81 protein-coding genes, 1 tRNA gene and 2 pseudogenes (2 of these 84 only partly in view) are annotated in these 115,343 nt (G+C 56.8%); 41 read left to right on the plus strand and 43 right to left on the minus strand.

What is annotated here, in order from left to right; all coding sequences use genetic code 11:
- The 7 genes from mglC to AC1V0D_RS08860 all read right to left on the minus strand — a co-directional run.
- On the minus strand, positions 1–598 hold the 5' portion of the coding sequence (gene mglC, locus AC1V0D_RS08830) for a galactose/methyl galactoside ABC transporter permease MglC (RefSeq protein WP_009089178.1). The gene continues 413 nt to the left of window position 1, outside the view; 598 of the gene's 1,011 nt are visible here — the first part of the coding sequence; its start codon is at positions 596–598; the stop codon falls past the left edge of the window.
- A 19-nt stretch (positions 599–617) separates the two neighbouring features.
- Positions 618–2,138, minus strand: a complete 1,521-nt coding sequence (gene mglA, locus AC1V0D_RS08835) for a galactose/methyl galactoside ABC transporter ATP-binding protein MglA (protein WP_046102225.1) — start codon at positions 2,136–2,138, stop codon at positions 618–620.
- 68 nt (positions 2,139–2,206) lie between these two features.
- Positions 2,207–3,202 (minus strand): galactose/glucose ABC transporter substrate-binding protein MglB, encoded by a 996-nt coding sequence (gene mglB / locus AC1V0D_RS08840; protein ID WP_009089175.1) that lies wholly within the window; start codon positions 3,200–3,202, stop codon positions 2,207–2,209.
- 307 nt (positions 3,203–3,509) lie between these two features.
- The gene (gene galS / locus AC1V0D_RS08845; RefSeq protein WP_009089173.1) at positions 3,510–4,550 is read right to left on the minus strand and encodes an HTH-type transcriptional regulator GalS; all 1,041 of its coding nucleotides are present in this window, start codon (positions 4,548–4,550) and stop codon (positions 3,510–3,512) included.
- A 147-nt stretch (positions 4,551–4,697) separates the two neighbouring features.
- On the minus strand, positions 4,698–5,858 hold the full coding sequence (yeiB, locus tag AC1V0D_RS08850) for a DUF418 domain-containing protein YeiB (RefSeq protein WP_482907269.1): 1,161 nt from the start codon (positions 5,856–5,858) through the stop codon (positions 4,698–4,700).
- Between the two features lie 50 nt (positions 5,859–5,908).
- On the minus strand, positions 5,909–6,574 hold the full coding sequence (gene folE, locus AC1V0D_RS08855) for a GTP cyclohydrolase I FolE (RefSeq protein ID WP_009089168.1): 666 nt from the start codon (positions 6,572–6,574) through the stop codon (positions 5,909–5,911).
- Between the two features lie 124 nt (positions 6,575–6,698).
- Complete coding sequence (locus AC1V0D_RS08860; protein ID WP_167428780.1) at positions 6,699–7,826, minus strand: YbfB/YjiJ family MFS transporter; 1,128 nt, start codon at positions 7,824–7,826, stop codon at positions 6,699–6,701.
- 117 nt (positions 7,827–7,943) lie between these two features.
- Here AC1V0D_RS08860 and ptrR point away from each other — a divergent pair, with 117 nt between their 5' ends.
- From ptrR to fghA, 3 genes are all read left to right on the plus strand, one after another.
- Complete coding sequence (gene ptrR / locus AC1V0D_RS08865; RefSeq protein ID WP_033736177.1) at positions 7,944–8,855, plus strand: putrescine utilization regulator PtrR; 912 nt, start codon at positions 7,944–7,946, stop codon at positions 8,853–8,855.
- Positions 8,856–8,946: 91 nt separating this feature from the next.
- Positions 8,947–10,071, plus strand: a complete 1,125-nt coding sequence (locus tag AC1V0D_RS08870; RefSeq protein ID WP_009089162.1) for an S-(hydroxymethyl)glutathione dehydrogenase/class III alcohol dehydrogenase — start codon at positions 8,947–8,949, stop codon at positions 10,069–10,071.
- Between the two features lie 12 nt (positions 10,072–10,083).
- A complete protein-coding gene (fghA, locus tag AC1V0D_RS08875; protein WP_046102229.1) occupies positions 10,084–10,926 on the plus strand; it encodes an S-formylglutathione hydrolase in 843 nt (280 codons plus the stop codon).
- Between the two features lie 72 nt (positions 10,927–10,998).
- On the opposite strand, the gene AC1V0D_RS08880 is transcribed toward fghA, so the two are convergent.
- From AC1V0D_RS08880 to AC1V0D_RS08900, 5 genes are all read right to left on the minus strand, one after another.
- Complete coding sequence (locus tag AC1V0D_RS08880; protein ID WP_046102230.1) at positions 10,999–11,787, minus strand: ABC transporter ATP-binding protein; 789 nt, start codon at positions 11,785–11,787, stop codon at positions 10,999–11,001.
- On the minus strand, positions 11,787–12,863 hold the full coding sequence (locus tag AC1V0D_RS08885) for a FecCD family ABC transporter permease (RefSeq protein WP_154927621.1): 1,077 nt from the start codon (positions 12,861–12,863) through the stop codon (positions 11,787–11,789). The genes AC1V0D_RS08880 and AC1V0D_RS08885 overlap by 1 nt, the downstream gene beginning before the upstream one ends.
- Before the next feature lie 306 nt (positions 12,864–13,169).
- Positions 13,170–14,636, minus strand: a complete 1,467-nt coding sequence (locus tag AC1V0D_RS08890) for an amino acid permease (RefSeq protein WP_265138851.1) — start codon at positions 14,634–14,636, stop codon at positions 13,170–13,172.
- Between the two features lie 116 nt (positions 14,637–14,752).
- The gene (gene yieE / locus AC1V0D_RS08895; RefSeq protein ID WP_482907270.1) at positions 14,753–15,619 is read right to left on the minus strand and encodes a DNA-binding transcriptional regulator YeiE; all 867 of its coding nucleotides are present in this window, start codon (positions 15,617–15,619) and stop codon (positions 14,753–14,755) included.
- An 18-nt stretch (positions 15,620–15,637) separates the two neighbouring features.
- Positions 15,638–16,003 (minus strand): YkvA family protein, encoded by a 366-nt coding sequence (locus AC1V0D_RS08900; RefSeq protein ID WP_046102233.1) that lies wholly within the window; start codon positions 16,001–16,003, stop codon positions 15,638–15,640.
- A gap of 106 nt (positions 16,004–16,109) precedes the next feature.
- Here AC1V0D_RS08900 and AC1V0D_RS08905 point away from each other — a divergent pair, with 106 nt between their 5' ends.
- Together AC1V0D_RS08905 and nfo are read left to right on the plus strand one after the other, a co-directional pair.
- Complete coding sequence (locus AC1V0D_RS08905) at positions 16,110–17,162, plus strand: YeiH family protein (RefSeq protein ID WP_482907271.1); 1,053 nt, start codon at positions 16,110–16,112, stop codon at positions 17,160–17,162.
- 51 nt (positions 17,163–17,213) lie between these two features.
- Complete coding sequence (gene nfo / locus AC1V0D_RS08910; RefSeq protein ID WP_482907272.1) at positions 17,214–18,059, plus strand: deoxyribonuclease IV; 846 nt, start codon at positions 17,214–17,216, stop codon at positions 18,057–18,059.
- Between the two features lie 114 nt (positions 18,060–18,173).
- Here nfo and fruA read toward each other — a convergent pair whose 3' ends face one another.
- The 4 genes from fruA to AC1V0D_RS08930 all read right to left on the minus strand — a co-directional run bounded on the left by fruA (position 18,174) and on the right by AC1V0D_RS08930 (position 22,500).
- Positions 18,174–19,892: a PTS fructose transporter subunit IIBC gene (fruA, locus tag AC1V0D_RS08915; protein WP_482907273.1), complete on the minus strand. Its 1,719-nt coding sequence runs from the start codon at positions 19,890–19,892 to the stop codon at positions 18,174–18,176.
- A gap of 16 nt (positions 19,893–19,908) precedes the next feature.
- Positions 19,909–20,847, minus strand: a complete 939-nt coding sequence (gene fruK / locus AC1V0D_RS08920; protein ID WP_009089145.1) for a 1-phosphofructokinase — start codon at positions 20,845–20,847, stop codon at positions 19,909–19,911.
- Entirely contained in the window at positions 20,844–21,974 is a 1,131-nt protein-coding gene (fruB, locus tag AC1V0D_RS08925; RefSeq protein ID WP_009089143.1) for a fused PTS fructose transporter subunit IIA/HPr protein, read from the minus strand. The genes fruK and fruB overlap by 4 nt, the downstream gene beginning before the upstream one ends.
- A 271-nt stretch (positions 21,975–22,245) precedes the next feature.
- Positions 22,246–22,500 carry a YkgJ family cysteine cluster protein gene (locus tag AC1V0D_RS08930; RefSeq protein ID WP_009089140.1) on the minus strand — a complete coding sequence of 85 codons (255 nt, stop codon included), beginning with the start codon at positions 22,498–22,500 and terminating at the stop codon, positions 22,246–22,248.
- A 163-nt stretch (positions 22,501–22,663) separates the two neighbouring features.
- Between AC1V0D_RS08930 and yeiP the strand changes: the two genes are divergently transcribed.
- The 9 genes from yeiP to yejF all read left to right on the plus strand — a co-directional run bounded on the left by yeiP (position 22,664) and on the right by yejF (position 33,504).
- Entirely contained in the window at positions 22,664–23,236 is a 573-nt protein-coding gene (gene yeiP, locus AC1V0D_RS08935) for an elongation factor P-like protein YeiP (RefSeq protein ID WP_009089138.1), read from the plus strand.
- Positions 23,237–23,309: 73 nt separating this feature from the next.
- Positions 23,310–24,293, plus strand: coding sequence for a CobW family GTP-binding protein (locus AC1V0D_RS08940; RefSeq protein WP_312830177.1), 984 nt, complete (start codon positions 23,310–23,312; stop codon positions 24,291–24,293).
- Positions 24,294–24,335: 42 nt separating this feature from the next.
- Positions 24,336–25,043 (plus strand): phosphatase PAP2 family protein, encoded by a 708-nt coding sequence (locus tag AC1V0D_RS08945; RefSeq protein ID WP_009089134.1) that lies wholly within the window; start codon positions 24,336–24,338, stop codon positions 25,041–25,043.
- A gap of 514 nt (positions 25,044–25,557) precedes the next feature.
- Entirely contained in the window at positions 25,558–26,133 is a 576-nt protein-coding gene (gene mepS / locus AC1V0D_RS08950) for a bifunctional murein DD-endopeptidase/murein LD-carboxypeptidase (RefSeq protein ID WP_046102239.1), read from the plus strand.
- 221 nt (positions 26,134–26,354) lie between these two features.
- On the plus strand, positions 26,355–27,917 hold the full coding sequence (locus tag AC1V0D_RS08955) for a cyclic di-GMP phosphodiesterase (protein ID WP_482907274.1): 1,563 nt from the start codon (positions 26,355–26,357) through the stop codon (positions 27,915–27,917).
- A gap of 49 nt (positions 27,918–27,966) precedes the next feature.
- Positions 27,967–29,775 (plus strand): extracellular solute-binding protein, encoded by a 1,809-nt coding sequence (locus AC1V0D_RS08960; protein ID WP_482907275.1) that lies wholly within the window; start codon positions 27,967–27,969, stop codon positions 29,773–29,775.
- 10 nt (positions 29,776–29,785) lie between these two features.
- Positions 29,786–30,877, plus strand: coding sequence for a microcin C ABC transporter permease YejB (locus tag AC1V0D_RS08965; protein WP_009089127.1), 1,092 nt, complete (start codon positions 29,786–29,788; stop codon positions 30,875–30,877).
- Positions 30,877–31,899: an ABC transporter permease gene (locus AC1V0D_RS08970; RefSeq protein WP_058956722.1), complete on the plus strand. Its 1,023-nt coding sequence runs from the start codon at positions 30,877–30,879 to the stop codon at positions 31,897–31,899. The genes AC1V0D_RS08965 and AC1V0D_RS08970 overlap by 1 nt, the downstream gene beginning before the upstream one ends.
- Positions 31,900–33,504, plus strand: a complete 1,605-nt coding sequence (yejF, locus tag AC1V0D_RS08975; protein WP_058956723.1) for a microcin C ABC transporter ATP-binding protein YejF — start codon at positions 31,900–31,902, stop codon at positions 33,502–33,504. It begins immediately after the preceding gene.
- On the opposite strand, the gene AC1V0D_RS08980 is transcribed toward yejF, so the two are convergent.
- From AC1V0D_RS08980 to rsuA, 3 genes are all read right to left on the minus strand, one after another.
- On the minus strand, positions 33,491–33,808 hold the full coding sequence (locus tag AC1V0D_RS08980) for a YejG family protein (protein ID WP_482907276.1): 318 nt from the start codon (positions 33,806–33,808) through the stop codon (positions 33,491–33,493). The two genes, yejF and AC1V0D_RS08980, sit on opposite strands and share 14 nt — an antisense overlap.
- Positions 33,809–34,091: 283 nt before the next feature.
- Entirely contained in the window at positions 34,092–35,288 is a 1,197-nt protein-coding gene (locus AC1V0D_RS08985) for a Bcr/CflA family multidrug efflux MFS transporter (protein ID WP_058956724.1), read from the minus strand.
- 50 nt (positions 35,289–35,338) lie between these two features.
- Positions 35,339–36,058, minus strand: a complete 720-nt coding sequence (rsuA, locus tag AC1V0D_RS08990) for a 16S rRNA pseudouridine(516) synthase RsuA (protein ID WP_009089116.1) — start codon at positions 36,056–36,058, stop codon at positions 35,339–35,341.
- 155 nt (positions 36,059–36,213) lie between these two features.
- On the opposite strand from rsuA, the gene radD reads away from it, so the two are divergent.
- Entirely contained in the window at positions 36,214–37,968 is a 1,755-nt protein-coding gene (radD, locus tag AC1V0D_RS08995) for a DNA repair helicase RadD (RefSeq protein ID WP_140923001.1), read from the plus strand.
- 153 nt (positions 37,969–38,121) lie between these two features.
- Positions 38,122–38,406 (plus strand): 50S ribosomal protein L25, encoded by a 285-nt coding sequence (gene rplY / locus AC1V0D_RS09000; RefSeq protein ID WP_009089112.1) that lies wholly within the window; start codon positions 38,122–38,124, stop codon positions 38,404–38,406.
- Positions 38,407–38,524: 118 nt separating this feature from the next.
- On the opposite strand, the gene yejK is transcribed toward rplY, so the two are convergent.
- Positions 38,525–39,529 (minus strand): nucleoid-associated protein YejK, encoded by a 1,005-nt coding sequence (gene yejK, locus AC1V0D_RS09005; protein WP_009089109.1) that lies wholly within the window; start codon positions 39,527–39,529, stop codon positions 38,525–38,527.
- A gap of 158 nt (positions 39,530–39,687) precedes the next feature.
- On the opposite strand from yejK, the gene AC1V0D_RS09010 reads away from it, so the two are divergent.
- From AC1V0D_RS09010 to AC1V0D_RS09040, 7 genes and pseudogenes are all read left to right on the plus strand, one after another.
- Entirely contained in the window at positions 39,688–39,915 is a 228-nt protein-coding gene (locus AC1V0D_RS09010; protein WP_009089108.1) for a YejL family protein, read from the plus strand.
- Between the two features lie 22 nt (positions 39,916–39,937).
- A complete protein-coding gene (gene yejM, locus AC1V0D_RS09015) occupies positions 39,938–41,692 on the plus strand; it encodes an LPS biosynthesis-modulating metalloenzyme YejM (protein WP_058956728.1) in 1,755 nt (584 codons plus the stop codon).
- A 73-nt stretch (positions 41,693–41,765) separates the two neighbouring features.
- Positions 41,766–41,842: transfer RNA gene (locus AC1V0D_RS09020), tRNA-Pro, on the plus strand.
- Positions 41,843–42,056: 214 nt separating this feature from the next.
- Positions 42,057–43,292, plus strand: a pseudogene (locus AC1V0D_RS09025) (integrase domain-containing protein).
- A 134-nt stretch (positions 43,293–43,426) separates the two neighbouring features.
- Positions 43,427–44,593 (plus strand): restriction endonuclease, encoded by a 1,167-nt coding sequence (locus AC1V0D_RS09030; protein ID WP_482907277.1) that lies wholly within the window; start codon positions 43,427–43,429, stop codon positions 44,591–44,593.
- Between the two features lie 121 nt (positions 44,594–44,714).
- On the plus strand, positions 44,715–45,425 hold the full coding sequence (locus tag AC1V0D_RS09035) for a hypothetical protein (protein ID WP_482907278.1): 711 nt from the start codon (positions 44,715–44,717) through the stop codon (positions 45,423–45,425).
- Between the two features lie 120 nt (positions 45,426–45,545).
- Positions 45,546–45,975 (plus strand): annotated as a pseudogene (locus AC1V0D_RS09040) (MFS transporter); the annotation flags it as partial.
- Here AC1V0D_RS09040 and AC1V0D_RS09045 read toward each other — a convergent pair.
- Positions 45,961–47,226, minus strand: coding sequence for a hypothetical protein (locus AC1V0D_RS09045; protein WP_482907279.1), 1,266 nt, complete (start codon positions 47,224–47,226; stop codon positions 45,961–45,963). The pseudogene AC1V0D_RS09040 and the gene AC1V0D_RS09045 sit on opposite strands and share 15 nt — an antisense overlap.
- Before the next feature lie 1,287 nt (positions 47,227–48,513).
- Between AC1V0D_RS09045 and AC1V0D_RS09050 the strand changes: the two genes are divergently transcribed.
- The 8 genes from AC1V0D_RS09050 (at position 48,514) to AC1V0D_RS09085 (ending at position 55,162) form a co-directional block, all read left to right on the plus strand.
- Entirely contained in the window at positions 48,514–49,584 is a 1,071-nt protein-coding gene (locus AC1V0D_RS09050; RefSeq protein ID WP_482907280.1) for a hypothetical protein, read from the plus strand.
- Between the two features lie 3 nt (positions 49,585–49,587).
- Positions 49,588–50,439 carry a DMT family transporter gene (locus AC1V0D_RS09055; protein WP_482907281.1) on the plus strand — a complete coding sequence of 284 codons (852 nt, stop codon included), beginning with the start codon at positions 49,588–49,590 and terminating at the stop codon, positions 50,437–50,439.
- Positions 50,436–50,894: an NUDIX domain-containing protein gene (locus tag AC1V0D_RS09060; RefSeq protein WP_482907282.1), complete on the plus strand. Its 459-nt coding sequence runs from the start codon at positions 50,436–50,438 to the stop codon at positions 50,892–50,894. The genes AC1V0D_RS09055 and AC1V0D_RS09060 overlap by 4 nt, the downstream gene beginning before the upstream one ends.
- Positions 50,887–51,996, plus strand: a complete 1,110-nt coding sequence (locus tag AC1V0D_RS09065; RefSeq protein WP_482907283.1) for a DegT/DnrJ/EryC1/StrS family aminotransferase — start codon at positions 50,887–50,889, stop codon at positions 51,994–51,996. The genes AC1V0D_RS09060 and AC1V0D_RS09065 overlap by 8 nt, the downstream gene beginning before the upstream one ends.
- Before the next feature lie 334 nt (positions 51,997–52,330).
- Positions 52,331–53,335, plus strand: coding sequence for a hypothetical protein (locus tag AC1V0D_RS09070; protein WP_482907284.1), 1,005 nt, complete (start codon positions 52,331–52,333; stop codon positions 53,333–53,335).
- A 14-nt stretch (positions 53,336–53,349) separates the two neighbouring features.
- Entirely contained in the window at positions 53,350–53,724 is a 375-nt protein-coding gene (locus AC1V0D_RS09075; protein ID WP_482907285.1) for a hypothetical protein, read from the plus strand.
- Positions 53,725–54,170: 446 nt separating this feature from the next.
- Complete coding sequence (locus AC1V0D_RS09080; protein ID WP_167428767.1) at positions 54,171–54,374, plus strand: hypothetical protein; 204 nt, start codon at positions 54,171–54,173, stop codon at positions 54,372–54,374.
- Positions 54,375–54,445: 71 nt separating this feature from the next.
- On the plus strand, positions 54,446–55,162 hold the full coding sequence (locus AC1V0D_RS09085; RefSeq protein WP_482907286.1) for a 4'-phosphopantetheinyl transferase family protein: 717 nt from the start codon (positions 54,446–54,448) through the stop codon (positions 55,160–55,162).
- 156 nt (positions 55,163–55,318) lie between these two features.
- On the opposite strand, the gene AC1V0D_RS09090 is transcribed toward AC1V0D_RS09085, so the two are convergent.
- The 3 genes from AC1V0D_RS09090 to apbE all read right to left on the minus strand — a co-directional run bounded on the left by AC1V0D_RS09090 (position 55,319) and on the right by apbE (position 58,758).
- Positions 55,319–56,971, minus strand: coding sequence for a multidrug ABC transporter permease/ATP-binding protein (locus AC1V0D_RS09090; RefSeq protein WP_482907287.1), 1,653 nt, complete (start codon positions 56,969–56,971; stop codon positions 55,319–55,321).
- Between the two features lie 96 nt (positions 56,972–57,067).
- A complete protein-coding gene (alkB, locus tag AC1V0D_RS09095; protein ID WP_482907288.1) occupies positions 57,068–57,709 on the minus strand; it encodes a DNA oxidative demethylase AlkB in 642 nt (213 codons plus the stop codon).
- Entirely contained in the window at positions 57,709–58,758 is a 1,050-nt protein-coding gene (gene apbE, locus AC1V0D_RS09100; RefSeq protein ID WP_482907289.1) for an FAD:protein FMN transferase ApbE, read from the minus strand. Before apbE ends, alkB begins: the two co-directional genes overlap by 1 nt.
- A gap of 171 nt (positions 58,759–58,929) precedes the next feature.
- Between apbE and AC1V0D_RS09105 the strand changes: the two genes are divergently transcribed.
- Complete coding sequence (locus AC1V0D_RS09105; protein ID WP_009089087.1) at positions 58,930–59,040, plus strand: hypothetical protein; 111 nt, start codon at positions 58,930–58,932, stop codon at positions 59,038–59,040.
- A gap of 152 nt (positions 59,041–59,192) precedes the next feature.
- Positions 59,193–59,384, plus strand: a complete 192-nt coding sequence (locus tag AC1V0D_RS09110; protein ID WP_482907290.1) for a hypothetical protein — start codon at positions 59,193–59,195, stop codon at positions 59,382–59,384.
- Between the two features lie 22 nt (positions 59,385–59,406).
- On the opposite strand, the gene ompC is transcribed toward AC1V0D_RS09110, so the two are convergent.
- The 6 genes from ompC to AC1V0D_RS09140 all read right to left on the minus strand — a co-directional run bounded on the left by ompC (position 59,407) and on the right by AC1V0D_RS09140 (position 86,073).
- Entirely contained in the window at positions 59,407–60,525 is a 1,119-nt protein-coding gene (gene ompC, locus AC1V0D_RS09115) for a porin OmpC (protein ID WP_058957776.1), read from the minus strand.
- 598 nt (positions 60,526–61,123) lie between these two features.
- A complete protein-coding gene (locus AC1V0D_RS09120) occupies positions 61,124–62,293 on the minus strand; it encodes a beta-barrel domain-containing protein (RefSeq protein WP_325936071.1) in 1,170 nt (389 codons plus the stop codon).
- A complete protein-coding gene (locus AC1V0D_RS09125; protein ID WP_482907291.1) occupies positions 62,290–64,431 on the minus strand; it encodes a type I secretion system permease/ATPase in 2,142 nt (713 codons plus the stop codon). The genes AC1V0D_RS09120 and AC1V0D_RS09125 overlap by 4 nt, the downstream gene beginning before the upstream one ends.
- Positions 64,432–64,447: 16 nt before the next feature.
- Positions 64,448–65,803, minus strand: coding sequence for a TolC family outer membrane protein (locus tag AC1V0D_RS09130; RefSeq protein WP_058957778.1), 1,356 nt, complete (start codon positions 65,801–65,803; stop codon positions 64,448–64,450).
- 303 nt (positions 65,804–66,106) lie between these two features.
- The gene (locus AC1V0D_RS09135; RefSeq protein ID WP_482907292.1) at positions 66,107–68,005 is read right to left on the minus strand and encodes an Ig-like domain-containing protein; all 1,899 of its coding nucleotides are present in this window, start codon (positions 68,003–68,005) and stop codon (positions 66,107–66,109) included.
- 350 nt (positions 68,006–68,355) lie between these two features.
- Positions 68,356–86,073, minus strand: a complete 17,718-nt coding sequence (locus AC1V0D_RS09140) for an Ig-like domain-containing protein (RefSeq protein ID WP_482907293.1) — start codon at positions 86,071–86,073, stop codon at positions 68,356–68,358.
- Positions 86,074–86,812: 739 nt separating this feature from the next.
- On the opposite strand from AC1V0D_RS09140, the gene AC1V0D_RS09145 reads away from it, so the two are divergent.
- The 3 genes from AC1V0D_RS09145 to rcsB are packed head-to-tail and all read left to right on the plus strand — an operon-like array spanning position 86,813 to position 91,296.
- A complete protein-coding gene (locus tag AC1V0D_RS09145; protein ID WP_046102256.1) occupies positions 86,813–87,967 on the plus strand; it encodes an MFS transporter in 1,155 nt (384 codons plus the stop codon).
- Between the two features lie 19 nt (positions 87,968–87,986).
- On the plus strand, positions 87,987–90,644 hold the full coding sequence (rcsD, locus tag AC1V0D_RS09150) for a phosphotransferase RcsD (RefSeq protein WP_009089070.1): 2,658 nt from the start codon (positions 87,987–87,989) through the stop codon (positions 90,642–90,644).
- Between the two features lies 1 nt (position 90,645).
- The gene (gene rcsB, locus AC1V0D_RS09155; RefSeq protein ID WP_009089068.1) at positions 90,646–91,296 is read left to right on the plus strand and encodes a response regulator transcription factor RcsB; all 651 of its coding nucleotides are present in this window, start codon (positions 90,646–90,648) and stop codon (positions 91,294–91,296) included.
- Between the two features lie 43 nt (positions 91,297–91,339).
- Here rcsB and rcsC read toward each other — a convergent pair whose 3' ends face one another.
- Both rcsC and gyrA read right to left on the minus strand, forming a co-directional pair.
- On the minus strand, positions 91,340–94,192 hold the full coding sequence (gene rcsC / locus AC1V0D_RS09160) for a two-component system sensor histidine kinase RcsC (protein ID WP_058957783.1): 2,853 nt from the start codon (positions 94,190–94,192) through the stop codon (positions 91,340–91,342).
- A 437-nt stretch (positions 94,193–94,629) separates the two neighbouring features.
- A complete protein-coding gene (gene gyrA / locus AC1V0D_RS09165; protein ID WP_111207499.1) occupies positions 94,630–97,296 on the minus strand; it encodes a DNA topoisomerase (ATP-hydrolyzing) subunit A in 2,667 nt (888 codons plus the stop codon).
- A gap of 177 nt (positions 97,297–97,473) precedes the next feature.
- Between gyrA and ubiG the strand changes: the two genes are divergently transcribed.
- The 4 genes from ubiG (at position 97,474) to yfaE (ending at position 102,448) form a co-directional block, all read left to right on the plus strand.
- Positions 97,474–98,199, plus strand: a complete 726-nt coding sequence (gene ubiG, locus AC1V0D_RS09170; RefSeq protein WP_482907294.1) for a bifunctional 2-polyprenyl-6-hydroxyphenol methylase/3-demethylubiquinol 3-O-methyltransferase UbiG — start codon at positions 97,474–97,476, stop codon at positions 98,197–98,199.
- 494 nt (positions 98,200–98,693) lie between these two features.
- Positions 98,694–100,979 carry a class 1a ribonucleoside-diphosphate reductase subunit alpha gene (gene nrdA, locus AC1V0D_RS09175; RefSeq protein ID WP_482907295.1) on the plus strand — a complete coding sequence of 762 codons (2,286 nt, stop codon included), beginning with the start codon at positions 98,694–98,696 and terminating at the stop codon, positions 100,977–100,979.
- A gap of 75 nt (positions 100,980–101,054) precedes the next feature.
- Positions 101,055–102,185: a class Ia ribonucleoside-diphosphate reductase subunit beta gene (nrdB, locus tag AC1V0D_RS09180; RefSeq protein WP_009089058.1), complete on the plus strand. Its 1,131-nt coding sequence runs from the start codon at positions 101,055–101,057 to the stop codon at positions 102,183–102,185.
- A gap of 2 nt (positions 102,186–102,187) precedes the next feature.
- Positions 102,188–102,448, plus strand: a complete 261-nt coding sequence (yfaE, locus tag AC1V0D_RS09185) for a class I ribonucleotide reductase maintenance protein YfaE (RefSeq protein WP_482907296.1) — start codon at positions 102,188–102,190, stop codon at positions 102,446–102,448.
- A gap of 272 nt (positions 102,449–102,720) precedes the next feature.
- Here yfaE and AC1V0D_RS09190 read toward each other — a convergent pair whose 3' ends face one another.
- Positions 102,721–103,917 (minus strand): nicotinamide mononucleotide deamidase-related protein YfaY, encoded by a 1,197-nt coding sequence (locus AC1V0D_RS09190; protein WP_482907297.1) that lies wholly within the window; start codon positions 103,915–103,917, stop codon positions 102,721–102,723.
- A 197-nt stretch (positions 103,918–104,114) separates the two neighbouring features.
- Positions 104,115–104,426, minus strand: coding sequence for a stress response protein ElaB (gene elaB / locus AC1V0D_RS09195; RefSeq protein WP_009089050.1), 312 nt, complete (start codon positions 104,424–104,426; stop codon positions 104,115–104,117).
- A gap of 334 nt (positions 104,427–104,760) precedes the next feature.
- On the opposite strand from elaB, the gene AC1V0D_RS09200 reads away from it, so the two are divergent.
- Positions 104,761–106,419, plus strand: a complete 1,659-nt coding sequence (locus AC1V0D_RS09200) for a glucan biosynthesis protein D (RefSeq protein WP_033736167.1) — start codon at positions 104,761–104,763, stop codon at positions 106,417–106,419.
- A gap of 32 nt (positions 106,420–106,451) precedes the next feature.
- Here the strand turns inward: AC1V0D_RS09200 and AC1V0D_RS09205 are convergent, their stop codons facing one another.
- From AC1V0D_RS09205 to nuoG, 9 genes are all read right to left on the minus strand, one after another.
- Positions 106,452–106,910, minus strand: a complete 459-nt coding sequence (locus AC1V0D_RS09205) for a GNAT family N-acetyltransferase (protein WP_154927593.1) — start codon at positions 106,908–106,910, stop codon at positions 106,452–106,454.
- A gap of 129 nt (positions 106,911–107,039) precedes the next feature.
- Positions 107,040–108,497, minus strand: a complete 1,458-nt coding sequence (gene nuoN / locus AC1V0D_RS09210) for an NADH-quinone oxidoreductase subunit NuoN (RefSeq protein WP_046102270.1) — start codon at positions 108,495–108,497, stop codon at positions 107,040–107,042.
- A 6-nt stretch (positions 108,498–108,503) separates the two neighbouring features.
- Positions 108,504–110,024 (minus strand): NADH-quinone oxidoreductase subunit M, encoded by a 1,521-nt coding sequence (gene nuoM, locus AC1V0D_RS09215; RefSeq protein WP_482907298.1) that lies wholly within the window; start codon positions 110,022–110,024, stop codon positions 108,504–108,506.
- Positions 110,025–110,234: 210 nt separating this feature from the next.
- Positions 110,235–112,070: an NADH-quinone oxidoreductase subunit L gene (gene nuoL / locus AC1V0D_RS09220; RefSeq protein ID WP_009089038.1), complete on the minus strand. Its 1,836-nt coding sequence runs from the start codon at positions 112,068–112,070 to the stop codon at positions 110,235–110,237.
- On the minus strand, positions 112,067–112,369 hold the full coding sequence (gene nuoK, locus AC1V0D_RS09225) for an NADH-quinone oxidoreductase subunit NuoK (protein ID WP_003854236.1): 303 nt from the start codon (positions 112,367–112,369) through the stop codon (positions 112,067–112,069). The genes nuoL and nuoK overlap by 4 nt, the downstream gene beginning before the upstream one ends.
- A complete protein-coding gene (nuoJ, locus tag AC1V0D_RS09230) occupies positions 112,366–112,917 on the minus strand; it encodes an NADH-quinone oxidoreductase subunit J (protein WP_009089036.1) in 552 nt (183 codons plus the stop codon). The genes nuoK and nuoJ overlap by 4 nt, the downstream gene beginning before the upstream one ends.
- Positions 112,918–112,927: 10 nt before the next feature.
- A complete protein-coding gene (gene nuoI, locus AC1V0D_RS09235; protein ID WP_009089021.1) occupies positions 112,928–113,470 on the minus strand; it encodes an NADH-quinone oxidoreductase subunit NuoI in 543 nt (180 codons plus the stop codon).
- An 11-nt stretch (positions 113,471–113,481) separates the two neighbouring features.
- On the minus strand, positions 113,482–114,459 hold the full coding sequence (nuoH, locus tag AC1V0D_RS09240) for an NADH-quinone oxidoreductase subunit NuoH (RefSeq protein ID WP_009089020.1): 978 nt from the start codon (positions 114,457–114,459) through the stop codon (positions 113,482–113,484).
- On the minus strand, positions 114,456–115,343 hold the 3' end of the coding sequence (nuoG, locus tag AC1V0D_RS09245; RefSeq protein WP_482907299.1) for an NADH-quinone oxidoreductase subunit NuoG. It continues 1,836 nt past the right edge of the window; only the last 888 of its 2,724 coding nucleotides appear in the window; the start codon falls outside the window, past its right edge; the stop codon is at positions 114,456–114,458. The genes nuoH and nuoG overlap by 4 nt, the downstream gene beginning before the upstream one ends.

A 115,343-nucleotide genomic window follows, 5' to 3' on the forward strand; every position in this document is an offset into this window, starting at 1 on the left:
GCACCCAGACGAACACAATCGCAATCACCGCGTAGAAGGTGATAAACGACAGTTTAAAATCACCAAACCGCAAAAAGCCCTGTGCGAATTTCGAGAAGCCTGCATCAAAACCGGCAATCGGTGACGCACCCACATAGTCGTAATAGAGTGAGTTAATACCGTAAACGATAATCATGGTGCCCAGCGTGGTGATAAAAGGCGTCACCTTCAGATAGGCAATGATCACACCGTTCACCAGACCAATCACTCCCCCGATCACACACACGGTCAGGATAACCAGCGGAATTGGCACCGTATCCAGCGTCGGGAACACTTTGTTTGCGTTGTCCATCGACTGCAGCAGCGTCGCTGCGACAACCGCCGCCAGCCCAACCTGACGTCCGGCTGACAGGTCAGTCCCCTGGGTCACAATCAGGCCCGCCACGCCCAGTGCAATAATAATGCGCACTGAAGACTGGGTCAGGATATTACTCAGGTTCATCAAACTTAAAAATGTCGGGTCCTGGAAAATAATAATAGCCAGCAATACCAGCAGCACGACATAAATGCCGCCCTCTTTTAACCAGGTTAGCGCATTCTTTTTTGTAGTCGCTTTCATGTTAACAGCCCTTGCTTCATTAAAGGTGTAATGACGCTAAACGCAATATTTCGTTCTGCGTGGTCGTTTTGGTATCAACTATGCCTGCTACCAGACCATTACTCATTACCAGAATACGATCGGTAATGCCTAACAGCTCCGGCATTTCGGATGAGATAATAATGATGCCCTTCTCTCTTTTCGCCAGCTCAGCAATCAGCTGGTAAATTTCGAATTTTGCACCAACATCAATACCGCGTGTTGGTTCATCAAGCATCAGGATTTCAGGCTGGGTCAATAACCAGCGGCCAATAATCACCTTTTGCTGATTACCGCCCGAAAGCGAACCAATCTGCGTATGGTGGCCCGGCGTTTTTACCCGCATGGAATCGATCACCCACTGGGTGTCACTTTTCATGCGTTTATTATCCAGCAGCCCCATACTGCTTTTATATTTTTTAATATTCGAGATAAGGGAGTTAAATCCGATATCCAGATAAGCATAAATACCGGTTGAGCGACGCTCTTCCGTCACCAGTGCGAAACCGTGATTAATCGCTTCATTCGCACTGTGGTTATTAATCGGTTTACCATGCAGTTTGATGGTGCCGCCCGATTTTTCGCGAATGCCAAACAGCGTTTCGACGATATCGGTACGTTTGGCGCCCACCAGCCCGGCGATGCCGAGGATCTCCCCTTTACGCAGATCAAATGAGATGTCACGAATCGAAGGCTGACGCAGAGAGGTCAGATTCCGCACCTCAAGAATGGTTTCCCCCGGCACGTTGGTACGGTCAGGGAAACGCTGGTTCAGTGAACGGCCGACCATCATCGCGATAATCTTATCCATATCCAGCCCTTCCAGCGGCTGAGTCGCAATCCACTGTCCGTCACGCAGAATGGTAATCTCATCACACAGCTGGAAAATCTCTTCCATTTTATGAGAGATATAGACGATGCCGCAGCCACGATCTTTCAGCTTGCGAATAATCGTGAACAGGTGATTAACCTCTTTCTCCGTTAATGAGGAGGTCGGCTCATCCATAATCACAATTTTTGCGTCATAAGAGAACGCTTTGGCAATTTCAATCATCTGCATCTGCGACACAGACAAATTCGCCACTTTGTCGCGCGGATCGATATCGATATCCAGCTCGTCAAAAATAGCTTTGGTATCCTGATACATCTTATCCTGATCGACAAAGAAGCCTTTGCGCGGATAACGCCCCAGCCACATGTTGTCCATCACGGTGCGCTGCAGGACCAGGTTTAATTCCTGATGCACCATCGACACGCCATTTTCCAGCGCCTCTTTGGAGCTTTTATAGTCGATCTCTTTACCCTGAAACAGGATACTGCCGGAATCTTTTTTATAAATACCAAACAGGCATTTTAATAAGGTGGATTTACCGGCACCGTTCTCGCCCATTAACGCATGAACAGAGTGAGGCCGCACTTTTAAATTCACATTATCTAACGCTTTAACGCCGGGAAATGATTTTGAGACATCCTTCATCTCCAGCAGATATTCTCGCTGCGCGGTCGTATTATCACTGGCCATATTTTACCTGGCTAAAAAACGGTGGTGACATAAAAAAGGCGCGACAGGGGTCGCGCCCGGAATCGAACTTATTTCTGGAACTGAGCCAGATTCTCTTTATCAACCGGAACGTAAGGTACGCGGACGATCTTATCTACCATCTTGAAGTTCGTACCTTCGGTCGCGGCTTTGCCGTTAGCCAGGTTGTTGGCGATATCCAGCGTGGCTTTCGCCTGGTTTTCCGCATCGTTCAGCACGGTACCGGCCAGCGCACCCGATTTCACCAGCGCCATCGCTTCCGGCAGGGCATCGACGCCGAAGACCGGGATAGAGGTCATGTTGTGCGCTTTCAGCGCTTCAACGGCACCCATCGCCATCGCATCGTTGTTGGCAATCACGACTTCGATTTTCTTCGCGTTCGGGCCTGACAGCCACGCATCCATCTTATCTTTAGCCTGTGCGGTATCCCACATCGCCGTATCCATCGCTAACTGCTGGGTTTTCAGACCATCTTTGTTCAGCGTATCGATCACATATTTGGTACGGGCTTCCGCATCAGGATGGCCTGGCTCACCTTTCAGCAGCACAAACTGGATGGTGCCATCTTTGTTCAGATCCCAGGCCGGGGTCGCTTTCCAGTGTTTCTCAATCAGCTGACCCTGAATGATGCCGGACTCTTTAGAGTCGGTCCCGACATAGTAGGCTTTGTCATAACCGGCCAGCACTTTCGCGTTAGGCTCTTTGTTGAAGAAGACCACCGGCACGTCATTCGCGCGCGCTTTGTCGACCACCACGGCCGCGGCAGCCGGGTCAACCAGGTTAATGGCCAGCGCTTTCACGCCTTTTGCCATCAGTACGTCAACCTGGTCGTTCTGTTTGGACTGGTCGTTCTGCGAGTCATTCATCAGCAGCTGAATGCCGCCAAGGGTTTTCGCTTCTTTCTCAATGTCTTTGCGCACCATTGACATGAAGTTGTCATCATATTTGTAAATGGTCACGCCGATACGGGTGTCAGCTGCGTGAGCGGTTGCACCAAACATCATGCTGGCAACCAGTGCGGTAAGCGTGAAAACCTTCTTATTCATGGTATCTCCGGTTTTATTATGCAGGGTCTTTTTAGCGCTGCCGCGCGACGTGGCGCGAAAGCAATCGGTAAAACAGATCGGCGGGGCAGTCTGCGCAATTTGCCGCTTACCGCTGACGCCGTCTAAAACCTGACTTCCCTGTGCCTGAACACGTCCGTGAAGAGGGGATGAACCCGTTAACCGGCTACTGAGACCACAACTGATGCCGTTACACTGGCGTTACATAATGTTTCAGTCCGGTAAGACGCTGCCATCATAGTGAGAGCAATGTTAATTAACTGTGAATGTAATCACAGATTGAAAGCGGTTACATGGCTGAATCGCCTGAATTAGTGACGGACTCCACATTTTGCCGCTGCGCGACTGAATGACGCCGCACCAGCGTCGGCATAAAGATGTGCGTGGCGGTGTCATCCAGCAGGCCTGCCGCCCCCTGAAGTGCCAGCTCTGTCGCAATTTTTGCCATAGAAACAATAGGATAACGCACAGTGGTAAGCTGGGGGTCGGTGTAACGCGAGATGGGGATGTCATCAAAGCCAATGACAGAAAAATGCTGTGGCACCTGAATGCCGTTGTCTTTCAGCGCCGTGAGTGCGCCCGCTGCCATACCGTCGTTGTAAGCAAACACCGCGCTGAGATTGAGATTGCGCCCCAGCAGCTCCACCATCGCCGCTTCGCCGCCCTGCATGTCGGGCTCTGCGCTGGCAATCCAGCTCTCATGCGGCCGGATGCCCTGCTCTGCCATCGCCTGCATCCACCCTTCGCGGCGCTGGGCGACATCTTCGATAGGATGACTGGAACAGAGATAGCCGATGCGGCTATGCCCCTGTTGTATCAGGGTCCGGGAGGCCATCAGCGCACCGGCGACGTTATCCAGACTGACGCTGCGCTGCTCAAATCCCGGTATGACGCGGTTGATGACAACCATGCCCGGCACATGCTGCATAAAGTCAGCCAGCTCCGCGTCTGAAAGCGTTTTCGCGTGCACCACCAGGGCGCTGCAACGCTGGCGGATCAGCACTTCAATGGCATGACGCTCTTTCTCTTCCTGATGCCAGGAGTTGCTGATGAGGACATGCTTATGGACGCGCTGCGCCACGGTATCCACCGCTTTAACCAGCGCGCCAAAAAAGGGATCGGAAACATCCATCACCACCACCCCGATGGTGTCGCTGACCTGAGTCGCCAGCGCCTGTGCGTTGGCGTTAGGACGATACCCCAGCGCCTCAACCGCCTGTAACACCGCGTCGCGGGTATCAGAGGTGACGGCGCTGCTCTGATTGAGGACGCGCGATACGGTCGCCACTGAGACGCCAGCCTGACGGGCAACATCACGAATTGTTATCATGCAGCAGTTCCAGAAAGGAAAAAGAGGGCATCACGCCGGGTTGAACACCGGCGCTATTTTGTCAGGGGCGGGCGATGTGCAGCGTGAATTGCGTCACATCAATGAAAACGGTTACATACAATTCTGTAACCTTTGTGATGGCGGTCATTATCTGGCGTGGTCGGACAGGCGGGGTTTTCCGGCTGAGAGCTGGGTAAGCCGCCGCCACAGCCACTCCAGCGGGCCCTGTGCGAAGAAATGTAACCAGATGAGTGAAAAGAGGATATTGATAAGCCAGACCGCAGGCACCATCAGCACCAGCTCCAGCCGGCTAAAGTGCATATAGAAGCCAAAGCGGTAGAACAGCGTGGTACAGATCAGCGACTGCATCAGGTAGTTGGTCAGCGCCATGCGCCCGACACACTGAATGGCATAACTGAACCGCCAGCGTGAAATCTGCGGCCACCAGGCCAGACAGAGCGCCGCATAGCCCAGGCTGATCAGCGGGCTGGCGAGGTCGCGCGGGGTCTGCAGATAAAAGCCGCTCCAGCGGAACTCCCAGTGTAACAGCCACTGCGCAGCGACACCGGCCACCGCGATCGAGAATCCCGCCGTCAGCAGCACGACGGCGGCCTGACGGTAGTGCCGCAGGGGAAACTGGCCCGTCAGCCAGCCACAGCGCAGCAGCGCGCCACCGATCATCATCAGGCCCGCCAGCTGCCAGCCATACTGTGCCGCCAGCGCCATCAGCCCCGATGAGAGGTGATCAAGCCGGTTCTGAATCGCTTCCCAGCCGCCGGCCAGTTTCCAGTAGCGCTCATATTGCAGATCGGCCGCGCCGGGCAGCCAGGAGCGGGTCGGCTCAGGATCGGAGATCGAGCCGAATACCAGCAGCACACCGCAACCCACCAGGTAAAGCAGAATACCGGTATTCATCAGGCTGCGGGTGGAAGGAACATCGCGCACGACCCGCCACACCACCAGCCCGATGATGCCGTAATCGAGCAGGATGTCCCCCTCCCAGAGAAACACCCCGTGCAGAAAACCGATCAGCACCAGCAGTGACAGCCGGGCAGTCAGCCAGCGACTGCCGCGCGGCAGTTGCATCTGCAGACCGGCACCAAACAGCAGCGCAAACAGCGTAAGGAATTTGAGCTGGGCAAAGGTATCGGAGAGGGCCCATGTCCAGGCGTCAGCGAGGGTGACACTCCCCTGCCAGGCCGGATTCAGGTAGGCCGCAGAGGGCAGACCAAAGCCGACGATATTGAGCAGCAGAATGCCGAGAATGGCACAGCCTCGAATAAAATCCAGCGCGTGATAGCGTTGCATGCGGCACCCTGCCCCATTGAGGCGGGCAGCATTATGCGCCCGCCGTTAACTCAACTATGACGTACCGCGCGCAAAAATTCCTGGCGGGTATTCTGACTGGACTTGAACAGGCCGCCCAGTGAGGTGGTGGTGGTCGCGCTGGTGGCATCCTTCACGCCGCGCGCTTTCACGCAGTAATGCACCGCATCAATGGAAACGGCCACGTTGTTGGTGCCGAGCAGGGTCTGCAGGGCAACCAGTACCTGCTGTGTCAGACGCTCCTGCACCTGCGGGCGCTGTGCAAAGAACTGCACGATGCGGTTGATTTTCGACAGGCCAATTACCTTATCTTTGGGAATATAGGCGACGGTCGCTTTACCATCGATAATCACAAAGTGGTGTTCACAGGTGCTGGTCAGGGTGATGTCACGCACGGTCACCATCTCATCCACCTTCATCTTGTTTTCAATGACGGTGATTTTCGGGAAGTTGGCGTAATCGAGACCGGAAAAGACCTCATCCACATACATCTTCGCGATGCGATGCGGGGTTTCCATCAGGCTGTCATCTTCAAGATCCAGATTCAGCAGCTGCATGATTTCGGTCATGTGCCCGGCAATCAGGCTCTTGCGCGTGTTGTCATCAATGTCGCGTGTCGGGGCGCGTAATGGCGTTTCCAGGCCACGCGCCAGCAGCGCTTCATGAACCAGGGCAGCTTCCTGACTTAGGGTGCTCATCGTACTCTTCTCCGGCTGGGTGTTGCGCCCGTCGGCTGTTGCGGCGGGCCCTGTAATCAGGCGCGTATTGTGAAACTTTCTTTGCGGGGAATCCAGCAATCAATCAGATTGGTGAAGAAAGCGTTTATCGGCTCCGCCGCCAGACCAGCAGGCCCGCCCAGATGAGGCTCGCGCCAGCCACCCACAGGGCGGGTTCCAGCCGGTGTAAAAAGGCGGTGGAGAGAAACGAGAGCAGCGGGCCCACCAGTTGTCCCACGGCATAGCCGGTGGTCAGCAGGCCAGCCATATAGCGCAGATGACTGGGGGCCAGCTCACGCGCGCAGAGCAGCGACAGCTGCACCACGCTGAGAAAGCCGCCGCCGACCAGTAATGCGCCCACCAGCAGGCCGCTGAAGCCCGGCAGCAGCGCCGCCGCAAAGACTCCTAACGCCTGCGCCCAGAGCACCAGCGCCAGACGGACGTGGCTGCGCCCCCGGTTGCGCGTGAGGATGCCCAGCAGGATCCCTACCATCGCTGCGCCACCAAAAATCGGCCAGACAAACTGGGCGAATGCGCCATCCGGAAAACGTGCGGCAGCCATCTGCGACAGGAAAGTCGCAGGCAGGATATAGCCAAAGCCCGCCAGACTGTAGCTCAGCACCAGCCGTTTAAGGTTGCGGTCCAGCACCAGCGGCTCCGGGGCCTGATCGGGGCGATGCAGCTCGCCACGCCGGGGCAGATTACGGGCAATCAGCGCCACCAGCAGCAGCGCCAGTGCGCCATAGGCGGCCCAGGCCAGCCCCGCAGAGACCTGCAGCGTGTGCAGCGCCACCCCCAGCAGGCCGCTGACAAAGATGCCGCAGCCTGGCCCGGCAAACACGGCCGCCGACAGCCCCGCCCGGCCATGGCGATGCAGCTGTTCATTGCTCCAGGCGGCCACCAGCACCATCGCCCAGCCACTGGCCCAGCCGATCAGGAAACGAATGGCCCCGTGCAGCCACGGCCCGCTGGCCCAGGCCGAGAGCAGCGTCAGGATCACCGCGCCCCATATGCCCGCCGTCAGGCGCAGCTCCACCCGCTTGTGCGCCCGCATGGCATCGAACGAGCCACAGAGATAGCCAAGATAATTGAGTGCGGCCACCAGGCTGGCGCTGGTGAGGGTCAGCTGGTGCGCCTGAATCATCAGTGGCACCTGCGGCGTAAAGGCAAACCGGCCAATACCCATCGCGACAAACAAAGTTAAAAACGCGCTGAGCGCGACGCGTAACGCCATGGCTGAACTCCTGTGGTTTCGGGCTGGGATCTTTTCTGACTTGCTAACAGCTTGCAGGATGTTTACACTCACGAAAAGTGAATAATCATGACCAACTTGTTTACAGGAAGAGAAGATATGGATTTAGTACAACTACGTATGTTCTGTTCCGTCGCCGAAACGGGTTCCCTGGCACGCGCCGCCGAACAGCTGCACCGCGTCCCCTCTAATCTCACCACGCGGCTGCGTCAGCTGGAAGAAGAATTGGGTGTGGACCTGTTTATTCGTGAGAAGCAGCGCATTCGCCTGTCACCGATGGGCCATAACTTCCTTAATTATGCGCAGCGCATTCTGGCCCTGAGCGAAGAAGCGCTGAGCATGACCCGCACCGGTGAACCGGCGGGTAACTTTGCGCTCGGCTCGATGGAGAGCACCGCCGCCACCCGCCTGCCCGGTTTACTGGCTGCCTATCACCAGCGCTTTCCCGGTGTTGCCCTCTCGCTGATTACCGGCACCTCGGGCGAAATTATCGATCGGGTGCGTGAAGGCACCCTGGCGGCTGCGCTGGTTGATGGCCCGGTGGCGCATGATGACCTGAACGGCTGCATCGCGTTTCGCGAGGAGATGGTGCTGATTACCGGGCTGGATCATGCCCCTATCACCACCGCCCGCGACGTGCAGGACGATACCCTGTTTGCTTTCCGCAACAGCTGCTCCTACCGCGTTAAGCTGGAGAGCTGGTATCGCGACAGCCAGACCGCGCCGGACAATGTGATGGAGATTCAGTCCTATCACGCCATGCTGGCCTGCGTGGCGGGCGGTGCGGGCGTCGCCATGATCCCGGCCTCGGTGCTGAAACAGATGCCGGACCGTTCACGGGTGCAGGCGCACACCCTCCCCCCTGCTTATCGCAATACGGCCACCTGGCTGATGTGGCGACGGGACGCCTTTACTCCCAACGTGGAGGCGCTGAAGTACCTGATTATCGAAAAATTTGACGATCGGCCGCTCAATGATGAGCTGATCTACCCCTTACAGGCGGCGGAATAAGCGTTCCGCGCTATGTTTAAGAGCCTGGCTCTGATTAATCACGACCACCTGGCGCCACCGTGCGTCACAATCTGACTGGAAGAGGGATTGCATGAAAATGATCAAAACCCGTGCCGCCGTTGCCTGGGCTGCTGGCGAACCGCTGAAAATTGAAGAAGTGGATTTGATGCCACCGCAGAAAGGCGAAGTCCTGGTGCGTATCGTCGCGACCGGCGTCTGCCATACCGATGCCTACACCCTCTCCGGCACCGATCCGGAAGGCGTCTTCCCGGCGATCCTGGGCCATGAAGGCGGCGGCATCGTGGAAGCCGTAGGTGAAGGCGTGACCAGCGTGGAAGTGGGTGACCATGTCATCCCGCTTTACACTCCGGAGTGCGGCAAGTGTAAGTACTGTCTGTCGGGTAAAACCAACCTCTGTCAGGCGATCCGTGCAACCCAGGGTAAAGGTCTGATGCCGGATGGCACCACCCGCTTCTTTAAAGATGGCAAACCGATTTTCCACTATATGGGCACCTCGACCTTCTCGGAGTACACCGTCGTTCCGGAGATCTCGCTGGCTAAAATCAGTAAAGAAGCGCCGCTGGAAGAAGTGTGCCTGCTGGGTTGTGGCGTCACCACCGGCATGGGCGCGGTCATGAACACCGCCAAAGTGAAAGAAGGCGACACCGTGGCGATTTTCGGCCTCGGCGGCATTGGCCTGTCGGCCGTTATCGGTGCCAAAATGGCGAAAGCCGGCCGCATCATCGCCATCGACATCAATACCAGCAAATTCGACCTGGCGCGCAAGCTGGGCGCCACTGACCTGATCAACCCGAAAGATTACGATAAGCCGATTCAGGAGGTGATTGTTGAGCTGACCGATGGCGGCGTGGATTTCTCCTTTGAATGTATCGGCAACGTCAACGTCATGCGTTCCGCGCTGGAGTGCTGCCACAAAGGCTGGGGCGAGTCCGTGATTATCGGTGTGGCCGGTGCCGGTGAAGAGATCTCTACCCGTCCGTTCCAGCTGGTGACCGGGCGCGTCTGGCGCGGCTCCGCCTTCGGTGGCGTGAAAGGCCGCTCACAGCTGCCGGGTATCGTGCAGGATTACCTCGACGGTAAATTTGCCCTGAACGACTTCATCACCCACACCATGCCGCTGGAAGAGATCAACGACGCCTTTGATTTAATGCACGAAGGAAAATCGATCCGCTCGGTTGTGCATTTCAACAGGTAATCAGGAGGCGTTATGGCATCCACTTTGGAGCTACTGGAAGAACACCGTATTTTTGGCGGCTGGCAGCAGCGCTGGCGTCATGCGTCGGCCGTGCTGAACTGCCCGATGACCTTCAGCATCTATCTGCCTGAACCGCAGGGCGATGCGCCGCCACCGGTGGTCTGGTTTCTGGCCGGGCTGACCTGCAACGATGAGAACTTCACGACCAAAGCGGGCGCGCAGCGGGTGGCGGCGGAGCTGGGTCTGGTGCTGATTATGCCGGACACCAGCCCGCGCGGCGATGAGGTGGCCAACGATGAGGGCTACGATCTGGGTCAGGGAGCGGGATTTTATCTCAATGCCACCCAGCAGCCCTGGGCCGCGCATTTCCGCATGTTCGACTACCTGAGCAGCGAGTTACCTGCGCTGATTGCGGATAACTTTAAGGTCAGCGACCGTCAGTCGATCATGGGTCACTCCATGGGCGGACACGGCGCGCTCATGCTGGCGCTGCGTCTGGGCAACCGCTTTGCTTCGGCGTCGGCTTTCGCACCGATTGTAAACCCGATGCAGGTGCCGTGGGGTCAGAAAGCGTTTCAGGCCTATCTGGGCGATGACCCGGCGGCCTGGCGGGAATATGACAGCTGTCAGCTGATGGCGGAGGTGGCGCATCGTCTGCCGATCCTGATCGACCAGGGCGACAGCGATCAGTTCCTGGCCGACCAGCTGCAACCGGAGCGGCTGGAAAGCGTGGCCAGTGAGGTGGGATTCCCGCTGACGCTGCGCATTCAGCCGGGCTATGACCATAGCTACTTCTTTATCGCCAGTTTTGTGGAAGATCATCTGCGCTTCCACGCGCAGCATCTTCTGGCGTAAAAAGTTCAGGGCCGCAACTGCGGCCCTGAACTTTTTTGCACGATGCCGGGCCGGTAACGACCCGCCGTTGTGTCAGACCAGCGCCGGACCGGTCAGGCCATCAATCATCACCTGCGGAATGCCGCGCGAGCAGTGCTCGATTCGTCCATCGACGCCATAGACTTTCGCCAGGGTCGCGGGCGTAATTACCTTATCCGGCTGCCCCTGCGCCACCAGTGCCCCCTGTTTCAGCATCAGCGCATGCTGCGCATGACGCAGCGCAATATTGATATCATGCACCACCACCACCGTGACGATGTTGCGCAGGGCGGTTTCGCGCCGCACCAGATCCATCACATGAAACTGGTAGTTGAGATCCAGCGCGCTCAGCGGTTCATCCAGCAGCAGCAGCTCAGGGCGACGGATCAGCGACTGTGCCAGCCCGACTAACTGCTTCTGTCCGCCGGAGAGCTGGTCGAGATAGCGCATCGCCAGATGGGCAATACCCAGCTGCTCCAGCAGGTGCATGATTTCGGCTTCACTGCTGGCGCTGTGGAGGCCGCCGGAGGCGCGCTGTGCCACAATGATCGACTCCAGCACATGCAGATGCACGCCCGCAGGCAGGGACTGCGGCAGATAGACCACGTTCTTCGCCCGGCGGGCAAACGGCTGAGTCATGAGATCCTCGCCGTTGAGCCACATTTCGCCCTGCCCTTTGTTCAGTCCGGCCAGGGCCCGCAGCAGTGTCGATTTGCCGCAGCCGTTGGGCCCCAGCAGCACGGTGATCTCCCCACGCGGCAGCGGCGCCACGTTGAGATTCTCAATCACCTTATGTTTTGGGTAACCGGCACTGAAGCCGCGTAACGTCAGACCCTGTTCCATCACACTGTCCCCCGGTGACGCAGAATAATACTCAGGAAGAACGGCACGCCAATCAGTGAGGTGACGATGCCGACCGGGATGATCACGCCCGGAAGCAGGTTTTTCGACGCGACCGAGGCCAGCGACAGCACCAGGGCACCTACCAGCGCGCTGGCTGGCAGATAGAAGCGGTGATCTTCACCAAACATCATGCGGGCAATATGGGGAGCGACCAGGCCGATAAAGCCAATCGGGCCGACAAAGGCCACGGCCAGCGCCGAGAGAATACTGATGCGCAGCAGCGTCGCCAGACGCAGACGACGCACGTCAATGCCAAAGCTGACCGCCCGATCCTCACCCAGCCGCAACGCCGTCAGCTTCCAGCTGCTCATCATGGAGAACGGTACCAGGATCGCCAGCGCCACGGTCAGGACGCCCAGCTTCTCCCAGGAGGCGCGCGCCAGGCTGCCCATGGTCCAGAAAACCAGCCCCTGCAGGGTATCTTCGCTGGCGATGAACTGCATCATGGAGACCAGCGCGTTGAAGGTAAAGACCAGTGCAATGCCGAAGAGCACCACGCCCGCCGAGGAGACCTGGGTCCAGCGGGTGATGCCGTCCAGCATCAGGGCGGCAAACAGCGCAAAAACGAAGGCGTTGGCGGAGATCAACCACTGGTCAGGAATGCCGGGGATGCCGATGCCGAGGATGATGGCCAGCGCGGCACCAAATGCCGCCGCCGAGGAGACACCGAGGGTAAAGGGGCTGGCCAGCGGGTTATTCAGAATGGTCTGCATTTCTGCGCCCGCGAGGCCGAGCGACAGGCCCACCACAATCGCCATCAGGGCATAGGGCAGACGGATGTCCCAGACGATGACGCGGGTTCCGGCGTCGACACTGTCGGGACTGAGCAGCGTATTCCACAGCGTCTCCAGCGAGAGGCCGGCCGGACCCAGCGTGAAGTCGAGGACCAGCGAGGCAATAATGGCCAGCAGCAGCACGCCGATCCAGATGACGCGGCGACGCAGCACCAGGTGGTAGCTATGCATGCTGTGCTGACGCGTCTCTTCTCCCGCCAGCAGCGAAGTTTCGGTAGTCATGTTTTAACCCTGTGTGGCTATCCTGTCAGAAAACGCAGCCACAATAGTGCAGGTGATAATAATTATCAATTCGTGATGGGAAGCGAGGCGTGAAAAAAGGGTAAAAAACGGTGTTGCAGGCGGGAGAATGGCTCAGGGAGCCTGTGCCTTTCGCAAAGACGCAAAATCCGCCATCCCTGGCGGGCTCAGCGCGGACCATCCCTGGCCCGCTATGCTTTGCTACAGGCACAGGCTCCCATCGCTTCACGATTCCTGCGGCCTGCCAGAACTGCGGCAGGCACCGTGCGCAGGAGTCAGCGCACAGAACTAATCTTTATGAACCGGGAACTCCATCTCGCTGTACTTCACGAAACGGCTGCCGCGCGTCAGCTTGTAGCCGAACCAGATGATCAGGAACAGCGGAAGGCCGATGTAGGTGGCCGCTACGCTGTACCAGTCGATGGTGTCGTTGAGAAACGCCTGATAGTTCTGACCCAGCGTGATGATCAGGCAGAGCACAAAGGCGAAAATCGGACCCAGCGGGAAAAAGCCGGAGCGGTAAGGCAGCGCGTTCAGGTCACGTCCCTGAGCAACATAGCCGCGACGGAAGCGGTAGTGACTGATCGCGATACCGAGCCAGGCGATAAAACCGGTCATGCCTGAGGTATTCAGCAGCCAGAGGTAAACCTCCTGATTGCCAAATTTCGAGGTCAGGAAGCAGAGTCCCGCCACCACCGTCGTCGCCCAGAGTGCATTACGCGGCACGCCGCCTTTAGAGAGTCTGGCGAAAATCCGCGGCGCTTTGCCTTCACAGGCCAGGTTGTAAAGCATACGGGTTGAGGCGTACATGCCGGAGTTTCCCGCCGACAGCACGGCCGTCAGGATCACCGCATTCATCACCGCCGCCGCTGACAGCAGACCGGCATTCTGGAACACCAGGGTGAACGGGCTGACGCTGATATCGTTGATGTCATTGTGCAGCAGCTTGGGATCGGTGTACGGCAGGATCAGGCTGATAATCAGAATCGCGAAGACGTAAAACAGCAGGATACGCCAGAAGATCTGCCGCACCGCACGCGGGATATTTTTTGCCGGATCTTCAGATTCGCCCGCCGCGATACCGATCAGCTCGGTGCCCTGGAAGGAGAATCCCACAATCATCGCCACGCCGATCATCGCCGCAAAACCGCCCGCAAACGGCGCTTCGCCCACCTGCCAGTTATGCCAGCCCGCGTGTTCTGCACCGCGCATAATGCCGGTGATCATCAGCACGCCAACCACGATAAAAATCACCACGGTGGCCACTTTGATCAGCGAGAACCAGTATTCCGCTTCACCAAAGCCTTTGACGGAGATGTAGTTGAGCAGGAACATCAGGCCCAGGAACAGCGCGCTCCAGATCCAGCCTGGCGTGTCGGGGAACCAGTAATTCATCACCAGCTGTGACGCCACCAGATCAACCGCGATGGTCACCGCCCAGTTGTACCAGTAGTTCCAGCCGAGTGCGAAACCAAAGCCCTCTTCGACATATTTTGCGCCGTAGGTGGCAAACGAACCGGACACGGGCATAAATGCCGCCAGTTCACCCAGGCTGGTCATCAGGAAATAGACCATCAGACCGATGAGCATATAGGAGAGAAGTGCTCCGCCGGGTCCGGCCTGAGCAATAGTGGCACCCGATGCGACAAACAGGCCGGTTCCGATGGAGCCGCCGATGGCGATCATAGTGAGATGGCGTGCTTTTAGTGCACGCTGTAACGCAGGTTGTTGTGTTGTATTTGAGTCATTATGCATGTGTAAACGCTACGAAGGGTAAAAATGAGGCGAGATTGTAGCAGCCAGCTCGCCTCTGTATAGCGGAGCCACGCTGTTATTAGTTAAGTTCATGATCGCGCCCGAATTATTAGCGGTCACTCACGGCAGTAGGATAAAAAGCGCGCCAGCGCTTTGGAAATATGCTTCTGTCGGTGATGGATGCGATAGAGCGTCCGGGTCAGGCGCGGCAGCGGAATCGCCAGTTCGATCAGCGTTCCCGCCTCCAGCAGATCGGCGATCACCCGGCGCGACAGGCAGCTGATCCCCATGCCGTGGCGCACCGCATGTTTAATCGCTTCAGAGTTGCCGAGCTCCATCCCCAGCTGAAAGCTCGGCAGGTGAGACAGCAGCAGATAATCGACGATTTCACGGGTGCCGGAGCCGCGTTCGCGCAGGATCCAGGGGGCGTCCGCCAGCGTTTTCAGGGTGACCGGCTGCTGCAGAACAGGCGCATCCGGCGCGGCAAACACCACCAGCTCATCCTCCAGCCAGGGTTCACTGACCAGTTCGGTCATATGGCACGGCCCCTCAATCAGGCCGACATCGACGCGGAAGTCGGAGACCGCCTGAATCGCATCCTGACTGTTGCCTACGCTCAGCTCCAGCGGCAGGCCGGGAAAATCGCGTCGCCAGGCCGCCATCATGCCCGGCAGCAGATAGTTACCGATGGTGCTGCTGGCGAAGATGCGGATGGCCCCGTTGTCCTCTTTGAACAGCTGCTCAATCTCCCCCGCCTGCTCCAGCAGACCCACAGCGCGGGGATAAAGCAGGCGGCCATGTTCGTTCAGCACCAGTCGTTTACCGACCCGATCAAAGAGCTGAACCCCAAGCTGACTCTCCAGATCGGCCAGCGCCGCGCTGACCGCCGACTGCGACAGCGCCAGCAGCTGCGACGCCTGGGTCGTCGAGCCACTCTTGAGCACTTCGGTAAAGACTTCGATTTGCCGCAGCGTAATGTGCATCGTCGATCCTTAAGTCTGTTAATGTCTGACGAGATAGATGATCAGCGCCAGCCAGATCAGCCCCACTACCACCAGCCAGCCTGCGATTTTTTTGCCGCGGGAACGCCGTGATGCGGCCCTTTCGCTGCTGCTGATGCGCACCTCACGCGGCAGCAGGCGCAGCAGCAGCATAACACCGGTCGGAATGATGACCGCGTCATCCAGCAGTCCCACAAACGGGATCACATCCGGGATGAAATCGATCGGGCTGACGCCATAGGCGACCAGGCCCAGCATGCCCAGCTTGTTCCACCAGGGCGTGCGCGGATCGCGAAAGGCGAACCAGAGTACCAGCACATCCCTCTTGATCAGCGTTGCCCAGCGGCGCAGACGCAAAACGCTCATAATGTCGGCCTTATCGTTTATTCCGGTTGATTATAAATATATTATCAATTTCACTTTTAAGCCAGTGCGCGCCATGATCGACACTCACTGAAGAGGAGTGACCCTTATGGCCGAACTGAGCATCGTTAAAACGCACTATCCCGTTGTGCGCCTGTTTCCCGGTCTGCTGCTGACCGCCGCGCTCGCCGCTGCGGCGAACTGGCTGGCGCAACAGCCGTTGATCGCGGGGCTGGGACTGGGTTCACTGACGCTGGCGATCATGCTGGGCATCGTGGTCGGGAATAGCGTCTGTTCCCCTCTCTCATCACACTGCGACAGCGGCGTCGCGCTGGCGAAGCAGAAGCTGCTGCGGCTCGGGATTATCCTGTTTGGCTTTCGTATTACTTTACAGCAGATTGCCGATGTCGGCGTCAGCGGCATCCTGATCGATGCGCTGACGCTGAGCAGCACCTTCTTTATCACCTGCCTGCTGGGTATCCGGTTACTGAAGCTGGATCGCGAAACCGTCTGGCTGATTGGCGCAGGCAGCAGTATCTGCGGTGCGGCAGCGGTGCTGGCGACCGAGCCGGTGGTCAAAGCCGCGCCGTCGAAAGTCGCGGTGGCCATCGCGACCGTGGTGCTGTTCGGCACGCTGGCGATCTTCATCTATCCCCTGCTCTGGCCGCTGGCGCATCATCTGTTTCCGGCTCTGAGTGCTGCACAGTTTGGCGTTTTCACCGGCTCCACGATTCATGAAGTGGCGCAGGTGGTAGCAGTCGGACACAGTATCAGCCCGGAAGCCGAAAACAGCGCGGTTATTGCCAAGATGCTGCGGGTGATGATGCTGGCCCCGTTCCTGCTCTGCCTGGGGACGATGCTGCGCGGCGGGCGTCAGGGCCGCGCCCGTCAGCCGGTGACCTTTCCCTGGTTTGCCTTACTGTTTATTGCGGTCGCGCTGTTTAACTCGCTGCAGCTGCTGCCTGCGGCGCTGGTGGCCTCACTGAATCAGCTGGCTGGCCTGCTGCTGGCGATGGCGATGGCCGCGCTGGGCTTAACCACCCGTTTCAGCGCGCTGCGTGAAGCGGGCGTTAAACCCCTGCTGCTGGGTGCGCTGGTCTTTGGCTGGTTAATCGCAGGCGGTGGCACGATCAATCTGCTGGTGCAACATTTCATGGGCTAACCGCATCGGGTATCATGCCGTTTCATCCGTGCATAGCCCCAGGAGAAAGGCATGAAATATATTGGCGCACATGTCAGTGCGGCAGGGGGGGTGGATCAGGCCGTGATCCGCGCCCATGAATTAGAAGCCACCGCCTTCGCCCTCTTTACTAAAAATCAGCGTCAGTGGAAGGCCGCCCCGCTGACCACTGAGGTCATTGATGCTTTTCGCGCCGCCTGCGAGACTTATCACTTCACATCCCAGCAGATCCTGCCGCACGACAGTTTTCTGATTAACCTGGGCCATCCGGTTGAGGAGGCGCTGGAGAAATCCCGCGCGGCCTTCATTGATGAACTGCGGCGTGCTGACCAGCTGGGGCTGACGCTGCTGAACTTCCACCCCGGCAGCCATCTGCATCAGATCGATGAGGAGAGCTGCCTGAAGCGCATCGCCGAGTCGATCAATATCGCGCTCGACCAGACGCAGAACGTTACCGCCGTCATCGAAAATACGGCCGGTCAGGGCAGTAATCTGGGCTTCCGGTTCGAGCATCTCGCCACCATTATTGAGCATGTCGAAGACAAATCGCGTGTCGGGGTCTGCATTGATACCTGCCATGCGTTTGCCGGCGGGTATGATCTGCGAACCGAGGCAGACTGCGAAGCGACCTTTGCCAGCTTTGAGCGCATCGTCGGTTTTCACTATCTGCGTGGCATGCACCTGAACGACGCCAAGAGCGCCTTCGACAGCCGCGTTGACCGCCATCACAGTCTGGGAGAAGGAAATATCGGCAGGACGGTGTTCAGCTGGCTGATGAAAGATCCCCGCTTCGATGGCATCCCGCTGATTCTGGAAACCATCAATCCCGATATCTGGAAAGATGAGATTGCATGGCTGAAAGCCGAACAGCAGGGATAGAAAAAGGAGCCTGAAGGCTTTCCAGACGGTGATGACATCAAAGCGAGGGAAGCAGGTACCTTATCAAAGCAAACAGGGAGCCATCTGGCTCCCTGTTTATTTCACTTCCGCGTATCAGGCTTTCGCCAGCTGCTCTTCCGGACGTTTCAGTACCGCGTAGCTCAGACCCGCAATCGCGGTGCCGATGACGATCGCCATCAGATAACCGAGTACCGGGGTAATCGCGCCAGGGATCAGCAGAACGAACAGCCCACCGTGCGGCGCCATCAGTTTTGCGCCAATCGCCATGGAGATGGCACCGGTCACCGCGCCACCCACGATGCAGCAAGGCAGAACACGCATCGGGTCGCGGGCCGCGAACGGAATCGCACCTTCAGAGATAAAGCAGAGACCCAGAACCAGCGCCGCTTTGCCCCCTTCCTGCTGACCTTTGTTGAACTTACGACGCGCAACCAGCGTGGCCACACCCATCGCCAGCGGTGGCACCATGCCTGCGGCCATGATGGCGGCCATCGGGGCATACGTCTGCGAGCTCAGTAAGCCAACGCCAAACGCGTAAGCCACCTTGTTCACCGGACCACCCATGTCAGTACACATCATGCCGCCCAGAATCGCGCCCAGCAGAACCGCGTTCGCGGTGCCCATGTTCGCCAGCCAGTGGGTCAGACCATTCATGATGCCCGCAACCGGTTTGCCTACCACGTAGATCATCAGCAGGCCGGTAATCAGACTGGCAAACAGCGGAATAATCAGTATCGGTTTCAGCGCTTCCATACTCTGCGGCAGTTTAACTTTGCCGCTGATCAGCTTCGCCGCATAACCGGCAATGAAGCCCGCGATAATGCCGCCTAAGAAGCCGGCGTTGATGCTGGTGGCGATCATCCCGCCAATCAGACCCGGGGTCAGACCCGGACGGTCAGCGATGGAGAAGGCGATAAAGCCCGCCAGTACCGGTACCATCAGGGCAAAGGCGCTGCCACCACCGATTTGCATCAGGGCAGCCGCCAGCGTGCCCGGCTCTTTAAATGCGGTGATACCAAACGCAAATGAGAGTGCGATGCTCAGACCGCCTGCGACCACCATCGGCAGCATATAGGAGACACCAGTCAGCAGATGACGATACGCCCCTGCGCCGCCCTGCTTTTTCTCCTCTTCTGCGCTGGCGTTACTCTGTCCGCTGGCAGCCGCTTTATAAGGCTTCGCTTCGGCTACCGCTTTATCCAGTTCCTGGGCGGTTTTCTTCAGCGCCAGTCCGGTTGAGGTGCGGTACATCGGCTTACCGGCAAATTTCGCCAGGTCGACTTCGATATCGGCGGCCACGATCACCAGATCGGCTGCCGCCACTTCTTCCGGGGTAATGGCATTACCGGCCCCGACTGAACCGCGGGTTTCAACTTTCACCCACCAGCCGCGACGGGTTGCTTCGGCCTGAATCGCCTCTGCCGCCATAAAGGTGTGCGCCACGCCGGTCGGACAGGCGGTAACGGCAACCACACGTTTCTGCGCGCCAGCCTGAGCCGGAGCCGCAGCAGATGCGCCCGCCGGTGTCGCCACCGCAGCCTGCGACTGCCAGGTCTTGGCTTCTGCTTTCGCGCGGTTCAGGAAGGTTTCCGGCTCACGGACGGCCAGCTGGACATCGCCCTGCCAGAGCGCTTTGCCGTTCAGCGCCGCGTCGTCCGGCACGTTTTTACCCAGCACAATCACCAGTTCAGCATCGGCAGGGTTTTCAGTCAGGGTCAGGCCCGCAGCAGCTGCCGTAGCAGCCAGGCGCTGTTGCGCCATGTAAGCGGAAGCCAGTCCCAGTGTAGGGTCTTTTATCAGCAGCGTTTTCATTATCGCTCTCCTGCTGTCAGTTAACGGGTTGTAAGTCGACACGCGCCATCATGGCGGCCAACTGAGTTCGATCGGATACACCAACATTACTCTGGCTGACGGCCATCGCCGCCACGGCAGTGGCGAGACGCAGCGTATGCTCGCTGGACTCGCGCATCAGCAGACCATAAATCAGGCCGCCCACCATCGAGTCGCCGGCACCCACGGTGCTGACCACATCGCAGACCGGGGGTTTGGCAATCCATTCGCCGGAGGCGTTGACCCACAGCGCCCCTTCTGCGCCCAGTGAAATCACCACATGGGCGATGCCCTGCTCGCGCAGTTCGTGCGCGGCACCAATCACATCCTGCAGCGTCGGCAGTTTGCGACCGGCCCAGATCTCCAGCTCACGGCGGTTAGGCTTCACCAGCCACGGGGCGGCTTTCAGTCCTGCCACCAGCGCCTCACGGCTGCTGTCAAAGATGATGCACGGGCAGTGGGTGCGCAGTTCGGTCATCCAGCGGGTAAAGGCGTCGTGATCGACCCCTTCCGGCAGGCTGCCGCTGACGCAGACCATATCGAACTGGCCCAGCCAGGTCAGGGAGTCGGTGGTGAAGCGATCCCAATCCTGACCCGTCACCTGAAAACCGGAGAAATTCAGATCGGTCACATCGCCGGTCTGTTCGGTGAGTTTCACGTTGATGCGGGTGCGGCCTGGCACCACCTGAAAACGGTTAGCAATACCCAGCTCGCTGAACAGCTGCTGGAAGCCATCCTGATTCTCTTTGCCCAGGAAGCCGCCGACGGTCACGTCAATGCCCAGATCTTTCAGGACTTTGGCGACGTTAATGCCCTTGCCCGCCGCATGCAGTCCGGTGGTTTTCACCAGATTGACTTCGCCGCGTTCAATTTCAGGGGTATAGCCCACCAGGTCATACGCCGGATTCAGCGTAATGGTGGCGACACGTCTGCTCATGCTGCCCCCTCGCCCAGACCACTGCTGATCGCCTCTTCAATGGCGTTCAGCGCCTGCTGAGCATCGTCGCCGCTGGCGGTAAAGCGCAGGCGATGCCCTTTCTTCACGCCCAGCGCCACCACTTTCATCAGGCTGCGACCATTGGCAGGCTTACCGCTGCCGTCGAGGTTGGTCACGGTGATCTCGCTGTTGAACTGCTTGATGACGCTGACCAGCGCCGTGCCCGGACGGGCATGCAGGCCATGTTCGTTGCGGATGGTGAATTCAGCGGTCAGGACGTCAGCCTGCTCATCCACTTCGCTGGTCAGCAGCGCATAAACGCCTGCGGCATCCGCTTTCAGCAGACGATCGGCTTTCCCCTGCTGCAGTAAGGCGCTCAGGTAGCCCAGCACCTCCAGCGGACGTTCATCGGTTGCCGACACGCTGATCAGCATCGCAGCCGATTCGCCCTGATGGTCGAAGGGATGGGCAGCACGGCTGATCGCCACGCCACTGCGCAGGTTGCCCAGGCTGCTGTCACTGAGCCAGATGCCCTGCCCCAGGTTCAGCGGGGAGGCTGAAACCACATCCGCCACATAGCTGGCATCCACAACGCCAGCGGATTGCAGACGACCGGCGTTCATCGCCTGTAGGGTGATCAGGTCGCTGGCCGCGACATCAAGGGTAATTAATGCGGTGTCGAAGCTGAATTCGGCGGCTTGTTTCTCGCCCATCAGCAACGCACGAAGATCTTCAGCAGAGGCGGTTTTCAGCTGTTCGGCAACGGAGTCATCGCTCAGAACGTGGGTCAGCTGACGCAGCAGCGCCAGATGCTCATCAGACTTCGCGGCAATGCCGATGGCGACATAGGCGGTCTGATCGTCACCCCAGGCAATGCCCTGCGGGAACTGAAACACCTGAACGCCGGTTTTCAGCACCAGATCGCGGGTGTCTGTGGTGCCATGAGGGATAGCGATGCCGTTACCGAGAAAGGTGGAGGTTTGCTGTTCGCGCGCCAGCATGCCGTTGACATACCCTTCAGTCACATTGCCCGCCGCGGTTAACGCGGCAGCGACCTGACGAATGGCCTCTTCTTTATTCTGGGCGCTGGCTCCGGTATGGATAGCCTGCAATTCGAGCTGGAACATAATTCTCCTCGCTTGCTGAGATTGAATCGTTTCAGCCGGTGGGGAGATTTTTGCGTCGCACTGTCAGGGACAGGTTGCCGGACCACCGCTGAAACGTTTCAGGGATTGTGGTACAGCGCGATTCTGCAGGCAAGAAAATGCGCAAACGGCGTAGCAGATTTTTGATGTTACGCACATTTCATGACGGTTGTGAGGCAGAAAGGTCGATCCGGCTGAAGCTGTTGCTGTAAGGCAACCACGCCATCAGAAAAACGTCAGCTGCGTCAGCGCCTCAGGGGGCCGTATCCGCTTCCAGCTGCAGCAACCAGGTCATCGCCTGCTCGCGCGAGTCGCCGCACATGCTCGCTTGCGGCTGCAGCCCGGAACAGACGGCGGGACGCAGGGGCGAACCAAAGAGTTTGCAGCGCAGCAGCGCATCAAGCTGAATGCAGGGGGTATTGGCGGGCTTGCCGTCGGGCATACCGGGGATGGGGGATGAGATAGAGGGTGCCGTGCAACAGGCACCGCACTGGCTACGGCATTGCATGCTGAGCTCCGGCAAAGAAAGTCGCGGCGACAATAGCAGTCCGGCGCGACAATTACCATGAATGCGGCGGCCTGATGCAAAATTTCGCACCCGCGATATTGCCAGTTTTCACCGGCGCGAGTAACGTTGCGCGCACTTCACTCTCAAGATAGCGAGAACAGCAATGCCAAAAGCCAACGAAATCAAAAAAGGGATGGCCGTCACGCACAACGGTAAACTGCTGCTGGTTAAGGACATTGATGTCCAGAGCCCCAGCGCACGCGGTGCCGCCACCCTCTATAAGATGCGCTTTACCGATGTCCGCACCGGTTTAAAAGTTGAAGAGCGCTTTAAGGGCGACGAGATTATTGATGCGATTTCGCTCAGCCGTCGCAGCGTGACCTTCTCTTATATAGATGGTGACGAATATATCTTTATGGATGACGAAGACTACACCCCCTACACCTTCAAACGCGATCAGATCGAAGAAGAGCTGCTGTTTATTCCGGAAGGAGGCATTCCGGGTATCCATGTGCTGACGATGGAAGGCCAGGTGCTGGCACTGGAACTGCCCCAGACGGTCGATATGGAGATCGTTGAAACCTCGCCGGGCATCAAAGGTGCTTCTGCCAGCGCCCGCACCAAACCCGCCGGAATGAGCACCGGCCTCTCGATTCAGGTGCCGGAATACCTGAGCAACGGTGACCGCATCCGCATCCATATTGCCGAACGTCGCTATATGGGGCGCGCCGAGTAAGCGAGGGCGGGAAACCGAACGTGATAATGTTATAGTATTACATTATCACGCTATCCCGGCAGGAGCCTTTCCCATGACGCGCGTTAATCTCATCACCGGTTTTTTAGGCAGCGGAAAAACCACCCTGCTCTGCCATCTGCTGGCCGCCAGGCCCGCAGGCGAACAGTGGGCCGTGCTGGTCAATGAATTTGGCGAAATCGGCATCGATGGCGCGCTGCTGGCGGATCGCGGCGCGACGCTGAAAGAGATCCCTGGCGGCTGTCTCTGCTGCGTCAATGGCCTGCCCATGCAGGTCGGGCTGAATATGCTGCTGAAGAACAGGCCTGACCGGTTGCTGATAGAGCCGACCGGCCTGGGGCATCCGCGTCAGGTGCTGGAGATGCTCAGCGCACCGGTCTATCAGTCGTGGCTGCAACTCAATGCCACCCTGACGCTACTCGATGCGCGCCAGCTTGCCGACCCGCGCGTGGTCGCTGATGAGAACTTCCGCGACCAGCTGGCTGCCGCCGACATCATTATTGCCAATAAGCGCGACTGCTGGGAGGACGAAGATCGTCAGCGTCTGACTGACTGGCAGCAGCAGATGCAGCCGCCACGTCCGGTGATAGCGACCGAGTTTGGCCGGATTCCCTCCGGCCTGCTTGATACGCCGCGCCAGCCACGTGACCTTCCCCTGCCACACCATCATCACCATCATCACCCTCATACGACGAAACCGGCGAGCGGTCTGGCCGCCTTACAGCTGGAAGGGGCGGCGCGCTGGCGGCGGGCGCTGAACCACGGACAGGGCTATAGCGCCTGCGGCTGGCTGTTTGATGGTGACACATTGTTTGACGCCGCTGCGCTGCTGGAGTGGGTCCGGCAGGCGCCGGTGGATCGGATCAAAGGCGTGATGCGCATCCGCGAAGGCACAATGCGTATTAACCGTCAGGCAAAAGAGTTGCAGAGTGAGACACTCGCCGCCACGCCATCCGACAGCCGCATCGAGATTATTCATTCTGAGCAGGCTGACTGGAATCGGCTACAATCGGCGTTGTTGAAGTGCCGTTTACGCTAACAGAGGTATTGTCGGCGGTTATTTTTTTAATTGAGCTTACTTATGCGCGCAATTCGTCTTATTACTATCCTGCTGCTGAATGCCCTGGGCGTCGTGCTCTTTCTTTCGTGGTATCTGCCGCCTCAGCATGGCTTCTGGTTCGGCATCGATAAATCGATTTTTTATGGCTTCAATAATCAGATGGTGACCCATCCGCTGTTTGCGCTGATCGTCGCCATAACCAACTTCCGTGGCTTTGATGTGGTGTCACTGCTGGCGATGGGCCTGCTGTATCTGTCGATCTGGCGACATGAAGCGCCTCAGGCACGCCGCCGGATGCTGGCTATCGGTATCACCATGCTGCTGACTGCCGTGGTGCTGAATCAGCTGGGGCATCTGCTGCCGGTGAAACACTCCAGCCCGACCCTCTTCTTCGAAAACGTGCATCGCGTCAGTGAGCTGACCGGCATTCCCGCCAAAGATGCGTCGAAAGACAGCTTCCCTGGCGACCACGGCATGATGCTGATTATTTTCGCCTGCTTTATCTGGCGTTATTTTGGTTTCAGCCGTTTTTTAATCGCGCTGGCAATTGTGGTGCTATTTTCTCTGCCGCGCGTCATGGCCGGGGCGCACTGGTTTACCGATATTGCCGTGGGATCGCTGTCCGTGGTTCTGGTGGGTCTGAGCTGGTGGCTTTTAACCCCTGCCAGTGACGCGCTGGTTAACTGGTTTTATCGCAAATTACCGGGAAAATATAAGCCCGTGATGTAAATGTTAAGCGCGGTCGGTTTATTTGACAGGATGTTAACTGCCCGCGCTAATAAAAAACAGCTCATCATTATTAGTCTGCTAATTAAAATAGCGAGAGGAAAAGGTTATGACCCCGCCAGGTGGTTAAATAGTCGTCACCCGCCGCTGTCAATAAAGAAAATTCCAGAATCCGTTTCTATGCGCCGAATTGGCGCCCCTTTTACCGCTTGTTATCGCCATCATTTCCCCATAATTGTTGCTAAATTAGTCAGCGTGTTACGGTTTGATTTCACATCAAAAAAACCTATATAAAATTGATTAAAAGCACTCGCCACGGCGTGTGTAATCAGTTAACCTCAGTCCCTGTGAGGCATTAGCGGCAGAAAATTCGGATTTTTACCGTGAAAAAATGTGTCCATTAACACATTTTAGTCATTAAGGATTTGTCTTAGTCTGTCTCGCTTATTAATCTCCCTGTTTTGTTATCTGGCTGGCGACAATTCTGTCGTAAGGACATCGAAGGAAAACCCGAATAATGGTCAAGTCTCAACCAATACTGAGATATATTTTGCGGATTGTGCCCGCACTGGCGCTGGCAACCCTCCTCTCAGCTTGTAGCAGTACCCATAGCAGTCAGAACGCGAATAACGAGAATCATGAAGTTAACAACCAGAATGGTTTTTTACTTCAGGCGTCTCAGGATGAGTTTGAAGAAATGGTGCGTAATGTCGACGTTAAGTCGCGCATCATGGAACAATACGCCGTCTGGAAAGGTGTGCGCTATCGTCTCGGTGGCGATACCAAACGCGGAATCGACTGTTCCGCCTTTGTACAACGTACCTTCCGCGATCAATTTGGCTTGGAATTACCCCGCTCCACCTCTGAGCAGCAGGACACCGGCAGAGAGATTACCCGCAGTAAACTGCGTCCGGGCGATCTGGTGATGTTCCGCGCAGGTTCAACCGGTCGTCATGTCGGGATCTATCTGGGCAACGATAACTTCGTTCATGCCTCAACCAGCAGTGGCGTCATGATCTCCAGTCTGAATGATGACTACTGGAAAAAGCGTTACCGTGAAGGGCGCCGGGTACTGAGTCGTAACCCGTCCTGATCCTCAGATTCGATTTTCTCTCAGCCAGAGAACATGAAACGCTGCTTACGCAGCGTTTTTTTTCGTCTTTTGTTTTATCCGCCTTCGCCATAGCAGATAAAAGCATTGTATTTCAGATTAATAACGAGACATCCCCGGCATTCTCGTTATATTCTCGGTCGCTTAAACCGAAGCAGTCGTGTGCATTAACATAATAATAATTTGATCAGGGGAAGCTCCTCATGCCACTGTCGGGGGCGCTACAGCGCCATGCCACCTATCCTCACCGAATCGCATGGCGTAGCGCGATGGTCGGCGGCCTATTCTTTCTCCTGTTCACGCTGCTGGCGATTCATCACACCTGGCATAAGCGCGAGCGGCAACATCAGCGCCTGCTGGAGCACAGCCGGTCGGCACTACAGCAAACGCTCGCCAGCCTGTATAACAGCACCCTCAGTCCCCTGCTCCCGTTTACCCATAATGCCTGCCACACCATCAATCGTGAACTGACCTCACGCGCCGCCTTTGCCGGGAATCTTCGTGCCATCCTGCTGGTGAATAATGGCAATGCCTTTTGCTCCTCAGCCACCGGCAGTTTCAGTCTGCCGATCAATGTGATTTCGCCCCAGAGTGATATCTCGCGCGATACCGATCTGCAGCTGATGCCGGGCACGCCGTTGCAGCCGGATAAACCGGCCCTGGCACTGTGGGTGAAGAATCCCGGCAATCTGCAGACCGGCGTTTTCGCGACACTCAACATCAGCCTGGCCCCCTATCAGCTGATGGCCTCCTGGCATCCGGAGATTACCGGTATGGCGCTGGTGGCACAGCACAGTGCCCTGACCAGCTGGCAGCATGGCGTAACGGAGAATAAGAACCTGCCGATACCGCTGGTTCAGCGGTCGCTGGAAGGCTATCCGCTGCAGTTTGTTCTCTACGGTTCCACTCTCGCCTTCAGCGATTATCAGAACATTGTGCTGAGTGGTCTGCTGCTGTCACTGCTGGTTGCCGGTGGCTGCTGGCTGCTGCTCGCCCACTATCAGCGTCCGGGCAGAGAGTTGATTCGGGGCATGAAGCGCGGCGAGTTTCACGTGGAGTATCAGCCGCTGGTTACCTCTCACGATAGTCAGCCTTATGGCATGGAGGCACTGCTGCGCTGGACGCACCCGACGGAAGGTCCGATCCCGCCCGATGTCTTTATTCAGTATGCCGAGTCGCAAAACCTGATTGTTCCACTGACCCGCCATCTGTTTCAGCTGGTTTCCCGCGATGCACACCTGCTCTGTCACACCGTTCCCCGTTATGCCAGCCTCAGCCTCAACATTTCGCCCCTGCACCTGGCCGACCGCAGCTTCCGTCAGGATGTCCTGAACTGGCTTGAGAGCATGCCGGCCGGCCACTTTAATTATGTGTTCGAGATTACTGAACGCGTCATGGTGCGCGACGAAAATGTCGGCGAGCTGTTTGACTGGCTGCATCAGCAGCAGATCCGCATCGCCATTGATGACTTCGGCACCGGACACAGCGCACTGATCTATCTGGAGCGCTACGCCTTTGATTACCTGAAAATCGATCGCGGCTTTGTGCAGAGTATCGGCACCGAGACGCTGACCTCGCCGGTGCTGGATACCGTGCTGCAGCTGGCAAAAAAGCTGAACCTGAAAAGCGTGGCCGAGGGCGTGGAAACGGGCGAACAGGCGGCGTGGCTGATCAATCGCGGCGTGACTCACCTGCAGGGTTATATCTTTAGTCGCCCGCTGCGGCCGGAAACGCTGATAGACTATTTTCAGCGTCATCGCGCCTGACCGGTCTGGCCCGGGCGGAGCCGAACACTTACTGGAGAGGGCATTCGCTATGCTGCTTCGCGCTGGACTTCTGCTGACAGGCGCCCTACTCAGCGCCCCGCTGCTGGCCGCCTCCGTTCTGCAAAGTTACTCTTTTACTCAGGCCGGGGAAGCGAAATATCCGCCCGGCTTCAGCCATTATGAGTATGCCGATCCCGATGCGCCCAAAGGCGGCAGCATCACCCTGGCGGTCATTGGCACCTACGACAACTTCAACCGCTACGCCTCGCGCGGCAATCCGGGTATCAATACCGGTGCGCTTTATGATGGGCTCTACACCAGTTCAGACGACGAGCCGGGTAGCTACTACCCGCTGATCGCCCTGTCGGCGCGCTACGCCAGCGATTTTTCGTGGACTGAGATTCACCTGAATCCCCGCGCCCGCTTTCACGATGGCTCACCGATTACGGCCCGCGATGTGGCTTTCAGCTTTCAGAAGTTTATGACCGAAGGCGTGCCTCAGTTCCGTGTGGCCTATCGCGGCGTGACGGTGACCGCGCTGAACGATCTTACGGTGCGCATCGACGCCACCAAACCGGACAGAGATCTGCTGATGGGCTTGCTGACGCTGCCGGTCATTCCGGCGTCATTCTGGAAAGATAAGCAGTTTAATGAGCCGCTGAGCGCCCCGCCGCTCTCCAGCGGGCCCTATCGCATCAGCCGCTGGAAGCTGGGTCAGTTTATTGAGTTCAGCCGGGTCAAAGATTACTGGGCCGCCGATCTGCCGGTGAATCGCGGGCGCTTCAATTTTGATCGGATGCGCTACGACTACTATCTGGATGACAACGTGGCGTTCGAAGCCTTTAAAGCGGGGGCTTACGACTGGCGTGAGGAGGTCTCAGCGAAGAAATGGGCCACCCAGTATCGCGGCCGCGCCTTCGACGAGGGCGATATAGTGAAGCAGACCACGCCCAACGAGGCCGCTACTGATACCCGCTGGCTGGCGTTTAACAATGAGAAACCGCTGTTCCATGACCGTCGCGTGCGCCAGGCTTTTTCACTGATGTTCGATTTTAACTGGATGAACAAGGCGCTCTATTACGGTGCCTGGCAGCGCGCCAGCAGCTACTTCCAGAACACAGAGTATGCTGCTCAGGGTGCGCCGGATGCGGAACAGCGGGCCCTGCTGGCACCGTGGCGCGCGCAGTTGCCCGCCGGACTGTTCACTCAGCCCTACCAGCCTCCGGTGAGCGATGGCAGTGGCTACGACCGCGCCAGCCTGTTAAAAGCATATGCGCTGCTGAAAGAGGCAGGCTGGCAGATTAAGAATCAGCGTCTGGTCAATGACAAAACCGGTCAGCCGTTCACCGTTGAGCTGCTGCTGCGCGGTGGCACCAGCACGGAGTGGGCACTGCCGTTCCAGCACGCGCTCTCGCGGCTCGGCATCACCCTGAACCTGCGGCAGGTCGACAGCTCGCAATATCTGCGGCGCTGGCGTGAAGGCGACTATGACATGATCGCCACCCTCTATCAGGCGATGCCGATCCCCACCTCCAGCCTGCAGATCCTGTGGCAGTCGGACTACATCAGCTCCTCCTGGAATACCGCGCGGGTGAAAGATCCTGTCGTTGACCACTTCGTGCAGCAGATCGTGGCGCACCAGGGCGATCCCGCTGCGCTGCGGCCGCTGGCGCAGTCACTGGATCGGGTACTGCTGTGGAATGCGTATATGATCCCGATGTGGTACAACGCTGAGCAGCGGCTGGCTTACTGGGATAAGTTTTCCCATCCCGCCCGCAAGCCTGCCTACAGTACCGGTCTGGATAGCTGGTGGTACGACGCACACAAAGCCGGACGCCTGCCGGCCAGTAAACGCTAAGGAGGCACCGTTGGCCGCTTACTTTCTGCGCAGAGTCCTGCTGATCGTTCCGACGCTGTGGGCGATCATCACGCTGAACTTCTTTATCGTGCAAATCGCCCCCGGCGGACCGGTCGATCAGGCGCTGGCTAATATTGAGTTTGGTCAGACAACCGGCCTGCCCGGCAGCGGCGCCGACAGCGCCGGTTCACATGCCACGCGCAGTCATCTCAATCCCGCCGACAATCAGTATCGGGGCGCACGCGGGCTGGACCCGGAGGTAATTGCAGAGATCAAACAGCGCTACGGATTCGATAAACCCCTGTGGCAGCGCTACGGCGAGATGCTGTGGAACTATCTGCGCTTCGATTTTGGCGACAGCCTGTTTCGCAGCGCCTCAGTGGTGGGGCTGATCAAAGAGAGCCTGCCGGTTTCCATCAGTCTGGGGTTATGGAGCACCCTGATTATCTATCTGGTCTCGATCCCGCTGGGTATCCGCAAGGCGGTGCGCAACGGCTCTGCGTTTGATATCTGGAGCAGCGCCCTGATTATTGTGGGCTACTCCGTTCCGGCTTTCCTGTTCGGTATCATGCTGATCGTGCTGTTTGCCGGGGGCAGCTATCTGGACTGGTTTCCGCTGCGCGGGCTCACCTCTGCGCAGCACGACACGCTGCCCTGGTATGGTCAGGTGCTGGATTACTTCTGGCACATCGCACTGCCGGTGCTGGCGACGGTGATAGGCGGCTTCGCCACGCTGACGATGTTGACGAAAAACGCGTTTCTGGATGAGATCCGCAAACTCTATGTGGTGACCGCGCGCGCCAAAGGGGTGCCGGAGCGGCGTATTCTCTATCATCATGTGTTTCGCAACGCGATGCTGCTGGTCATCGCCAGCTTTCCTGCCACCTTTATCAGCATGTTCTTTACCAGTTCCGTGCTGATCGAGGTGATGTTCTCCCTGAATGGCCTGGGGCTGCTCGGCTATGACGCCACCCTGCAACGCGACTATCCGGTCATGTTTGGCACGCTCTATATTTTTACCCTGATCGGGTTACTGATGAACATTCTCAGCGATCTGACCTATACGCTGGTCGATCCGCGCATCGATTTCAGGAGCCATTGATGCCGCTTTCTCCCCTCACTCAGCAGCGCTGGCAGCGCTTTCGCCATAACCGGCGCGGCTACTGGTCGCTGTGGATCTTTCTGGTCCTTTTTCTGCTGTCGCTGGGTGCCGAGCTGATTGCCAATGAAAAGCCGCTGCTGGTGCATTACCAGCAGCGCTGGATGCTGCCACTGCTGTTTGACTACAGCGAAACGGACTATGGCGGCGTGCTGCCGACCGCCGCCGATTATCAGGACCCGTGGCTGCAGCAGCGCATTGCCCGGCAGGGCTGGGCCCTGTGGGCGCCGATTCGCTTCAGCGACAGCACCCTCAATTTTGCGACCCAGGTGCCCTTCCCCTCTCCGCCGTCGGCGCAGAACTGGCTTGGCACCGACGCCAACGGGGGCGACGTGCTGGCACGGCTGCTTTATGGCACGCGCATCTCGCTGCTGTTCGGTCTGCTGCTGACGCTCTTCTCCAGCGTAATTGGCATTGTGGTCGGCGCGGTGCAGGGCTATTTCGGCGGCAGAATCGATCTGATCGGGCAGCGGCTGGTTGAAGTCTGGTCCGGCATGCCCGCGCTGTTTCTGCTGATTTTACTCTCCAGCGTGATCCAGCCCGGCTTCTGGTGGCTGCTGCTGGTCACCGTCGCCTTCGGCTGGATGAGTCTGGTCAGCGTGGTGCGGGCCGAGTTTCTGCGCACCCGTAACTTCGATTACATTCGCGCGGCGCAGGCCCTTGGCGTCAGCGACGGCCGGATTATGCTGCGCCATATGCTGCCTAACGCCATGGTGGCGACCCTGACCTTTCTGCCGTTTATTTTGTGTGGGTCGATCACCACCCTCACCTCACTCGACTTTCTCGGCTTTGGTCTGCCGCTGGGCTCGCCCTCGCTGGGGGAGCTGCTGCTGCAGGGCAAAAACAACCTGCAGGCGCCATGGTTAGGCCTGGCAGGCTTTTTCACGCTCGCGATCCTGCTTTCGCTGCTGATTTTTATTGGCGAAGCGGTGCGCGATGCCTTCGATCCGGGCAAAGGAGCCTGAATGACGACACCCTTACTGGCCATCAACGATCTTTCGATTGCCTTTCGTCAGGGCGATGCGCTTCGCCCGGTGGTGGAGGATCTCTCCCTGCGCATCAATGCAGGCGAAACCCTGGCGCTGGTGGGCGAGTCAGGCTCCGGCAAGAGCGTAACGGCGCTGTCGGTGATGCGACTGCTGCATGAGGCGTCGGTGGTTTATCCCCGGGGCGAGATCCTGTTTCAGGGTGAAGATCTGCTGCGCGCCCCGGAGGCGCGGCTGCGTGCCCTTCGCGGCAACCAGATGGCGATGATTTTTCAGGAGCCGATGGTGTCGCTCAACCCGCTGCACACCGTGGAGAAGCAGCTGTATGAAGTGCTCTCGCTGCATCGCGGACTGCGTCGTCCGGCGGCCCGCGGAGAGATACTCAGCGTGCTCGATCGGGTCGGCATCCGGCAGCCTGCCGCCCGGCTCAACGATTTTCCGCACCAGCTCTCCGGCGGCGAACGCCAGCGCGTGATGATCGCCATGGCCCTGCTGACCGAACCCCAGCTGCTGATCGCCGATGAGCCGACCACCGCGCTGGATGTGACGGTGCAGGCGCAGATCCTGAAGCTGCTCCGCGAACTGCAGCGGGAGATGAACATGGGCATGCTGTTTATCACTCATAACCTGAATATTGTGCGCCAGCTGGCGGATAGCGTCAGCGTGATGCGTCAGGGTCGCATCGTGGAACAGAACCGCGGTCAGGTTCTGCTGGACCAGCCGCAGCATCCCTACAGCCAGCAGTTACTGGCCGCCGAACCGGAAGGAACCGCGCTGCCGCTGCCTGCGGTCGCCCCGGTGATACTTCGGGTCGAACAGCTTCAGGTCAGTTTTCCGCTACGGCGCGGACTGTTCCGGCGGCAGGCGGCCGAAAAGATCATACTCGCCGGGCTGAGTTTTACCCTGCGGCGCGGCGAAAGTCTGGGCCTGGTTGGCGAGTCCGGTTCGGGCAAAAGCACCACCGGGCTGGCGCTGCTGCGGCTGATTCGCTCGCGCGGGGAAGTCTGGTTTGATGGTCAGCCGCTGCATCAGCTGACGCGCCGGCAACTGCTGCCGCTGCGCCAGCGCATTCAGGTGGTGTTTCAGGACCCCAATTCCTCCCTGAATCCGCGGATGACGGTGCAGCAGATTATTGCCGAAGGCATGGCGGTACATCTGCCCGCTATCGGTCGGGCAGAACAGGAGCAGCGCGTCATCGCGGTGATGCAAGAGGTGGGACTCGACCCGGAAAGCCGCCACCGCTATCCGGCCGAATTTTCGGGGGGGCAGCGACAGCGTATCGCCATCGCGCGGGCGCTGATTCTGGAACCGGAGCTGCTGGTGCTGGACGAACCGACCTCCTCGCTGGACCGCACGGTGCAGAAACAGATCCTGACGCTGCTACGTCGTCTGCAGCAGCAGCGCCAGCTCAGCTATCTGTTTATCAGTCACGACCTCGATGTGGTTCGATCCCTGTGTCACCAGCTTATCGTGCTGCGTCAGGGAGAAGTGGCAGAACAGGGAGAGTGTGAAAAGTTGTTTGCTTCACCTGAGAACGACTACACCCGCGAGCTGCTGCAGTCGTCCCGGCTCAGCCTGCGTTAAAGGTTTCGGCAATCGCCACGCCCTGATTTTTCAGGCAGCAGTTAGTGGCACTCTCGTCACGGCGCTGAATGAACAGGCAGGGCTGCCCTTCACATTCGGCCACTTTACAGTCGACCTGAATCTCTGCCAGCACCTCTTTTAACTGCTGCAGGATTTCCCACGCCGGAATGCCATCGTGGCTGATCAGACGCAGCGCCACGAACTCCTGGTCATCCAGGGCTTCATCAGGCTCAATAGCACTGTGGCGATCGCTGGCCCAGCGGAAAAGCTGCGGCAGGCGATGCACAATTGAAAGTTGCAGCATCGTTTACTCTCCCCGAATGAGTTTATGTCGCAACACACAGCAACCGACGCTGAAAGCTGACCGACAACCGCTGAGTCCGGACGAGTGTTAATCGTCTGCCCGCGCGCATTTTTTGCGACTCTCATCGCACTTCTGGCTATATGTACCGCGTTCACACGCCGTTAACAATCATTTTAGACGCAATATGATTACTTTTTTAGCTAAAGATTTTCACAATATAGAAACATAACAAGAAAGGCCGCTAACAGAGCCAGCGGTAACGGGGAAAACCCCCTGCGCCCGGCTAGCGGGACGCAGGATGGGGACGTGACGCGTAGAGAAAGAGCAGCAGGGAAATCGTCGCGCACAGCGCGATGGTGCCTACCATCGGCCAGGCGCTGTTGAAACTCATCAGCGACAGCAGCGCCCCCACAAAAGCCCCGACGCCAAAACGCAGGGTGCCCGCCAGTGAGGAAGCCGTGCCCGCCATATGCGGGAACGCATCGAGGATCACCGCCATCGCATTGGATGAGACGATCGACACACAGCCGATAAACAGTGCGACACCCAGCACCAGCGGCAAAAAGCCCAGGTCAAAGGCGCTGACCAGCAGCAGCCAGATCCCCATAGAGAACTGGATCAGCAACCCCAGCCGGAACATCGCGACCGGGCCAAAGCGGCGCACGGCCCTGCTGTTAATCAGGGTCAGCACGAAGAGAAACACCACGTTAAGGCCAAAGTAGTAGCCGAAGTTTTGCGGCGAAACGTGATTCAGTTCGATATAAACAAAGGGACCGGCGTTAAGAAAGGTGAAGAGTCCGGCAAAGGAGAAGCCGCTCGCCAGCATATAACTGAAGGCCCGTTTGTGACGAAACAGCGTGACGAAATTACCCAGCGTGGTGCGCAGATGGAATCGCTGGCGCTGCTCCGGCTTCAGGGTTTCGCGGATCTGCGTGGTCACCAGCAGTGTGGTGACTAATGCCGCGCCCGACAGCGCCCAGAAGATGGCGTGCCAGCTCCAGAGCACCAGCAGCCAGCCGCCGATAATCGGCGCCAGCAGCGGCGCAATGGTGGTGATCAGCATCACGAACGACATCATGCGCGAAAAGTCCTCTTTCGAGTAACTGTCGCGCATCAGGGCGTTGATCACCACGCTGGCGGCCGCGGCCGACAGCCCATGCAGAAAGCGCATGGTAATCAGCTGATCAATGCTTTGTGACAACGCACAGGCCGCGGCGGCGCAGGCAAAGATCAGTGTGCCAAGCGCAATCACCGGCTTGCGGCCGTAGCTGTCCGCCAGCGGCCCATAGATGAGCTGCCCGATCGCGAACCCCAGAATGTAGAGATTCAGCGACATCTGCACGCTACCCGCCGACACGCCAAACTCACGCGCAATCTGCGGCATGGCAGGCAGATACATGTCAATCGACAACGGCATCAGCATGGCTAACAGACCGAGAATGACGACCAGACCTGTTGGCGAATTCTTTTCCTTACGCACACTTTCTCCTGCCCTGTGGGACTGGCACGGCCTGCTGGCAGCCCGTCCGCTTATTTAGCCTGTAACTCTTTTGGCAGACCAATACTGGCGATCTCTTCTGCCGTCAGCGGCCGGTATTCGCCCGGTTCCAGATCGGCATCCAGCACGATGTCGCCAATGCGCTCACGATGCAGCTCAACCACCCGATTGCCGACCGCCGCAAACATCCGTTTCACCTGGTGATAACGCCCTTCGCTCAGGGTCAGCAGTACTTCGGTCGGCGTGATCACCTCCAGCTGTGCCGGTTTGGTCAGGCTCTTCTCATTGTGCAGCTGTACGCCCGCCGTAAACTGCGCGGCCGTATCGTCACTGACCGGCGATTCCAGTGTGACGCGATAGGTTTTCTCGCAGTGATGACGCGGCGAGGTAATCCGGTGTGACCACTGACCATCATCCGTCATCAGCACCAGTCCGGTCGTGTCGATATCGAGACGCCCTGCTGCGTGCAGTTTGAAAGACATCGGCTCTTCGAGGAAATAGAGGATGGTGGGATGATCGGGATCGTCGGTTGAGCAGACGTAACCCTGTGGTTTGTTCAGCATAAAGTAGCGTGGACCGGTGAGCATCTGCAGCACGTTGCCGTCATAGGCGACTTCGTGGTCGGGCAGCAGTTTAAACGCGGTATCGCGCACGATCTCCCCGTTCACGGTGACACGCTGGCCGCGGATTTCGCGATGGGCGATGGCGCGGCTGATTTCCAGTTGCTGAGAGATGAATTTGTCGAGTCGCATGAATTCGTTTTGCCTGTTACTGCGGAGGGAATCTGAAACGGCCTGGTTAACCGTTGAAAATGTGCGGGAAGTATAACGTGATCTGCGTCCGCCTGACAGCGCGTTTACCGGACTTTCATGGCATAATTGCCGCCAGTTTTGCAAAAGTGAGCGCCATGTCTTTTACCTTACGCCCCTATCAGCAGGATGCGGTTAATGCCACCGTTGCGCATTTCCGTCGTCATCAGGAACCTGCCGTGATCGTACTGCCCACCGGTGCCGGGAAGAGCCTGGTGATCGCCGAGCTGGCACGGCTGGCGCGTGGCCGGGTGCTGGTGCTGGCGCACGTCAAAGAGCTGGTGGCACAGAACCACAGCAAATATGAAGCGTACGGGCTGGAGGCGGACATCTTTGCCGCCGGACTGCAGCGCAAAGAGAGTCAGCGCAAAGTGGTATTTGGCAGCGTGCAGTCCATCGCGCGTAACCTCGAACAGTTCGACAGCGCCTTTTCACTGGTGATTGTCGACGAGTGCCATCGCATCGGCGATGACAAAGAGAGCCAGTATCAGCAGATCTTCAGTCATCTGCGCCAGCACAATCCTCAGCTCCGTTTACTGGGCCTGACCGCCACGCCGTTCCGGCTGGGCAAAGGCTGGATCTATCAGTTCCACTATCACGGCATGGTGCGGGGCGACGAGAAATCGCTGTTCCGCGACTGCATCTATGAACTGCCGCTGCGTTACATGATTAAGCATCAGTTCCTGGTGCCGCCGGAGCGGCTGGATATGCCGGTGGTACAGTATGACTTCAGTCGTCTCACGGCGCAGTCGAACGGCCTGTTCAGCGAAGCCGATCTGAATCGCGAACTGAAACAGCAGCAGCGCGTAACGCCCCATATCATCCGACAGATCGTGGAGTTCGCTGAGGATCGGCTGGGGGTGATGATCTTCGCTTCCACCGTGGATCATGCGCGTGAAATCCTGCAACTGCTGCCCGAAAACAGCGCGCTGGTCTCCGCCGAAACGCCCGCCCGCGAGCGTGATGCCCTGATCCTGGCGTTTAAAGCACAGCAGCTGAAATTCCTGGTGAACGTAGCGGTACTGACCACCGGCTTTGATGCGCCGCACGTAGACCTGATTGCGATACTGCGCCCGACCGAGTCGGTCAGCCTCTATCAGCAAATCGTCGGCCGCGGCCTGCGGCTCTCGCCCGGTAAGCGCGACTGCCTGATCCTGGATTATGCCGGTAATCCCCACGACCTCTTCACGCCGGAAGTCGGCGCGCCGAAAGGGGCCAGCGACAATCAGCCGGTGCAGGTTTTCTGCCCCGCCTGCGGCTTTGCTAACACCTTCTGGGGCAAGGCGACCGAAGATGGCATGGTCATCGAACACTTTGGCCGGCGCTGCCAGGGGGTGCTGGAAGATGATGAGGGAGAACGCGAACAGTGCGACTATCGCTTCCGCTTTAAAAGCTGTCCCGACTGCGGCGCGGAAAATGATATCGCCGCCCGGCGCTGTCACCAGTGCGATAAAGTGCTGGTCGATCCCGACGATATGCTCAAAGCGGCACTGAAACTCAAGGATGCACTGGTGCTGCGCTGTGCCGGCATGACGCTGGAACAGGGATCGGATGCCAAAGGTGAGTGGCTCAAAGCGACCTACCATGACGAGGATGGCACCAGCGTCAGCGAACGTTTCCGGCTGCAGACGCCCGCGCAGCGGAAAGCGTTTGAGCAGCTCTTTATGCGCCCGCATCAGCGCGCACCCGGCGTACCGCTTGGCTGGCAGACCGCCGCCGACGTGCTGGCGCTGCAGCCGCTGTTGCGTCATCCCGATTTTGTGGTGGCCAGGGCCAAAGGCCAGTTCTGGCAGATCCGTGAAAAGATGTTTGATTATCAGGGCCGCTACCGCCGCGCGAATGAGCTGCGCTGACGCGGATGCGCCGCTGGCAGGCGGCTATATCGTTTGCTCCCGGCAGGGATAACCGCTATACTGCCGCCCGCTTTTGCATGTGCATCAGCGGAATTGAATAACCTGCCTGTTACTGGGTCGCCTGTAGCAGGAATTAAATAAAGAGACGTATTAATGTTCACTATCAATGCAGTAGAACGTAAAGAGCAGGGTAAGGGTGCGAGCCGCCGCCTGCGTACAGCAAACCGTTTCCCGGCCATCATCTACGGTGGTTCTGAAGCGGCTGTTGCCATCGACCTGGATCACGACTCCGTAATGAACCTGCAGGCAAAACCAGGTTTCTACGAAGAAGTGCTGACCCTGGTTGTTGACGGTAAAGAAACCAAAGTGAAAGTTCAGGCTGTTCAGCGTCACCCGTTCAAGCCAAAACTGTTTCACATCGACTTCGTTCGCGCGTAATCGCGAGCCTTGTTGAACGTAGAAGGGCCGGTTGCGAAACCGGCCCTTTTATTTTGTCTGTCGCTGCCAAAGGTTATTGCCGCGCAGCGTCAAAAAAGCCGGGCTGAGCCCGGCTTTTTTATTTGCTGCTGGTGCGGCGCTGTAGCTGGTCACGCAGATTGGGTGGCGTGCCTTTGATTGTCAGGGTGTCCGTTGCCGGGTCCCAGAAAATACGCTCGCCCAGTAACATGGCGTCGAAGTTCAGGGTCAGTCCCCCGCCGCTGCCGGCAAACTTCGTCAGCTGGCGCAGCGTGCTGCGATCCGCCGGGAAGCTCTCCTCAAGTTCGTAGCCCTGCTCCTGGGTAAAGGCCTGAAAGGTTTTTTCACCCACCGGTGGCAGTTCGCCTGACAGATCTTCCAGCGCAATCTCTTCGCCCGCCTGCAGCTGCTCATTGCAGTAGCTGTAGACCTGCTGGCGATAATTCTGCCGCTCCTGCTTATCCAGCCCGGATTCGTTGCAGTAGTCATCCACCGCCTGCAACAGTCCCCGGTTCTGCGCCTTGGTGTCTAATCCCACTTCGGCACCGAGGAAGTCCATGAAGAAGTCAGCCACTTTACGTCCGACGCGGCCGCGCAGGAAGGTCAGATAGCGGGTCGATTCCGGGTTGGTTTCCCATTCGGTTAAATCGATGCGCGCGACGATATCCGCATGATTGATGTCGAGATAGTGGGTGCTGCTGATATCCATCTGCTCGTTGACGCGCATGCTCGACTGGCTGTTCAGCACGGCGATCAGCAGATAGTCTACGGCCAGATAGCGGTAGTGAATAAACAGCACCACGCCGCTTTCGGCGAACGGATATTTCGCCAGTTCGTCACGCAGACGGCCGGTGGCGGCACGGCTAAAGGCGAGAAAATCATCGTTGCCCTTACGACAATTACGCAGCGCTTCTGCCAGTTCACTTTCTGCATTAAACAGGCCGTAGGCTTTGCTTTTTGCGCTGTAAACCCGGTGTAACTCCTCCACCATCGCGTTGACCGTGTTGGTGGCAGGCAGCAGCGAATCGCGCAGCGCCAGCTCAAGCTGGTTTTCATCGCGTTTGATTAACTGATGCAGGGCAATCTGGTCGATATCCAGACTCATGGTAGACTCTCCTTTTAGCTCAGGCGCGTATTCAAACACCGCCGGCATCGGCTTTCAACTCCATACGTAAAGCGGACGCGGTACTTTCGATAAAATTGCGGAAAAAAGTACGCTGTTCCGGTACTATATCGCCTTTTGAAATGAGCTCAGACGACCTTATGCCACAATCATCCCGTTACAGCGACGAACGCGTGGAACAACTCCTCGCGGAAATGGCCCAAATCCTGCAGAAGGATAAGGCCCCCACCGACCTCTCCCTGATGGTCCTGGGCAATATGGTGACTAACCTGATTAACAGCGATGTTGCCCCGGCGCAGCGTCGCTCTCTGGCCCGATCTTTCGCCGATGCCCTGCAGGCGTCAGTGCGTGACGACAACGCTCACTAATTGGCTGATTTGATTTCATAATATGGTAACCAACCGGCAGCGCTACCGCGAAAAAGTCTCCCAGATGATTAGCTGGGGGCACTGGTTTGCTCTGTTTAATATCTTATTCGCGCTGATTTTAGGCAGTCGCTACCTGTTGGTCGCCGACTGGCCTTCTTCACTGGCGGGGCGTATCTACGCCTATACCAGCTGGGTTGGCCACTTCAGTTTTATCGTTTTTGCCGCCTATCTGCTGATCATCTTCCCGCTGACGTTTGTGGTGATGTCGCAACGGCTGATGCGGGTAGTGTCCGCGGTGGTCGCCACCGCAGGTCTGACGCTGGTCATGGTCGACAGCGCGGTGTTCAGCCGCTTCCACCTTCACCTGAACCCGGTGGTGTGGGAGCTGGTGATTAACCCCGATCAGAGCGAGATGGCGCGCGACTGGCAGCTGATGTTTATCAGCGTGCCGCTGATTTTCCTGGTCGAGATGCTGTTTGCGACCTGGAGCTGGCAGAAACTGCGCAGTTTGAATCGCCGGTCGTTTGGTAAGCCGCTCGCGGCCCTGTTTATCAGCGCCTTCTTTGCCAGCCACCTGATGTATATCTGGGCTGATGCCAACTTCTATCGTCCGATAACCATGCAGCGCGCTAACCTGCCGCTCTCCTATCCGATGACCGCCCGCCGTTTCCTGGAGCGTCACGGTCTGCTGGATGCGCAGGAGTATCAGCGTCGCCTGGTTCAGCAGGGCGACCCGGAAGCGCTGGCGGTGGAATATCCGCTGAGCGACATTACCTTCCGCGATGGCGGTACACGCAATAACCTGCTGGTGCTGACCGTGGATGGCCTGAATAACGCCACGATGGCCAGTGCGCTGCCGCAACTCAATCAGTTTGCCAGCGAAAACGTGCGTTTCACGCAGCACTACAGCGCCGGAGATACCCCGGAGAAAGGGTTGTTTGGCCTCTTCTACGGCATCTCCTCCAGCTACATGAACGGTATTCTGGCATCCCGTACGCCGTCTGCCCTGCTGGGCGCGCTGAGCACGCAGGGTTATCAGTTTGGCCTGTTCTCCTCTGAGGGCTTTAATCCGCCGCTCTACCGACAGGCGCTGCTGACCGACTATTCACTGCCGGCGATGACCAGCCAGCCGAACGCCAGCACCGTCGCGCAATGGCAGAACTGGCTGGAGAAGCAGACAGGTTCCCAGGCGCCCTGGTTCTCCTGGATCGCGCTGAACGGCCCTGACGTCACCGGCGACAGTGCCAAAGCCCGTCAGCGCAGTTATCTGCGTCAGGCACCCGCCGTCGATCAGCAGATTCATGCCGTTCTGAGCAGCCTGCAGGCGCGTGATTTGCTGAAGAACACAGTGGTGGTGATCACCGCGCAGCGCGGTCTGGCGCTGGAGGGTAACCCTGACAGCGCAGGCAATCGCCAGACATTGCAGGTGCCATTAGTGATTCACTGGCCTGATACGCCCGCGCAGACCGTTGATCGTCTCTCCGATCATCAGGATGTGATGACGACGCTGATGCAGCGCCTGCTGCATGTGCGAACCAATCCGGTGAACTATTCGCAGGGTGAAGATCTGTTTGCTGCACGTCGTCGCCATGACTGGGTGGCCAGCAGCGAAGAGAACAAGCTGGTGATCACCACGCCGCAGGTGACGCTGGTGCTCAACAACAACGGCAGCTATCGCGCTTATGATGCCGCGGGCAATGCGCTGAAAGATCACAAGCCGGAACTGACGTTGCTGTTGCAGGTATTAACTGAGGAGAAGCGATTTATCGCTAACTGATTAATTATCAGGCAAATAGTCAGCTGGTATCTTGCATTCATGCCGATAACCAGTAGACTAATCCTCCAGTGTTCGGCACGTAGCGCAGCCTGGTAGCGCACGGTCATGGGGTGTCCGGGGTCGGAGGTTCAAATCCTCTCGTGCCGACCAAATTCTCCCAAAGTTTTGTCTGGTGAAGTCCAGAGAGAACCATAAAAAACAGTTTAAACAGTAGGTTGTTGAAACCTGCTGTGTTTCTGTTGTCTAGTGAAATCCTGCTTGATACAGTTGAATCCACCTGATTCAGGCATACTCATGGGCATACGTTTCTAAGACGGCTTTTTGATATGACTAAGCCTTCCGAGGAACAGAATGGAGACTGCTCATGGCAAGACAGACCAAACCCTTAAACAATACCGAAGTGAAGAACGCCAAAGCTGCTGAACGAGCATTGGTTCTTTATGACGGGGACGGTCTGGAACTGCAGGTAACTCCTGGAGGCTCAAAACTCTGGCGGTTTCGTTATTAAAAACCCTTTACTCGTAAACGGGCCATGATCAGCTTTGGTTCATACCCTTCCGTTTCGCTTTCTGAAGCCCGCCAAAATCGTGAATCAGCCTGCGCTCTTCTCAGCAAAGACGTCGACCCTCAAGCGCACAAAAAAGCAGAGCAACTTCGTCAGAAGAGGATGAGTGAAAGTACTTTTGAAAAAGTTGCAGCTGAGTGGTTTAAGACCAAAGAGGCAGCAGGATTAACAACTCACACTCTTAACGATATCTGGCGTTAAATGAGTAAATATGTGTTCCCACATATTGGCTCCATGCCTATTTCCAGCATTACAGCCCAACAGTTCATTGGATCCCTTAACCCAACTCATGCGGCAGGCAGACTCGAAACGGTTAAAAGGTTGAGTCAGCGTATCAATGAGGTTATGGATTACGCTTTGAACTCTGGCTTAGTCACTTCAAACCCAGCGGCAAAAATTGATAAGACGTTCCATAAGCCAAAAGTAAAACACCGCCCCGCCCTCTTACCTGAACAGCTACCTCTACTTATGAAGAATCTCGCATTTGCAAGTATTGGCAGACAGACGCGCTGTCTTATCGAATGGCAGCTCCTTACAATGACACGACCGGCAGAAGCGGCGATGACACGCTGGGATGAAATCAACTTCGAGGCAAAGGAATGGCACATTCCTGCTGGGCGCATGAAAATGAAACGTATGCATATTGTACCGCTGTCTGAACAGGCACTTGCTGTGCTAGAAGTGATGAAGCCAATCAGCCAGCACAGACAACACGTTTTTCCCGGTTACCGTAATCCCCTGAAACCAATGAACAGTCAGACTGCAAACATGGCGCTGAAACGTATGGGCTTCAAAGATATCCTTGTTGCGCATGGTATGAGATCCATAGCCTCAACTGTTCTCAACGAAAAGGGATTTCAACCTGACGTCATTGAAGCAGCATTGGCTCACATTGATACCAATGAGGTCAGGAGAGCATATAACCGTCCTCAGTATCTTGATCAACGAAGAGAAATGATGGCTTGTTGGGGCGGACATGTTGAACAATCAGGAAGTGGCAACTATAGCTTTTCATCAGGATTGGAAAATGATTGAGTCAATCATTATCATGACGTAGAAGTATGAAAACTATTTGCATTTACTATTACACTCAACTAAAAGAATACCAACTAAACCTTAAGATCCAAAGGCCGTGACTAAGCCTAATAATTTCAAAAGGAAATAGCCTAATGATTTATCAGTGTTACTCATGCAGCAAGACATCTTTCGAAATTGTTTGTCCCTGGTGTTCTGGCGGAGTACCAACTGCAACGAATTCATGGGGTACAAAAACGTCCCCCCCTATCACCTCAGAACAAATGATTCCTCTTAACCCCTCTTTTTATCCAGAATTTCAGTATCAGTCAAAAGGAATCATAAAAGACTTATTCGGGAAAAAGAAAGAGCAATCCCAACTCAATGCTCTCCTTCAAAATGTTCTAGATAAATATGCAACGTTTAAGGATCCTTACTTCACAAATTTCATTTACACGACAAAATTTTCACATGATAAGCGTTCAGATAATAATCTGACTGAAGACAAAAGTACATACTCTGATTTTGTTTTGTTTCGCGAAGTACTTGTTCGGAAGGGCTTTGATGAGTTAGAAGAGCTGCCAATGCTTTTGGACAAGCTTTTGCTTACCACATCATTTAACGCTTTATATAGTGGATTTTCTAATGAGATCAAAAGGCATATCAAACCTACACTCACAGAATCTTTAAAATCATGGATTGAAGAAGCAGGAACAACCTTTAGAGCGGATCTATCTTTATTTCTATATTTTGTCTGGAACAATAAAATAACCTTCTCTGCATTAGATTTCAATGAGAATGCTCAAAACACTCCAGGCACACCATTGATATCGATTGATAATGTTAGAAAATATATATCAATCTGTGAAACTATATACTTTGACATTTTAGTCGAAAGATTGGCTACACGCCTTGAGCACTTCAATCCCGATAAATATGTTAATATGTACTCAGTGGATTCAATGAATGGTTTTGAATTTGAAGACTTCTTAGTCAAGATTTTCCAGACTCTTGGGTATGATGTTAAAGAAACCAAGAGAACCCAGGATCAAGGTGCAGATCTATTTGTCACTCGCTTTGACAAAAATATTGTTATCCAGGCAAAAAACTACTCTGGCTCAGTTGGTAATTCAGCAGTACAACAAGCTATCTCCGCTAAGGCATTTTACTCATGTGACGAAGCAATGGTTATTACGAACTCATATTTTACTAATTCGGCTAAGGAACTTGCAGAATCAGCAAAAGTACGTTTAATTGACAGAAATGAACTACAAAAATATTTAGAAGACTATAATCAAAAAATAATAGAAGAATTTACATGATTTTAAACCTTCAAATATTAAAAATATCGTCACTGTTAATTATGTATTGTGTTCTGATTTAAACCAATTAAGTTCAATTGGCTAGATCAACAACATCTAAATTTAGACGTGCGAGAACAAAATGAATAGAGTTAATCAGATAGTTAGCATTCTTAGTAAAATGGAATCACATACTCCATTTGCGTTGATAAAATCCAAGAAAAAAACCTCAATAAAAATACAAAACTACTCTTTGCTTGGATGCCTTCTATGTCTTCTTCTCTTGGGGGCACTAATTATTCTATGCTTAACTTTTAATATTGATAAAAAGAGCGTAGAAATTTACGCTTTATTGCTACTTATAATGAATCATATCTTTGGAATTATATGCTTATCAACACCTATAGTCGCTGATATGAAATTCTTCTTTAATATGCGAAAAGAAGTATTAAACGACTTTCAAATAGAAATCAATCACGATGAGAAGAATGTTGAACAACTCGATCACTATTCTATTCCCGAGTTGGAATATGCAACATATTGGTTAAATCTTAAAATTGAACAATTTAAAGCACGTATATCAGATTTCTTTGGTACTAAAACTGCAATTATATCTATTTTAGGATTATCATACTCTGCTGTACAAGCTCTAGGGGGGCTTGAAAAAGTAGGCAATATTTTATTTAAAGGATTATTCGACACTGACGTTGCCAATATAATTTCGATATTAGGTTTGTTTTTTCTTCTTGGCATTTCCCTTGGAGCCATTGTAATGAAAAATATCATTAATCATTTTGAATACTTAAAAAAAATTCTAGCACTGGCAAAACAGCGAAATAAAGATCTCTCCTAAAAAAACACATCGATTTGAATAATGAATTATTATATCTTTAATCATCAATTAAAATTTAATAGTAGCAGAGTATCTTGAAGCATATCCAAGATAAAGACTATCATTTAGGAAACAATTGAATTGACCATCTTTAATATGGTTCTGGGCTACTGCCTCATGAAAGCGGGTCAGGGTGATATCACTTTCGGTCTGTCATAGGTGTCAGTGGGTATGACAATATTGTGTATAGGCGGCTATGCAATGAGTGCCGCCGGGATACTGTGTTCTGAGATAAAGTCTCTGAAATGCCGGGACTTCGGGATTACCTGCTCAACGACGACTAGCTGGGTTGCCAACATGATAATCGGAGCAACCTTCCTGTCACTTCTGAATAGTATTGTGCCTGCAGAAACATTCTGTCTATATACCGGCTTCAACTTGGTCTTTAGCGTGATAATTGTTTTTCTGACCCCTGAAAATCAAAGGGGTCACTCTTGAACATATTGAAAAGAATTTTATGGCTGGCAAGAAGCTACATATAAAAACAGTAGTATTGTCATTGATTCAATAACTTAACCAGCCGTTCTCGGTCAGAAATGAGTTGCTGCTTAATATGATAATGACCTCTATTCTTATATCTTGCATCAAAAGAATTAAATGTCATCAATGATGATAATCTCTGCAACCTTTTATCTCCTAACTTTTCAGATAGCCAAGCCTGAACTTCAGCATTGAAAATGATATGAACTTCCTGAGACTCTCTATGTAATGCGATAGCATTAACTTCTGTAACCTTAATAATATCCATTACATCTTTATCAAATGTAACAATATTGGCTACATAAAAGGCACTTTCATTTCCATCTACAATAGAATTAGTCAATAAGTCCATCATCCTTACCATACCAAGATCTCTGGCACAATTCCTAATCACATCTAATGGTCTTTTTTTATTTTGCAAACTATGTAATTTTTGTGAAATCCGAGTCTTATTACTTCGAAATAAAACATCGGCACAAATAATCAACTCTCGGAACATTAAGATTGAAAGTTCACTGTTTGCAACATTCAATAGCTCTTCAAACTTATTCTCAGGCGAACGATTAGAACTATACTCAATCAGCTTTGCTTTAATAATGATCAATTCCATTAAGTCGGTTAGCGATTCCATGTGAGAAAAATGTCCAAGTTCAGCTTCTTTAAAGAATTGAGCTAGAAAAGCATCTGCTTCTTTCTTAGAACTCAATTCATATTGAGCTTTGAACTCTTTAGCCCATGAAAGACTCAAAGGATTGCCCATTATTTTAAGAGAAAAAATAGCACTAATTGTTTCTCTAATCTTTTCGATACTTTTTTGTGACTTGTTGTTAATGGCTTCAAATAAATACAAGTAAGGATTAAACCTCTTCATCTCTTCATGATCAAAATTCTCCTCCATACTATGACACCCTTTCATAACTTCATCCGAAGGAGTATCTTCATATGCAAAAGAGCGGATGTAACTTGCAGCGTTTGAATCTAAATATGTTCCCGTGCCAATTTTAAATTCCAAAGTTCCAGGATTCGAAACTACTTCATCATCAATCACCCAAAGCGAGTTACCTCGGAAAACAGTAGAAACAAAACATCCATCTCCAAATAACTGTCTTCTTAGTTTGAAAGGTCCCTCTTCTGCATAATCAGCATAAATGAATCGCCATTCTTTTAATAAATCTCTATTCTCTGTATATCGCTCTAGTGCTTCCGAACGATTTTCCGAAACTCCAACATATTGTAGAGTCGTAATCAGATCGTACTGTTCGCTAGTTCTATTAAAACTCATTGAAAATCACCTTAAATTGACACATTTAATTTTAAATAACTTCACAGCAAAAATATTCAAACTCCTTTACATCTAAAGATTCAATTATGATAATTTAACCTTATTGGTTTTGTTCTACGTTATTTCCTTCAATGAAACTAATTATTTTTTAAAACACTTATTTTTTTGGTATTTAAACACCATTCTATAAGTTAGTAATTATGCAGATTGATTTTCTTTATATTAATTGAAGCACATCTACATCCTATCGTACGAACTGAAATTTAAATACAAAAGCAACGAAAACATGAAAATTATTCATGCTTCAATCAAAAAAGCAGCTTATAATAATTTCATCCGAAATAATTAGCATGATACCAAAATATCAATCATTGCTAAATATCATTCATTTAAATCATAAATCAACAGATTAAAAACTTAACTCTCTAGATATTGAAGAATTGGTATGTTTATTGAATACCAAATGCAAATTTTTTCAGAAAATCTCAGCAATGATACTAATGCTAACCGACTTTTTTGACATTCATTCAGATATAGTTTCCAATAAAATAGGAAAGAGTGACTTTAGGCTAAACCTTAAGATAACAGTACCTAAAAGCTCTGTATAATTCTTGGATAGCATAGCTTGGTGAGAGTAGCTTTCATACATAACCTTTATCTTTTATTGACTTAAATGTTTTCTATATGACTTCATTTAATATTATAAAATAATATAATTTCAGCAAAATTAAATAACACTACCAAAAATTAAACCTTTAGTTTATTGCCGTTATGATATATCTAAACCGTTATAAAGATCTTATATTCTCCTTCGCCTACACGCTTAACTTATAGCAACCAAGTTACTTAAAAGCATTGCCTCCTCATACTTAAAGTGTTCCTCACGATATATGCCATCAGCCTCTTCTTCATTATCAAGGGTATAATGAATCATAAAGCGTAAGAAAAAAGTGATCTCGTGCTCATAGTTAAGGTGCTGAATAGTTCTTAGAGAACTCGATTTTAGAGTGTTTGAAAGCATAGAAATGCTCGTAATCGTAACTAAATTAATTGGCTATTTTACTCCACATATTGAGGAAATAACCCTACCACATGATTTTATGAAACTCTAAGAGAAAGTATAACTTTAATAATTTCTTTATTCATAATTTTGACATAATAATGCAATATTTCTACTCAATACTTCCACACCACAAAATGATAATTAAATGGAATTTATTGATTGAAATGCGGACAGGAAAAATATCATTAAAGATCATCCCAGTGTCTTACTCACTTGAGCACACCATGTCCCACAGCCTCGAACAATACGTGGAGCAAAAACTGCCAGCAGATTTGCTTGAACACGTCGCAGCAAATCGAATACCCATTCGTGTTGAAAACCATGCCGGTACAGACTTTTCACCAGATCTGATCGATTTCAGTTACCGTCATACTCGCAGAGTAGTTAATAGCTTTAGACCGACTTGGCACACGCACATTGACGAGGAACATAAAGAATCTGTCGTCCTTCGCATCCCATCCGGCTATGACTACATTCGGCATTTTTCATCACTGGTTTTGCATTACCTGAAAGCGCGCATATCACGCCCACAGGATTTAATGACAATTGATTATGATCTGCTTAATGACCGCCGATACCCCGCGCGCACTGGGCTTAACATGCTTGATATTAAACCGGGCGCTCAGGTTGTGATTGGTTGCTGTGATTTACTCATTGAGTATATGAAAGATCAGGTTTTTTCTTTTGAAGAGAATGACTTCTATACCTGCTGGAAAGCCCAGAACAATATAGTTTTCCTGGGCTGCAAGTTTAGCTTCTGGGGTAGGCTTTCGGGCAGTATCGTTCGCTTTCTCTGCGAGCAATTTCAGCCATCAGAAATCATTTATTTTGGAAAGCTTGGAACGCTCACGGCACCGGCAGATATCTATCAGGAAATTTTCACACCTTCTCATTATCAGATGTTTAGCGGTCTGACCCAACTGGGTCCCACTATAAAAATGGAGAATAGTTTTACCGCTTTCAACCCAAGCCACCGTTTAGGCATACACGCATCCGTTCCAACGATCATGGAGGAAACGTTCTCTCAACGTCAACGTCTTGCGATGAACGGCGTTGAGTCTATTGACAATGAAATTTCCTTCATTGCTCGTGAAATTCATCGGTTTAACACCCGAACAGGTTCCAGTGTCAGATACTCGCCCATTCATTATGCAACGGATTACCTGCGCGACATGCACGACTGGTCCCTTCAGGTCCGCCATGACCTTTCGCGAGGCAGATCTCCCTCTTACCTACATAAGAAGAAAATCATTATCAGCAGAATCGCTGGAATCATTAAAAACTATCTGTGGTAAATCATGTTTTATCAATTTCTGTCTGTATTTCTGAATGCCAGTTCCATTTTACTGGCTAAGTTCAGTTTCGGTTGGGTTAGTGAAAACGCCTTCCTCATGATTTATGCAGTCACTTTTATGTTGCTGGCGCTGATTCACGCTCGTATGTCTGACATGGTCAGGTATCTGACAACAAGAAACGGAATAGCCACTGCCGTTCTTAACACGCTAGGTACCTGGTGTTTTTATATGGGTCTGGAGAAGCTGACACCCAGTACGCACTCTTTCATCGCTCGCAGCTACATAATCTTTGGCATGATCATATCTGTTCTGTGGTTCCGGGAAAAACTGACGAACGCTAAGGTGCTTGTGCTTGTTACCTGTATTACAGGTGTGGCTCTATCATCGCTGCCAGACACAGAGGGTACAGTTACGCTACAGGCGGTGATTTTTACCCTGCTCTCATCCCTGCTTTTCGCGCTCAACTATGCGGTGCTTAAAAAGAAGACTCAGGATATACACCCCTGCGTGCCACTTGGCGTAAACGGACTGTTCCTGTTTGCATTGGCGATTTTCCTTAGTGCTGGTCAGGGTCAGAAGATTTTTAATGGCCTGGATGTACTGGGAACAACCTGCAGCGTATTGAGTGCAGCATTCATTTTTTATTCGATGTTTTCATATATCAAAACAGCTGGTTCTGTCGACTTTCATGTCGCCACTGCTTTACGTGCGCTATCGCCCGTAGTTGTTACGCTGATTTCACTACCGTTTTACGGCTATCAGTTTGGCCAGTTCAAGCTGACCGGAGAACTGCTCGTCATCGTTTCGATTATTGCGATGGGAATGACACAAACTATCAACAGGAGAGTGAAATGAAAATTGAACGTGAACGCCCCTACCTGGCCATTTATTGTATCGTCCGCGACGGAGATAAAGTACTTATGCTTCAGCGCTCTAATACAGGATATGCAGATGGCAAGTGGTCTTTCCCTGCTGGGCACGTTGATGAAGGTGAGTCCCTGACATGCGCTGCGAGTCGTGAGCTGAAAGAAGAGACAGGACTGGATCTGGCGCAATCAGATTGGATTTTCCGCACTATTATGCATAGACGCACGGCTGACCGCCGAATCATAGACGTATTTATGGAGGCAACGAACTGGCAGGGTCGGCCTGTTAACACTGAACCCTACAAATGCAGTGCGCTGGAGTTCATTTCACCTGCCAACGCCTGCATTGAACTGGTGGATTACATAACCCCCGTGTTTCATTCATTGTCAGAAAATGTGGTTAAAAATTATCTTGAATGGGGTTGGGGCAATAATAATGATTAAGTCGACAGGACCTAAATTCATTTCTGGGCGCATGGCGGAAGCATACCAGAACAGCCTTATGAACTATCGGGACTACTCAGGTACCGCAGCTGCTGTAAGAGACTACGAGCTAAAACTTGAAGCCAGGCTTAATGTTAAACATGTCATCGCCGTCTCCTCAGGTACCGCAGCAATCCACGCAGGGCTGGTAGCTCTTGGCGTGGGTAAAGGTAGCCGTGTCGCTGTACCAGCAGTCTGTGCGGTCATGACCGTATTACCAGTCCTTCAGCTTGGCGCTACGCCTGTTGTGATTGACACAGATGGCGACTCCTTCTGCCTTGATGCCGAACAACTGGAATCCGAACTTAATAATGGACTGGCAGCCATCATTGCCTGTGGTATGTGGGGTAATCCAGGTACGTCAGAAACTATGCTTTTACTCTCCAAACGTTTCAATGTCCCATTGCTAGAGGATGCCGCACAGTCTTTCGGAGCCTCTACTCCTTACGGCCAGGAAGGTCTGAAGGGCCGTGTAGGTTGCTTTAGTACCCATGAATATAAGCTGCTTTCAACAGGAGAAGGCGGTTTCGTATCAACAAATGATACGGATCTTGCTGAGCGTATTCGCGCCTTTATACGCCTGGGCTTTGACGGGAATGGATATGGCAATCAGTTTGGTGTGAACTATAAACTGTCAGGTTATCAGGCTATCGCGGGTCTGCATTCGCTGACGGAGCTGGATAATTACCTATCGTCTCGTGAGGCACTATGCTCATCATGGCTCGATTCACTCTCTTTGCTTCCCCAGCTTAAATCTTTGCCAGTTGCAGAGAACGGTAAAGTAGCGCCCTATGCATGTGCTATGCAGTTCAATGATAATACTGACGGGCTGCGCTTTGCGGCTGCATTAGCTGACCGTGGCCTGCTTACAGATCCTTATCGCTATGAACTGAAACCAATCACCTGCTACCCGGTTTTCGCAGAGTATCATCCTGGAGATGATAAACTGCCTAACGCGATGAAATTTATTCGTAGTCTGCTTATCCTCCCTGTACATGATAATATAAAATTAGCAGATATCGCAGAAGGCTCACGATTGATATCCACTTTGATAAAAGGCTGATATTTTTCTGCCAGGATGGAATTCTTTACTGGAGACTAACCTGGCAATGAGCAATATATGTAAATACCAACCAAAGATTAGAAGATACTCTATCATTTTTCACATCAGCAGCTATACATAAACCTATAACTAATGACTTGCACCCCAAAATTTCATTTTCGTGATGACTATAAAATTAAATAAAAAAATACAATAATATTCTTTAACCAAATAAGAAACTTTAAATACGGGATAATAATATTTATTTACATACATTTTTTAATATTATTGGTGAATTAAATGCTATCATATGGCAATATGCTTAGCTGTCTACTATTTCATCGGAGGAAATGGAATGTCACGCAACCTCGCACCTGCCTACTGCATCATTCAACAACCCGGTAACCTTGATTTCCAGACCAGAATGCTTTTTCGTGATAGTCATTCAGAGTCTGCCCGCATCTTCAAGCAAAACAATGCAGACACTCTTTGGCTCAATCCGGGACAGATAGGGATCGTGATAGACCCAGCCTCTAAGCCAACCCTTCAGATGCTTAATGCTCTACGACAGGCAAAACATAAAACTAACAGAGCGTTTATTGGCGTTAGCTCTGATGAAGCCAGCTTTTTACAACAACACTACGGTTTAATCGCTGCCCTCACCACATCAGGAGATAACATTTTTAGCACAGTTGGAGACATTGGCGAAAAGTACTTTTCAGAAATAGAAAATACCTTAAAAAAGATCGAAACGAGTTATCAGAATCAGTTTCGAATGCAGGGTACACTAATCAGTCAACAATTTTTCATTGAACGTAACCAACTTTTTCACCAATTAAAAGAACTGGTAAATAAGCCATTATTAAAGTCTTTAACCCGCTATACAGTGAAGTTTAAACCTTATGAGGATATGCGTAGAGCACTCAATCTCTCCAGCCGTTCTCTGGTGCATGAATGGTCAACTGCGGGACTCGGGGGCATACCAGGCTATTCAAATTATGTTGGTAATGCAGCAAAAGCAGCAAAATTTCTAAAAACCGGTGGCTACATAGGCATTGGATTTTCGCTTATTGGAACAACAAACGATGTCGTCAATGCTTGTGTTAAGGGACGCGAAAACGAATGCAAAAGAACTGCATTCAAAGAGTATGGTAAATTTGGTGCATCAACATTATCGGGTGTTGGAGCAGGTGCATTTGGCTCAGCGGCTGGACTAGGAGTATGTGCGGCAATTGGGATAGCCACAGCAGGAACAGGGGCAGTAGTCTGTGCAGCTGTAGGGTCTCTGGCTGCTGGCTATGCAGGTGCTAAAGCAAGTGACGCTGCGATGGATACGATTTATCAATATATGGGAATATAAAAATGAAATCGGCCATGATGGTTTTAATCATCCTTCCCTTTTGTTGCCTGGTGATAAGTTTTATTTTATATCTGGTCAACAGATCGCAATATCAACGTCTTATTTCAGACTTCCAAAAAGGACGTACACTTCCTGCACCTTATCTTTTTCAATGTAATATGGGATATCTGGGTTCACCACTAATGACCTGGTTCTTCATCCGACTGAAAGATAAAAAGAAGATTTTCTTTTTAGAGCAGAAAAGCCAGAATTATGACTTCGCCAGTGAGCGTAAAAACCAGGAAAGGATCGACAGCCTGAAACCCCTTTATTACACATTTTTAGCCGGTTTCTTTTGCTGCTTTCTGTTAGCGTTTATTGCAATTCTGATCAGATTCAATGTGGTTTAAGCGCAGAGCAACATTGGGCGGCCTGCGTTTACGTCGTCATGCCGCCGACTTGATCAAATCCCCCTTTCCTCGCGTCCCCGCCAATCCGATCTATACTTAACAGCCTGTGGGTAACAAGAGGAGAGTTTATGACCTTTATTGAAAAAGACGATCCAACAGAAGCACCTGAGTCAGGCGATAAGCAACCTTCCCCGCCAGACCAGAAGTAACCCACCAGGGCCGCGCGTGACGCGGCCTTTCTCTGTACGCGTACTCCCTGTTCGTAACATTCAGATTAATCCTGCCAGCCGTTAACATCATCTCTGCAATCAGCCAGTTATGGCTTGCAGCAGTGGTGGATCCGCCTCACAGAAATCACCTCCCGCTACGCTTTTTCATCAAAGTGAAACAAAAATGTCACAGAAACGCCTTATCCTGAATTCCCCTGAAACTGACGGATAATGTGTATGGCGATTAAAGCAAAGAGCCTGAAAGATGCAGAAACGTTATTGCACTCAGGCATCAGCAAAGTGGAACTGGCGTATGACATCGACAGCGACGATTTCTTTCGCCTGGCAAGCCACTGGTGCGACCGCGGCGCGCGTATCAGCAAAGGTCATCACCATTTTGTTGTTTCTCTGAAAAGTTTTGCCATCCCGCCCAACGACTGATCCCGGCAGGCTGCTTGCCCTGTTTGCATGCACCTGATTTAATGCCGTTTTGGCATCCATCATGGTTCCGCATGCGCTATCCCGACCTGCTGCTGCCGCCTGTTGCAGGCGGCTTTATTCTCTCCTCGCACCTGAGCCACAGCGATCCGCTGCTGGCGGTGAGTCACTTTAATCCGCACGCTTACGATGAGGCACTGGCTGCTGCCTGGGGCATCATGCTGCCTGCCCGCCTGCAACAGGCTGTCAGCAAACGTCGTGCCGAATATCTGGCCAGCCGGATGCTGGTGAGGTCGGTCATGGCAGAGCTGGGCATCCCTGATTTTATCCTGAACAATGCCCCCGATCGCTCTCCCTGCTGGCCGGCGAGTATCCATGCGTCGCTGTCACACAGCGCGGGCGTTGTGGTCGTCGCGGCAACGCGTCAGCCCTGCACTGTCGGGGTCGATGTTGAACAGATCATGCCGGAGACAACGGCGAACGACATGGCCGGGCTGCTGATGAATGCGCAGGAGCAGCAACTGCTGCGGTCGCTGCCGGTCAGCTTCAGTGCCGCCGCGACCCTGCTGTTCTCCCTGAAAGAGAGTGTTTACAAGGCACTCTGGCCCCAACTGCATCAGCCGATGGACTTTCTTCAGGCGGCGCTAATGTCGGTGGATTGTGCCCGACAGCGCGCCACGCTGCGGCTGACTCAGCACTTCAGCGAGCGATTTCCGGCGGGCACATTATTACAGGCGACATTTTTGTGGCGGGAGAATCTGGTGATAACGCAGGTGGTGCATCCGGTTTAAAAAACCGGCTAAACAACGCAGCTTAGCCGGGGGTAAACACAGACGAAAGAAGAAGTTTCAGGATCGCAGAAACCGCTGTTTCTGCTGTCTGCTACAGTAACCGCTTTCAGGCGCGGCCTGCCAATACGCTTTTTTGCTAAGTTTTGCCATCTGCCGCTAAAGGCCGGTGTCGGTGCGTTTTACCGAGTCGAGCGTGGCGAGGTCGCGCTCATTACCGGTCAGCTCGGTTAACTGCCCTTCGCGCATCTCCAGCAGCCGGTCAGCGTGAATGAAATAGTGATCGTCATGGCTGATGGCAAATACCGTTTTGCCCGCCTCCTGCAGCCACGGCAGCAGCTCACGATAGAAGATGCGACGGAAATGGGGGTCCTGATCGGCCGCCCACTCATCCAGCAGCAGCACATCCCGCTCTTCTGCCACCGCCAGCAGCAGTGCCAGGCGCTTGCTCTGTCCTTTGGACAGCCGGAGGTTCAGCACCTTATTACCGGCAAGTTTCAGCTTATCCTGCATCTTCAGCCTCTCCAGCCACTGCTGAACCAGCGCCGGATTGGCCGGAACCCCTTCCCGCCCGATGAGCCGATCAAACAGGTGCAGATCGGTAAACACCGCCGAGAACTGACTGCGCCAGCAATCGAGTTCATCTGCCGTGATCGGCTGGCCATCCAGCAGCAGCGTGCCGGACTGCGGCTGATAAAGCCCGGTCAGCAGCATCGCCAGCGTCGATTTCCCGCTGCCGTTACCGCCAATCAGAAAGACCAGCTCTCCCCGGCGCAGCGTCAGGTTGATCGGCCCGACCTTAAAGCCGTTGTCGCCGTAGTGGAAGGAGACATCACGTAGCTCCAGCGTCTGCCACGCCGCGGTGGCGGCTGGCGCGTGGAAGCCGGGCTGATAAGGAGCGAGATCGAAGGCGTTAAGCTTACGGAACGCCACCTGCGCGCTGAGCAGCGTAGGCAGCGCACCGACCGCCGAGAGCAGCGGCGTGCGCAGAAACAGCAGCGTCAGGGAGAAGGTCGCGGCGACGGCCGTGTCAGCCCAGCCCAGGCTGTTAGCCATAAAAAAGACGATGCCGATAGCGCCTAAGGTCATGATGTTCGACCAGTTAACCGCACTGAGATGATAGGTGTCGGCCCGCACAATATGATGACGCCAGGCGCGGGCATCTTCCTGATAAACCGTGTCGTAGACCTGCTGAGCGCGCGACCGGTTAAGCTGCAGCTCTTTACGCCCCTCTATCACCGTCTGGTAATCGCGATAGAGGCTATCTTCGATGTCCCGCAGCTTCGCCATATGCTGATAGACCCGCGAGACCAGCAGCCAGCCGCCCACCAGCGTGACGGCCATCCAGAGACTGGTCACCAGTAACATCTCCGGAGAGAGCCAGGCGAGATAGATCGCCGAACCGAGGGTAATGATGACGCCCTGAAACAGCTCCGGCAGCCGCACAAAGGCCAGCGTAATGGCGCGCACATCGCTGGTCAGCCCGGCCAGCAGCTGGGCACTGCCGAGTTGCTCAATGCGCTCAACCCGGGTGTCGAGAATACGTTTGATAAATTCACCGCGCAGCCGCCAGACAAACTGATGGCCGAGCGTTGTCAGCGCCAGCTGCGAGGCGAGCGTGACCGCCATCAGCACCACCAGCTGCAACAGGAACTGCGGCAGCACCGCAAAAGAGGTGTTGATGGCGACAATCATTTCGCGGTTGATGAAGGCGATCATCCCGATGCCCAGCACTGCGCTTAACAGCGTCAGGGCAATCACCCCAATGAAAGGCCAGCGGAACTGGCGAAAAACAACGTGTAGCAACGTCATGCAGGCAATCCAGCAGTCAAAAAACAGCCTGCAGTGTAATGGGATGCGGAATGATAGCAATAGTTATTCTCACCACGCCGTTCCGCGCCCCAGGGCTCAGAAGGCGCGGCGGAACGTGAGGTTATAACGCCAGGCGCCCACCAGCGGATGCACGCCGGGCTTGAGCGGCAGGATACCGTGATAACGCAGGCGTGACGGCCCGCCCCACACCACAATGTCGCCATGTTCCAGCAGCACCCGCTGAGTAACGTCGCCCCGCTCAAAGCCGCCAAACTGAAACACGGCCGGTAGCCCCAGCGACACGGAGACAATGGGCTGGCGCATATCTTTTTCATCTTTGTCCTGATGCAGCGTCAGCTTTGCGCCCGGTTCATAGCGATTAAGTAAACAGGCATCCGGATTGAAGCCGGGAAAGCCCGCTTCAAGGGCGGCCTGTTGCGCCAGGGTGCGAAACAGGGGCGGCATCGGGGGCCAGCGGCGGCCATTAAGATTGTCCTGCTGCTCATACTGATAGCCGCGCGAATCCACCGACCAGCCAAAGTCGCCGCAGTTGGTCATCGCGACCGACATGCGGTGCCCGCCGGGCGTAATGCGATGGGCAAACGGATTCTGTTCTGCAATCGCCATCACCTGCTGATACAGCGTTTCTGCATCCTCACGCGCGCGGCGGCGCAGGATCACGGCGCCTTCTGCCAGCGGCTCCTGCCAGGGTTGCTCTTCACTAAAGAGATCTAACATCAGGGTTCTCCGGTCGTTTCAGCGGGGATCAGGAAAGCAGCAAACTGCGGCGACATCCAGCTGACAAATTTATCGCCCTGTTTACTGATCAGATAGACCGCCAGATGCTGTTCTAGTGCCAGCGCTTTGGCTTTCTCCGTGCCGAGTACCATCAGGCCGGTATCCCAGCCATCCGCTTCCAGCGCCGTGGTGGCAATCACCGTGGCGGAAACCAGCTTATGCTCAATAGGCCGTCCGGTAACGGGATCGATGACATGAGAAATCCGTTTGCCGTCCAGTTCATAATAGTTGCGATAGCTGCCGGAGGTGCTGATGCCGTGGCCCTGCAGATCCACGCGCGCCTGAACGGCATTCTCGCGGTCAGTAGGTTTCTGGATCGCCACCCGCCAGGGCTGCTGCTGCGCATTCAGCCCGCGGCTCAGCACCGCGCCGCCCACCGACACCAGATAGTTGTTGATGCCGAGCTGCTCCATCAGCCGCGCCAGATGATCGGTCGCAAAGCCCTCGCCGACGGTTGAGAGGTCAACATAGAGTCCCGACAGATCTTTCTGCAGCCACTGCCCCGCGGCACCCTGCACCACCCGCAGATGCTGCAGACCGGTCTCCGCACGGGCGGCCGCGATCTGTGCAGCATCGGGGGTGTGGACGGGCTGTTTCGTCGGGCCGAAGCCCCACAGATTGACCAGCGGGCCGACGGTGATATCCATCGCGCCACCGGTTTTACGGCCAATCCGCAGTGCGGTGGTGACAATGTCTGCCATGTTTTCACTCACCGGCTGCGGTGTGAGATCGCGGCTTTGGTTAAAGCGTGACAGCGCGGAGTCCGGCTTCCACGTCGAGAGTTCCGCATCGTCAGCATCCAGCCGCTGCTGAATACGCTGCTGCAGTTCCGCCTTGCGCGCCTGATCGACACCCGCAAGGCTCACCCGCCAGACGGTTCCCATCGTTTTCCCTTCCAGCACCAGCGCCGGTTCAGCCGCAGGTTTATCGCAGGCCACTAATGACAGTGCCAGCACTGCTGTAAGCAGCAGATTAGTCTGATAACGCATCCTTCCTCACTTGTAACACTTTATTCCGACCTGCTACAAAGCATAAACTTCGGGTAAAGACGCTTAAAGAGAGTTGAATCTCTCTGTTAAGCCCCTCAAACTTGACCCGTCATCTACCCTCTGCCCGCCTTTAATCAGGCGATCGACATTCATTTAATAAAGGAGCAGCAGATGATCTATCTGATTCTCGCCATTGCCCTGGGGCTGTTTGTTTTCAGCACCTATAAAGTTCTGCACCAGCGTCGTCATCGTCACATGCTCCCTTCCCGGCCGCGCCATTAACAGGCTGCACTGCACCGGCGTGGGGCAATCTGCTCCCGTCGGGCGCAGCAAGTGTATCAAAGCAGGCGTAAAGTCTGTGGCTGTGAGAGCGGTTAAGCTGGCATGAATTCTGCACTGTTGAAACAGTGTTTATCTCTGATGAGAGGTGCAGAATGAAAAATTCCGGATGGCAGGCAGCCTGGCAGCACTGGCTGAGCTTTTCAGCTTTCACCCTGGCGGGTGTAGCCTTTGAAGGTGCGCGATTTGGCAGCGTGGTATCGCCAGAAACCACGGTGGCGGAACCGACAAAATGGCGCAAGGCTGACGCGGTCAGCCCGCAGGGTCACGCAGGAGCGCAGCGGTAACTGCGCTCCCTGTTGACTCAGATCAGAACTGGTAAACCAGACCCAGTGCCACCACGTCGTCGGTATTGATACCGGCTGCGTCGGTGAAGTCGTTGTCGTCCAGCAGGTTGATCTGGTAATCAACATAGGTGGACATGTTTTTGTTGAAGTAGTACGTCGCACCGACATCAACATATTTTTTCAGGTTCTGTTTGCCCCAGTTCTGCACGTCGGTGCCGCGTGAGGTCACGTAGGCCAGAGAAGGACGCAGGCCAAAGTCGAACTGATACTGGGCAACCAGTTCCCAGTTGTCCGCTTTATCGGCATAACCGTAGGCTGAAGAGCTGTCACTGCTGTCGCCGAAGCGGGTGGCGTTGTAAGAGCGTGAGTACATGGCCGCCAGGTAGACGTTGTTGGCATCATATTTCAGACCACCGGTGTAAACTTCTGCCTTATCACCCCGTCCCAGGATACCCTCTGATCCGCCATTCTGGCGGTTCGTGCGATCGGACTGGAATGCGGCTGCACCGATACCGAAACCTGAGCCCAGATCATAGGTGGTGCTCAGACCCCAGCCGTCACCATTCTCACCCAGCACGTCGCGGCCACCAGCCGACTCGGTGTTGTTATCATTTTTGCCCTGATACTGAACCGCAAAGTTCCAGCCATCCACCAGACCAAAGAAGTTATTGTTACGGTAGGTCGCCATGCCGTTGCCGCGCTGGAACATGAAGTTATCAGCGCCATAGGTATCCCCGCCGAACTCTGGCAGCACGTCGGTCCATGCGCCGATATCGTAGGCGACACCGTAGTTACGGCCGTAGTCGAATGAACCGGCATCACCGAACTTCAGTCCGGCAAAGCCCACGCGGGTATAGCTGTCGGCGGTGCCTTCATCCTCGGAGTTGTTCAGCGCAGCCTGATATTCCCACTGACCATAACCGGTCAGCTCGTTGCTGATCTCCGTTTCACCTTTGAAGCCAAAACGAACGTATGACTTGTCACCGTCAGAGCCGTCGTTGTCAGAGAAGTAGTGCAGACCGTCAACCTTACCGAACAGATCCAGTTTGTTGCCGTCTTTGTTATAAATTTCAGCTGCGTTTGCTGATCCTGCTGCTGCCAGTAATGCAGGGATCACCAGGGAGAGAACGCGACGTTTCATTTTATTACCCTCTGTTATGTGCCTTTATAATTTGCCACTGCTAACTGAATGTTTAAAATTCAGCCGGCAGGCCATTGTTCTTTTATAACGGGTAATAATCCACCTGGAAAATGCTACTAAATTTCCAAAAGTGTTACACAAGTCGAAACAGTTATTTCATAATGTAAATTTCGGGGAACTAATAACCAGCACAGATCGATAAAAATTGCCGCACAAATCGCTAAACCCATTCAGATTCATTGATTATCAATGAGTTATTTCAGATCATTCCGAAGCACTGAATGATAAAACTTATGACTCATCTGAGAATAGAATAGTCCCCGCTATCATCATTTATTCCATTATTACCTTCATTCTCCCCGAATGAGATGTACAACTTATTATTTCCCGCCGGACAGTTTGTCCGGCTTTTTTTTGCCTGCGATTTACCGTTTCGCTATATCTGCGTAAACTTTCTTAAGTGGGTTAAATTAACATCCGGCTGTTACCGCACAGAGTGGTAAATTTCGCCCCCTTTTCCCGCCTGAATGCTGAAATAACCGCCATGTTAATTTATCACCGTAATTAAGCAGGCGGTTAGAGTGGCTTCAGAAAAGTCTCAGCGCTCCCGCAGCGATTCTTTGACTTTATTCAGCGGCTTAATCAGATAATCCATCACCGATTTCTGACCGGTTTTGATCTCCACGTTGGCCACCATACCGGGCACAATCGGGAATTTTCGCCCGGCCCGGTTGGTCAGCTCCGCTTTCCGGGTGCGCACGTAGACCCGGTAGTAATATTGATCGCGTTTTACCTCATCCTGCAGGGTGTCCGGTGAGACCGTCTCGACTTCACCCGGCAGGTCGCCATAGATAGAGGAGTCGTAGGCCGTCACCTTGACGATGGCTGCCAGGCCAGGCCGGATCCAGGCAATATCGCGCGGGTTGATGCGCGTTTCAATCAGCAGCTGATCCTCCAGCGGAACGATCTCCATCAGTTTGCCACCCGGCTCCAGCACGCCCCCCACCGTCGTAACCTGAATATCTTTGACGATGCCGCGCACCGGCGAGTAGAGCGTGGCGCGGGTCAGCTGATCCTCTTTGCCAGCGGCCACCTGCAGTTGCGCATCCAGTTCCGCATTATTTTTCACCTGCTCTTCGTGCGCACGAACCAGATAGTCATTGCGCGCCTCATCGATTTTGCCGCGCAGATCGCTGACCTGACGGCGCAGACGAATCACCTCCACCTGCCCGGCCGCGCCTTTAGCCACCAGCGGCTCCGTCAGCCGCAGCTCATCCTGCACCAGCCGCAGCGACTGCTGCAGATTGCTGATCGTTTCGGTGAGGTTGCGACGTCGCGACTCATAGAGCTGGCGTTCCCGCGTCACCAGCTGCGGCTCTTTAAGGGTCTCTGCGCTGAAGGTCAGCGGCGTGCCGGAGAGCTCCGCCTCCAGCCGCTCGGCAGAGGCGCGCAGCGTGCGCACCTTCGCCTGCGCCTCGCCGAAGTTCGACTGAAAGCGCGTAGGATCGAGCGTTGCCAGCACCTGCCCTTTCTCAACGATGTCACCCTCATGAACGTTAAGCTGCTTGACGATGCCCCCATCCAGGCTGTCGATCACCTGTGCGCGGCTGGAGGGGGTGACTTTGCCGGTGCCGACCGTGACCTCATCCAGAATGGCGAAGTGCGCCCAGATGAGAAAAAGGGCCAGCGTGGCGGTGCAGAGCCAGATAATCGCCGATGTGCGGCGCTCATGGCGGGCAAGATCTTTATCAACAATCACCAGGCTCATGCGGCACCTCCTTTACCGGGCGCCGTTGGCGTCGCGCGGCGCAGAATGTCGTTGCGCGGGCCATCGGCCACAATCCGGCCGTTATCCATGACGACAATACGATCGACCATTTTCAGCAGCGCCGGACGGTGAGTCACCAGCACCAGCGTTCGCCCGCTGATCCAGCCCTGCAGCTGCCGGATCACCTGCTCCTCCAGCTGTTCATCCATCGCCGCGGTGGGCTCATCCAGCAACACCACCTGCGGCTGACGCAGGATCATCCGGCTCAGCATCACCATCTGTCTCTGTCCGCCCGACAGTCCGCGTCCCCCCTCATTGATAATGCGATCCAGGCTGGCGGCATCCTGCTGCACCAGCGACAGCGCGCCGCTGATGCGCAGCGCCTGCAGCATCTCCTGCTCACTGGCGTGGGGATTGCCCAGCATCAGGTTCTGCCGCAGCGTGCCAAAGAAGAGGCGGGAGTCGTGTGACAGCCAGCCGAGCTGACGGCGCAGGTCGACGGGATCGATGCGTTCGATGTCGACGCCATCCACAATCACCTTGCCCTGGGTCGCCAGTGCCTGACCCGCCAGGATCTTCAGCAGCGTCGACTTTCCGGCCCCCACCTTGCCGAGGATCGCCACCTTCTCGCCCGGCTTGATCTGCAGCTGCTGCACGCTGAGCACCGTTTTTTCATTCTCTTTGTCATAGCTGTAGTGCACGTTGCGCAGATCGTAATGGCCGGTCAGCGTCGGACAGTGAGCCAGCGTGCTGGCTTCCGGTTGATCCAGCGGCTTCTTCAGCAGCTCATCCAGCCCTTTCATCGCCATTTTGGCGTGCTGCCAGCGTGAGAAGACCATCGTCAGCTGCATCAGCGGGGCGATGGTCCGTGAGGAGAGCAGACTACAGGCGACCAGGGTCCCGGTGGTGATTTGCGAATCGAGCACCAGGTAAACGCCAAAGACCAGCATGCCCGCGTAGGTGAGCTGCTGCACAGTCGCCGCCCAGCCGGTCAGACGCGCACCCCAGAGGCGCTGCTGATTGCTGATTGAAGCGCTGACTTCATGTGTCTGTTCCCACTGGCGCTGAAAATAGGGCTCGGCCTGCAGAGCCTTGATATCCTCAATGCCTTCGATGGTCTCCACCAGCACCGCATTGCGCAGCGCCCCCTCACGCAGCCCCTCTTTCGCCAGCCGCGCCATCGGGATCTGCACCAGCAGACCGGGGATCACGATCAGCGGAATGGCCGCCAGCGGAATCAGAACCAGCCAGCCGCCGACAAACGACATGATAAACAGGAAGAGAATAACAAAGGGGAGATCGGCAGCCGCCCCCACGGTGGTGGAGGTCAGCAGCTCGCGCACCTGGTCAATCTCACGCAGCTGCGAGATAAACGAACCGGTCGATTTTGGCCGCGCTTCATTGCGGATACTCATCGCCCGGGCAAACAGCATGGCGGAGACTTTCAGGTCGATCCGTTTGCCCATCAGGTCCGACACCTGGGTGCGCATCAGCCGGATCAGATACTCGATAGCCGCCGCAATCAGCACGCCGACAAACAGCACCCAGAGCGTCGACTGCGACTGCGCCGGGATCACCCGATCGTAGACCTGCATCGAAAAGAGGATGCCGGCCAGCGCCAGAACATTGCTGACCACCGAGGCCAGCGAAATCTCCGTGATGCGGCGTCCCATGCCACGAAAATTTTTCCAGAACCAGTGCGGCTCATAGGGCTGGATAAACTCATCTATGCGTGCATCCCGGCCCCGCGCCGCGACGCCCGTGACCCCCACATCCCCCTGGGCGCGCGCCAGCAGTTCAGATAACGGGCTTTCCCGCACCACGTCGCCGCCTTCACTCAGCCAGTAGCGCGCGCTGCCCTCTTTATCGATGCTCTCCAGCACCGCCACGCTGGCATTTTCCAGCACCAGCACCACAGGGGTGATCTCCTGACGCCAGCGCAGTTTATTCTGGGGCACCATTGTCAGATGCAGTCCCAGCAGACCGGAGAGGCGCTCCAGCTGCTGGGACACCGGCAGATGTTCAAACCAGCGCATCTGCTGTCGCAGGGTTTTGCCATCGGCCGGTTTACCGAATCGCGCGGCCACGCGCAGCATGGCGGCAATCCAGTTTTCAGTGTTCAGGGTGGCTGTACTCATTATTATTGCCTTATCGCTATTGCAGCGAAGGAAGAAGATCGCCGCTGCTCTGCTGGCGATCAATACCCATGATATCCAGCAGATTGTCGACTGCGGCGGCGTAGCGAACGGTGGCATCCCAGCCATCATAAAGCGCGGTGATCCGCGAACTGTCGGCCTGGAACACATCCTGCTCCACACTCAGGAGATCGTTCAGGCTGCGCTTGCTGAGGCGATATTCGTCGGCGTAGACGGCGCGGGTATGATCGGCACTGGCCAGCTGCACTTCTCCGGCAGCCTGCCGCTGCTGCGCGCCGATCATATCCGCATAGGCCGTTGAGGCGTTCTGATTGATGGCGAGTTTGGCCTGCTGCACGGCCGCCTGCGCCGCCTCCCGATCGCCCTCGGCTGAGGCCGTTTTCGCATTCACCATGCCCCCCTGGTAGAGGGGAGCTTCCACCTGAAGCTGCACTTCATCATCCCAGTAGGACTGGCGATCGTTTTCATAACGGGTCCGGCCCGCCTGCACTTTGATCGTCGGCCAGTGACCCGACTGCGCCTGACGCACCCGTTCACGGGCCGCTTCCTGTTTAGACTGGGCGCTGCGAACCGCAGCGCTGCTTTCATAGGCGATTTTGTCGAGGGTAATCTGCTGTTTCAGCAGCGCCTGCGGCAGTTCCGGCAGCGTGGCGGGCACCACGCCGGTCAGCACGGTCAGCTGGGCCGTGGCAGAGCGCAGCTGGGCGCGATACTGCTCCAGCGTGGCCTGCATGGCGGCGATGCGGGTTTCCGCCTGCAGCACATCGGATCGGGAGTTGAGTCCGGCGTCGGCGCGCAGTCCGGCAATATCCCGCACCCGCTGCAGTGAGGCGATATTGGTGTGCGCCGTTTCAGCCAGCGCCTGATAGCGTTTGACTTCGAGGTAGGCCTGCAGCGTATCTTCCGCCACGGTGGTCATTGCGTCGAACAGGCCGTAACGATAGGCATCTGACAGGGCATGCTGCTCGTCGATGGCACTGCCGGTACGACCAAAGTCGTAGAGCAGCTGACTGAGCGTGACGCCGCCGGAGCCATTGTTGTTCAGGCTGCCTGCGGAGTCGGTCTGATGCGAACGCCCCGCCGCACCCTGCAGTGAGATTTGCGGATACCAGGCACTGCGGGCGGCGTCGAGATCGCCCTCACCGACATGGATTTGTGCCGCGGCTTCCGAGATTTTTGGATTACGGGCGAAGGCCCGGAGGATAGCGTCGCGCAGCGTTAAGCTGGCAATCTGCTCTTCGCTGGGCGCGGCGCGCCAGTTAAACTCCGCCTTCGGTAACGGTGCGGCCCAGGCCGCCGGGAGTGCCACGCCACTCAGGGCGCATATCAGAAAAGTTAATCGTGCTTTGTTCATTATCCATACCAACAGGCGTTCTTATGATCATGGTTTTTTTCCTGGTGAACAAAGCAGGCAGAAAAGGCGTTACGGTGCCCTTAAAGGTTTTATTGCGTTATTTTATTTATGTTTTACAAGCCGGAGCCTGAATAACCCTTAACATTATTAGATCATATTCTGCACCGAGTCCTGTTAAAAACTGATGAAATCTTTCATCTTTCTGCCGATTGCATAAAAAAACGCCATCTTAACAGCCTGAGCCACTCCAGACAGACTGAACAGACCTGTCCGGAAGGCCCTGCCTTTCTTAATGTTTCCGCATCAGGCCAGGGGATGCGCTGCCGGATGCTGTAACAGGTGATCGGCCAGGGTGTAGGGCATGCCAGAGACGATCACGCCTTCGGACGCAGAGGACGCCTGCGCCTCCGGCGCGTGCTCCGCCGTCACGCTGAAACTGTCGAGCAGCCGATCCACCGTCTGCGCAGGCAATGTGCCGGCGCTTTCCATATGGGAGGCCACCCGCACGCTCTGACTGGCCGTGGCCAGATTCCCGGCGCTGTCCTGGCCGCTGACCGTCATCGTGTAGTCACCCTCCTCCAGCGGAGCCAGCTGTCCGGCCAGAATGGTCAGCGCCCAGCCGCCATCGGCCTTCACACTGGCGCTGTAGCGCTGGTCACCAAGCGTCAGCTGCACCAGGCTGCCCGGCTGCAGATGGCTGGAACTGCCCTGAATCAGATGCCAGCTGTTCACATCGGCGGCATCAATGACGTTATCGCCAAAGGCGGTCTCCAGCGTCAGCGTCGGCCGCTGATGCACAGCGACGGTAAAGAGCGCATCCTGGGTCTGGCTGTCGCTGTTGCCATACTGATCCCAGCGATGAAACGTGGCGGCAACCGGGCCATCCGCCAGCGCCATCAGCTCGGCGGAAGTCAGCGTCACCATTCCCCCGCTATCGGGCTGGTAAGTTATGCCGTTGATCTCAACGGTGTTGCATCCCTCAACGTAGAAGCTCAGATCGTGCTGCGCCTCCTGATAGTTAAGCGTCATGTCACCGCCGATATTCATCTCGGTGTAAACCGGGATAAACCCGGTGTGGATATTCAGCACATGCGTGACGTCGGTGTAGTTGCTGGCCCCGTCGATCGACCAGGCGCGGATCTCACCCACGTTGATGAAAGCGTTCACCTCTACAGCCGGGATCACCACCTGCCAGTGCCCGCTTTCGTCCAGTGTGGCAGCGTAATCTTTCTGATTCGCACCGGTGATCACCAGCCGATGACCCGGCATAACCGTTGAGAGAGTCCCACTGAGCAGCAGGTCCTGCTGGGTTTCCGCCAGATTGATCACATCATCCGGCGTCACGTTGTCGAAAGTAATGAGTGGCAGGCTGCTCAGGTGCGTGATCAGCGTCAGATCGTGATAGTCGGTTGCGGTTTTCCCGTTGGGATCGGTCGCGGTCACTTTCAGGCTGTAGACGCCATCCTGCAGCGCCTGCATATCGCTTTCAGAAAATGTGCCAGACCACCTGCCATCCCTTCCCATGGTGGCGGTGGTCGTTTGCGTGCCCAGGGTTAATTTGAGCACGGACCCCACCGGCAGGTGGGTTGCGCTGCCGCTGATCTCAACGCCGTAGATGCTTTCAGCGATATTCACCGCATTGTCACCGCTGACCGTGTCGATGGTCAGGGTCGGACTGAGGGTGCGGTCAGCATAGAGACCAAACCCCACCTCAGTCGTGGTGCTGTAGCCTGCTTTATTGGTCAGGGTCAGCGTCAGCGTGTGATTGCCATCCGGCACCCCTTTCAGCGCCTCCGCCGGCATTGAGGCGTTCCAGTAGCCCCACTTGTTGACGGTGCTGTACCAGCTCTGGTCGTTGAAGGTGAGTGTGACGGTCGAACCTGCTTCGCCTTCGGCCCGGCCGCGCAGATGCACCCGCTTTTGCGCTTCCCAGCCAGCGATCACACCATCGGCAGCGACAGGTTCGTAGGGCCGCAGGGCTGCGGGTGGCGCACTCTCAACCGCACTGACGGTGCGGGCGCTGTCGGCGGTCGCCAGGGTATGGGGTGTTTCAGCGGGCAGCGGGTTTATGGGCAGGTTCAGGCGCGGCGTCGCCACGGGCGGCACAGCGGGCACGGCGCTGTCGGCGACGGCAAAGTCGCTGACTGCCGCCTGGAAAATGGCGTCGAGCCGGGTGGTACGAAACGTATTGCGTGTTGACATCAGTCACCTCAGTTCATAACAGATCAGAAACGCAGAGCAAAACCGTCGGATAACCCGATAGCTGACTCTGACAACGTGGTAGTGAGTCAGCCGAAGCTGCCCGTTTCCGCTGGTCTGAACCGGTTACCCGCAGGTAACAGGGTGTGATGAACAGGACGCGAATAACGCGTCAAATAAGATCAGTAGCGTGATTGACGGCGTGTCGCCGTTTGCTGCGCCTACCCTAAGCTTTCATTCCGCTAATGAATAGTGGCGAAAATCTGGAAAGTGAAATTATCACGGGGCTGACGCAAAAAAAGCGGGTGCTTTCGCACCCGCGCCTCATAACCGCATGACAGACAACGTCGTGGCTACATCACATGGACCTGCAGGTTCTGCTGTACCAGCACATCCCCCAGGGTGTTATCACTGGTCAGCGCCGAGTTGTGGTAGATCTCAAAGACTCTGCCATCAACCGTCCGTTCGCCGGTCACTTCCCAGATACCGCCATTGCTGTTAGCCAGAGTCACCTGACTGCCGTCCGCGCCTTTGATCAGCAAATCGTCACTCTGTTTATCCGTCAGATTGAGTGCCTCATTGAGATCGAGTTTCACCGAGTTGGTGCCGGTTTTACCCAAATCGAGTACTTCAATGTGTTCGACTTTCAGGCCCAGCGCGGTGAGATCCAGAGTGAGGTTCTCACCGTTCAGCACCAGGGTATCGGTGCCTGCGCCGCCATCAATATGGGTAAAGCTGAGGTCACTGACCGTCACGGTATCCGCGCCGCTGCTGCCGGTAACCGAGGCCCCCTGCGCCGTGCTGCCATCCGCCAGCGTAATGACTACCCCGCCGATGGTGTAACCCGCCTCTTCGGCCGGGGCTGCAGCCACCGCGGTGTCACTGACCACGGCGCTCTGGCTGCTGCTGACCGGCGTCGCAACATCCGCGTCGGTCACCAGCGTAGAGGCCACGGCCACATGGGCGCTGCCGTCATCGCTGCTGGTGCTGCTGTTGTGCTGCGTCTCCGTGCTGGCCACCGTGGCGCTGTCATCCACCACCGAGAACAGGGCCACGGACTCGGTAGCGGCCAGGGTGACCGGCAGGACAGAACCCAGCAGCAGGGTGTTGGTGGTGGTATAGCTGTTACCCGCCACATCGGTGATCGACACTTTTGCCAGCGTGTTGAGCGACAGCAGCAGGCCACTTACCGACAGCAGTGACGGTGAGAAGTTGACGGCATAACGCCCCAGCGCGTCGGTGGTGGTATTCAGCGTTGGGCCGTTGCTGCCGTTGGCGAGCAGCAGCGTCACGCTGACTCTTGATCCCTGCGCCGCATTGAGCGATCCGCCCTGCACCACCAGACCGGTGAGCAGCGAACCGACGAGGCTGAGCACCGGATCGACCCCCACGACCGGCTGATTATGCGACAGCGCGGTAAAGCTGCTGGTGCTGGTGGCGGTGTTACCGCCAATATCCGTCACCGTAACCGTCAGAGGACGGCTGCCATCGGGGATGCTTTTCAGCGTCGCTGACGGCACGCTGACGCTCCATGCGCCATTGGCACCAATGGTGGTCGTGAGAATGTTACCCGCCACGTTTACCGTCACCGTGCCGCCCGCCGCGTTGGTGCTGGTGCCTCTGATGGTTTCCGCCGCACTGGCTTCCGCGATATTGAGGTAGCCATCGCCGCCAAAGAAGCTGCTTACGCTGACCGTTGGCGTGGTGTGGCTGACGACACCCAGCGACGCGGAGATGGTGCCGCTGCTGCCCGCGCCGTTGGTGACGCTGGCCGTCACGGTCTGCAGACCATCCGCGATGGCGGCGAGGCTGGCCGCCGGAACCGACAGGCTCCAGTTGCCGTTGCTGCTCACCGTGGTGCTGTAGGTCTGGCCGCCCAGCGTGACCCGCACCACCGATCCCTCGGCGTTACTCGCGGTGCCGCTGATGGTCTGTGCCGTTTTCACATCCGCCGCGCTGAGCGCGCCGTCGCCAAACAGCGAGGTAATCGCCACCACCGGCGTCGACTGGCTGATGACGTTCAGCGAGCCGCTGGCATTCGCCACGTTGCCGTAGGCATCCGTACCGGTCACCGTCACGGTTTTGCTGCCGTCCGTCAGCGCAGCCAGATCCGCTTTCGGCACGCTGATGCTCCAGTTACCGCCGCTGGCCACCTTGGTGGTGTAGGTAATGCCATTCAGCGTGGCGCTGACGGTTGACCCCGCAGAGAGGCTGGAACTGCCGCTCAGCGTCTGGTTTGAGGCCAGATCGGCCGCGCTCAGCACGCCATCGCCGAATACCGTGTTAACTGAGAGGGTCGGCTGAACCAGTCCCAGCGAAACGCCTGCACTGGTGCTGCTGACGTTGCCGACCGGATCGGTGACCGAGGCGCTGACGGTGAAGTTACCGTTCAGCAGCGTCGAGAGCACGGCCGGTGAGACGGTGGTTGAGAAGGTGCCGTCGGCGTTGACCAGCGCGGTCGCGGTGGTGTTACCAATCGCCAGCCTGACGCTGCTGCCCGCGGCCACGCCGGAGACGGTGCCGCTGATGGTCTGCGTGACCAGCGACTCGGCCAGGTTGAGCACCCCGTCACCAAACAGCGGATTGAGCGTCACTTTCGGCACGTTGTGAATGCCGACCAGTGCCCCCGCCGTGGCGCTGCTGGTGTTACCGGCGCTGTCGGTGACGCTCACGCCCACCGTGAGATTGCCGTCCGCAATGCCCTGCAGCAGCGTCGGCGTCAGCGAGACGTTAAAATTACCGTTCGCATCGGTCGCCGTCACAAACTGCTGGGCACCTACGGAGACCACCACGCGCGAGCCCGCTTCCGCGCCGCCCACCACGCCGCCGATCACCTGGGTGACCAGCGCATCCGCCACGTTCAGCAGACCGTCACCAAACAGCGGATTGACGGTGATGGTCGGCAGCAGCGTGTCGACGCGGATGCCGGCGCTGGTGCTGGCGGTGTTACCCGCCGCATCGGTCACCGATGCCCCTACCGTCAGGTTCCCCTGCGCCAGAGTGCCCAGGATATCCGGTGTGACCGTGGCGCTGAAGGCCCCGCCCGCGCCGACGGTAGCCGTCAGCTGGCTGTTCCCCACCGAGAGTGTGACGACACTGCCCTGGGCGACGTTGTTCACCACTCCGCTGATCACCTGCCCGGTCGCGATATCCGCCAGATTAAGCACCCCATCCCCGAACAGCGAAGTCAGCGAGATGGATGGCGTCTGGGTGAAGATGCCGACCGTGGCACTGCCAGAGGCGACGTTACCCGCCACATCCCGGACGCTGACGCCCAGCGTCAGGTTGCCATCCAGCAGCGAGGTGAGATCGCTGGCCGGCAGGTTAACGCTCCAGGCACCGCCCGCCTGCACGGTAGTGCTGTAACTTCTGCTGCCCAAGGTCACGGTGACCTGTGAACCCACCGCCGCATTGTCGATGACGCCACCCACCACCTGTCCGGCTGCGGCTTCCGCGATGTTCAGCAGGTTATCACCGCCAAACAGCCCGGTGAGCGCGCCGACGACCGGCACCGCATCGACAATCGCGGTGACGGTTTCACCCACGGTACGGGTGTTGCCTGCCGCATCCGTCAGCGTGACGTCAACGTCCAGCTGACCATCGCTTAACAGACCCAGCACCGACGGCGGCACCACGATAGCCCATTTACCATCCTGCCCCACGGCTGCCGAGAGCGTCGTACCGCCCAGCACCACGGAGACCGTCGCACCGACGCCCGCCGAGGTCGCCACCCCGGAGATGGTCTGCGCCACCGTGGTATCCAGCGCGCTGAGTGTGCCGTCGCCGAAGACCGAATCGACGACCAGCGTCAGCGCACTGTTGACCACTTTGTTGACCGTCAGCGTGGCATCGGTCTGGTTCCCCGCGGTGTCACTGACCCGCACGCCAAAGACCAGCGCGCCCTCAGCGAGGTTCGTCAGCACCTCCGGCGTCAGATCGATACTCCAGCGGCCGTCGGCTCCGACAATGGCGGTGGCAATCGGCGCGGCATCGCCCAGATAGAGGCCGATGGTCTGACCTTCTGCGCCCTGCGCACTGCCGGTGAGCACCTGCGTGGTCACCAGGTCCGTGGCATTGAGGACGTTATCGCCCGCCAGGGCATCCACCTGCAACACGGGCGCCCCGGTATCCACCGTGACCGTCTGTGTCGCCGTAGTCACGTTGCCCGCCACATCCGCCAGCTGCGCGGTGATCTGCAGCGAACTGCCACTGGTGAGCGCCTGCATATCGCTGGCGGGCACCGTGGCCGACCAGCTGCCATCCCCCTGCACCACCGCGTTGTAGGTTTTGTTGTTAAAGGTCACCAGCACCGTGCGACCGGCTTCGCTGACATCGGCGCTGCCGCTGATGGTCTGACTGGTGGCACTTTCACTGCCGTTGACCTGATTGTCGCCTGCAAACGCATCCACGTTCAGCGTCGGTGGCGTCAGGTCAATCACGATGTTATTGCTGACGCTGACGGTATCCGTGCCGTTCGTCGCATTTACCGTGACGGTCGCGTTGCCATCTGTTTCGCCAAACGCGCTGACCGGCAGGGTCGCCGTTGACCAGTTGCCTGACGCATCCAGCGTGGTGGGGTAGCTCGTGCCATTGATCACCACCGTCACCGTGCCCCCGGTGCCGAGATTGGCCGAGGTGCCACTCACCACCACGCCCCCCGCGACATCCTGGGTGCTGATGATGTTATCGCCCGACACGGTGCCCAGTGTCACCAGCGGGCCTGGCGGTGGGGTCAGATCGACCGTCAGCGGAACGGAGCCGTTGGCGATGTTGCCCGCCAGATCGGTCACCGCCAAGGCCAGCGTGGTGGAAGGCCCGAAGGTGGCCATCTGCTCTGGCGTCAGCGTCAGACTCCAGTTGCCGTTTGCCGCCACTATCGCCGTGCCAAGCGGAGTATCATTCAGCGAGACGGTGACCACTGCGCCCGTCCCTGCTCCCGTTGCGGTGCCACTGAGCGTCTGCGGCTGAATGCTCTCCGCGTAGTTCAGCACGTTGTCGCCGGTGAACGCCGAGGCAGTGAGCACGGGTGGGGTTTTGTCCAGCACAAAGGCGCTGTTAAGCGTCGTGCTGTTACCCGCCGCGTCCGTGGCCGTGATGATGACCGGATAGGTGCCATCCGCCAGCGCGGAAAGCTGCGCCGTCGTCAGCGGCACCGACCAGTTGCCGTTCTCATCCGCAGTCGCGGTATAGACTGTGCCTGCCAGCGTGAGTTGCACCGTCTCATTGACACCCGTGGTGCCGCCCAGGGTAATGCCGCCTGCCACATCAGCCGCATTAACATAGCCCCCGAAGTAGTCCGGATTGAGCACAGGCTGAGGTGCGCTGAGATCGGCGGTGAACGGCAGCTGCGCCGAGGCGCTGTTGCCTGCCGCATCCACCACGTTCACCGTCAGCGTCTGCGCGCCATCATCCAGGGCACTCAGCGCGTTAGCAGGGATCGTGACGCGCCAGTTCCCGTTACTGTCAACGACACCCGAATAACGGCTGCCATTGAAATCAACGGTAATGCTGGCCGCCTGGTTTGCCCCGACGCTGCCGGTGGTGCCGGTCAGGGTCACGCCAGCCGCCGCTTCACTGATGTTAAGCAGGCCGTCGCCGCCAAAGGCATCCGGGCTGAAGGTCGGCACCGGCACCGCCACTTCCGTTACCACACTCAGCGCCGTCGTGTCGCTGTTACCGGCGACATCGGTGGCGGTCACGGTGATGGTGTGCGCCCCGCTGGTGAAGGTGCTTAACTGCGCAGGCGACAGCGCCAGAGACCAGCTGCCATCGTCCTGCACCGTGGCCGTCAGCGGCGCATCGCCGTTAAAGCCTGAAATCAGTACCGAGACCGTCTGCCCGGCACCGGTAATGCCGGTGGTGCCACTGAGCGTCTGTTCACTGAGCGCTTCTTCAGCATTCAGCGCACCATCCCCGAACGGCAGGTTCAGCGTGACGTCCGGCAGCGCGTTAACAGCGACCAGCAGGCTGCCGCTGGTGCTGGCAATGTTGCCGACCTCATCGGTGACGGTCACCGTCACCGGCCAGCTGCCATCCGGCAGGGACTGCAACAGCGCCGGTGACAGCGCCAGCGACCAGCGCGTCCCATCCTCGCTGAGCTGGGCGGCGTAGACGGAGCCATTCACATTTACCGTCACCGACGCCGCGTTATCAATGCTGACCGCGCCGCTCAGTGAACCCCCTGCGGCCGCCTCATCCGCATTGAGCCTTCCATCGGTAAAGGGCGTGTCCAGCGTGGGCGCCGCAATCGGCGTAATCGCCGAGACAAATGTCTGGGTCGTGACGCTGGTATTGCCTGCCCGATCGGTGGTGGTGAGGGTCAGCGTCTCTTCACCCGCCCCCAGGCTGGCGATCACCTCTGGCGTCAGGCTGGCTGTCCAGTTGCCACTGGCATCCACCGTTACGGACAGCGGGATGTTCTGATCGCCCACCGTCACGCTCAGGGTCTGGCCCGGGAGAGGGTCCGATGTCCCGGTGACAAGCTGAACGACACCCGCTTCACTGATGTTAATGATGTTGTCGCCGAACAACGTGCTGTCAAAGGTGGCGTTATCCGGCGCAGCCTGCAGGATCTCAACCCCGGCGGTCACCTGGGCCGGATTGCCCGCCGCATCGATGGCACTCACTACCACGTCGGTCACGCCATCGTCCAGCCCTGACAGCGCGCCCGCGGCCAGATTCAGCGTCCAGTTGCCGCTGGCATTGGTCGTGGTGCTGAAATCCAGCCCGCCAATGGTGATGCTAATCAGGCTGCCCTCGGGCAGATTGGTGCTGTCGCCGCTCAGCGTGAGCGCGCCCGCAGCGTCCGCAGCACTGACCAGCGCATCGCCAAACGGTGTATCCAGCGTCAGCACAGGCAGCGTATTAAACGCCACGTCCAGCGAGGTGGTGGTATCCGTGGTGGTATTGCCCGCCGCGTCGGTGACGGAAACCGCGATCGCGTTAGCACCATCTGCAAGCTGCTGCAGATCGGCTGACGGGATGGTGACGGACCAGTTACCGTCGGCATCGGCCGTGGTGCTGTAGCTGACATTATTCAGCGTCACCGTCACCGGCAGGGCCCCCGTGGTGGAACCGCTGACGCTGATATCCTCCAGCGACTCTGCAAAGTTCAGGGTGTCACCCGTACTGACGGTGATCGCCGTCAGTGCTGGCGGTGTGGTGCTGAACGTCACCGTCTGGCTGGCGGTGGCCGGATTCCCGGCAATGTCGCTGGCGGTCACGGTAAGGGTCTCCGTGCTGCCCGCCGTCACGCCGGCAAAAGCGGTGGAGGGAAGAATCACCGTCCAGTTGCCGTCAGCGTCCAGCGTCGTCTCATAGTCCGTGCCGTTAAACGACACGGTCACCGGGGTGCCCGCGGCCAGCTGGGTGCTGCTACCGCTGACCACCACATCCGCGGCGGCCTCGCTGGCATTGATCACATCATCCCCAGCCACCACGTCCAGGGTCAGCGTTGGCTGCGCCTGGGCGCTGGCCAGCACCACCAGTGAGGCGCTGCTGCTGGCCGGGTTGCCGGAGGCATCCGCAGAGACCACCACCAGCAGCTGATCGCCATCCGGCAGCGCGCCCAGATCGGCGGCCGGCACGGTTACCGTCCAGCTGCCATCCTGTGTCACCGTGCCGCTGTACTGAACGTTGTTCAGCGTCACCGTGACCAGCTGGCCCTCGGCCAGATTGGTGCTGCTGCCGCTGATGCTCAGATCCTGCAGCGACTCAGCCTGATTCAGGAAATTGTCACCGCTGATCGGCCCGATCGTCAGGGTCGGCAGGCCGGCACTGTCTGCATCACGCGTCAGGGTGGCGGTCGCGCTGCTGCTGTTGCCTGCCGCGTCCGTCAGCGTCACGCTGACCGGGTAGCCGCCATCGGTCAGTCCCTGCATCACACTGGCCGGCAGCGTCACCTGCCAGCTGCCATCAGAGAGCACCAGAGTGGTGTAATTACTGTTCTGGAAAGTGACGGTGACCGTCTGTCCGGCATCCTCCGCTGACGCGCTGCCGCTGATGGTGACGGCTTCCAGCACTTCCAGAGCGTTAACAATATTATCGCCACTGATCGGGTCCAGGCTCAGCGCAGGCGGCGTCCGATCCACCGTGACCGCACTGGTCAGCGAACCGCTGTTTCCGGCCCCATCGCTGGCATTCACCACCAGGGTATTCACCCCTTCGTCCAGCGTCTGCACCGCCTCCGGCGTCAGGGTCAGCGTCCAGTTGCCCTGTGCATCCACCGTGGCGGGATACTCTTCGCCACCCAGGGAGACGGTGACCGTCTGCCCCTCACCGGTGACCCCTGTGCTGCCACTCAGGGTCTGACTGACGCCGGTCTCACTCTGGTTCAGATAACCGTTGCCGAACGGGGTATCAATCGTCACCGACAGCGCGCCGGTCGCCAGCGTAATGTCACGGGTTTCCGTCACCGGATTACCCGCCGCATCACTGACCGTTACCGTCAGGGTATAGGCCCCGGCCGGGATACCGGCCAGCGCACCGGCTGGCAGCGTCAGGCTCCAGTCGCCATCCTGAGTCACGGTGGTGGTATAGCGCTGGTTGTTGAGGGTGATGGAGACCGTCTGTCCGGCTTCGGCACTGGTCGTCCCGCTGAGCACGATCGGTCCGGTGCTCTCTGCGATATTCACGATGTCATCATCCGCGACGGCCGCCAGCGTCAGCGTCGGTGGCGTCAGATCCACCGTGACGCTGCCCTGGGTGCTGCCTGTGTTACCGGCGGCATCCTGCACCGTGACGGTGTAGCTGAGGGTTTCTTCCGGCAGGTCAGCCAGCGCCGTCGCGGGAACGGTCACCAGCCAGTTGCCATTGCCGTCGACGGTGCCGGTGTAGGTCACGCCATTCAGCAGCACGCTGACACTCTGTCCGTCGCCCGTTACGCCGGTGGTGCCGCTCAGGCTCTGTGCCGCGGTAACGTCGCTGCTGTTGAGCGCGCCATCACCAAACGCCGAGGCGATGAGCGGTTCCGGCAGGCCGGTCGCCAGCACGCTGAGCGTGGCTTCGCTGCTGAGAGTTGCTCCGCCGCTGTCGGTCGCGGTGACCGTCAGCGTGTAAGGGCCATCGGCGAGCGCCGTCAGTGACTCCGCCGGAACGATAACGCTCCAGCGCCCGCTGGCCGAAACCTGGGCGGTGTAAGCGGTGTCGTTGAACAGCAGCGTGACGGTACTGCCCGCCGGCACGTTTACCGCAGTACCGGTGACAATCAGCGGCTGACTCAGCTCCTGCGCATTGAGGTAGTTATCTTCGCTGATGGCATCCAGCGCCAGACCAGACGCGTTGCTGTTGACGTCAAAAGCGAGGTTGCTGGTGGTGGTGTTACCCGCCACGTCGCTGACCGCCACGGTAAATGTGGCGCTGCCATCGGCAAGCGCAGCCAGCGCGCCGGCTGGCACAATCAGACTCCAGGCCCCGCTGGCCTGGACGGCGGCGCTGTAGACCGTTCCGTCAAGCGTGACGGTCACCAGCTGGCCCGCCTCAACATTGGTTGTCGTGCCGCTCAGCCGCTGGTCGGTGAGGCGTTCCGCGCCATCGACCACATTGTTGCCGGCAAAGGCCTCCAGGGTCAGCGTCGGCAGCGTGCCCGCCTCCACTTTCAGCGCCAGATCGCGGCTGGTGGTGGTGGCGTTGCCGGCCGCATCGCTGGCGGTAACCGTCAGTGGATAGCTGCCGTTAACCAGCCCGCTGTAGACGGTGGCGGGCAGCGTCAGCGACCAGTTGCCGCTGGCGTCAGCGGTGGTGCTCAGGCTGGTGCCGTTGAAGCTGGCGACAATCAGTGCATTGGCTTCGCTGCTGCCGTTCAGCGTCAGCGGCTGCTGACTTTCAGCGGCGTTGATGATGCCGTCGGACGGCGTGACAACGGTCAGCACCGGCGGCAGCGTATCGACCCGCAGCGTGCCTGTCGCCTGGCTGCTGTTGCCCGCCACATCACTGACCACGACGTTGTATGCCGTGTCGCCCTGCGGCAGCGCAGCGAGTGCGCCAGCCGGAACCGTGACCTGCCAGTTACCCGCAGCATCGACCGTGCCGCTGTAGCTGACACCATCCAGCGTAATGCTGACCGTCTGACCGTCACCCGTTACCCCGGTGTTACCGGTGATAGCCCCCCCGGTTGCGGCTTCGCCGCTATTCACAATGCCATCATCAAAGGCCACGCCCGGTGTCGCGACCGGCAGCGCGCTGGCCACGACCGTCAGGGTGGTGTCAGTGGTCGCCAGCGGCTGGCCGTTTGCATCGCTGACGGTGGCGGTCAGGGTCTGCGGCCCATCAGCCACGCCGCTGAAGGTGCCTGCCGGTAATGTCAGGCTCCAGCTGCCATCAGCGTTAAGCGTGGTGGTGAACGGCGTCCCGTTGGCGTCAACGGTGACCAGGCTTCCCGCAGGCAGACCGCTGCTGCTGCCGCTGACGACGACGGGGCCGTTCAGCTCGCCTGCATTCAGATAGTTATCGTCGCTGACGGGTGCCAGCGCAATCGCGGGCAGTGTGTTGTCCACACTGAAGTTAAGCGGCGCGCTGGCGCTGTTACCGACGGCATTGTTCACGCTGACAATCAGCGTCTGACTGCCCTCGCCCAGATCCGCCAGCGCGCCCGCTGGCAGAATGATGCTCCAGTTGCCACTCGCCTCAACCACCCCGCTGTAATCGGTGCCGTTCAGTGAAACCGTGACCTGCTGACCCGGCTCGACGTTGAAGCTGCTGCCGCGCAGGGTAATCGGCTGTAACTGCTCCGCGGCGGTGACGATACCGTCACCGGCAAAGGTGCTGCTGTCGATGCTCAGTTGCGGCTGCACCGCTGGCGAGGTGGCCACATTGAGATCCACCACCTGGCTGCTCTGATTTCCGCTGGCGTCCGTTTCGGTCACCGTGACGGGATTCGGGCCGGACGGCAGCGCTGCCAGATCGCCAGACGCGATCTCCAGCGTCCACTGACCGTTCACCCCGACGGTGGTGCTGTAAGTCTGACCATTAAGCTGAACCGTCACGAGGTCGCCGTTCTGTCCGCTGCCGCTGACCACCAGCGGCTCTACCAGTTCGCCGACGCTCAGCGCGTTATCCTCGCTGATTGGCGCAACCACCAGCGGAGGCGGCGTCGTGTCGACGGTCAGCGAACTGTTCTGGCTGCTGCTGTTACCGGCTGCATCGGTCACCGTCACCACAACCGGATAGCTGCTGCCGCTGGCCAGACCGGCCAGTGCCGCAGGCGGCACGGCCAGAGTCCAGAGACCGTCTGCGCCGACGGTGCCGGTGTAGGTCACGCCATTCAGGGTCAGGCTGACCTGGTCGCCCTCACTGCCTGCCCCACTGAAACTGAACCCGGCCGCCTGTTCAGCAAGGTTCAGCACACCATCACCCGCTGGCGGATTGATGCTGAAGTCCGGTACGCTGGTGTCGACGGTAACCGGCACCGGCGTGGTGGCGACGTTGCCGCCCACGGTGGTTACGGTGACACTGAGATCGTAACGGCCATCGGCCAGCTGACTCAGATCGTCGGAGGGCAGCGTTGCACTCCAGCTGCCATCGGCGGCCACGACGGCGTTATAGGTTTCGCCGCCCAGCAGAAGGCTGACGCTGCTGCCCGGCGCAGCGGTACCGCTGACGATCAGGTCGGCGGCGGCTTCCGCCGCGTTAATGACGCCATCGGTGGCAATCGGGTTTATGGTCAGCGCCGGTGTGCCGGTATCCACCGTCAGTGGTTCACTGATGCTGGTGCTGTTACCCGCGCTATCGCTCACCGTTACGGTAATCGGGTTGCTGCCCTGAGCAAGGGCCTGCAGCGCTTCCGGCGGCAGCGTGACGCTCCAGGTGTTATCCGCCGCGACCGTTGCCGGATAGCTGACGCCGCCCAGAGTGACGCTGACGGCCTGGCCTTCCGTGACGGAACCGGTCAGGGTCTGCGGTGCGGTGACCTCGTTATTGCTGAGGATGCCGTCAGTGAAGGGGGTATCAATCTGCGGGGCTGCCAGCGGTGTGGTTGCCACCAGCAGCGTCTGGCTGCTCTGCACGTCGCCGGAAGTAACGGTCACCGTGGTGTCACCCTGCGACAGGTTCGCCAGATCGGCGGCGGGCACGGTAACCGTCCAGTTACCGTCCGGATCGATGGTGGTGCTGTAAACGGTCCCGCCCGGCACCAGCGTCACGCTGACCGGGCTGCCTTCAGGCAGGCTGGCGGAACTGCCGCTGAGGATCAGATCGCTCTGCGCTTCCAGTGAATTCAGCGCGTTATCTTCACTTATCGGCGCAATCGACAGCAGCGGCGTGTCGCTGGTGACCACGGTGATCAGCCCCTGCGCGGGCTGCGCCGGGTTGCCAGCCACATCGGTGATCGCCACGGTAAAGGGCTTGTCGCCCGCGCCTCCCAGCGATCCGGCAGGCAGCGTCACGCTCCAGCTTCCGTTTGCCTGCACCACGCCATCATAAGACTGGTTGTTGATGGTTACCACAACCGGCTGGCCTGCCGGTACGCCGGTCACACTGCCGGTAATGAGTGTATCAACACGCTGTTCCGCGCTGTCGATCTGGTTGTCGCCGGTCACAGGATCCAGGGTCAGCACCGGCGATGCGGCCGCCAGCACCGTCACGCTGGAGGCGACGCTGCTGCTGTTGCCATACGCGTCGCTGAGCACCACCTCCACCGGATAGCGGGCATCGCCCAGCTGGCTGACGACCGCCGCAGGCACCGTAACCTGCCACGCGCCGCTGGTATCCACGGTGGCAGTGTAGGTTTCGCCATTGAAACTCACCGAAACCGTGTCGCCCTGCACGCCTCCGCGCCCGTCAATCGTCAGATCCTGGCTATGTTCCGCGATATTGATGTAACCATCACTGCCCGGTGTGGAGACGGTCAGCTGCGGCGGCGTGGTCGCAAAGATTGGGGCACTGTTGATCAACGTGGTATTCCCGTCACCATCCGTCGCCACCACTGCCAGCGGCTGTGTCCCGTCAGGAACAGCGGCCAGGTCGGATGCCGGAATGGTGACGCTCCAGCGGCCCCCCTCCGCCACGACGACGGTGTAGGTCTGGTTATTCAGCGTCACGCTGATCGTATCGCCCGCGTCGCCGCTTCCGCTGACGATCAGCGGCTGCTGTGCATCGATGACGTTGATGACGCCATCGTCGCTGATCGCATCCAGCGTCAGCGCAGGCACTGCGGTGGCAACCCGCAGTGACGTGTTCTCTACGCTGCTGTTGCCCGCCGGATCGGTCACGGTGACCGTCACCGGATAGGTCTGACTGGTCAGCGTGCCCAGATCGGCCACCGGCACCTGCGCACTCCAGTTGCCATTTTCGTCAACCAGCGCGCTGTAGGTTTTGTCGTTTAACTCAACCGTGACCTGATCGCCCGGGGTGCCGGTTCCGCTGATCAGCAGCGGCTGGGTCAGTTCATTACTGGTCAGCACACCGTCACCGCCCGGCGCGTTAACTGACACGTCCGGCGACAGGGTGCTGACGGCCAGCGTCTGCGACTGGCTGACCGTATTGCCGCTGGCATCCGTCAGGGTGACCACCAGCGTATAACTGCTGCCCTCAGCCAGCGCCTGCAGATCCTCCGCGGGCAGATCCACCGTCCAGTTGCCCTGTGCATCTGCCGTGGCGCTGTAGATCAGGTTATTCAGCGTGACCGAGACGACGTCGCCCGGCGCGGCACCTGAACCACTGACCGGCACGCCCGCCGCCACTTCAGCGCCGTTAAGAATGCCATCTCCGCCTGCCACCGCCGCCACAATCAGATTCGGTGGCAGGGTATCGACGCTGAAGTCCAGCGTCTGGTCGACACGGTTACCCGCCTCATCAATCGCGGTCAGCGTCAGCGTGTTAGCGCCCTGCGGCAGTAAGGCGAGATCGGCGGCGGGCAGCGTCAGGCTCCAGCTGCCGTCCTCATTCACCGTGGTGCTGTAGGTTTTCCCGTTGAGTTCCAGGGTGACCTGCTGGCCCGGCACGGCTTTACCGGTGTTTCCGCCGATCGTCAGGTCGCTGCCTGCTTCCGCCTGATTCAGAATGCCATCGCTGATCGCACTCTCATCCAGGGTGATTTGCGGCAGCGTGTTCACCACCACATTGAGCTGTGCGGCGTCGGTCAGCAGCGCTCCACTGGCATCGGTGGCCGTTGCGGAGATCAGTTTTGTCCCGTCGGTGATGCCGGTGAGGTCGCTGGCCGGAACGGTGACGCTCCAGAAGCCGTTGCTGTTTACCACCGCGCTGTAGGTATTGTCGTTGAAGGCCACCAGCACCGTCTGGCCGGGATTAACGCCCAGTGCCGAGCCGCTGATGATCAGATCGCTGGCGGCCTCCTGCTGGTTCAGGAAACCGTCGAGACTGAGTGGTTCAGCGATGGTGAGCACGCCCGGTTCGCCTGCGGCAGGCGCGACGTTGATATCCCGGCTGCCGCTGGCTGAAACGCCCGCCGCCGTGGTTACGCTGGCGACCAGGGTTGTGGTGCCCGCCGCCAGTGCGCTCAGCGCAGCGGACGGGATCGGCAGACTCCAGCTGCCATCCGCCTGAACGGTGGTGCTGTAGGTCTGCCCGTTCAGCGTGAGGGTGACCGTCTGGCCCGCCTCTACGTTGCTGGTGCTGCCTGACAGCGTCTGATCCAGCGCTTTTTCGCTGTTGTCGAGCAGGTCGTCGCCGGCAAAAACAGCGATCGTCAGCGTTGGTGCGCCCGGCTCCGGTGAGGCTTCCACCACAATGACCCGATCTTCACTGGCGACCACACCCGCCTGGGTGGTTACGCTGGCGCTGAAGGTCGCGTTGCCCGCCGCCAGGGCGGCCAGGGCGCTGGAGGGGATGGTCAGGCTCCAGCTGCCATCGGCCCCGACGGTGGCGCTGTAACTCTGGTCGCCCAGCGTCACCGTCACCACCTGACCCGCCTCGACATTGCTGGTGCTGCCGCTCAGCAGCTGGTCGCTGGCTTTCTCGTCGTTGCTCAGCACATCATCACCGGCGAACTGATTGAGTGTGATGACCGGCTGGCCCGGTTCGGTCACCGGGGCTTCAACGACGATACCCAGCGTGTCGCTGACAGAGGTACCGGCCGCATTACTGACCGTCACCACCAGTGAGGCCGGGCCTGCTGCCAGTGCGCCCAGCGCATCGGCCGGAATCGCAATATTCCAGCTGCCGTCAGCGCTGACCGTTCCGCTGTAACTCTGTCCACCCAGCGTAACCGTCACAATCTGGCCCGCCTCGACGTTGGTGGTGCTGCCGGAGATGGCCTGCGCCTCCAGCTTCTCCTCGTTGCTTAACACGTTGTCTTCAGCAAAGGCATTCAGGGTCAGCGTCGGGTTGCCTGGTGCGGTGCCCGCGGACTCCACCAGGAAGTCACGCGTTTCGCTGACCTGGTTCCCCGCCGGATCCGTCACCGTGGCGCTCAGGGTGGCGCTGCCTGCCGCCAGCGCCGCCAGTGAACTGGCCGGAACCGTGAGGCTCCAGCTGCCATCCGCGCCGACCGTGGCGGTAAAGGTTTCCCCGTTCAGGGTGACGGTAACCTGCTGGCCCTCTGCGATATTGGTGGTGCTACCGGTCAGCAGCTGATCGCTGGCTTTTTCGCTGTTGCTGAGGATGTCATCCCCCGCAAAGGCGTCAAGGGTCAGCGTGGCGGCTCCCGGCTGCGTCGCCGGGGCGTCTACCGTGATCGGCTGCGTAGCGGTCACGCTGTCGCCCGCCGCATTGCTGGCGGCAACCGTCAGCGTGGTCGTGCCTGCTGCCAGCGCGGAGAGCGCCGTGGCGGGCACCGTGACGCTCCAGCTGCCATCCGGCTGCACGGTGGTGCTGTAGGTCTGGCCGCCCAGTGTGACCGTGACCACCTGCCCGGCTTCGATATTGGTGGTGGTGCCACTGACCGCCTGATCGACCGTCTTCTCGTCGTTGCTCAGCAGGTTATCGCCGGCAAAATCATTCAGAATCAGCCCCGGCACGCCAGGTTCTGTAGCAGGCGCTTCCACCGCAATATCGCGGGTTTCACTGCCGGTTGCCCCCGCGAGGTTGCTGACCGTAACGCTGATGGCATTGCTGCCCGCAGGCAGGCTGCTCAGGGCGGCGGCCGGGATAATCACACTCCAGTTTCCGCTGCCATCCACGGTGCCGAGGTAAGTCTGTCCCCCCAGGGTAACGGTTACCGTCTGACCCGCTTCGACATTGGTGGTGCTGCCTGAGAGAGTCTGCGCCGTGCCTTTTTCGTCGTTGCTCAGGATGTCATCCCCGGCGAACTGATCGATAGTCAGGGTAACGTCGCCCGGCTGTGTCACCGGGGCCTCTACCGTAATCGGCAGGCTGCTGGTCACGGTGTTACCGGCTGCATCGCTGACTGACACCGTCAGCGTGGTTTCACCAGCCGCCAGGGCGCTCAGGGCCGCCTGGGGCAGCGTGACACTCCAGTTGCCCTGCGCATCCACGCTGCCGCTGTAGGTCTGACCGCCCAGCGTGACGGTAACAATCTGTCCGGCTTCAACATTGCTGGTGCTGCCGGTCACGGTCTGATCGCTGGTTTTTTCTGCGTTAGTCAGCTGATTGTCGCCGGTAAAATCATCCAGAGTGAGGGCGGGCGCGCCCGGGACGGCGGGCGTATCGACGCTGATCGCGCGGTTTTCACTGGCCTCAACGCCAGCCTGGGTGGTGACTACTGCAGAGATCGTGACCGTTCCGGCGGCCAGGGCATTCAGCGCGGCGGGCGGCAGCGTAATGCTCCAGTTGCCCTGGGCATCGACCACAGCGCTGTAGGTCTGGTCACCCAGCGTCAGCGTGACAACCTGTCCCGCTTCCACATTGGTGGTGGAACCGCTCAGCGTCTGGGCGCTGTTTTTCTCCGGATTACTGAGAATGTCATCGCCGGCAAACTGATCGATGGTAATGACCGGCGTCCCCGGCTGAGTCAGAGGGGCTGCAACACTGACGCTCAGGCTGCCGCTGGCGGAGGCACCGGCCTGATTCGCGACCGTGGCCGTCACCGTGGTGGTGCCTGATGCCAGCGCTGCGAGCGCATCAGCAGGCACGGTCACGCTCCAGCTGCCATCACCGGCAACGGTGCCGCTGTAGGTCTGACCGCCGAGCGTGACGGTAACAACCTGTCCGGCTTCGACATTGCTGGTGCTGCCGGATAAGGTCTGCGGCGTGGTTTTTTCCGTGTTATCCAGCAGGTTATCGCCGGCGAAAGGATTCAGGCTGATGGCGGGCGTCGCAGGGGTGCCCGGATCGGCAGCAGCCACGGTAATGGGCAGCGACCCGCTGGCGGCGGTGCCTGCTGCGTTTGTCACGCTGACCGCGATCGTGGCAGAGCCGGCGGCCAGGGCCGCCAGCGCGGCAGCAGGCACGGTCACGCTCCAGCTGCCGTCAGCGCCCACCGTCGTGTTGTAGGTCTGGCCGCCCAGGGTCACCGTGACAACCTGTCCCGCCTCGACATTGCTGGTGGAACCGCTCAGCAGCTGATCGGTGGTTTTTTCGGCATTATCCAGCACATTATCGCCGGCAAAGGTGTTGAGCGTGATGGCGGGGCTGCCTGGCGTACCTGGCGTGCCCGGCGTGCCGGGGTCGGTACCGGGATCCGTGCCGGGATTCGTACCGGGATCGCTGCCGCCGTCATTTCCGCCGCCACCGCCTCCGCCGCCCCCCCCCAGACCCACGGCCAGCCCGGCTAAGCCCAGTACGCCGAGACCGCCCGCGGTGATCACACCCATCGAGGCGTTGGTGTTATCGGCCAGCAGCAGCGGCTCGACGCTCTCCAGTGATTCGTAGGTTGGTGTGACGGAACCGGAGGCCAGTTCAGTGCCTTCTGCGGTCTGCGGGAACAGGGCATGTTCCGGTGGATTGACCCCATCATCGAACACCAGCTCACTGTGATTACCCTCGGCATCATCAACAAAAAATTTCTGATAGCGGACGGTGCTGCCGTCACGCATGTGCAGGACCAGGTCATTTCCCTGGCGCTCATATTGCGTGACCAGTTCGCGGGTGCCATTGATGCGCACGACGCTGGGCTCGGTGAGGTTAATGGATTGTGATGAACCGGGAGTGGCCTGCGAGATGAGCGTGCCGTTTTCGCGCGAGATGATGTCTACACGGCCTTGCGTGAGTTCTGCCATTTGTAACCTCTACTCCACCAGATTAGCTAATATACTGAATCCGTAAACATAAATTTATTTTACGTTTACGATATTCACACTTAGTTCCACCCACTGAAAAACAGCGGGCGCGTTAACCTGGTGTATGTAGTAAGGGCAAAGCCAAGCGGCGCCGCAGATCCTGGTCCGGGCAGAAAACAACGCTTTTATTGTTAGATTAAGTTGTACAGACGGACGCGAAACGTAGCGGTTCTGACAAAATAACTTTTATCCTAAACGTGCTGAAAATCAACACCAATGTACAGATTTAATTATGATTTAATCTTTATTACATAAGTCAGTCTTGCTATAAAACGTTCATGAAATAACGCTTTGCCCTTGATTTTTCATGTCTATTTGTGGCGGGATGTTTCCATAAATGTCACAAAACGGCTAAAATATCGCCATTCTGAGAACTTCAGGGCGCTGAAAAGATTTTTTTAGTTATGCGATTCAGCCAGCATTTCCCACCGGGACGACAGCTTCGTTTAAGCAGACAACCCGTTGAAAACGGCACTGAAATTTGAGTTAAGTCGACCTGCGCGGCGTCCCGTCCTGCCAGGAAAGTTCTGGAAAAAATCCGCAGCGCATTAAAAATCGGTAAACTCCCGGTTTTGTCATATTGATGAGGGTGCTGCCCCCCTGCTGATAAGAGGCGCGACGGCCACAGATTGCCGGCCGGTGCTACACTTTTTCGCTTTATCACTGATGAATCTGACCTATGACCGCACTGGACGCTGCACAACAACATCAACAGCAGAGCCGCCTGAACTGGGGCACCCGCACCATCTTTCTGATCAACGGGTTAGGCATGTCAGCCTGGGCACCGCTGGTGCCGTTTGCCCGTGATCGTCTGCAGCTGAGCGGCGCCTCACTGGGTGCGTTGCTGCTCTGTCTCGGCATCGGTTCACTGGCGGCGATGCCGGTCACCGGCACGCTGGTTGCGCGGTTTGGCTGCCGTCGGGTGATGTGCTTCTCCACTCTGTTAGTGCTGATCATGATGCCGCTGCTGGCCACGGCGGACTCTCATCTGCTGATGGCGGCCGCGCTGATGCTGTTTGGTGCCGGGCTGGGCATGCTGGATGTCGCCATGAATTATCAGGCGGTTCAGGTTGAACAGGCGGCGGGTAAGCCGATGATGTCCGGCTTTCATGGCTTCTTCAGCCTTGGCGGCATTCTGGGTGCAGGGACGGTCAGCCTGCTGCTGAGCCAGTCATTCTCTCCGCTGGCCGCCACGCTGGTGGTGATGGCCGTGATGCTGCTGCTGTTGTTATGGCGCATCCCGGTATTAATGAATGAGCGTCTCCATCAGCCCGACCAGCCCTGGCTGGTGATACCCCGTGGCTGGGTGGCGTTTCTCGGCCTGCTCTGCTTTATTCTCTTTCTGGCAGAGGGCGCGGTGCTCGACTGGGGCGCACTGCTGCTGCTGCAGAACCCGGCGATGTCAACGGCCTATGCCGGCCTCGGCTATGCCACCTTCTCTGTGGCAATGACGCTGGGGCGGTTCAGCGGCGATAAAATCATCCAGCGCTTTGGTCGCTATCCGGTGATGATAACCGGGGCGCTGACCGCCGCAGCGGGCATGACGCTGGCGGTGTGGCTGCCGTGGCCGGAGATCGCCCTGCTGGCTTTCCTGCTGGTCGGCTTTGGTTTATCCAATACGGTGCCGATGTTGTTCAATGCTGCCGGGAATCAACAGGATATGCCCGCGAACCTGGCGATTTCTGCCATGACAACGCTGGGATATGCGGGTATTCTCTCAGGTCCGGCTTTAATCGGATTCATTTCGCAATGGATCAGCCTCAGCGGCGCGTTTTTAGTGATCGCCCTGCTGCTGTTAGTGGTAGCCGCCAGTGCGCGAAGAGTTGCGCGATAATTCAGGTACCTGACACGCTATGTTGTATAAGTTTCCACTGACATCCGGCAATGTCACCCGCTTTTTTGTGGTTTTCAATCTGGTGCTGCTGCTGGCGCTGGGCTTTATGGTGCAGAACTCCGTGAATGCCTGGCTCACCGGAAAACGCTATGCCATGGACGATCTGGCCCGCGACGTTCAGAAGCGTATCGACGCCTATCGCTTTGCCACCTGGCAGATCTATGAAAACCTCTCCACCAGTGCGGCAGGAACGCCTCCGGGCAGCAGCCTGCAGGAGACGCGCCTGCGTCCTGACGTCTACTATCTGGAAAAAACCCGCCGCAAGACCGAAGCGCTGATCTTCGGATCGCATGACAGCAGCACGCTGGATATGACCATGCGGATGTCCAACTATCTGGATACGCTCTGGGGCGCGGAGAACCCGACCTGGTCGATGTACTTTTTAAATGGTCAGGACAATAGCCTGATCATGATCTCCACGCTGCCGCTGAAGGATATGGCGACGCGCTACAAAGAGAGCGCCATCAGTTCAATGGTGGACAGCCGTCGCGCTGAAATGCTGCAGCAGGCGAACGCGCTGGACGAGCGTGAGAGCTTCTCGCCCCTGCGTCACCTCGCCTTCCAGAACGATCACTACTTCACGCTGCGCACCACCTTTAATCAGCCGGGCCACCTGGCCACCGTGGTCGCCTTTGATCTGCCGGTGAACGATCTGGTGCCGCAGAATATGCCGCTGGAGAATTTCCAGCTGCGCCAGGACAGCTCACTGCCCTCTGCCAGCAGTGAACAGCAGGAGGTGGAAAATACGCACATCTCGCTGGTTAACCCGAACGTCGAGATTGCTGCCACGCTGCCCAGCACCCCGCTGCAGCTGGTCTATCAGGTGCCGATTACCCGCCTGATCGTCGACACGCTGCACAACCTGCTCTGGCCGCTGCTGATCAACCTGCTGCTGTTCCTGCTGTCGCTGGGCGGTGTGATGCTGCTGCGTCAGCAGTCCCTGCGCCCCAGTGAGAACCAGAGCGCGGAACTCGACTCGCTTCGGGTACTGAATGAAGAGATTGTGGGCAGCCTGCCGGTGGGCCTGCTGGTCTATGACTTTGCCAGCAACCGCACCCTGCTGAGCAACAAAATTGCAGAGCATCTTCTGCCGCACCTCAATCTGCAGAAGATTATTAATATGTCCGACCAGCATCAGGGCGTTCTGCAGGCTACCATCAATAACGAAGTGTATGAGATTCGCCACGCCCGCAGCGTGCTCTCACCCCATACCCAGCTGTTTATGATGCGTGACCAGGATCGCGAACTGCTGGTGAACAAGAAGCTGCAGAAAGCGCAGCAGGTTCTGGATCGCAACCATCAGATGCGGCAGCAGCTGCTGCACAATCTCGGTCATGCGCTGAATCAGCCGCTGGAGAAGATCGTGGCGCAGCTGGTGCAGCTCAGCCAGCGGGATGCCGATGAATCCGTGCTCGACCTGCTTGATGAGAGCCAGGGGCTGGCGCGGCTGGTGGATGATATCGTGCTGCTGAACCGGCTGGAGGCGCACGACTGGTCACCGGATGCCACCATCTTCAACCTGCAGGAACTGCTGGATGAGATCGCCCTGGAAAGCCTGCCGCTGATGCGTCGCAAAGGGTTGTCACTGGTGGTCAATAACCATCTGGCCAATGATGAGATGCGCTTTGGCGACCGCCGCGCCCTGCGTAAGGTGCTGACCACCCTGATGCACTATGCGCTGACCACCACCCGCTGGGGAAAAATTACCCTGGAAGTTAAGGTTGCGAATAAACAGGCCGATAGACTCATCATCGAACTGGTTGATACCGGCGCGGGCCTGACCGTGGATGAGCTGGCGAATGTCGATTTCCCGTTCCTGGGCGACACCAGCCAGGATCGATATGGTCAGGCGTCAGGCATGGCCTTCTTCCTCTGCAAACAGCTCTGCAAGCAGATGGGGGGCAGTCTGGATATCGTCGCGAAGGCAGATATCGGCACCCGCTATAATATGCAGCTGCCGATGGCACTGGAGCAGAAGCAGGAAGAAGAAGAGGAAAAAATTCTGGATGGGGTCACCGCCCTGGTGGAGATCACCGTGGAGGACGTCCATAAAATCGTCTGCCGCCATCTGGAAAACTGGGGAGCGCGCTGTCTCACCCCGGACGAGCGTATTTCCGGACAGGATCATGACGTGCTGGTAACCGACGATCCGTCGAAGCTGAGCGGCTGGGCACTGCTGCTGGCGGAAGATGAGCTCGGTCATCATGCACTGAACGACCAGCAGTATCGGGTCAATTTCAATCTCAGTAATGCGCTGCTGGATGCATTACTGGCCCTGATTGAGAAGCAACTGTCGCATGATGTGATGGATAATGACAGGGAAGACGACACAGCCACGCCATTGATGAGCGGCGGCTATTTCCAGCTGTTTACCGAGACAGTACCGGTTGATGTGAAGAGACTGTATACTGAGTCAGCAGAAAAGGACTACGACTCGCTTGCTCAGACAGCGCATCGCCTGAAGGGCGTGTTTGCCATGCTCAACCTGTCTCCCGGCAAACAGCTTTGTGAAGAGTTAGAACACCACATTAAAGCGTGTGACGATTCAAACATTACAAATACCACCAGTGATATTGACGCTTACGTCAATCAACTGCTGCAGCAAGGTAACCAATAAGATGAATAACTTAAATGTAATTATTGCCGATGACCATCCAATTGTCCTTTTCGGTATCCGAAAGTCTCTGGAACAAATTGAATGGGTCAACGTTGTAGGTGAGTTCGAAGACTCAACAGCACTGATCAACAATCTGTCCAAGCTGGATGCTAACGTCCTGATCACCGACCTCTCAATGCCTGGTGAGAAGTATGGCGACGGCATCACGCTGATTAAATACATCAAACGCCACTATCCGGATCTCTCCATTATTGTTCTGACGATGAACAATAACCCGGCGATCCTGAGCTCTGTGCTTGATCTCGACATCGAAGGCATCGTGCTGAAACAGGGCGCGCCAACCGACCTGCCGAAAGCGCTGGCAGCCCTGCAGAAAGGCAAGAAATATACGCCGGAAAGCGTGGCAAAACTGCTGGAGAAAATCAGCGCGGGCGGTTACGGCGACAAGCGCCTGTCACCGAAAGAGAGCGAAGTGCTGCGTCTGTTCGCAGAAGGTTTCCTGGTGACAGAAATTGCCAAGAAACTGAACCGCAGTATCAAAACCATCAGCAGCCAGAAGAAATCAGCGATGATGAAACTGGGCGTGGATAACGATATTGCCCTGCTGAACTACCTCTCCTCTGTCAGCCAGACGCAGGTCGAAAGAGACTAATCGATCGCTGAGGCGGTGCAGCCTGCACCGCCTCCCCTCTGCCCTACTTCATGCGCGTTTTACGCACCCGCTCAGCATAGATTGCCAGCGTACTTTTCAGCACATCTAACGTCACCGGTTTCGACAGGCAGTTATCCATGCCCGCGTCCATACAACGCTGCTTCTCTTCGGCCAGCGCATTTGCCGTGACGCCAATGACCGGGAAGAGATGCCCCAGCTGACGCAACCGCTGCGTCAGGCGATACCCATCCATGTTCGGCATGTTCACGTCGGTCAGTACGATGTCGATCTCATTGCGGCTCAGCACGTTAAGCGCATCGACGCCATCCTGGGCGGTTTTCACCTGATACCCCAGCGTGCCGAGCTGTTCTGAAAGCAGCATGCGGTTAATCGGATGGTCATCAACGATCAGAACCATGATGTCATCGTTGTGAATCTTCTCTTCCACCGGGCCAGCCAGCAGCAGCGCATCCGCCGCGTCGTGGCCGAGGGAGATGCGATAGATTCGCGCCAGCAGCGCCGGCACCTCATGCAGTGTGGCGGTCGAGTGAACCCAGCGTCCAGGCTGACGTTCACGCGGCATATCCACATGCGATCCATCAAATGTGACCAGCGCCCGCAGCGGTAAATCGATCTCCAGCTCATAATCGGTCATCACCACATCGTCGGGGCCCGGTCTGCCGTTATAATCCGCAACCTGAATCCCCTGCTGCTGCATCTGACGTGTGATAAACGCCGCCAGGTAATCATTGCGCATCGCCAGCCAGATTTTCTTCTCCTGCAAATCCTCCAGCAGCATCAGCGACGGCTTCTGCCCTTTGTAGACGGGAATACGCACAATGAACTGACTGCCCATGCCCGGCTCTGAGTCGACCTCAATGTCGCCGTCCATCATATTGATCAGCTTTTCACAGATCGCCAGTCCCAGCCCGGTGCCCTGGAAATTACGCTGCACGCCATTCCCGACCTGGAAGAAGGGATCGAACAGGCGCGGCAGCTCTTTCGCCGGAATCCCGACCCCGGTATCGCGCACCCGGAAGGCCAGATAGCCCTGCGAGACGTAGGCGTGCAGGATAATACAGCCGGTGTGGGTGAACTTAATGGCGTTGTTCAGCAGGTTGGAGATCACCTGTTGCAGACGCAGCGGATCGCCATCCAGCACCTGCGGAACATCATGTTCGATAAAGCAGTAGAGCGTCAGCCGCTTCTTCACCACCAGCGACAGATAGTTGCCGACGATGTGGGTCACGATTTCACGCGGTGCAAACGGACGCGGTTCGATCTTCAGCTGCTCTGACTCGATTTTAGAGAAGTCGAGGATATCGCTGATGATTTTCAGCAGCAGGCTGGAGGAGTTGTTCATCGCCGTCACCAGCGAGTCGATCCCGCTGGGCAGTTGCCGGGTCTGCAGCAGATCGAGGTTACCGATAATCCCATAGAGCGGCGTGCGCAGCTCATGGCTGACGGTGGCAAGGAACATCGACTTCGACTGGCTCGCCTGCTCTGCCGCATGGGCCATCTCCTGCAGCGACTGCTCCATGCGAACACGGGCCGACACGTCCACCAGTACACAAATCGCCACGTTTTCATTGCGATAGCGCGAATGGACAAAGCTGATTTGCAGGTTGGTGTTACTGCCGGTGAGCACATCGACAAAGTTAACCTGCTGGCCGCCGATAATCTCATTCAGCCGCAGGCGATCTTCCTGGGTCAGCAGGGTCAGGTAATTGTGCGCCAGCTCGTTACTCAGAATATTGGTGCCGTCGCTGGTGCGTAAAATACAGATCCCCACCGGCGCCGAGGCCACAATCTTACGGTTGAACTGCTCATGCTCCTCCAGCCGGTGCGCATTCTCCTCGGCGGGCAGGAACATCCGGCGCTCAAACAGCCAGGCCAGCGTAAACAGAATAATGGCGCTGAACACATTGAGCAGCAGCGCATTGATGATCATCAGCTTCAGCTGATCCATCATCACGTCAGTGGGTATCGACCACACCACGTTGAGATCGGAAGGCGGCAGCGGCTTTTTCAGCACCAGCTGACGGTAACCATTCAGATAACCGAACCAGGTTTTGTCATCGGGCAGACTGTCGAGCGAGAAGCCCAGCCCGCCACGGCGCGAATTGAGCAGTGGACGATAATTTTCGTCGGTAATTGAGGCGATGATCGGCAGACTGCCCGGCTGAATAAACTCATCCAGGCGGATATTCTGTTCGACGCCCAGCAGCGCCTGCAACTTGTTGGCCACGTAGACCGGCACCACCATATAGAAGGTGCCGACACCCGGCTGAGCACTGCTGTTGATCCAGTACATCGGGTTGCGGCGCTCTTCTTCGTTGCTGTTACGGTAGCGCAGCACATTCTCACGCAGCGATTTCAGGCTGCGCTCCCGATCGGCGGTGCTGCTGCCAATCGTAAAGTCAGCCAGACACTGGCTTTCCCCTCCGATAAAGAACACCCGGTTCAGCTCATACGAGGAGGCGAAGTTGCTTTTCCAGTAGTTGATGTAATAACTGAGGGAGTCGAGCGAGTTGCGCCAGGTGTTGCTCATGGCGGTGCAGTCGCCATCTGAAAACAGCGGCGTAAACTGCGGCTGGGTCGTTTTACCCGGGATCATGCCGGTCAGCGCATCCATGCCGTTGCTGGCATTCGTCAGCCGGTTCTCCGTGATATATTTCAGCTCCCGCATCATGTCGGCGGAGTGCCGCACATACCACTGTATCGTGCCGTAATTGCTGGCAAACTCCTGACGAACCTGCGTCTCTTTATTATGCAGCACGCTGATGATGTAAAACGCGGTAAGAACAGCGCCCAGTGTCCAGATTAGCAGCGCCAGCGCGCGGAAAAGATAGCGCGAGATGCGAAGCGTAGTGCGGAAAGAGACAGGATATTTCAAAGGGAACTCGCAGTTGGCAAGGTTAGTCGCATCATCAATTTTTATTGCCCATACACTAGCTTCATCGGGCGAAAAAAGCCAGCCAGCGGAAGGCCCGGCAGGCAGTTTGGGACGCTTTTCGGACAGCTTTTGCCGTCACGCCTGACATCCCCCATCCCCCGCCTGAAGCGAAACCGTATCCCGGCAAGAAAGAGCTGAAGCAACACCTTATCCCGGCGAGAAAGGCCTGCCATGACCGAAGAGCAAAGCGTCCACGCCAGGGATGGCGTGGCCGATCCGCAGGGATGCGGGAACCCTTTGCGGTCGGGCATGGCGGGCCTTTCGATCGCAGCGGCCTCACCGCCGCCACAGGCTACCTTGCACACCGCATAAAAAAACGGCAGGCCGGGTTTCCCCTGACCTGCCGTTTCTGCAACGCTCAGCTTATGCCAGACAACTTACTCGTCGTCTTCAGCCGCGTCGTCTTCGTCTTCCGCTTCCGGTGCAATCTCTTCATCGTCAGAATCCGCTTCAGGCGCGATATCATCCTCGCCTTCCGCCACGCTGCCGTCGATTGAATCCAGCTCTTCCTCTTCAACCGGCTCGGCGACACGCTGCAATCCGACCACGTTCTCATCCTCTGCGGTGCGGATCAGAATCACACCCTGGGTATTACGACCCACGACGCTGACTTCTGAAACGCGGGTACGCACCAGCGTACCGGCATCGGTGATCATCATAATCTGATCGCTATCCACCACCTGAACAGCGCCAATCACCGGACCGTTACGATCGGTCACCTTGATTGAAATCACACCCTGCGTCGCACGCGACTTGGTCGGGTATTCGCTGTTGGCGGTACGCTTGCCGTAACCATTCTGCGTCACGGTAAGAATCGCACCCTCTTCACGCGGCACAATCAGAGAAACTACGCGATCGCCTTCAGCCAGCTTGATACCGCGAACACCTGACGCGGTACGGCCCATGGCACGCACAGCGCTCTCGGCGAAGCGCACCACTTTACCGGCGGCGGAGAACAGCATCGCTTCGTCATTACCGTTGGTCAGCGCCACACCGATCAGCTCATCGTCGTCACGCAGATTCACGGCAATAATGCCGGCGCTGCGCGGACGGCTGAACTCTTTCAGCGCGGTCTTCTTCACGGTGCCCAGCGCGGTCGCCATAAAGATATTGAAGCCTTCGGTATACTCGCGAACCGGCAGAATCGCCGTAATACGCTCGTTCGCTTCCAGCGGCAGCAGGTTGACGATTGGACGTCCACGCGCACCACGGCTCGCTTCGGGCAGCTGATAAACCTTCATCCAGTAGAGACGGCCACGGCTGGAGAAGCAGAGAATCGTATCGTGAGTATTAGCCACCAGCAGACGATCAATGAAGTCCTCTTCCTTGATGCGTGCCGCTGACTTGCCTTTACCACCACGACGCTGCGCTTCGTAGTCACTCAGCGGCTGATACTTCACATAGCCCTGATGCGACAACGTCACCACCACGTCTTCCTGATTGATCAGGTCTTCGATGTTGATGTCCGCGCTGTTCGCGGTAATCTCGGTGCGACGATCGTCACCAAACTGATCGCGCATCAGCTCCAGCTCTTCGCGGATCACTTCCATCAGACGCTCAGCGCTCGACAAAATCAGCAGCAACCCGGCGATCTGATCCAGCAGTGCTTTATACTCATCCAGCAGCTTCTCGTGCTCAAGGCCGGTCAGTTTCTGCAGACGCAGATCCAGAATCGCCTGAGCCTGCTGCTCGGTCAGGTAGTACTGACCATCGCGGATGCCAAACTGCGGCTCCAGCCACTCCGGACGGGCGGCGTCATCACCGGCACGCTCCAGCATCGCTGACACGTTACCGAGATCCCACGCCTGCGAAATCAGACCCGCTTTTGCTTCTGCCGGCGTTGGCGCACGGCGGATCAGCTCGATGATCGGATCGATATTCGCCAGCGCAATCGCCAGACCTTCAAGGATATGCGCACGGTCACGGGCTTTACGCAGTTCAAAAATGGTACGGCGCGTCACCACTTCACGACGATGGCGAACAAAGGCTTCCAGAATCTCCTTCAGCGCCATAATCTTCGGCTGACCCTGATGCAGGGCAACCATGTTGATACCAAACGAAGTCTGCAACTGAGTCAGTGAGTAGAGATTATTCAGCACCACTTCGCCGACCGCATCACGCTTAATCTCGATCACGATGCGCATGCCGTCTTTGTCAGACTCATCGCGCAGCGCGCTGATGCCCTCGACACGCTTCTCTTTCACCAGCTCTGCAATCTTCTCGATCAGGCGGGCTTTGTTGACCTGATAAGGCAGCTCGTGAATGACGATGGTCTCGCGGCCCGTTTTGGCATCCGCTTCCACTTCGCCACGCGCACGAATATAAATCTTACCGCGTCCGGTGCGGTACGCTTCTTCAATGCCACGGCGGCCGTTGATGATGGCGGCGGTCGGGAAGTCAGGTCCCGGAATGTGCTCCATCAGCCCTTCAATGCTGATGTTCTCATCTTCAATATAGGCCAGGCAGCCGTTAATCACTTCGCGCAGGTTATGCGGCGGAATATTGGTTGCCATCCCCACGGCGATACCGGAGGAACCGTTAACCAGCAGGTTAGGGATTTTGGTCGGCAGAACTTCAGGGATCTGCTCTGTGCCGTCATAGTTCGGCACAAAATCGACGGTCTCTTTTTCCAGGTCAGCTAACAGATCGTGGGCGATTTTTGACATGCGGACTTCGGTATAACGCATCGCCGCGGCGGAGTCGCCATCGATGGAGCCGAAGTTGCCTTGTCCGTCCACCAGCATGTAACGCAGGGAGAAAGGCTGGGCCATACGTACAATGGTGTCGTAAACGGCGGAATCACCATGCGGGTGATATTTACCGATAACGTCACCGACGACGCGGGCAGATTTTTTATAGGGTTTGTTCCAGTCGTTACCCAGTTCGCTCATCGCAAAGAGTACGCGACGATGCACCGGCTTCAGGCCGTCACGCACATCGGGTAAAGCTCGGCCAACGATGACCGACATGGCGTAATCGAGGTAAGAAGTCTTTAATTCTTCTTCGATATTGACCGGTGTAATTTCTCTCGCAAGGTCGCTCATGGAGCCGCTATCCCTCTACTTAATCCCGGATTTTAAAGGTGCGAAAGTATATCACACTGCAATGCTCTGGTGAACGTTAACCACCGATTTCACCCGCTTTTCCTTGTGCCTGAAAGGTGTGCCATCGGCGGTTAAGCGTTTATACTGTGGGGACATTTTGTCAGGAGTTACGATTCAATGAATGCACAACCGCAGAATCATCAGCAGAACGTCGATGCACAGGAAATTGCCAAGTTTGAGGCCGTTGCCTCGCGCTGGTGGGATCTGGAGGGTGAATTTAAACCGTTGCACCGCATTAACCCGCTGCGCCTGAGCTATATCGCGGAGCACAGCAACGGTTTGTTCGGTAAAACCGTGCTCGACGTCGGCTGCGGCGGCGGCATTTTAGCCGAGAGCATGGCGCGCGAAGGTGCGGTAGTGACCGGACTGGACATGGGAGCGGAACCTCTGGCGGTCGCACGTCTGCATGCCCTTGAGAGCGGCGTCACGCTGGACTACGTGCAGCAGACCGTAGAAGCGCATGCGGAAGAGAACGCCGGAAAATATGATGTGGTGACCTGCATGGAGATGCTGGAGCACGTTCCGGACCCGCGCTCGGTGGTGCACGCCTGTGCGCAGCTGGTTAAGCCGGGCGGCGAGGTCTTCTTCTCCACGCTGAATCGCAATCCCAAAGCCTGGCTGCTGGCGGTGTTCGGCGCAGAATATGTGCTGCGCATGGTGCCACGCGGCACCCATGACGTGAAAAAGTTTATCCGTCCCTCTGAGCTGCTCGGCTGGGTCGATGAAACCACCCTGCGTGAACGTCACATCATTGGCCTGCACTACAACCCGGTGACCAACCGCTTCAAACTGGCACCCGGCACCGACGTCAATTATATGGTGCACACGCACCGCGCCCGCTAAGTCTCTGGCCCGCCTCTTTCTCCGGCGGGCCTTCTCCCCGCTCAGACCGCCACGCCATTCACATATCTGCCAGTCACTTAGCTCAGGCTGGCCCTGACAGATTTCACCTGCCCGCCCGCCTTTTCTGCCAGCGCCGCTGAGCGCTAGCGGCTTTTGCGCAATTTTCATCCCTTTTTCTGCGCACATCTGAGGATTGAATAAGAAATACGCGTCCGATCAAATTAACAAAAAAAAGTGTGATCGGGTTGACAGGGTGTCAGGCCTTATAAGGCGTGGGCTAAGAATTTTCGCCAGAATTACAACCCCTCCCGTCATCATTTTTTGCTCTTGTTAACCCGCCGCAAAATACTAAAATATGCCTCCATGTAGTTGCAGGTTTTCCCATCACCCCCTAGATGTTGTGTTTATCCACATATTATTCACAATGAATATGCTGTGTATAAACCGGGATTTCTTTTAATTTTTGGATACTCACGCAAAGGTAAAAACGCGACATGAACCAGAGTCTGCTCGTTACTAAACGCGATGGCCGCCAGGAGCGCATTGATCTCGACAAAATTCACCGTGTGCTGGACTGGGCAGCTGAAGGGCTGAACAACGTCTCAGTGTCACAGGTGGAGCTGCGTTCCCATATTCAGTTCTATGATGGCATCAGGACCTCTGACATTCATGAGACCATCATCAAGGCCGCAGCAGACCTCATCTCTCGCGATGCCCCTGACTATCAGTACCTGGCTGCCCGCCTGGCAATCTTCCACCTGCGCAAAAAGGCGTATGGTCAGTTTGAGCCACCAAAGCTCTATGACCAGGTCGTCAAAATGGTGGACCTCGGCAAATATGACCGCCACCTGCTGGAAGATTACAGCCCGGAAGAGTTTGCGCAGATGGACGAGTTCCTCGACCACTGGCGCGACATGAACTTCTCCTATGCTGCCGTAAAGCAGCTCGAAGGCAAATATCTGGTGCAGAACCGCGTCTCCGGTGAAATCTACGAGAGCGCGCAGTTCCTCTACATCCTGGTCGCCGCCTGCCTCTTCTCTGGCTATCCGCGCGACACCCGCATGGATTACATCAGACGTTTCTATGATGCGGTTTCGACCTTTAAGATCTCCCTGCCGACACCCATCATGTCGGGCGTGCGTACCCCGACGCGTCAGTTCAGCTCCTGTGTCCTGATCGAGTGCGGCGACAGCCTGGACTCAATCAACGCCACCTCCAGCGCGATCGTGAAATATGTCTCTCAGCGTGCCGGTATCGGCATCAACGCCGGTCGCATCCGTGCGCTGGGCAGCCCGATCCGCGGTGGTGAAGCGTTCCATACCGGCTGTATCCCGTTCTACAAACATTTCCAGACTGCGGTGAAGTCCTGTTCTCAGGGCGGCGTTCGCGGCGGTGCCGCCACGCTGTTCTACCCGATGTGGCATCTGGAAATCGAAAGTCTGCTGGTGCTGAAAAACAACCGTGGTGTTGAAGGCAACCGCGTGCGCCACATGGACTATGGCGTCCAGCTCAACAAACTGATGTACCAGCGCCTGCTGAAAGGGGAAGAGATTACCCTGTTCAGCCCGTCTGATGTCCCGGGTCTGTATGACGCCTTCTTCGCCGATCAGGATGAGTTTGAGCGCCTTTACACCAAATATGAGCAGGATCAGAACATCCGCAAACAGCGTGTCAAAGCGGTCGATCTCTTCTCTCTGATGATGCAGGAACGCGCCTCAACCGGCCGTATCTACATTCAGAACGTCGATCACTGCAACACGCACAGCCCGTTTGACGCCAGCATCGCGCCGGTTCGCCAGTCTAACCTCTGCCTGGAGATCGCGCTGCCGACCAAGCCGCTGGAAGATGTGAACGACGAAAACGGTGAGATCGCCCTGTGTACGCTCTCTGCGTTCAACCTGGGTGCGATTGACAGCCTCGACGATCTGGAAGAGCTGGCAACCCTGGCGGTGCGTGCGCTTGACGCCCTGCTCGACTATCAGGATTACCCCATCCCGGCGGCGAAGCGTGGCGCGATGGGTCGTCGTACCCTGGGTATCGGCGTGATCAACTACGCTTACTACCTGGCGAAGCACGGTGTGCGCTACTCCGACGGCAGCGCCAATGGCCTGACGCACAAGACCTTTGAAGCCATTCAGTATTACCTGCTGAAAGCCTCAAACGCGCTGGCGAAAGAGCAAGGTGCCTGCCCGTGGTTCAACGAAACCACCTATGCGCAGGGCATCCTGCCTATCGACACTTACAAGAAAGATCTGGACGCGATCAGCAACGAACCGCTGCATCTCGACTGGGAAAGCCTGCGTGAAGAGATCAAAACTCACGGCCTGCGCAACTCGACGCTGTCAGCGCTGATGCCATCTGAGACATCATCGCAGATCTCCAATGCCACCAACGGCATTGAGCCGCCACGCGGTCACATCAGCATCAAAGCCTCGAAAGATGGCATCCTGCGTCAGGTGGTGCCGGAGTATGAGCGTCTGAAAGATCAGTATGAGCTGCTGTGGGAAATGCCGAACAACGATGGCTATCTGCAGCTGGTGGGTCTGATGCAGAAATTCATCGACCAGGCGATTTCGTCTAACACCAACTACGATCCATCCCGCTTTGCCAACGGTAAGGTGCCGATGAAGCAACTGCTGAAAGATCTGCTGACGGCGTACAAATTCGGCGTGAAAACGCTCTACTATCAGAACACCCGTGACGGTGCGGAAGATGCTCAGGATGACCTGGCACCTTCTATCCAGGATGATGGCTGCGAGAGCGGCGCCTGTAAAATCTAATGGCCAGGCGGGAGATTCTCCCGCCTCATTCATTTCACGAGGCCACTTCGCTTCCTCTTTTTTTGGACAACTTTTATGGCTTACTCCACCTTCTCACAGAACAAAAATGATCAGCTGAAAGAGCCGATGTTTTTCGGTCAGTCGGTCAACGTGGCGCGCTTCGACCAGCAGAAATATGACATCTTTGAAAAGCTGATCGAAAAGCAGCTCTCTTTCTTCTGGCGTCCGGAAGAGGTCGACGTGTCCCGCGACCGTATCGACTATCAGGCGCTGCCGGAACATGAAAAGCATATCTTCATCAGCAACCTGAAGTATCAGACGCTGCTGGATTCGATTCAGGGCCGCAGCCCGAACGTTGCGCTGCTGCCACTGATCTCGATCCCTGAGCTGGAAACCTGGATCGAAACCTGGGCCTTCTCCGAGACGATTCACTCCCGTTCTTACACCCACATTATCCGTAATATCGTGAACGATCCGGCGCTGGTGTTTGACGATATCGTCACCAACGAGCAGATTCTGGCGCGCGCTCAGGATATCTCACGCTATTACGACGATCTGATTGAGATGACCAACTACTGGCATCAGCTGGGCGAAGGCACGCATCAGGTCAACGGCAAAACGGTTGTCGTCAGCCTGCGCGCCCTGAAGAAGCAGCTTTATATCTGTCTGATGAGCGTCAATGCGCTGGAAGCCATCCGCTTCTATGTCAGCTTCGCCTGTTCATTCGCCTTCGCAGAGCGTGAACTGATGGAAGGCAACGCCAAAATCATCAAGCTGATCGCCCGCGATGAAGCGCTGCACCTGACCGGCACCCAGCATATGCTGAACCTGCTGCGCAGCGGTGAAGACGATCCGGAGATGAAAGAGATTGCGGCAGAGTGCCGTGATGAGTGCTTCGAGCTGTTTAAGAAGGCCGCCGAGCAGGAGAAAGAGTGGGCAGACTATCTGTTCAGCGGCGGCTCAATGATCGGCCTGAATAAAGATATTCTCTGCCAGTACATTGAGTACATCACCAATATCCGTATGCAGGCAGTGGGCCTTGATTTGCCGTTCCAGACGCGGTCAAACCCGATTCCGTGGATCAACTCCTGGCTGGTGTCTGACAACGTTCAGGTTGCGCCACAGGAAGTGGAAGTGAGCTCCTATCTGGTGGGTCAGATTGACTCTGAAGTGGGCGCTAACGACTTCGACGACTTCCAGCTGTAATCATGAGCCGCAACGTTGTTATTCTGCGCAGCTCCGGCACCCGGCTGGAATGCACGGACGAGCACACGAATCTGCTGACGCTGCTGGAAGCCAACAATCTCTGCGTGGAGTTCCAGTGCCGCGAAGGTTACTGCGGCTCCTGCCGGATGCGGCTGCTGAAGGGTGAAGTGCACTACCCGCAGAAGCCGCTGGCCTTTGTGCAGCAGGATGAGATTCTGCCCTGCTGCTGCAAAGCCAAAGGCGAGATTGAGCTTGAGTTGTAACTGAGATAGCTATCTCTCTGACTGCGACGCTGCCTGAATGCGGGTGAAACTCACCGCAATGGCAATGTAAAAGCGCAGGGAACCCGGTCAGAAAAGGAAAGCGTCCCGCGCCATGGACGGCGCGGGCCGAGCTGTCAGGGATGACGCTGTTTGCGTCTTTCCGATCTGACCGGGTTCCCTGCGCAGGCTCGATCTGGCAGCCATCTGGGCTAATCTGGCCAGCAGCCAGAATAAAACGGGCGCCTCAGGCGCCCGTTTTATTTTCCCTGTTCTCACTGTCTGATAGTTTCAACCACATCAATCCAGCCGTGACCGGTGCTGACTTCGCTGCCGTGCAACCAGCGGCGCAGCATGTTCATCGCCATCATTGCCACCACCTTCTGCCGCGTCTCCAGGTTATGACGGCCGGTGCTGAATTTCACCCGCTGTCCGACACTGCCTTCCGGAGTATGCAGGGCAATCGCTATCTCTTCCTGATCCAGACTGCCGACAGAGAGCGCCAGCGCCGCCTGCTGCTGCGCGGCGAGCTGACCGGTGCGGGCAACCTGCTGCTCAAGCATCTCAGGACGGGAAGGCAGAATGTCTGCACCGCGCAACGGCACACTGGCAGCAGCCAGTTGCCAGTAGAGCAGTCCGGCGGTGTACTGCTCACTGATCGCCAGCGCTGCACCGCGCTGCGTCAGTTCACGGGCCAACAGGGCCGGTAAACCTTCGGTGCCTTCAAAAATGGTGCATTCCGCCAGCAACAGCCGAACCTGCTGCCACGCCTGCTCCATCGCCACACGCTGGCTTGCCGGGCCGGTGAGTTTGATCTCGATAATCGGCATGGAGGAGCGATAACCCATCACCACACCCTCGGGCAGCGGCAGCGACTCCAGTTCGGCGGCGATATCACTTTCGCCGCGACCAAAGGTTGTCAGTCGCAGACAGACCGGCGGCTCGGGCGGCGTAAACTTCGCCTTCAGGCGCGGAATGATCTGCTGCTCCACCATAACTTTAAACTCAGAGGGAACGCCGGGCGTGAAAAACATCCAGCAGCGATTGAGCTGCAGGGCAAAGCCACAGGCGGTGCCGACCGGATTATCAATCAGTTCTGCATTGGCCGGGATCTCGGCCTGCTTGCGATTACTCGCCGCCATCACCCGTCCCCGGCTGGCAAACCAGGCTTCCATCTGCTCCAGCCACCCCTGCTGCATCTCCAGTTCCACGCCACAGGCCTGAGCCGCCGCCAGCGCACTGAGATCGTCACTGGTCGGCCCCAGCCCGCCATTCACGATCAGCACATCCGCCTCGTGACTGCGCGCCTGCAGCGTCGCGATCAGCGAATCGAGAGAATCCCCGACCGTGGTGCGGCTGGTCATCGGCAGGCCGTGCTGAAATAGCACATCCGCCAGCCAGGCCGCGTTGGTATCGACGATTTGGCCATGCAGCACCTCATCCCCGGTTGACAGCATCTCTACTCTGATCACGTCGCATTCTCCTTTTTAACGTTTGCTTTACTTTAGGAACTCCATCAGAGAAACACAATGCGCATTCCCCACTGAGAGCACAGGGCGCTTCAGGCCGGAAAGAGAAAAACGAGGATTTGCGGAGGCGGGCCGTGCGTTCAGGAAAAACAAAAACGGCGGGTGAGACCCGCCGTTTGATGACTGTCAGGACGTCGCGATTAACGACGCGCCAGCAGCAGCCCCAGGATCAGACCGGCGGTAGCGCCGATGCCAACACCCTGCCAGGGTTTTTCGTGTACGTAATCGTCGGCGCGGTAAGCGGCCTGTTTTGCACGATAGTAGTAGCTATCGGACGCCTGGCTGACACGGGATTTCACATCGTGCAGCGCCTGTTCGGCTTTGCTTTTAAGCTCGATGTACTTCTGGTCAGCCGGATCACCGGATGCCTTCAGTACTTCTTCCAGCGTTTCCGTCAGTAACGCAATATCGTCATCGAGGCCCGTTTCGAATTGATTTGTCTGGTTTACCATCGTTTCCTCCGTGTGAATTGCAAAGCAGTTCATTAACTATAGCCACAATCTGACGCTCTGCCGATTTCCTGCGCCAGGAATCACCTGATTTTTCATTTGTTAACCGGGGCAGCGTCAGGCAGCGCGCCCTTCCCTGTGCAAAGATGCGTAAGACGCAGCGGCAGAGACGCAATTTCGCTTCGCTTCTTTGATTAATCTGATAAATTTTAACGGAACTGAATTTTCCAGTTACCCTGCTGTCGTACCCCTCTGTTGCCTGTGATTATCGGGCCATGAAAGTGCATTTTGCACGACAGTCACGACACCCTCGAACAGCTAAGGAATGATCTCTGGCATGAATCGAAGAATGTTTATGAAAGCGTCAATGGCCTTCTCCGCCGTCAGCGGCATGACCGGCCTGTCAACGCTGTTTGCGCAATCCGCCTGGGCAGAAGATGGCATTGCTGACGGAACCGCAGTACGCTTCGATTTCGACGTATTGAAGAAAAAAGCGGCCGCGCTGGCGAAGCAACCCTGGGGCGGCGCACCAGGCGCACTGCCGGAGACACTGGCAACGCTGACGCCACAGGCGTACAACGAAATTCAGTATGACGCGAATCACTCGCTCTGGAACAACCTGCCCGACCGTCAGTTGGACGTGCAGTTCTTCCACGTAGGCATGGGCTTTAAGCGCCGCATCCGCATGTTCTCGGTTGACAGTGCCAGCCGCGAGGCGCGCGAAATCCACTTCCGTCCTGAACTGTTTAACTATAACGATGCGAAGGTCGATACAAAGCAGCTGGAGGGTAAAACCGACCTGGGCTTTGCCGGTTTCCGCGCCTTTAAGAAACCGGAACTGGCTCGCCGGGATATCGTCTCCTTCCTCGGCGCAAGCTACTTCCGTGCGGTTGACGATACTTACCAGTACGGCCTCTCGGCACGTGGCGTCGCGATCAACACCTTCAGCAACGGTCAGGAAGAGTTCCCCGATTTCACGGCCTTCTGGTTTGAAACGCCAAAAGCGGAAGATACCACCTTTACCTGCTACGCCCTGCTGGATGGCGCGAGCGTCACCGGTGCCTACAAGTTCATCATCCATTGCGAAGAGAAACGCGTGGTGATGGAGGTGGAAAACCACCTGTTTGCCCGCAAAGAGATCCGCCAGATTGGCATCTCGCCCATGACCAGCATGTTCAGCTGCGGCACGAATGAACGCCGCATGTGCAACACCTACCATCCGCAAATCCATGACTCCGATCGCCTGGCGATGTGGACCGGTAAAGGGGAATGGATTGCCCGTCCGCTGAACAATCCGCAGCGACTGCAGTTCAACGCCTATGAAGATGAGAATCCGCGTGGCTTTGGCCTGCTCCAGCTTAATCACGACTTTAAAGATTATCAGGATGTGATTGGCTGGTATGACAAGCGTCCGAGCCTGTGGGTGGAGCCGGTCGGCAAATGGGGCAAAGGTGCGATTAACCTGATGGAGATCCCGACGACCGGCGAAACGCTGGATAACGTGGTCTGCTTCTGGCAACCCGCAGAACCGGTCAAAGCGGGCAGCGAGCTGAACTTCTCCTACAAGCTCTACTGGAGTGGTCTGCCGCCGGTGCGCAGCGGTCTGGCGCGCGTTGACGCCACCCGCACCGGTATCGGCGGTTTCCCGGAAGGCTGGGCGCCTGGCGAACACTTCCCGGAAACCTGGTGCCGTCGCTTCGCCATTGATTTCATCGGGGGTGATTTGCAGGCTGCCGCGCCGAAAGGCATCGAGCCGGTCATTACCGTGTCATCCGGTAGCGTGAAACAGGTCGAGATTCTGTATGTCGATCCGCTGAAGGGTTATCGCATTCTGTTTGACTGGTATCCGAACAGCGACTCGACCGCGCCGGTCGAGATGCGCCTCTTCCTGCGCACCAAAGAGGAGACGCTGAGCGAAACCTGGCTCTACCAATACTTCCCGCCTGCGCCGGATCAGCGGAAATATGTCGATGACCGCCAGATGACGGTCGGCTGATGTCAACAGGCGAGGCTCCGGCCTCGCCTTTTTTATGGCGCGACCTTCCGCATATCGACGTGGGGGATCCCATCTTCCAGATAGACCTCCCCTGTCGCCACAAAACCATGCTGCCCGTAGAAGTTCTCCAGATGCGCCTGCGCAGAGAGAAACAGGTCGCGGCCCGGCCAGTGCTGCTGACAACGGCTGACCGCCTGCTCCATCAGACGACGTCCCAGCTGCGCACCGCGCACCCGATCGGACACGATCACCCGACCGATTTTTACCGGTCCAGAGGCCTCCTCCGGAGACAGCAGGCGCGCATAGGCCACCAGCTGGTCACCGGCCATCCCCAGCAGATGGCGGTTTTCTGCCTGTAAATCTCTGCCATCCACATCCAGATAGGCGCACTGCTGCTCCACCACAAAGACCTGACTGCGCAGCGCCAGCAGCGCATAGAGTTCGGCGGGCGTGAGTTCACGATGGTGTTTATCGAGCCAGCAAATATCCATGATTTCTCCTGAGAAGGCCGGATGGGTTATAGCGACGAGGTCATAACGTCGCGGTTTACAGATGACAGGTCAATGGCAGACAAAAAAAAATCAGGCCCGGAGGCCTGATTCGTCAGAGTGTCAATCCGCTTACATCAGCGGCTGAGCCATCATCACCAGTCTGATCAGGGGCTGCGGGTAAACCCCTAACAGCAGCACCAGAATGGCGGAGATCAGCACGACCACACCACCGGCGGTAAACGCCCAGTTAGCTGGCGTATCGCGGGTGTGCAGCTCCGGCGGGCTGAGGTAAAGACTAACCGTGACGCGCAGATAGTAGTAAAGACCAATCGCACTGCCCGCCACCACAGCGCCGGTCAGCCACCACAGGTGGGCACTGACGCCGGAAGCGATGACGTAGAATTTACCGATAAAGCCCAGCGTCATCGGGATACCCGCCAGCGACAGCATCATCACCGTCATGACCGCAGAGAGAATCGGACGATGCCAGAACAGGCCACGGTAAGAGTAGAGCGAGTCCGCATCCGGGCCACGATACGGGCTGGACATCAGACTGACCACACCAAACGCGCCCAGGCTGCTGAACAGGTAACCGGCCAGATAAACCCCGGACGTTTCCATCGACAGCTCATGATCTTTCACCGCAATCAGCGCCACCAGCAGATAACCCAGGTGGGCGATGGAAGAGTAACCCAGCAGACGCTTGATGTTGCTCTGCGAAATCGCCATCAGGTTACCGAACAGGATCGATACGAAGGCGATCAGGCCCAGTACCGTGCGAACGGCCTCGCTGTCGGTCACCGGCGCATACATGAAGAGACGCATGATGACACCGAAGATGGCGATCTTGCTGGCGGTCGCCAGGAAGGTCGACACCGGCGCCGGCGCACCCTGATAGACATCAGGCGTCCAGAGGTGGAACGGAACCAGCGAAAGTTTGAAGCCCAGACCGATGATCATCATGCCCAGCCCAACCAGCAGCAGGGGCTCCTGAATCATGCTGTCGGTCAGACTCTGACCCAGCGCAACGAAGCTCAGGTTGCCGGAGTCGGCGTAGATCAGCGCGATACCAAACAGCAGGAACGAGGAGGCCGCCGCGGAAAGAATGGTATATTTCAGCGCTGCTTCCAGCGAACGTTTCTGGCGGAACGCATAGCCAATCAGACCAAACAGCGGCAGCGACAGCAGTTCAATCCCGATGAACAGTGCCGCCAGATGGTTGGCACTGGCCAGCACGATGCCACCCAGGGCCGCAATCAGCACCAGCAGGTAGAACTCATCTTTGTTGTCCGGGAAACCGGCCAGCCACGGATAGGCAAAGGTGCAGGTCGCCAGACTCGCCAGCATCACCAGCGCGGTGTAGAACATCGAATAGCCATCGACACGCAGCAGCGGCGTGACATCCATTGCGCCGACCTGACCGACAAAATAGAGCGACAGCAGCGCCAGGTTCAGGCCAACGACCGTTAGCGTGGCGTTAACGAAGTGGTTGCGTCGCCAGGCAATGGACAGCATCACAACCACCACCGTCAATCCGACGATTAACAGCGGCAGCAACGCAATCAATTGGTGAGGAGTTATTGTCATGGCGAATTACGGCCTTGTAGTTGAAATTGAAGCGGTAAACCACTGCTGAATATTGCTCATGGCAGCGTGCGAAGTATCCAGAATCGGCTGTGGATAGACGCCCAGCAGCACCAGCAGGACCACCAGAACCCCAATGGTCATGAACTCACGCGGCGACATACCCGGCAGCGGATCTTTTGATTTCGCTTCGCCGTAGTAGGCGCGCTGCATCATGACCAGCGAGTAAACGGAGGCGAACACCAGACCAAAGGTGGAGATGATGATAATCGTCGGCACCACCTGGAAACTGCCCGTCAGGATCATGAATTCGCCGACGAAGTTACCGGTACCCGGCATCCCCAGGTTGGCGACAGCAAAGAACAGCGACAGGCCCGGAATCCATTTGATGCGTGACCAGAGTCCACCCATCTGACGCATATCACGGGTATGCAGACGCTCATACAGCTGACCACACAGGATGAAGAGCGCGGCAGCCGAGAGACCGTGCGCAATCATCTGGATCACCGCACCCTGCAGCGCCAGCTGGCTGCCGGTGTACATAGCAATCAGCACAAAGCCCATGTGTGAAATCGAGGTATAGGCAATCAGACGCTTGATATCGGTCTGAGAAAACGCCATCCAGGCACCGTAGAAGATCCCGATGATACCCAGCCACATGGCAACAGGCGCAAACTCCGCCGAGGCGTTCGGGAATAGCGGCAGGCTGAAACGCAGTAAGCCATACGCTGCGGTTTTCAGCAGGATGCCCGCCAGGTCAACAGAACCCGCCGTCGGCGCCTGACTGTGCGCGTCCGGCAGCCAGCCGTGCAGCGGCACCACCGGCATTTTCACCGCGAAAGCGATAAAGAAGCCCAGCATCAGCAGATATTCAACACCGTGTGTCATCGGCGTCTGCAGCAACTGCTCATAGTTGAACGTCCAGACGCCGGTTGCGTTGAAGTGGACAAACACCAGTCCCAGAATCGCAATCAGCATCACCAGACCTGACGCCTGGGTATAGATGAAGAACTTGGTTGCAGCGGTGATACGGGTTTTGCCGTCGGAGGCTTTATGACCCCAGAGCGCGATGAGGAAGTACATCGGCACCAGCATCATTTCCCAGAAGAAGAAGAACAGGAACATATCGATGGAGAGGAACACACCGATGACGCCGCCCAGGATCCACATCAGGTTGAGGTGGAAGAAGCCCTGATACTTTTCAATCTCATTCCAGGAACAGAGCACCGCCATCAGACCGAGCAGACCGGTCAGCACCACCATCAGCAGCGACAGACCGTCGATAGCTAAATGGAAGCTGATGCCGAAGCGTGGGATCCACGGAACGGAGAAACTTGACTGCCACTGCGGAATGCCCGCTGCCTGCGTCAGTGAATAGCCTCCCTGCAACCAGAGTTGCAGTGAAAGCGCCAACGTCAGCCCCATGGTGATCAGCGCGATCCAGCGTGGCACCTTCGCGCCGAGGCGCTCGGTCAGCCAGCAGATCAGACCGCCGACGAAGGGTATGATAATTAGCCAAGGTAATAACACGGCACACTTCCCTTTTCTTTGTCTTAGTTCGGGCTATCTTACTGGCCACTTTGCTTCCCGGCAGTGCTCGCAATCCTCACATACTTCAGTATGCTGCGGTTGCTGCGCGCTGGCGGAAACCAAACTGGCTGCGACGATAACGCCCTTGCTCAGGACAATTTTTGACATTCTCAATGGGCAGATTAACTAACCTGCCCCGCTCATCAATCTTTACATCACCAGCAGCAGAGCCAGCACCAGCACGGCACCCACGCTCATTGACGCAACGTACCAGCGCAGGTAGCCATTCTCACTGACGACCAGGCCTTTGTTGGCAATACGTGACAGCAGTGCAGGCAGGTTCATCAGGCCATTCAGTGGGTCGCGCTTCAGCAGCCACGCAATACCCAGGTAAGGTTTGACGAACACTTTATCGTAGAGCCAGTCGAAGCCCCAGGCTGCAAACCACCAGGTACCGAAGAAACGGCCAGGTGCACTGTTTGCAATCCGGGTAACCAGCTCACGTTTGCCCAGCCACAGCGCGGCAGCGATCAGAATGCCGACAATCGCGACAACGCCTGAGGTGATTTCCAGTCCCACTTTGCCCGCTTCGCCGAACTCACTGGCTGGCAGGACACCCGCCAGCGGTGGCGTGATCAGCGCACCAATAAAGGTGGAGAGCAGCAGCAGCACAATCAGCGGCAGATGATGGGTAATCCCCTTACCGGCATGCGCATGAATTTTCTCTTCGCCGTGGAACACGATAAAGATCATGCGGAAGGTATAGATTGAGGTCAGGAATGCCCCGACCAGTCCGGCCACCATCAGATTGATGTGACCGTTAGCCAGTGCGCCAAACAGGATCTCATCTTTACTGTAGAAGCCCGCGGTGACCAGCGGCAGGGCTGCCAGGGCCGCGCCACCCACCAGGAAGCAGGTGTAGACCAGCGGAATACTTTTACGCAGGCCGCCCATTTTGAAGATGTTCTGCTCATGATGGCAGGCCAGAATGACCGAACCAGAGGAGAGGAACAGTAACGCTTTAAAGAAGGCGTGCGTCATCAGATGGAAAATCGCCGCATCCCACGCCTGAACACCGAGTGCCAGGAACATGTAGCCGATCTGGCTCATGGTGGAGTAAGCGAGCACGCGTTTGATATCGGTCTGTACCAGCGCAGCAAAGCCCGCCAGCACCAGGGTTATCGCCCCGACAATGCCCACCAGATGCAGCACTTCCGGCGTCAGCAGGAACAGACCGTGGCTACGGGCAATCAGATAGACGCCCGCGGTGACCATGGTCGCGGCGTGGATCAGTGCTGAAACCGGTGTCGGACCGGCCATGGCGTCTGCCAGCCAGGTCTGCAATGGCAGCTGAGCCGATTTACCGACCGCGCCACCCAGCAGCATCAGGGTTGCCCACTGCAGCATGTGGTTGTCTGCGGCAAAGTGCGCCGGTGCCAGCGCCATCATCTCACGGAAGTTCAGCGTGCCCAGCTCGTTGTAGAGGATGAACAGGCCGAATGCCAGGAAGACGTCGCCCACGCGGGTGATGATGAACGCTTTCATCGCCGCTTTGCCATTTTCCGGATTGCTGTAGTAGAAACCGATCAGCAGATAGGAGCAGAGCCCTACCCCTTCCCAGCCCAGATACATCAGCATCAGGTTATCGGCCAGCACCAGAACCACCATGCTGGCGATAAACAGGTTGGTGTAGGCGAAGAAGCGGGAGTAACCCTCTTCACCCCGCATGTACCAGGAGGCGAACATGTGAATGAAGAAACCCACACCGGTTACCACAGACAGCATCGTCAGCGACAGGCCATCCAGCGCCAGGTTCACCTTCATGTCGAAGTTGCCGACATGCATCCAGGTCCAGAGCGACTGGGTATAAGCCTGCTGACCGTTAGCGAAGAAGTCGAAACCGATCATCGCTGTGGTCAGGGCCGCCAAACCTACCGATCCCATACCAATCGTGGCCGACAGGTTCTCTGACCAGCGACCGCGGGAAAACGCTAACAGCAGAAAGCCGATTAGCGGAAACAAGACAGTTAAATAGAGAAGATTCATCCGCGCATCTCGCTCACAGTATCAATGTTCAGCGTCTGACGACGACGATAGAGCTGAAGCAGCAGCGCCAGACCAATACTGGCTTCCGCTGCTGCCAGGCTGATGGCCAGGATATACATCACCTGTCCGTCGGCCTGACCCCAATAGCTCCCGGCAACCACCAGGGCTAACGCGGCGGCGTTGATCATGATTTCCAGGCCGATCAGCATAAACAGCAGATTGCGGCGGATAACCAGCGACGTGAGTCCAAGGACAAACAGCACGGCAGCCAGAATCAATCCATGTTGTAACGGGATCATGCGCTCTCCTTTTTCGCCTGTGCGGCGTCAGCAGGACGGTTGCTCAGGACTTCACCCTGGCGCTCTTCACGACCGATATGGAAGGCCACGACCAGACCGGCCAGCAGCAGCATCGACGCCAGCTCTACCGCGAGGACGTAGGGACCAAACAGGCTGATACCGACCGCTTTAGCGTCGATGATCGTGCCGTCAATACCCTGGTCATTGGCGGTCAGGATGGCGTAGACCATCACTACCAGCAGCAGCAGCGACACCAGGCCCGGACCGATCCAGAGTGAGGGACTGAGCCACTCGCGCTCCTGTTTCTGCGTCTGTTTGCCCAGGTTCAGCATCATCACGACGAAGACGAACAGCACCATGATCGCGCCGGCATAGACGATGATCTCCAGTGCACCCGCAAAATAGGCTCCCATTGAGAAGAAGACGCCGGCGATCGATAACAGCGAAACGATCAGGTACAGCAACGCATGTACCGGATTGGTGTGGGTAATGACGCGCAACGTCGTCAGCACCGCCACCAGTCCGCAAAGATAAAACGCAAATTCCATGCCTTGCTCCTTAAGGTAATAAGCCTTTGACGTCGATTGGCTTCGCTTCGTTTTCCGCTTCGCCTTTATCTTTACCGTCAATCGCCATACCTGCCATGCGGTAGAAGTTGTACTCCGGATATTTACCCGGTCCCGAAATCAGCAGATCGTCCTTCTCATACACCAGATCCTGACGCTTAAACTCGCCCAGTTCAAAATCGGGCGTCAGCTGAATCGCGGTGGTCGGACAGGCTTCTTCACACATGCCGCAGAAGATGCAGCGTGAGAAGTTGATGCGGAAAAACTCCGGATACCAGCGGCCATCTTTGGTTTCCGCTTTCTGCAGCGAAATACAGCCCACCGGACAGGCAACCGCACACAGGTTACAGGCCACGCAACGCTCTGCCCCATCCGGATCGCGCGTTAACACGATACGGCCGCGATAGCGAGGTGGCAGATAAACCGGCTCTTCCGGGTACATCTGCGTTTCACGTTTGGCAAAGGCGTGCAGCCCTATCAGCCAGATACTGCGAACTGTCGTGCCAAAACCGACGACAATATCTTTCAAAGTCATTTGTTAACCCCTTACGACGCTGTGTAGAGAATCACTGCGGCAGTCGCCAGCAGGTTCAGCAGCGTCAACGGCAGACACACTTTCCAGCCGAATGACAGCACCTGGTCGTAGCGTGGACGCGGAAGCGCGGCGCGGATCAGGATGAACATCATCATAAAGAACGCCGTTTTCAGGGCGAACCAGATGAACGGCGGCAGGAAGGGTCCATGCCAGCCACCAAAGAACAGCGTGACGATCAGGGCGGAGACCGTGGTAATCGCCACATACTCGCCGACGAAGAACAGGCCGAACTTCATCCCGGCGTACTCGATGTGATAACCGTCAGCCAGTTCCTGTTCCGCTTCTGGCTGGTCAAAGGGATGACGGTGACACACCGCCACACCTGCAATACAGAAGGTCACAAAACCGAAGAACTGCGGGATGATGTTCCAGAGATGCGTCTGGCTGTTGACGATGTCGTTCATATTGAACGAGCCCGCCTGCGCCACTACGCCCATCAGCGACAGCCCCAGAAACACTTCATAGCTCAGGGTCTGCGCCGAGGCGCGCATCGCACCCAGCAGCGAGTATTTGTTGTTACTCGACCAGCCGGCAAACAGCACCGCATAGACCGCCAGACCTGCCATCATCAGGAAGAAGAGCAGACCGATGTTCAGGTCGGTCACCATCCAGGTCGGTGAAACCGGCACGATAGCAAAGGCCAGCAGCAGCGAAACAAAGGCGATAACCGGTGCCAGAGTAAAGATAAAGCGGTCGGTAAACGGCGGGACCCAGTCCTCTTTAAAGAACATTTTGATCATGTCCGCCACCAGCTGCAGTGACCCGCCCCAGCCTACGCGGTTCGGTCCGTAACGGTTCTGGAACAGGCCGAGCAGACGACGCTCGGCGAAGCTCATGAACGCGCCGCAGGCCACGACCACCAGCAGAATGACGATGGCTTTAACAATGGCCAGCAGAATGTCGATAACGTCCGGTGTTAACCAGCTCATTGCGCCGCCTCCTGCAGAGTGTCGATTTTACCGTTCGCCAGGAACGGCGGAACGCCTGGCATGCCCAGCGGCAGACCAATCTGTCCCGCCTGCAGTGACGCCGAGAAACGCACCGGCAGACGCACGGTCTCACCGGCACAGCTGAACTCGACGGCTGCGCCATCGTTGACGCCCAGCTTCGCCGCATCGTCCGGGTTGATCACCAGAGCAGGCTGCGCCATACGCTGCTGGAAAACCGGGGAACGCTGCGACATCTCCTCACTACCAAACAGCTGGTAGCACGGCGCCACACGCCACTGCCCTTCACTGACAAAGGCCTGAGGGACACGGGTAAACCAGGGTAACTGACCGGCGCTGGCTTCAAACAGGCGCACGCCCGGATCGCCATGACGCAGTTTGCCGCCCACTTCGGCCTGGAACTTGTTCCACGCCTGAGGGGAGTTCCAGCCCGGTGCCCAGGCAAACGGGATCTGAGAACGCGGGGCCGACGGCTGGTTGTTCCCTTCCATCGAGAAGGCAAACATCGTGTCCTGATCCTGCGGCTGACGCGGTTCGTGGACGCTGATGTTGGCGCGTGCGGCAGTACGTCCACTCGCACGGATCGGCGAACGTGACAGTTTCTGGCCCCGGATACGGAAGCTGGCGTCAGGCGCCGCCTCTTTGATGCCGGCCAGCTGCGGCAGACGGGTGACTACGGCATCGATAACGTGATCGAGCTGAGTCCAGTCCACGTGACGGCTTTCCAGGGTGCTGTGCAGCGAGTGCAGCCAGCGCCAGCTCTCCAGCATCACGACGCTGTTGTCGTAATAAGCGGGATCGTAAACCTGGAAGTAACGTTGCGCGCGGCCTTCATGGTTAACAGAGGTGCCATCGCTTTCGGCGAA

The organism is Pantoea sp. PA1 (assembly GCF_056856975.1).

Bases quoted from the DNA above. Each gene is read 5' to 3' on its own strand.
- mglA (WP_046102225.1), bottom strand. From the start codon at position 2,138: ATGGCCAGTGATAATACGACCGCGCAGCGAGAATATCTGCTGGAGATG.
- mglB (WP_009089175.1), bottom strand. From the start codon at position 3,202: ATGAATAAGAAGGTTTTCACGCTTACCGCACTGGTTGCCAGCATGATG.
- galS (WP_009089173.1), bottom strand. From the start codon at position 4,550: ATGATAACAATTCGTGATGTTGCCCGTCAGGCTGGCGTCTCAGTGGCG.
- yeiB (WP_482907269.1), bottom strand. From the start codon at position 5,858: ATGCAACGCTATCACGCGCTGGATTTTATTCGAGGCTGTGCCATTCTC.
- folE (WP_009089168.1), bottom strand. From the start codon at position 6,574: ATGAGCACCCTAAGTCAGGAAGCTGCCCTGGTTCATGAAGCGCTGCTG.
- AC1V0D_RS08860 (WP_167428780.1), bottom strand. From the start codon at position 7,826: ATGGCGTTACGCGTCGCGCTCAGCGCGTTTTTAACTTTGTTTGTCGCG.
- ptrR (WP_033736177.1), top strand. From the start codon at position 7,944: ATGGATTTAGTACAACTACGTATGTTCTGTTCCGTCGCCGAAACGGGT.
- AC1V0D_RS08870 (WP_009089162.1), top strand. From the start codon at position 8,947: ATGAAAATGATCAAAACCCGTGCCGCCGTTGCCTGGGCTGCTGGCGAA.
- fghA (WP_046102229.1), top strand. From the start codon at position 10,084: ATGGCATCCACTTTGGAGCTACTGGAAGAACACCGTATTTTTGGCGGC.
- AC1V0D_RS08880 (WP_046102230.1), bottom strand. From the start codon at position 11,787: ATGGAACAGGGTCTGACGTTACGCGGCTTCAGTGCCGGTTACCCAAAA.
- AC1V0D_RS08885 (WP_154927621.1), bottom strand. From the start codon at position 12,863: ATGACTACCGAAACTTCGCTGCTGGCGGGAGAAGAGACGCGTCAGCAC.
- AC1V0D_RS08890 (WP_265138851.1), bottom strand. From the start codon at position 14,636: ATGCATAATGACTCAAATACAACACAACAACCTGCGTTACAGCGTGCA.
- yieE (WP_482907270.1), bottom strand. From the start codon at position 15,619: ATGCACATTACGCTGCGGCAAATCGAAGTCTTTACCGAAGTGCTCAAG.
- AC1V0D_RS08900 (WP_046102233.1), bottom strand. From the start codon at position 16,003: ATGAGCGTTTTGCGTCTGCGCCGCTGGGCAACGCTGATCAAGAGGGAT.
- AC1V0D_RS08905 (WP_482907271.1), top strand. From the start codon at position 16,110: ATGGCCGAACTGAGCATCGTTAAAACGCACTATCCCGTTGTGCGCCTG.
- nfo (WP_482907272.1), top strand. From the start codon at position 17,214: ATGAAATATATTGGCGCACATGTCAGTGCGGCAGGGGGGGTGGATCAG.
- fruA (WP_482907273.1), bottom strand. From the start codon at position 19,892: ATGAAAACGCTGCTGATAAAAGACCCTACACTGGGACTGGCTTCCGCT.
- fruK (WP_009089145.1), bottom strand. From the start codon at position 20,847: ATGAGCAGACGTGTCGCCACCATTACGCTGAATCCGGCGTATGACCTG.
- fruB (WP_009089143.1), bottom strand. From the start codon at position 21,974: ATGTTCCAGCTCGAATTGCAGGCTATCCATACCGGAGCCAGCGCCCAG.
- AC1V0D_RS08930 (WP_009089140.1), bottom strand. From the start codon at position 22,500: ATGCAATGCCGTAGCCAGTGCGGTGCCTGTTGCACGGCACCCTCTATC.
- yeiP (WP_009089138.1), top strand. From the start codon at position 22,664: ATGCCAAAAGCCAACGAAATCAAAAAAGGGATGGCCGTCACGCACAAC.
- AC1V0D_RS08940 (WP_312830177.1), top strand. From the start codon at position 23,310: ATGACGCGCGTTAATCTCATCACCGGTTTTTTAGGCAGCGGAAAAACC.
- AC1V0D_RS08945 (WP_009089134.1), top strand. From the start codon at position 24,336: ATGCGCGCAATTCGTCTTATTACTATCCTGCTGCTGAATGCCCTGGGC.
- mepS (WP_046102239.1), top strand. From the start codon at position 25,558: ATGGTCAAGTCTCAACCAATACTGAGATATATTTTGCGGATTGTGCCC.
- AC1V0D_RS08955 (WP_482907274.1), top strand. From the start codon at position 26,355: ATGCCACTGTCGGGGGCGCTACAGCGCCATGCCACCTATCCTCACCGA.
- AC1V0D_RS08960 (WP_482907275.1), top strand. From the start codon at position 27,967: ATGCTGCTTCGCGCTGGACTTCTGCTGACAGGCGCCCTACTCAGCGCC.
- AC1V0D_RS08970 (WP_058956722.1), top strand. From the start codon at position 30,877: ATGCCGCTTTCTCCCCTCACTCAGCAGCGCTGGCAGCGCTTTCGCCAT.
- yejF (WP_058956723.1), top strand. From the start codon at position 31,900: ATGACGACACCCTTACTGGCCATCAACGATCTTTCGATTGCCTTTCGT.
- AC1V0D_RS08980 (WP_482907276.1), bottom strand. From the start codon at position 33,808: ATGCTGCAACTTTCAATTGTGCATCGCCTGCCGCAGCTTTTCCGCTGG.
- rsuA (WP_009089116.1), bottom strand. From the start codon at position 36,058: ATGCGACTCGACAAATTCATCTCTCAGCAACTGGAAATCAGCCGCGCC.
- radD (WP_140923001.1), top strand. From the start codon at position 36,214: ATGTCTTTTACCTTACGCCCCTATCAGCAGGATGCGGTTAATGCCACC.
- rplY (WP_009089112.1), top strand. From the start codon at position 38,122: ATGTTCACTATCAATGCAGTAGAACGTAAAGAGCAGGGTAAGGGTGCG.
- yejK (WP_009089109.1), bottom strand. From the start codon at position 39,529: ATGAGTCTGGATATCGACCAGATTGCCCTGCATCAGTTAATCAAACGC.
- AC1V0D_RS09010 (WP_009089108.1), top strand. From the start codon at position 39,688: ATGCCACAATCATCCCGTTACAGCGACGAACGCGTGGAACAACTCCTC.
- yejM (WP_058956728.1), top strand. From the start codon at position 39,938: ATGGTAACCAACCGGCAGCGCTACCGCGAAAAAGTCTCCCAGATGATT.
- AC1V0D_RS09030 (WP_482907277.1), top strand. From the start codon at position 43,427: ATGATTTATCAGTGTTACTCATGCAGCAAGACATCTTTCGAAATTGTT.
- AC1V0D_RS09035 (WP_482907278.1), top strand. From the start codon at position 44,715: ATGAATAGAGTTAATCAGATAGTTAGCATTCTTAGTAAAATGGAATCA.
- AC1V0D_RS09045 (WP_482907279.1), bottom strand. From the start codon at position 47,226: ATGAGTTTTAATAGAACTAGCGAACAGTACGATCTGATTACGACTCTA.
- AC1V0D_RS09050 (WP_482907280.1), top strand. From the start codon at position 48,514: ATGTCCCACAGCCTCGAACAATACGTGGAGCAAAAACTGCCAGCAGAT.
- AC1V0D_RS09055 (WP_482907281.1), top strand. From the start codon at position 49,588: ATGTTTTATCAATTTCTGTCTGTATTTCTGAATGCCAGTTCCATTTTA.
- AC1V0D_RS09060 (WP_482907282.1), top strand. From the start codon at position 50,436: ATGAAAATTGAACGTGAACGCCCCTACCTGGCCATTTATTGTATCGTC.
- AC1V0D_RS09065 (WP_482907283.1), top strand. From the start codon at position 50,887: ATGATTAAGTCGACAGGACCTAAATTCATTTCTGGGCGCATGGCGGAA.
- AC1V0D_RS09070 (WP_482907284.1), top strand. From the start codon at position 52,331: ATGTCACGCAACCTCGCACCTGCCTACTGCATCATTCAACAACCCGGT.
- AC1V0D_RS09075 (WP_482907285.1), top strand. From the start codon at position 53,350: ATGATGGTTTTAATCATCCTTCCCTTTTGTTGCCTGGTGATAAGTTTT.
- AC1V0D_RS09080 (WP_167428767.1), top strand. From the start codon at position 54,171: ATGGCGATTAAAGCAAAGAGCCTGAAAGATGCAGAAACGTTATTGCAC.
- AC1V0D_RS09085 (WP_482907286.1), top strand. From the start codon at position 54,446: ATGCGCTATCCCGACCTGCTGCTGCCGCCTGTTGCAGGCGGCTTTATT.
- AC1V0D_RS09090 (WP_482907287.1), bottom strand. From the start codon at position 56,971: ATGACGTTGCTACACGTTGTTTTTCGCCAGTTCCGCTGGCCTTTCATT.
- alkB (WP_482907288.1), bottom strand. From the start codon at position 57,709: ATGTTAGATCTCTTTAGTGAAGAGCAACCCTGGCAGGAGCCGCTGGCA.
- apbE (WP_482907289.1), bottom strand. From the start codon at position 58,758: ATGCGTTATCAGACTAATCTGCTGCTTACAGCAGTGCTGGCACTGTCA.
- AC1V0D_RS09105 (WP_009089087.1), top strand. From the start codon at position 58,930: ATGATCTATCTGATTCTCGCCATTGCCCTGGGGCTGTTTGTTTTCAGC.
- AC1V0D_RS09110 (WP_482907290.1), top strand. From the start codon at position 59,193: ATGAAAAATTCCGGATGGCAGGCAGCCTGGCAGCACTGGCTGAGCTTT.
- ompC (WP_058957776.1), bottom strand. From the start codon at position 60,525: ATGAAACGTCGCGTTCTCTCCCTGGTGATCCCTGCATTACTGGCAGCA.
- AC1V0D_RS09120 (WP_325936071.1), bottom strand. From the start codon at position 62,293: ATGAGCCTGGTGATTGTTGATAAAGATCTTGCCCGCCATGAGCGCCGC.
- AC1V0D_RS09125 (WP_482907291.1), bottom strand. From the start codon at position 64,431: ATGAGTACAGCCACCCTGAACACTGAAAACTGGATTGCCGCCATGCTG.
- AC1V0D_RS09130 (WP_058957778.1), bottom strand. From the start codon at position 65,803: ATGAACAAAGCACGATTAACTTTTCTGATATGCGCCCTGAGTGGCGTG.
- AC1V0D_RS09135 (WP_482907292.1), bottom strand. From the start codon at position 68,005: ATGTCAACACGCAATACGTTTCGTACCACCCGGCTCGACGCCATTTTC.
- AC1V0D_RS09140 (WP_482907293.1), bottom strand. From the start codon at position 86,073: ATGGCAGAACTCACGCAAGGCCGTGTAGACATCATCTCGCGCGAAAAC.
- AC1V0D_RS09145 (WP_046102256.1), top strand. From the start codon at position 86,813: ATGACCGCACTGGACGCTGCACAACAACATCAACAGCAGAGCCGCCTG.
- rcsD (WP_009089070.1), top strand. From the start codon at position 87,987: ATGTTGTATAAGTTTCCACTGACATCCGGCAATGTCACCCGCTTTTTT.
- rcsB (WP_009089068.1), top strand. From the start codon at position 90,646: ATGAATAACTTAAATGTAATTATTGCCGATGACCATCCAATTGTCCTT.
- gyrA (WP_111207499.1), bottom strand. From the start codon at position 97,296: ATGAGCGACCTTGCGAGAGAAATTACACCGGTCAATATCGAAGAAGAA.
- ubiG (WP_482907294.1), top strand. From the start codon at position 97,474: ATGAATGCACAACCGCAGAATCATCAGCAGAACGTCGATGCACAGGAA.
- nrdA (WP_482907295.1), top strand. From the start codon at position 98,694: ATGAACCAGAGTCTGCTCGTTACTAAACGCGATGGCCGCCAGGAGCGC.
- nrdB (WP_009089058.1), top strand. From the start codon at position 101,055: ATGGCTTACTCCACCTTCTCACAGAACAAAAATGATCAGCTGAAAGAG.
- yfaE (WP_482907296.1), top strand. From the start codon at position 102,188: ATGAGCCGCAACGTTGTTATTCTGCGCAGCTCCGGCACCCGGCTGGAA.
- elaB (WP_009089050.1), bottom strand. From the start codon at position 104,426: ATGGTAAACCAGACAAATCAATTCGAAACGGGCCTCGATGACGATATT.
- AC1V0D_RS09200 (WP_033736167.1), top strand. From the start codon at position 104,761: ATGAATCGAAGAATGTTTATGAAAGCGTCAATGGCCTTCTCCGCCGTC.
- AC1V0D_RS09205 (WP_154927593.1), bottom strand. From the start codon at position 106,910: ATGGATATTTGCTGGCTCGATAAACACCATCGTGAACTCACGCCCGCC.
- nuoN (WP_046102270.1), bottom strand. From the start codon at position 108,497: ATGACAATAACTCCTCACCAATTGATTGCGTTGCTGCCGCTGTTAATC.
- nuoL (WP_009089038.1), bottom strand. From the start codon at position 112,070: ATGAATCTTCTCTATTTAACTGTCTTGTTTCCGCTAATCGGCTTTCTG.
- nuoK (WP_003854236.1), bottom strand. From the start codon at position 112,369: ATGATCCCGTTACAACATGGATTGATTCTGGCTGCCGTGCTGTTTGTC.
- nuoJ (WP_009089036.1), bottom strand. From the start codon at position 112,917: ATGGAATTTGCGTTTTATCTTTGCGGACTGGTGGCGGTGCTGACGACG.
- nuoI (WP_009089021.1), bottom strand. From the start codon at position 113,470: ATGACTTTGAAAGATATTGTCGTCGGTTTTGGCACGACAGTTCGCAGT.
- nuoH (WP_009089020.1), bottom strand. From the start codon at position 114,459: ATGAGCTGGTTAACACCGGACGTTATCGACATTCTGCTGGCCATTGTT.